At 70.0% G+C, this 115343-nt stretch carries 105 protein-coding genes and 1 tRNA gene (2 of these 106 running past the window's edge); 34 read left to right on the top strand and 72 right to left on the bottom strand.

Going from position 1 to position 115343, the window contains the following annotated elements; all coding sequences use genetic code 11:
• The 12 genes from PHA84_RS13060 to PHA84_RS13005 form a co-directional block, all read right to left on the bottom strand.
• Positions 1-803, bottom strand: the 5' portion of a protein-coding gene (locus tag PHA84_RS13060; RefSeq protein ID WP_270888553.1) for an aldehyde dehydrogenase family protein. The gene continues 571 nt to the left of window position 1, outside the view; only the first 803 of its 1374 coding nucleotides appear in the window; it begins with the start codon at positions 801-803; its stop codon lies off the left edge, out of view.
• Positions 800-2167, bottom strand: a complete 1368-nt coding sequence (locus PHA84_RS13055) for a glutamine synthetase family protein (RefSeq protein WP_270888552.1) — start codon at positions 2165-2167, stop codon at positions 800-802. Before PHA84_RS13055 ends, PHA84_RS13060 begins: the two co-directional genes overlap by 4 nt.
• A 16-nt stretch (positions 2168-2183) precedes the next feature.
• Positions 2184-2912, bottom strand: coding sequence for a FadR/GntR family transcriptional regulator (locus PHA84_RS13050; protein WP_270888551.1), 729 nt, complete (start codon positions 2910-2912; stop codon positions 2184-2186).
• Positions 2913-2916: 4 nt separating this feature from the next.
• A complete protein-coding gene (locus PHA84_RS13045) occupies positions 2917-4440 on the bottom strand; it encodes an amino acid permease (protein ID WP_270888550.1) in 1524 nt (507 codons plus the stop codon).
• A gap of 129 nt (positions 4441-4569) precedes the next feature.
• Positions 4570-5679, bottom strand: a complete 1110-nt coding sequence (locus PHA84_RS13040; RefSeq protein ID WP_270888549.1) for a branched-chain amino acid aminotransferase — start codon at positions 5677-5679, stop codon at positions 4570-4572.
• Between the two features lie 88 nt (positions 5680-5767).
• Complete coding sequence (locus PHA84_RS13035; RefSeq protein WP_270888548.1) at positions 5768-6835, bottom strand: 3-isopropylmalate dehydrogenase; 1068 nt, start codon at positions 6833-6835, stop codon at positions 5768-5770.
• A 574-nt stretch (positions 6836-7409) separates the two neighbouring features.
• Positions 7410-8996, bottom strand: a complete 1587-nt coding sequence (gene serA, locus PHA84_RS13030; RefSeq protein WP_270888547.1) for a phosphoglycerate dehydrogenase — start codon at positions 8994-8996, stop codon at positions 7410-7412.
• A 327-nt stretch (positions 8997-9323) separates the two neighbouring features.
• On the bottom strand, positions 9324-10352 hold the full coding sequence (gene ilvC / locus PHA84_RS13025; RefSeq protein WP_270888546.1) for a ketol-acid reductoisomerase: 1029 nt from the start codon (positions 10350-10352) through the stop codon (positions 9324-9326).
• An 88-nt stretch (positions 10353-10440) separates the two neighbouring features.
• On the bottom strand, positions 10441-10953 hold the full coding sequence (ilvN, locus tag PHA84_RS13020) for an acetolactate synthase small subunit (protein ID WP_270888545.1): 513 nt from the start codon (positions 10951-10953) through the stop codon (positions 10441-10443).
• 5 nt (positions 10954-10958) lie between these two features.
• Entirely contained in the window at positions 10959-12794 is a 1836-nt protein-coding gene (locus PHA84_RS13015) for an acetolactate synthase large subunit (RefSeq protein WP_442952888.1), read from the bottom strand.
• A gap of 392 nt (positions 12795-13186) precedes the next feature.
• Positions 13187-14905: a dihydroxy-acid dehydratase gene (gene ilvD / locus PHA84_RS13010; RefSeq protein WP_270888543.1), complete on the bottom strand. Its 1719-nt coding sequence runs from the start codon at positions 14903-14905 to the stop codon at positions 13187-13189.
• A 58-nt stretch (positions 14906-14963) separates the two neighbouring features.
• Positions 14964-15488: a SixA phosphatase family protein gene (locus PHA84_RS13005; protein ID WP_270888542.1), complete on the bottom strand. Its 525-nt coding sequence runs from the start codon at positions 15486-15488 to the stop codon at positions 14964-14966.
• Between the two features lie 215 nt (positions 15489-15703).
• Between PHA84_RS13005 and PHA84_RS13000 the strand changes: the two genes are divergently transcribed.
• Entirely contained in the window at positions 15704-16813 is a 1110-nt protein-coding gene (locus PHA84_RS13000; RefSeq protein WP_270888541.1) for a PLP-dependent cysteine synthase family protein, read from the top strand.
• A gap of 63 nt (positions 16814-16876) precedes the next feature.
• Here the strand turns inward: PHA84_RS13000 and PHA84_RS12995 are convergent, their stop codons facing one another.
• The 3 genes from PHA84_RS12995 to PHA84_RS12985 are packed head-to-tail and all read right to left on the bottom strand — an operon-like array spanning position 16877 to position 19203.
• Positions 16877-17161 carry a MoaD/ThiS family protein gene (locus PHA84_RS12995; protein WP_270888540.1) on the bottom strand — a complete coding sequence of 95 codons (285 nt, stop codon included), beginning with the start codon at positions 17159-17161 and terminating at the stop codon, positions 16877-16879.
• Positions 17158-18243, bottom strand: coding sequence for a WD40/YVTN/BNR-like repeat-containing protein (locus tag PHA84_RS12990; protein WP_270888539.1), 1086 nt, complete (start codon positions 18241-18243; stop codon positions 17158-17160). The genes PHA84_RS12995 and PHA84_RS12990 overlap by 4 nt, the downstream gene beginning before the upstream one ends.
• Before the next feature lie 39 nt (positions 18244-18282).
• The gene (locus PHA84_RS12985) at positions 18283-19203 is read right to left on the bottom strand and encodes a 2-hydroxyacid dehydrogenase (protein ID WP_270888538.1); all 921 of its coding nucleotides are present in this window, start codon (positions 19201-19203) and stop codon (positions 18283-18285) included.
• Between the two features lie 81 nt (positions 19204-19284).
• On the opposite strand from PHA84_RS12985, the gene PHA84_RS12980 reads away from it, so the two are divergent.
• Positions 19285-20496 carry a PQQ-dependent sugar dehydrogenase gene (locus PHA84_RS12980; protein WP_270888537.1) on the top strand — a complete coding sequence of 404 codons (1212 nt, stop codon included), beginning with the start codon at positions 19285-19287 and terminating at the stop codon, positions 20494-20496.
• Positions 20497-20562: 66 nt separating this feature from the next.
• Here the strand turns inward: PHA84_RS12980 and gatB are convergent, their stop codons facing one another.
• The 3 genes from gatB to gatC all read right to left on the bottom strand — a co-directional run bounded on the left by gatB (position 20563) and on the right by gatC (position 24002).
• Positions 20563-22107 carry an Asp-tRNA(Asn)/Glu-tRNA(Gln) amidotransferase subunit GatB gene (gene gatB / locus PHA84_RS12975; protein WP_270888536.1) on the bottom strand — a complete coding sequence of 515 codons (1545 nt, stop codon included), beginning with the start codon at positions 22105-22107 and terminating at the stop codon, positions 20563-20565.
• A 5-nt stretch (positions 22108-22112) separates the two neighbouring features.
• Positions 22113-23630 carry an Asp-tRNA(Asn)/Glu-tRNA(Gln) amidotransferase subunit GatA gene (gatA, locus tag PHA84_RS12970; protein ID WP_270888535.1) on the bottom strand — a complete coding sequence of 506 codons (1518 nt, stop codon included), beginning with the start codon at positions 23628-23630 and terminating at the stop codon, positions 22113-22115.
• 75 nt (positions 23631-23705) lie between these two features.
• Positions 23706-24002: an Asp-tRNA(Asn)/Glu-tRNA(Gln) amidotransferase subunit GatC gene (gene gatC, locus PHA84_RS12965; protein WP_270888534.1), complete on the bottom strand. Its 297-nt coding sequence runs from the start codon at positions 24000-24002 to the stop codon at positions 23706-23708.
• Positions 24003-24098: 96 nt separating this feature from the next.
• Between gatC and mce the strand changes: the two genes are divergently transcribed.
• The 3 genes from mce to PHA84_RS12950 all read left to right on the top strand — a co-directional run bounded on the left by mce (position 24099) and on the right by PHA84_RS12950 (position 27411).
• Complete coding sequence (mce, locus tag PHA84_RS12960; RefSeq protein WP_270888533.1) at positions 24099-24539, top strand: methylmalonyl-CoA epimerase; 441 nt, start codon at positions 24099-24101, stop codon at positions 24537-24539.
• 130 nt (positions 24540-24669) lie between these two features.
• A complete protein-coding gene (gene ccrA / locus PHA84_RS12955) occupies positions 24670-26007 on the top strand; it encodes a crotonyl-CoA carboxylase/reductase (protein ID WP_270888532.1) in 1338 nt (445 codons plus the stop codon).
• 60 nt (positions 26008-26067) lie between these two features.
• The gene (locus tag PHA84_RS12950) at positions 26068-27411 is read left to right on the top strand and encodes an AI-2E family transporter (protein WP_270888531.1); all 1344 of its coding nucleotides are present in this window, start codon (positions 26068-26070) and stop codon (positions 27409-27411) included.
• A gap of 148 nt (positions 27412-27559) precedes the next feature.
• Here the strand turns inward: PHA84_RS12950 and PHA84_RS12945 are convergent, their stop codons facing one another.
• From PHA84_RS12945 to PHA84_RS12935, 3 genes are all read right to left on the bottom strand, one after another.
• Positions 27560-27859 carry a hypothetical protein gene (locus PHA84_RS12945; protein WP_270888530.1) on the bottom strand — a complete coding sequence of 100 codons (300 nt, stop codon included), beginning with the start codon at positions 27857-27859 and terminating at the stop codon, positions 27560-27562.
• 45 nt (positions 27860-27904) lie between these two features.
• On the bottom strand, positions 27905-29683 hold the full coding sequence (locus tag PHA84_RS12940) for a 3-hydroxyacyl-CoA dehydrogenase family protein (RefSeq protein WP_270888529.1): 1779 nt from the start codon (positions 29681-29683) through the stop codon (positions 27905-27907).
• A gap of 112 nt (positions 29684-29795) precedes the next feature.
• A complete protein-coding gene (locus PHA84_RS12935) occupies positions 29796-30200 on the bottom strand; it encodes a hypothetical protein (protein WP_270888528.1) in 405 nt (134 codons plus the stop codon).
• A gap of 122 nt (positions 30201-30322) precedes the next feature.
• Here PHA84_RS12935 and nucS point away from each other — a divergent pair, with 122 nt between their 5' ends.
• On the top strand, positions 30323-31018 hold the full coding sequence (nucS, locus tag PHA84_RS12930) for an endonuclease NucS (RefSeq protein ID WP_270888527.1): 696 nt from the start codon (positions 30323-30325) through the stop codon (positions 31016-31018).
• A gap of 46 nt (positions 31019-31064) precedes the next feature.
• On the opposite strand, the gene PHA84_RS12925 is transcribed toward nucS, so the two are convergent.
• The 8 genes from PHA84_RS12925 to PHA84_RS12890 all read right to left on the bottom strand — a co-directional run bounded on the left by PHA84_RS12925 (position 31065) and on the right by PHA84_RS12890 (position 38481).
• Complete coding sequence (locus tag PHA84_RS12925) at positions 31065-31688, bottom strand: histidine phosphatase family protein (RefSeq protein WP_270888526.1); 624 nt, start codon at positions 31686-31688, stop codon at positions 31065-31067.
• Between the two features lie 95 nt (positions 31689-31783).
• Positions 31784-32626, bottom strand: a complete 843-nt coding sequence (locus tag PHA84_RS12920; RefSeq protein WP_270888525.1) for a class II fructose-bisphosphate aldolase — start codon at positions 32624-32626, stop codon at positions 31784-31786.
• Between the two features lie 7 nt (positions 32627-32633).
• Positions 32634-33557: a 1-phosphofructokinase family hexose kinase gene (locus tag PHA84_RS12915; RefSeq protein WP_270888524.1), complete on the bottom strand. Its 924-nt coding sequence runs from the start codon at positions 33555-33557 to the stop codon at positions 32634-32636.
• Positions 33554-34498 (bottom strand): ROK family protein, encoded by a 945-nt coding sequence (locus tag PHA84_RS12910; RefSeq protein ID WP_270888523.1) that lies wholly within the window; start codon positions 34496-34498, stop codon positions 33554-33556. Before PHA84_RS12910 ends, PHA84_RS12915 begins: the two co-directional genes overlap by 4 nt.
• Before the next feature lie 2 nt (positions 34499-34500).
• The gene (locus tag PHA84_RS12905; protein WP_270888522.1) at positions 34501-35310 is read right to left on the bottom strand and encodes a DeoR/GlpR family DNA-binding transcription regulator; all 810 of its coding nucleotides are present in this window, start codon (positions 35308-35310) and stop codon (positions 34501-34503) included.
• Positions 35307-36206, bottom strand: a complete 900-nt coding sequence (locus PHA84_RS12900) for a carbohydrate ABC transporter permease (RefSeq protein WP_270888521.1) — start codon at positions 36204-36206, stop codon at positions 35307-35309. The genes PHA84_RS12905 and PHA84_RS12900 overlap by 4 nt, the downstream gene beginning before the upstream one ends.
• Positions 36206-37069, bottom strand: a complete 864-nt coding sequence (locus tag PHA84_RS12895) for a carbohydrate ABC transporter permease (protein WP_270888520.1) — start codon at positions 37067-37069, stop codon at positions 36206-36208. Before PHA84_RS12895 ends, PHA84_RS12900 begins: the two co-directional genes overlap by 1 nt.
• A gap of 128 nt (positions 37070-37197) precedes the next feature.
• A complete protein-coding gene (locus tag PHA84_RS12890) occupies positions 37198-38481 on the bottom strand; it encodes an extracellular solute-binding protein (protein WP_270888519.1) in 1284 nt (427 codons plus the stop codon).
• Positions 38482-38715: 234 nt separating this feature from the next.
• Here PHA84_RS12890 and PHA84_RS12885 point away from each other — a divergent pair, with 234 nt between their 5' ends.
• Positions 38716-39612: an SIS domain-containing protein gene (locus PHA84_RS12885; protein WP_270888518.1), complete on the top strand. Its 897-nt coding sequence runs from the start codon at positions 38716-38718 to the stop codon at positions 39610-39612.
• Complete coding sequence (locus PHA84_RS12880) at positions 39609-40808, top strand: N-acetylglucosamine-6-phosphate deacetylase (RefSeq protein WP_270888517.1); 1200 nt, start codon at positions 39609-39611, stop codon at positions 40806-40808. Before PHA84_RS12885 ends, PHA84_RS12880 begins: the two co-directional genes overlap by 4 nt.
• Positions 40809-40887: 79 nt before the next feature.
• On the opposite strand, the gene PHA84_RS12875 is transcribed toward PHA84_RS12880, so the two are convergent.
• The 4 genes from PHA84_RS12875 to murA form a co-directional block, all read right to left on the bottom strand.
• The gene (locus PHA84_RS12875) at positions 40888-44871 is read right to left on the bottom strand and encodes a S8 family serine peptidase (protein WP_270888661.1); all 3984 of its coding nucleotides are present in this window, start codon (positions 44869-44871) and stop codon (positions 40888-40890) included.
• Between the two features lie 183 nt (positions 44872-45054).
• Positions 45055-47070, bottom strand: a complete 2016-nt coding sequence (locus PHA84_RS12870; protein WP_270888660.1) for a protein meaA — start codon at positions 47068-47070, stop codon at positions 45055-45057.
• Between the two features lie 122 nt (positions 47071-47192).
• Positions 47193-47558, bottom strand: coding sequence for an STAS domain-containing protein (locus tag PHA84_RS12865; protein ID WP_270888516.1), 366 nt, complete (start codon positions 47556-47558; stop codon positions 47193-47195).
• Between the two features lie 77 nt (positions 47559-47635).
• On the bottom strand, positions 47636-48937 hold the full coding sequence (gene murA / locus PHA84_RS12860; protein ID WP_270888515.1) for a UDP-N-acetylglucosamine 1-carboxyvinyltransferase: 1302 nt from the start codon (positions 48935-48937) through the stop codon (positions 47636-47638).
• 83 nt (positions 48938-49020) lie between these two features.
• Between murA and PHA84_RS12855 the strand changes: the two genes are divergently transcribed.
• Positions 49021-49641 carry a cob(I)yrinic acid a,c-diamide adenosyltransferase gene (locus tag PHA84_RS12855; protein ID WP_270888514.1) on the top strand — a complete coding sequence of 207 codons (621 nt, stop codon included), beginning with the start codon at positions 49021-49023 and terminating at the stop codon, positions 49639-49641.
• Between the two features lie 59 nt (positions 49642-49700).
• On the opposite strand, the gene PHA84_RS12850 is transcribed toward PHA84_RS12855, so the two are convergent.
• The 11 genes from PHA84_RS12850 to PHA84_RS12800 all read right to left on the bottom strand — a co-directional run bounded on the left by PHA84_RS12850 (position 49701) and on the right by PHA84_RS12800 (position 58217).
• Complete coding sequence (locus PHA84_RS12850; RefSeq protein WP_270888513.1) at positions 49701-50129, bottom strand: DUF2550 family protein; 429 nt, start codon at positions 50127-50129, stop codon at positions 49701-49703.
• 16 nt (positions 50130-50145) lie between these two features.
• Positions 50146-50415 carry a F0F1 ATP synthase subunit epsilon gene (locus tag PHA84_RS12845; RefSeq protein ID WP_270888512.1) on the bottom strand — a complete coding sequence of 90 codons (270 nt, stop codon included), beginning with the start codon at positions 50413-50415 and terminating at the stop codon, positions 50146-50148.
• Positions 50416-50541: 126 nt separating this feature from the next.
• Positions 50542-51999 (bottom strand): F0F1 ATP synthase subunit beta, encoded by a 1458-nt coding sequence (atpD, locus tag PHA84_RS12840; protein WP_270888511.1) that lies wholly within the window; start codon positions 51997-51999, stop codon positions 50542-50544.
• A gap of 18 nt (positions 52000-52017) precedes the next feature.
• Positions 52018-52917 (bottom strand): F0F1 ATP synthase subunit gamma, encoded by a 900-nt coding sequence (locus PHA84_RS12835; RefSeq protein ID WP_270888510.1) that lies wholly within the window; start codon positions 52915-52917, stop codon positions 52018-52020.
• A 123-nt stretch (positions 52918-53040) separates the two neighbouring features.
• Positions 53041-54678 carry a F0F1 ATP synthase subunit alpha gene (gene atpA, locus PHA84_RS12830; RefSeq protein WP_270888509.1) on the bottom strand — a complete coding sequence of 546 codons (1638 nt, stop codon included), beginning with the start codon at positions 54676-54678 and terminating at the stop codon, positions 53041-53043.
• A 101-nt stretch (positions 54679-54779) separates the two neighbouring features.
• Positions 54780-55592 (bottom strand): F0F1 ATP synthase subunit delta, encoded by an 813-nt coding sequence (locus PHA84_RS12825; protein WP_270888508.1) that lies wholly within the window; start codon positions 55590-55592, stop codon positions 54780-54782.
• Complete coding sequence (locus tag PHA84_RS12820; RefSeq protein ID WP_442952887.1) at positions 55592-56182, bottom strand: F0F1 ATP synthase subunit B; 591 nt, start codon at positions 56180-56182, stop codon at positions 55592-55594. Before PHA84_RS12820 ends, PHA84_RS12825 begins: the two co-directional genes overlap by 1 nt.
• A 62-nt stretch (positions 56183-56244) precedes the next feature.
• Positions 56245-56451: an ATP synthase F0 subunit C gene (atpE, locus tag PHA84_RS12815; RefSeq protein ID WP_270888507.1), complete on the bottom strand. Its 207-nt coding sequence runs from the start codon at positions 56449-56451 to the stop codon at positions 56245-56247.
• Between the two features lie 124 nt (positions 56452-56575).
• The gene (gene atpB / locus PHA84_RS12810) at positions 56576-57388 is read right to left on the bottom strand and encodes a F0F1 ATP synthase subunit A (RefSeq protein ID WP_270888506.1); all 813 of its coding nucleotides are present in this window, start codon (positions 57386-57388) and stop codon (positions 56576-56578) included.
• A 103-nt stretch (positions 57389-57491) separates the two neighbouring features.
• Positions 57492-57749 (bottom strand): AtpZ/AtpI family protein, encoded by a 258-nt coding sequence (locus PHA84_RS12805; protein ID WP_270888505.1) that lies wholly within the window; start codon positions 57747-57749, stop codon positions 57492-57494.
• A 15-nt stretch (positions 57750-57764) separates the two neighbouring features.
• The gene (locus PHA84_RS12800; RefSeq protein ID WP_270888504.1) at positions 57765-58217 is read right to left on the bottom strand and encodes a hypothetical protein; all 453 of its coding nucleotides are present in this window, start codon (positions 58215-58217) and stop codon (positions 57765-57767) included.
• Between the two features lie 209 nt (positions 58218-58426).
• On the opposite strand from PHA84_RS12800, the gene PHA84_RS12795 reads away from it, so the two are divergent.
• On the top strand, positions 58427-59050 hold the full coding sequence (locus tag PHA84_RS12795; RefSeq protein ID WP_270888503.1) for a GNAT family N-acetyltransferase: 624 nt from the start codon (positions 58427-58429) through the stop codon (positions 59048-59050).
• A gap of 5 nt (positions 59051-59055) precedes the next feature.
• On the opposite strand, the gene PHA84_RS12790 is transcribed toward PHA84_RS12795, so the two are convergent.
• From PHA84_RS12790 to PHA84_RS12710, 17 genes are all read right to left on the bottom strand, one after another.
• Positions 59056-60180 (bottom strand): glycosyltransferase family 4 protein, encoded by a 1125-nt coding sequence (locus PHA84_RS12790; protein ID WP_270888502.1) that lies wholly within the window; start codon positions 60178-60180, stop codon positions 59056-59058.
• Positions 60181-60207: 27 nt separating this feature from the next.
• Positions 60208-61488 carry a serine hydroxymethyltransferase gene (gene glyA, locus PHA84_RS12785; protein ID WP_270888501.1) on the bottom strand — a complete coding sequence of 427 codons (1281 nt, stop codon included), beginning with the start codon at positions 61486-61488 and terminating at the stop codon, positions 60208-60210.
• Positions 61478-62344 carry an L-threonylcarbamoyladenylate synthase gene (locus tag PHA84_RS12780; protein ID WP_270888500.1) on the bottom strand — a complete coding sequence of 289 codons (867 nt, stop codon included), beginning with the start codon at positions 62342-62344 and terminating at the stop codon, positions 61478-61480. The genes glyA and PHA84_RS12780 overlap by 11 nt, the downstream gene beginning before the upstream one ends.
• A 57-nt stretch (positions 62345-62401) precedes the next feature.
• Positions 62402-63256: a peptide chain release factor N(5)-glutamine methyltransferase gene (prmC, locus tag PHA84_RS12775; protein ID WP_270888658.1), complete on the bottom strand. Its 855-nt coding sequence runs from the start codon at positions 63254-63256 to the stop codon at positions 62402-62404.
• 35 nt (positions 63257-63291) lie between these two features.
• Positions 63292-64386, bottom strand: coding sequence for a peptide chain release factor 1 (gene prfA / locus PHA84_RS12770; protein WP_270888499.1), 1095 nt, complete (start codon positions 64384-64386; stop codon positions 63292-63294).
• 117 nt (positions 64387-64503) lie between these two features.
• A complete protein-coding gene (gene rpmE, locus PHA84_RS12765; protein WP_270888498.1) occupies positions 64504-64725 on the bottom strand; it encodes a 50S ribosomal protein L31 in 222 nt (73 codons plus the stop codon).
• 106 nt (positions 64726-64831) lie between these two features.
• A complete protein-coding gene (locus PHA84_RS12760; protein WP_270888497.1) occupies positions 64832-66913 on the bottom strand; it encodes a sensor histidine kinase in 2082 nt (693 codons plus the stop codon).
• Positions 66913-68358 (bottom strand): glycosyltransferase family 2 protein, encoded by a 1446-nt coding sequence (locus tag PHA84_RS12755; protein ID WP_270888496.1) that lies wholly within the window; start codon positions 68356-68358, stop codon positions 66913-66915. The genes PHA84_RS12760 and PHA84_RS12755 overlap by 1 nt, the downstream gene beginning before the upstream one ends.
• Positions 68355-69404: a HEAT repeat domain-containing protein gene (locus PHA84_RS12750; RefSeq protein ID WP_270888495.1), complete on the bottom strand. Its 1050-nt coding sequence runs from the start codon at positions 69402-69404 to the stop codon at positions 68355-68357. Before PHA84_RS12750 ends, PHA84_RS12755 begins: the two co-directional genes overlap by 4 nt.
• Positions 69401-69781 (bottom strand): response regulator transcription factor, encoded by a 381-nt coding sequence (locus PHA84_RS12745; RefSeq protein WP_270888494.1) that lies wholly within the window; start codon positions 69779-69781, stop codon positions 69401-69403. The genes PHA84_RS12750 and PHA84_RS12745 overlap by 4 nt, the downstream gene beginning before the upstream one ends.
• Before the next feature lie 197 nt (positions 69782-69978).
• A complete protein-coding gene (rho, locus tag PHA84_RS12740) occupies positions 69979-72309 on the bottom strand; it encodes a transcription termination factor Rho (RefSeq protein WP_270888493.1) in 2331 nt (776 codons plus the stop codon).
• A 237-nt stretch (positions 72310-72546) separates the two neighbouring features.
• Complete coding sequence (locus tag PHA84_RS12735) at positions 72547-73560, bottom strand: homoserine kinase (RefSeq protein WP_270888492.1); 1014 nt, start codon at positions 73558-73560, stop codon at positions 72547-72549.
• The gene (gene thrC / locus PHA84_RS12730; RefSeq protein WP_270888491.1) at positions 73560-74645 is read right to left on the bottom strand and encodes a threonine synthase; all 1086 of its coding nucleotides are present in this window, start codon (positions 74643-74645) and stop codon (positions 73560-73562) included. The genes PHA84_RS12735 and thrC overlap by 1 nt, the downstream gene beginning before the upstream one ends.
• Entirely contained in the window at positions 74645-75991 is a 1347-nt protein-coding gene (locus PHA84_RS12725; protein WP_442952886.1) for a homoserine dehydrogenase, read from the bottom strand. Before PHA84_RS12725 ends, thrC begins: the two co-directional genes overlap by 1 nt.
• A gap of 147 nt (positions 75992-76138) precedes the next feature.
• Entirely contained in the window at positions 76139-77575 is a 1437-nt protein-coding gene (gene lysA / locus PHA84_RS12720) for a diaminopimelate decarboxylase (RefSeq protein ID WP_270888489.1), read from the bottom strand.
• A gap of 66 nt (positions 77576-77641) precedes the next feature.
• Complete coding sequence (gene argS / locus PHA84_RS12715; protein ID WP_270888488.1) at positions 77642-79288, bottom strand: arginine--tRNA ligase; 1647 nt, start codon at positions 79286-79288, stop codon at positions 77642-77644.
• Between the two features lie 10 nt (positions 79289-79298).
• The gene (locus PHA84_RS12710) at positions 79299-79703 is read right to left on the bottom strand and encodes a response regulator (RefSeq protein WP_270888487.1); all 405 of its coding nucleotides are present in this window, start codon (positions 79701-79703) and stop codon (positions 79299-79301) included.
• A 55-nt stretch (positions 79704-79758) separates the two neighbouring features.
• On the opposite strand from PHA84_RS12710, the gene PHA84_RS12705 reads away from it, so the two are divergent.
• A tRNA-Arg gene (locus tag PHA84_RS12705) sits at positions 79759-79830 on the top strand.
• Positions 79831-79869: 39 nt separating this feature from the next.
• Here PHA84_RS12705 and PHA84_RS12700 read toward each other — a convergent pair.
• The gene (locus tag PHA84_RS12700) at positions 79870-80904 is read right to left on the bottom strand and encodes a hemolysin family protein (RefSeq protein ID WP_270888486.1); all 1035 of its coding nucleotides are present in this window, start codon (positions 80902-80904) and stop codon (positions 79870-79872) included.
• Positions 80901-82436: a hemolysin family protein gene (locus PHA84_RS12695; RefSeq protein ID WP_270888485.1), complete on the bottom strand. Its 1536-nt coding sequence runs from the start codon at positions 82434-82436 to the stop codon at positions 80901-80903. Before PHA84_RS12695 ends, PHA84_RS12700 begins: the two co-directional genes overlap by 4 nt.
• Before the next feature lie 143 nt (positions 82437-82579).
• Between PHA84_RS12695 and PHA84_RS12690 the strand changes: the two genes are divergently transcribed.
• The 5 genes from PHA84_RS12690 to PHA84_RS12670 all read left to right on the top strand — a co-directional run bounded on the left by PHA84_RS12690 (position 82580) and on the right by PHA84_RS12670 (position 89279).
• Positions 82580-83557, top strand: a complete 978-nt coding sequence (locus tag PHA84_RS12690; protein WP_270888484.1) for an ABC transporter ATP-binding protein — start codon at positions 82580-82582, stop codon at positions 83555-83557.
• Entirely contained in the window at positions 83554-84357 is an 804-nt protein-coding gene (locus PHA84_RS12685; protein WP_270888483.1) for an ABC transporter permease, read from the top strand. The genes PHA84_RS12690 and PHA84_RS12685 overlap by 4 nt, the downstream gene beginning before the upstream one ends.
• A gap of 148 nt (positions 84358-84505) precedes the next feature.
• Positions 84506-88381 (top strand): multifunctional oxoglutarate decarboxylase/oxoglutarate dehydrogenase thiamine pyrophosphate-binding subunit/dihydrolipoyllysine-residue succinyltransferase subunit, encoded by a 3876-nt coding sequence (locus PHA84_RS12680; RefSeq protein ID WP_442952891.1) that lies wholly within the window; start codon positions 84506-84508, stop codon positions 88379-88381.
• Positions 88382-88448: 67 nt separating this feature from the next.
• Positions 88449-88625, top strand: a complete 177-nt coding sequence (locus tag PHA84_RS12675; RefSeq protein ID WP_270888481.1) for a DUF6104 family protein — start codon at positions 88449-88451, stop codon at positions 88623-88625.
• A gap of 3 nt (positions 88626-88628) precedes the next feature.
• Positions 88629-89279, top strand: coding sequence for a GDSL-type esterase/lipase family protein (locus PHA84_RS12670; protein ID WP_270888480.1), 651 nt, complete (start codon positions 88629-88631; stop codon positions 89277-89279).
• Positions 89280-89292: 13 nt separating this feature from the next.
• Here the strand turns inward: PHA84_RS12670 and PHA84_RS12665 are convergent, their stop codons facing one another.
• On the bottom strand, positions 89293-89514 hold the full coding sequence (locus PHA84_RS12665) for a hypothetical protein (RefSeq protein ID WP_270888479.1): 222 nt from the start codon (positions 89512-89514) through the stop codon (positions 89293-89295).
• 107 nt (positions 89515-89621) lie between these two features.
• Positions 89622-90590 carry a zinc-binding dehydrogenase gene (locus PHA84_RS12660; RefSeq protein WP_270888478.1) on the bottom strand — a complete coding sequence of 323 codons (969 nt, stop codon included), beginning with the start codon at positions 90588-90590 and terminating at the stop codon, positions 89622-89624.
• Here PHA84_RS12660 and PHA84_RS12655 point away from each other — a divergent pair.
• Positions 90510-91571, top strand: a complete 1062-nt coding sequence (locus PHA84_RS12655) for a nucleotidyltransferase family protein (protein WP_270888657.1) — start codon at positions 90510-90512, stop codon at positions 91569-91571. The two genes, PHA84_RS12660 and PHA84_RS12655, sit on opposite strands and share 81 nt — an antisense overlap.
• 8 nt (positions 91572-91579) lie before the next feature.
• On the opposite strand, the gene rfbD is transcribed toward PHA84_RS12655, so the two are convergent.
• Together rfbD and rfbB are read right to left on the bottom strand one after the other, a co-directional pair.
• Positions 91580-92452, bottom strand: a complete 873-nt coding sequence (gene rfbD, locus PHA84_RS12650; protein WP_270888477.1) for a dTDP-4-dehydrorhamnose reductase — start codon at positions 92450-92452, stop codon at positions 91580-91582.
• Positions 92452-93447: a dTDP-glucose 4,6-dehydratase gene (gene rfbB / locus PHA84_RS12645; protein ID WP_270888476.1), complete on the bottom strand. Its 996-nt coding sequence runs from the start codon at positions 93445-93447 to the stop codon at positions 92452-92454. Before rfbB ends, rfbD begins: the two co-directional genes overlap by 1 nt.
• A gap of 40 nt (positions 93448-93487) precedes the next feature.
• Between rfbB and rfbA the strand changes: the two genes are divergently transcribed.
• The 13 genes from rfbA (at position 93488) to PHA84_RS12580 (ending at position 106430) form a co-directional block, all read left to right on the top strand.
• The gene (gene rfbA / locus PHA84_RS12640; protein WP_270888475.1) at positions 93488-94366 is read left to right on the top strand and encodes a glucose-1-phosphate thymidylyltransferase RfbA; all 879 of its coding nucleotides are present in this window, start codon (positions 93488-93490) and stop codon (positions 94364-94366) included.
• Positions 94366-94962, top strand: a complete 597-nt coding sequence (locus PHA84_RS12635; protein ID WP_270888474.1) for a dTDP-4-dehydrorhamnose 3,5-epimerase family protein — start codon at positions 94366-94368, stop codon at positions 94960-94962. Before rfbA ends, PHA84_RS12635 begins: the two co-directional genes overlap by 1 nt.
• 135 nt (positions 94963-95097) lie before the next feature.
• Positions 95098-96927: a nucleoside-diphosphate sugar epimerase/dehydratase gene (locus tag PHA84_RS12630; RefSeq protein ID WP_333742308.1), complete on the top strand. Its 1830-nt coding sequence runs from the start codon at positions 95098-95100 to the stop codon at positions 96925-96927.
• Positions 96924-98063 (top strand): DegT/DnrJ/EryC1/StrS family aminotransferase, encoded by a 1140-nt coding sequence (locus PHA84_RS12625; protein ID WP_270888473.1) that lies wholly within the window; start codon positions 96924-96926, stop codon positions 98061-98063. The genes PHA84_RS12630 and PHA84_RS12625 overlap by 4 nt, the downstream gene beginning before the upstream one ends.
• 3 nt (positions 98064-98066) lie before the next feature.
• The gene (locus PHA84_RS12620) at positions 98067-98687 is read left to right on the top strand and encodes a sugar transferase (RefSeq protein ID WP_270888472.1); all 621 of its coding nucleotides are present in this window, start codon (positions 98067-98069) and stop codon (positions 98685-98687) included.
• On the top strand, positions 98684-99319 hold the full coding sequence (locus PHA84_RS12615; protein ID WP_270888471.1) for an acetyltransferase: 636 nt from the start codon (positions 98684-98686) through the stop codon (positions 99317-99319). Before PHA84_RS12620 ends, PHA84_RS12615 begins: the two co-directional genes overlap by 4 nt.
• Positions 99316-100470 carry a glycosyltransferase family 4 protein gene (locus tag PHA84_RS12610; RefSeq protein ID WP_270888470.1) on the top strand — a complete coding sequence of 385 codons (1155 nt, stop codon included), beginning with the start codon at positions 99316-99318 and terminating at the stop codon, positions 100468-100470. Before PHA84_RS12615 ends, PHA84_RS12610 begins: the two co-directional genes overlap by 4 nt.
• 5 nt (positions 100471-100475) lie before the next feature.
• Positions 100476-101612, top strand: a complete 1137-nt coding sequence (locus PHA84_RS12605) for a glycosyltransferase (RefSeq protein WP_270888469.1) — start codon at positions 100476-100478, stop codon at positions 101610-101612.
• On the top strand, positions 101609-102715 hold the full coding sequence (locus PHA84_RS12600; RefSeq protein ID WP_270888468.1) for a glycosyltransferase: 1107 nt from the start codon (positions 101609-101611) through the stop codon (positions 102713-102715). The genes PHA84_RS12605 and PHA84_RS12600 overlap by 4 nt, the downstream gene beginning before the upstream one ends.
• A complete protein-coding gene (gene wzy / locus PHA84_RS12595) occupies positions 102708-104114 on the top strand; it encodes an O-antigen polysaccharide polymerase Wzy (protein ID WP_270888467.1) in 1407 nt (468 codons plus the stop codon). Before PHA84_RS12600 ends, wzy begins: the two co-directional genes overlap by 8 nt.
• Complete coding sequence (locus PHA84_RS12590) at positions 104104-105336, top strand: lipopolysaccharide biosynthesis protein (protein ID WP_270888466.1); 1233 nt, start codon at positions 104104-104106, stop codon at positions 105334-105336. The genes wzy and PHA84_RS12590 overlap by 11 nt, the downstream gene beginning before the upstream one ends.
• Entirely contained in the window at positions 105329-105853 is a 525-nt protein-coding gene (locus PHA84_RS12585; protein WP_270888465.1) for an acyltransferase, read from the top strand. The genes PHA84_RS12590 and PHA84_RS12585 overlap by 8 nt, the downstream gene beginning before the upstream one ends.
• Positions 105846-106430 carry a hypothetical protein gene (locus PHA84_RS12580; RefSeq protein WP_270888464.1) on the top strand — a complete coding sequence of 195 codons (585 nt, stop codon included), beginning with the start codon at positions 105846-105848 and terminating at the stop codon, positions 106428-106430. The genes PHA84_RS12585 and PHA84_RS12580 overlap by 8 nt, the downstream gene beginning before the upstream one ends.
• 40 nt (positions 106431-106470) lie before the next feature.
• Here PHA84_RS12580 and PHA84_RS12575 read toward each other — a convergent pair whose 3' ends face one another.
• From PHA84_RS12575 to PHA84_RS12555, 5 genes are all read right to left on the bottom strand, one after another.
• Positions 106471-108060 (bottom strand): right-handed parallel beta-helix repeat-containing protein, encoded by a 1590-nt coding sequence (locus tag PHA84_RS12575; protein WP_270888463.1) that lies wholly within the window; start codon positions 108058-108060, stop codon positions 106471-106473.
• Positions 108061-108073: 13 nt separating this feature from the next.
• Positions 108074-109345, bottom strand: a complete 1272-nt coding sequence (locus PHA84_RS12570) for a nucleotide sugar dehydrogenase (RefSeq protein WP_270888462.1) — start codon at positions 109343-109345, stop codon at positions 108074-108076.
• On the bottom strand, positions 109342-110268 hold the full coding sequence (locus tag PHA84_RS12565) for an NAD-dependent epimerase/dehydratase family protein (RefSeq protein WP_270888461.1): 927 nt from the start codon (positions 110266-110268) through the stop codon (positions 109342-109344). The genes PHA84_RS12570 and PHA84_RS12565 overlap by 4 nt, the downstream gene beginning before the upstream one ends.
• A 48-nt stretch (positions 110269-110316) precedes the next feature.
• Entirely contained in the window at positions 110317-111015 is a 699-nt protein-coding gene (locus PHA84_RS12560) for an FkbM family methyltransferase (RefSeq protein WP_270888460.1), read from the bottom strand.
• Positions 111016-111101: 86 nt separating this feature from the next.
• Positions 111102-112268 (bottom strand): NAD(P)-dependent malic enzyme, encoded by a 1167-nt coding sequence (locus tag PHA84_RS12555; protein ID WP_270888459.1) that lies wholly within the window; start codon positions 112266-112268, stop codon positions 111102-111104.
• A gap of 356 nt (positions 112269-112624) precedes the next feature.
• On the opposite strand from PHA84_RS12555, the gene PHA84_RS12550 reads away from it, so the two are divergent.
• The 4 genes in view from PHA84_RS12550 to PHA84_RS12535 are tightly spaced (at most 22 nt apart) and all read left to right on the top strand, a layout consistent with a single transcriptional unit that may run on beyond the window.
• Positions 112625-113548: an ABC transporter substrate-binding protein gene (locus tag PHA84_RS12550; protein WP_270888458.1), complete on the top strand. Its 924-nt coding sequence runs from the start codon at positions 112625-112627 to the stop codon at positions 113546-113548.
• A gap of 12 nt (positions 113549-113560) precedes the next feature.
• Positions 113561-114529, top strand: coding sequence for an amino acid ABC transporter permease (locus PHA84_RS12545; protein ID WP_270888457.1), 969 nt, complete (start codon positions 113561-113563; stop codon positions 114527-114529).
• A complete protein-coding gene (locus PHA84_RS12540) occupies positions 114526-115314 on the top strand; it encodes an amino acid ABC transporter ATP-binding protein (RefSeq protein WP_270888456.1) in 789 nt (262 codons plus the stop codon). The genes PHA84_RS12545 and PHA84_RS12540 overlap by 4 nt, the downstream gene beginning before the upstream one ends.
• A gap of 22 nt (positions 115315-115336) precedes the next feature.
• Positions 115337-115343, top strand: the 5' end (the start) of a protein-coding gene (locus tag PHA84_RS12535; RefSeq protein WP_270888455.1) for a S24/S26 family peptidase. The gene runs 356 nt beyond the window's last position; the window shows 7 of its 363 coding nt (coding positions 1-7); its start codon is at positions 115337-115339; its stop codon lies off the right edge, out of view.

Below are 115343 nucleotides of genomic sequence, written 5' to 3'. Positions count from 1 at the left end.
CGGCTTCGCGCGCAGCAGTCCTGACCGGCGTTGTCGAACACGCCGTACGGCGCGGTCGCGGCGGCACGCTCGAGGTCACTGTCCTCGAACACGAGGTTGGCACTCTTGCCACCGAGCTCGAGGGTCACGCGCTTCACCTGGTCGGCCGCTCCCCGCATGATGCGCTGGCCGACCGCGGTCGACCCCGTGAAGCACACCTTCCGCACCGCCGGATGGGTGACGAACCGCTCGCCCACCACGGAGCCCCGCCCCGGCACCACGGTGAAGACGCCCTCGGGCAGGCCGGCGTCAAGGGCCAGCTCCCCCAGCCGGATCGCCGTGAGCGGCGTGAGCTCGGCGGGCTTGAGCACGACCGTGTTCCCGGCCGCCAGGGCGGGCGCGAAGCCCCATGCCGCGATGGGCATCGGGAAGTTCCAGGGGACGATGACGCCGACCGTCCCCAAGGGCTCCTTGAACGTCACGTCGATTCCTCCGGCGACCGGGATCTGCCGGCCGAACAGCCGCTCAGGGGCGGCCGAGTAGTACGTCAGCACGTCCCGGACGTTCCCCGCCTCCCAGCGGGCGTTGCCGATGGTGTGTCCGGCGTTCGCCACCTCGAGCTGGGCCAGCTCCTCGGAATGTGAGTCGACCTGTTCGGCGAACCGTCGCAGCAGCAGCCCTCGGTCGGCCGGTGTGACCGCGCGCCAGGCGGGACCGGCCGACTCCGCGGCCGCGATGGCTGCGTCGGCCTGGTCGAGGCCGGCGAGCGGCACCGTGGTGACGACCTGCTCGGTCGCCGGGTTCAGAACGTCGTGGACGGTCATAGCCTCTCGAACCCCCTGATCCGCTCCCAGTCGGTGACCGCCGAGCTGAACGCGTCGAGCTCGACCTGGGCGGCGTGGACGTAGTGGTCGACGACGTCGTCCCCGAAGCAGTGGCGGGCGATGGCCGAGCCTGCGAAGAGGTCACGCCCTTGGCTCAGGAGCGCCGGGACGCGCGCCTTGTCCGAGGCGTAGGCGTTACCGGTGAACGCGGGCTCCAGCGGCAGCTCCTGCCTGATGCCGTGCAGCCCACCGGCGAGCATCCCCGCGACCGCGAGGTAGGGGTTCACGTCGCCTCCCGGGACCCGGTTCTCGACCCTGAGCCCGGCGCCGTGGCCGACCACCCGCAAGGCGCAGGTGCGGTTGTCGGTACCCCACGCGACGGCGGTGGGGGCGAAGGAGCCGGGCTGGAACCGCTTGTAGGAGTTGACGTTCGGCGCGTAGAGGAGGGTGAACTCGCGCAGGGTTGCCTGGACGCCTGCCACGAAGTGCTCGAACAGCGCACTGCGACCGCCCTCCCGCGAGTCGTCCGCGAAGACCGCCTCACCGTCGCCTCCCCGCAGCGACAGGTGGATGTGGCACGAGTTGCCCTCACGCTCGTCGAACTTCGCCATGAACGTCAGCGACTGCCCGTGGGTGGCGGCGATCTCCTTGGCGGCGTTCTTGTACACGACGTGGTTGTCGCAGGTCCGCACGACGGTGTCGTACAGGAAGGCGATCTCATGCTGGCCGAGGTTGCACTCCCCCTTCGCCGACTCCACCGTGACGCCGCCGGCATACATCTGGTTGCGGATGTCGCGCAGCAGCGGCTCCACCTTCGTGCCGCCCAGGATCGAGTAGTCGACGTTGTACCGGTTCGCACCGACCAGTCCGTGGTACCGGCGGTCCCAGGCCTGCTCGTAGGACTCCTCGAACACGATGAACTCCAGCTCCGTCCCGGCCAGCGCCACGAAGCCGAGCTCAGCGGCGGCGTCGACCTGCGCCTTGAGGACGGAGCGGGGTGACGGCCGCACGGGGCCGCTGCCGTCGAGCCACGACAGGTCGCACTGCACGGTGGCGGAGTACGGCTGGCCCGGCGTACGACGCAGGGTGGTGAGGTCGAGGTCGAACATCATGTCCCCGTAGCCGCGCTCCCACGAGCTGATCGCGTACCCGTCGACCGTGTTCATGTCGACATCGACAGCGAGCAGGTAGTTGCAGCCCTCGGTCCCATGGCGGAGCACGCTGTCGAGGAAGAACTGGCCGTGGATCCGCTTGCCTTGGAGCCGGCCCTGCATGTCGGTGAAGGCCACGACGACGGTGTCCACGGCACCCGAGGAGATGTCCGCGCGCAGCTGCTCCACCGTGAGCCGAGGTGGGGTCGTCATGTGTTCTCCTGGTTGGTCATCCGAGCAGTCCTCGCAGCAGGGCGGCCGTGGCGTCGCAGTGTTCCTCCATCGCGGTCCGGGCGGCGTCGGCGTCCCCGGCGAGGATGGCGGTGACGATGCAGTCGTGCTGGGCGCTGGAGTGGGCGATGTTGGTCGGCAGCACCGGGATGGCAGTGAGCAGCTCGTGCAGGGCGGCCTGCGCCCGCGTGACCGCCTCGATGAGCATCGGTGACCCCGACAGCGTGGCGACGGCCAGGTGCAGCCGGGAGTCCGCGACGCGGTGGCCCTTGGAGTCCGGCGCGTCGCGGACCTCCTGGCAGGCCTGCGCCAGCCAGGACCGCTGGTCTGCCGACAGCGACCGGCGCGCCGCCAGGGCGGCCGCGCCCGGCTCGACCACGCGCCGGAACTCCAGCGCGTCGGACAGGTCGGCACCGCGGCGTCCGGCAACGGGCTCGGAGTCCCGGGGCAGGTCAGGCCCGCGGTAGACGACGACCGTGCCCCCGCCGCGCCCGCGCGTCGTCGTCACCAGCCCGCTGTCGCGCAGGGCCGCGATGGCCTCTCGCAGCGTCACCCGGCTGACGCCCAGCCGCTCGGCGAGCTCGCGCTCCGGCGGCAGCTGCTCGCCGTGGGCGAAGACCCCCAGCCGGACCGCGGTGGCGAGCTGCTCCACCGTCGACTCGAACGCGTTCACGGCGGCAGGTCGCAGCACCGCGTCCGGGAGCCGCCGCTCATGCAGGGGCGACATGGCCTCAGTCACGCAGCAGCTCACGGGCCGGCTTGGTGTCGTGGCCCTCTGGCACGTCGCGCATGAAGTGGTGGCGGCCCCCCACCAGCCACGACACGGTGGCGAAGGCGAACACCACGACCACCGCGACGGGGGCGTAGTTGAAGGTGCTGTCGCCCAACGTCCCGGGTGCGTACTGCGGAAGCATGAAGAGGATGACGATGAAGCCCACCCACACCACGGCGACCCACCCGATCACCGGGCTCCACCGGCCCAGCGACCAGGGGCCCTCCCGGAAGTCCGGGTTGACCCGCCGTAGGAGCACCGGGGCGGCGTACGCGATGTAGAGGCCGATCACGGCGATGGAGGTGACGGCGAAGTAGGCGGTCAGGCTCTTGAGCGCCGGAAGGGTCAGGACGATGGACCCCGCCACACACAGCCAGATCGAGTTTGTCGGCGTGCCGCTGCGCGGGTTCACCTTCGACCACAGCTGGGAGCCCGGCAGCGCGTTGTCACGGGAGAAGGCGTACGACATCCGGGAGTTCGCCGTCACGGACGCCATCCCGCAGAAGAACTGGGCCACGGCGCAGATGAACAGCAGCAGCTTGCCGAGGGTGGCGCCCGCCGCGTCGATGAAGATCTGCGCCGGCGGCAGGCCGGTCTCGGAGGTGCGTTCGGCGGCATAGTTCTGGATCGACGCTGTCACCGCGATGAGCAGGACCCAGCCCGCCACGATCGAGACCCAGACGCTGCGGACGATGCCCTTCGGCGCCTCGGTGGCCGCACTCTTGGTCTCCTCGGCGACGTGGGCCGAGGCGTCGTACCCGGTGTAGGTGTACTGCGCCATGAGCAGGCCGATCAGGAAGGCGTAGAGCCCGTTGCTGAACCCCGTCTGGTTGCGGAACTCGGTGAACGTCCAGGACAGGGACTGGTGGCGGTCCGGGACGAAGGCCAGCACCGCCACGATGATGGCGACGCCGGCCAGGTGCCACCACGCGCTCACGTTGGAGAGCAGCCTGACCAGGTTGACGCCGAAGGTGTTCAGCAGCCCGTGCAGCACGATGATCACCAGGAACGCGACGAAGGTCGAGGTGGCGGAGACGGGCGCCCCGAAGACGAGGTTGAGCAGGGCCGTCCAGGTGATGGCGGCGCCGTAGTCGATCGCCGCGGTGACGGCCACCTCGCCGAGGAAGTTGAACCACCCGACATACCAGGCCCAGGCCCGCTTGTTGGTGCGGGCCAGCCGGCCGGCCCAGAAGTACAGCCCACCGGCGGTCGGGTACGCCGAGCAGATCTCCGCCATGGCCAGCGCCACGCACAGGACGAAGACGCCGACCAGCGGCCACCCGATGGTGATGGCCACGGGTCCTCCGGCATCCATGGCCAGGTAGTACGTCGTGATGCAGCCGGCCAGGATGGAGATGATCGAGAACGAGACGGCGAAGTTGGAGAAGCCGCTCATCCCACGGTGGAGCTCCTGCTTGTAGCCGAGCTCCGCCAGTCGTGCGGCGTCGTCGTCGATGGTGGACGTGTCTGGAGGAACGCTCATGGGTCACCTCGAATACGTCTGGCAGCGGACCATTGTCCGGCGGACAAAGGCGTGACCGGATCATTCACCCATCAGCAGCGTGGCGTCAATGGTCTGCGCATAGACCATTGACGCCAGGCCAGGGGTCCCTTACACGAGCCTCGTCATCCACCCGAAGGGGTCCTCGGCGCGTCCGTACTGGATGTCCAGCAGCCGCTCGCGGATGCTCCTGGTCACCTCGCCGTAGTCGACGCCGCGTCGGTGGTCGCAGGAGCCGCCTTCCCAGCGCAGCTCGCCGACCGGGGTGATCACCGCCGCCGTGCCACACGCGAAGACCTCGACGATGTCGCCGCTGGCCGCACCGTCCTTCCACTCCTGGATCGGGACCTTGCGCTCCTCCGGCTGCAGCCCCATCTCCTTGGCCAGCTGGAGCACCGAGGAACGCGTGACCCCCTCCAGGATCGAGCCGGTCAGCTCCGGAGTGACGAGCCGGTTGTCCTTGGTGACGAAGAACAGGTTCATGCCGCCGAGCTCCTCGACGTTGGTGTGCGTAGAGGAGTCGAGGAAGACGGCCTGGTCGCAGCCGTTCTCGATGCCCTCGAGCTGCCCGGCCAGGCTCGAGGCGTAGTTGCCACCTGTCTTGGCTGCCCCGGTGCCGCCCTCGCCGGCACGGGCATAGTGCTGCGAGAGCCAGATCGTCACCGGCCTGATGCCCCCGCTGAAGTAGGCGCCGGCGGGCGAGGCGATAACCGAGTAGGTCACCTCCGCGGCAGGACGGACCCCCAGGAACGCTTCCGAGGCGTACATGAACGGGCGCAGGTAGAGGCTCGTCTCACCGGTCCCGTAGGCGGGGACCCAGGCCTGGTCGACCTCGACGAAGGCGCGCAGGGAGGCGAGGAAGTCCTCCTCGGGCAGCTCTGGGAGCGCCATCCGTCGGGCGCTGCGGATCATCCGCTGGGCGTTGGCCTCCGGACGGAAGGTCCAGACGGAGCTGTCCTCGTGCCGGTATGCCTTCATCCCTTCGAAGATCTCCTGCGCGTAGTGCAGGACCGCCGCCGAGGGCATCAGCGAGATGGGCCCGTAGGCAGCGATCCTCCCGGAGTGCCAGCCCTGGCCCTTGGTCCAGGTCGCGGTGAGCATGTGGTCGGTGAAGGTCATGCCGAAGCCGGGGTCCGCCAGTACCGCCTCGCGTTCCGCGTGCGACCGGGGGTCGGTGCGGCGGGTGACCTCGAAGGTCAGCGGTGCGGCGGTCTGGCTCATGGAGTCCTCCTGCGTCGATGCGGGTCTCCTGCCGAGGTTACCTGCCCCATCCTGCCGTCGGGCAGGAGTCGGGAGCGCCGCGGGGGGTCTAGAGCCGACCGGCGATGGCGTCGCCGACCTGCGGGGTGGACCGTACGGCGGTTCCTCGCTCCGCGAGGTCGGCGGCGACAGCCGCCTCCACCTGACGGGCCTCGTCATGGCGTCCGAGGTGCTCCAGCAGCATGGCGACCGAGAGGATGGTCGCGGTCGGGTCGGCCTTCGCCTGACCGGCGATGTCCGGGGCTGAGCCGTGCACCGGCTCGAACATGCTCGGGGTGGTGCGTTGGGGGTTGATGTTGCCGCTGGCAGCCAGGCCGATGCCGCCGGCGATGGCCGCAGCGATGTCGGTGATGATGTCGCCGAAGAGGTTGTCCGTGACGATGACGTCGAAGCGGCTTGGGTCGGTCGCCAGGAAGATCGTGGCGGCGTCGACGTGCTGGTAGGCCGTCGTCACGTCGGGGAACTCCTGCCCTACCGCCTCGACCGTACGACGCCAGAGGTGACCGGCATGGGTCAGGACGTTGTGCTTGTGCACGAGCGTGAGGTGACGACGCGGCCGTGCCTGCGCACGCGCGAACGCGTCCCGCACCACCCGCTCCACACCGAAGCGGGTGTTGACGCTGACCTCGGTGGCGATCTCGTGCGGCGTGCCGGTACGCAGGGAGCCGCCGTTGCCGACGTACGGTCCCTCGGTGCCCTCTCGGACCACGACGAAGTCGATGCCGTCGGGAGCGACCCGCTCGACTGCCAACGGGCTCTGGACGCCGGGGTAGAGCTTGGCCGGGCGCAGGTTGACGTAGTGCTCGAGGGCGAAGCGCAGGGGTAGGAGCACCCCTCGTTCCAGGACGCCACTGGGGACGGTCGGGTCGCCGATCGCGCCCAGCAGGATGGCGTCGTGGCCCCGAAGCTCCTCCAGGACCGACTCCGGGAGGGTCTCCCCCGTCGCATGCCACCGCCGGGCACCGAGGTCGTACTCGGTGGCGTGGAACTTGGTGCCGCTGCCCTGCGTAACGGCCTCGAGGACCTTGAGCCCCTCCGCCACCACCTCCGGGCCGATGCCGTCTCCCCCGATCACGGCGAGGCTCACGGTCTCGGTGCTGAGGGTCTGGGCAGCCATGGTCCTCACCCTACGGACCGTCTTGCACTCTGATATCTGCGTCTCACATGACGAACGACCTCAACGGCCTTGGCCGATGAGGTCGTCGCGCTGGCCGTGCTGGAGGCCATGGAAAAGCCGTGGGTCAGTCGTCGGAGTGACCCTGCTCGCGCAGGTCCATCGACTCCTGCAGGGCCTGACGGGCCTTCTGTGCTTCTTCGCTCATGATGCTCAGTCCTTGGAAACTGCCTGCCGCAACAGGAAATCTGACGTTCGGAAAGGTTCTCGGGGCACTCGCCGGATGCGGGGCGCCCAGCCAGCCACGCACGCGGGATCTCCGCGGCGAGTGGGCTGACTACCGGAACTCGCCGCGGCGGCTAAGAATCACCAGCTGCCGCGCCATGCTTCGAGATTACGTGGACGTCCAACTATCCGACAGCCGTTTCCCACGTCGTGAGACGCCTCTGGACGGCGGCCCAGGCACCGGGCATGGGCCTACGACGCTGCCCGGGGCAGCGCGGGCCGATCAACGACACTGCCGGTTGGCCCCCGGGGGGACCCACCGGCAGGCGGGTGGCGCTGGACGGGTACGGCGTCAGTCGGCGAGGTCCACCACGGTGACCTGCGCGCCCACCTCGTTCACGATGGCGCTCAGCACGTCCGCCGGGATGACGCTGTCGACCGTCAGGGCGACGAGGGCCTGGCCGCCCTTCTCGTTGCGGGCCACCTGCATGCTGTCGATGTTGACCTGCGCGTCGCCGAGCAGGCGCCCCACGGTGCCGATCACGCCCGGACGGTCGACGTAGGTGAAGAACGCGAGGTGCTCCGACAGTGGGACCTCGAGATCGAACCCGTTGACCCCTACCACCTTCTCGACCAGGCGGGGCCCGGTCAGGGTGCCGGCGACCGACACGGTGCTGCCGTCGGCCAGCGTGCCGCGGAGCGTCGTCACGTTGCGGAAGTCCGGCGTCGCGGGGTCCGTCAGCAGCCGCACCTCGCAACCACGCTGCTCGGCGATCAGGGGCGCGTTGACGTAGGTGACCGGGTCCTCGGTGACGTCCGTGAACAGGCCCTTGAGGGCGGCGAGCTTCCAGATCGAGACGTCGTGCTCGGTGATCTCGCCCTTGACGTCGACGTCGAGCTGCACGGGGACGGACCCCGCAAGAGCGGTGAAGATCCTGCCCAGCTTCTCCACCAGCGCGATTCCGGGGCGGACCTCCTCCGGGACGGCACCCCCGGAGACGTTGACCGCGTCTGGGACGAGGTCGCCGCCGAGGGCCAGCCGCACGGACCGCGCGACCGCGACGCCGGCCTTCTCCTGCGCCTCCTCGGTGGATGCACCGAGGTGAGGCGTGACGACGACGGACTCGTGCTCGAACAGGGGGCTCTCGGTGGTGGGCTCGGTCGCGAACACGTCGATGCCGGCCCCGGCGACGCGTCCTTCCCGCAGGGCCTCGGCGAGCGCCGCCTCGTCCACGATGCCGCCCCGCGCCGCGTTGATGATGCGCACGCTGGGCTTGACCTTGGTCAGCGCCTCCTTGCCGATGAGCCCGAGCGTCTCCGGGCTCTTGGGAAGGTGGACGGTGATGAAGTCGCTCTGCTCCAGCAGCTCGTCGAGGCTGACCAGCCGGGCGCCGAGCTGCCCCGCGCGCTGGGCCGACACGTAGGGGTCGTACGCGAGGATCTCCATACCGAAGCCCTTGAGCCGCTCGGCCACCAGCTGCCCGATCCGACCGAAGCCGACCACGCCGACCTTCTTGTCGAGCAGCTCCACGCCGCCATACTTGCTTCGCTTCCAGGCGCCGGCCTTGAGAGCCTGGTTCGCCGGGGCGATGTTGCGGGCCGTGGCGAGCAGCAGTCCGACGGCCAGCTCCGCGGCCGAGGTGATGTTGGACGTCGGGGCGTTGACCACCATGACCCCTGCCCGGGTCGCGGCCGGCACGTCGACGTTGTCCAGACCGACGCCGGCGCGGGCGATGACCTTGAGGTTCTTCGCCGCGGCGATGGCCTCGGCGTCCATCTTGGTCGCTGACCGGATCAGCACGGCGTCGACGTCCGCGAGGGCTGGGAGCAGTGCCTCGCGGGACGCCCCGTCCACCGTCCTGGTCTCGAAGTCCGGCCCGAGGGCGTCGATGGTCGCCGGCGACAGCTCTTCAGCAAGGAGGACGATCGGCTTGCTCACGTGTCAGTCCTTCGGTAGGTCACGAGAATGAGGGTCGGCACGACGGAGTGTCCGGGGCAAGCATAAGGCGACGCCCAGTATGTGGATGGTCTGCTCGCTATGTGACACGCCCGCACACATCCCACCCACCCCGCTCGTCCCCCTCCCCCGCGCTTCCGAAGTCCGGGACTTCGGAGCGACACGCCGGGCCGGGCGCCGAGGTCCCGGACTTCGGCAAGGACCCGGGTGACTCCTGTTGCGAAGTCTGGGACTTCGGAGGGACACGCCGCGTCGGGCGCCGAAGTCCCAGACTTCGGCGCCCGAGGACGGGGTCGTCGCGGCGCCCCGTCAGCGCGCCGCGGAGCCCTCGACGTAGTCGCTGTCCGTCTCCTTGATCCAGCTCATCAGCTTGCGAAGCTCCTTGCCGGTGGCCTCGATGGGGTGCTGGGCACCCTTCTCACGCAGCGCCTGGAACTCGGGCCCGCCTGCATCCTGGTCGTCGATGAACCGCTGTGCGAAGGCCCCGTTCTTGATGTCGGCCAGCACCGCCTGCATGTTCTCCTTGACGTGGGCGTCGATGACCCGCGGCCCCGACACGTAGTCGCCGTACTCGGCCGTGTCGGACACCGACCACCGCTGCTTGGCGATGCCGCCCTCGACCATCAGGTCGACGATCAGCTTCAGCTCGTGCAGGCACTCGAAGTAGGCGACCTCGGGCTGGTAGCCCGCCTCCACCAGAGTCTCGAAGCCGTACTGGATGAGCTGGCTAGCACCACCGCAGAGCACTGCCTGCTCGCCGAAGAGGTCCGTCTCCGTCTCCTCGGTGAACGTGGTCCTGATCCCGCCGGCCCGAAGGCCGCCGATGGCCCGGGCGTAGGACTTGGCGAGGTCCCACGCCGTTCCCGAGGGGTCCTGCTCGACGGCGAGCAGGACCGGTACGCCGCGCCCGTCGACGTACTCGCGGCGCACCAGGTGACCGGGGCCCTTGGGAGCCACCATGAGGACGTCCGAGCCGGCTTCGGGCTTGATGTACCCGAACCGGATGTTGAAGCCGTGGCCGAACAGCAGGGCGGCCCCCTCGCGCAGGTTGGGCTGGATGTCGTTGGCGTACACGGTCCGCTGCACCTGGTCAGGGGTGAGGATCACGACGAGGTCGGCCTCCTTGACGGCGTCGGCGACCGACCTCACCGTGAGCCCTTCTGCCTCCGCCTTGGGGCGGCTCTTGCTGCCCTCGGCCAGACCGACGCGGACGTCGACCCCCGAGTCGCGCAGGTTGAGCGCGTGGGCGTGCCCCTGGCTGCCGTAGCCGATGACGGCCACCTTCTTGCCCTGGATCGCGCTCAGGTCTGCGTCGTCGTCGTAGAACATCTCGGCCACGGTGGCCAACTCCTTCTGTCGTGTCTTGCGTGGGTTCGGAAACTCTTCGTGCAGGCGGTATGAAGCCGTGTTGCGTCCAGGGTGGCCGCTAGGCCGAGCGCAGGGCCCTGTCCGTGATGGAGCGGCTGCCACGCCCGATCGCCACCATCCCGGACTGGACCAGCTCCTTGACCCCGAAGGGCTCGAGCACCTCCAGGAACGCCGACAGCTTGTCGCGGTTCCCGGTGACCTCGATGGTGAGGGTGTCGCTGGCCACGTCGACGACCTTGGCCCGGAAGAGCTGGACCGTCTCCAGGACATGGCTACGGCTGTGCAGGTCGGTGCGCACCTTGACCAGCAGGATCTCCCGCTGCACTGATGCCGTGGGCTCGAGCTCGACGACCTTCAGGACCTCGACGAGCTTGTTGAGCTGCTTGGTCACCTGTTCCAGCGGGAGCGCCTCGACATCCACGACCACGGTCATGCGAGAGATCTCCGGATGTTCCGTCGGTCCCACGGCCAGCGAGTCGATGTTGAAGCCCCGGCGCGAGAACAGCGCCGCGATGCGGGCCAGGACGCCGGGCTTGTTCTCCACCAGGACGGAGAGCGTGTGCTTGCTCATGGCTGCTACCTCCCCTCCCGGCCGGCCTCGAGCTGGTCGACCACACCCTGCTCGTCCGCCTCGTCGTCCTCGCGGTCCCACTGTGGCGCGGTGTCCTTGGCCACCTGGATCGCGTCGTTGCTCACGCCCGCGGGGACCATCGGCCACACCATGGCGTCCCGATGGACGACGAAGTCGACGACCACCGGGACGTCGTTGATCTCCATGGCCTTCTTGATCGTGGCGTCGACGTCCTCCGGTCGTTCACACCGCAGCCCCACGCAGCCGTACGCCTCTGCCAGCTTGACGAAGTCAGGGATCCGGGAGCCTACCGAGGTGTGCAGGTCGGTGTTCGAGTAGCGCTCGTTGTAGAAGAGCGACTGCCACTGCCTCACCATGCCGAGACTGCTGTTGTTGATGATCGCGACCTTGATCGGGATGTTGTTGATGACACAGGTCGCCAGCTCCTGGTTGGTCATCTGGAAGCAGCCGTCCCCGTCGATGGCCCACACCGTGCGGTCGGGTTGGGCGACCTTGGCGCCCATGGCGGCGGGCACGGCATACCCCATGGTGCCCAGACCCCCCGAGTTAAGCCAGGCGTTGGGACGCTCGTACTGGACGAACTGCGCCGCCCACATCTGGTGCTGCCCCACCCCTGCCACGTACACCGACTCCGGACCGCTGATGGCGCCGATGCGCTCGATGACGTGCTGCGGCGCGACCGTGTCCCCACCCTCGGGCGTGGAGTACCCGAGGGGGAACGTCGACTTCCATCCTGCCGTCAGGTCCTGCCAGGCCCCGTAGTCCCCCGAATGACCGGCTGCCTGGTCCGCAGCCACCGCGCCCTTCAGCTCCTGGATGACGTCCAGGACGTCGCCGACGATCGGAACGTCGGCCGTGCGGTTCTTGGAGATCTCAGCGGGGTCGACGTCGGCGTGGATGACCTTCGCCTCCGGGGCGAAGGTCGACAGCTGACCGGTCACCCGGTCGTCGAAGCGAGCGCCCAGGGTGATCAGCAGGTCGGCCTTCTGCAGGGCCGTCACGGCCGCGACCGAGCCGTGCATCCCGGGCATGCCGAGGTGCAGCGGATGGCTGTCCGGCACCGCGCCCCGGGCCATCAGGGTCGTGACGACGGGGATCTGGGTGAGGTCCACGAACTCGCGCAGGGCCTGTGACGCGCCGGCACGGATGACTCCCCCGCCGACGTAGAACACCGGTCGGCGGGCCTGCGCGATGAGCCGCGCCGCCTCGCGGATCTGCTTGTTGTGGGGGCGCGCGACCGGGCGGTAGCCCGGCAGGTCGAACTTCGGTGGCCAGGAGAAGGTGGTCCGGGCCTGCAGTGCGTCCTTGGAGATGTCCACCAGGACCGGCCCCGGCCGTCCCGTGGAGGCGATGTGGAAGGCCTCCGCCACGACGCGCGGGATCTGGGAGGCGTCGGTGACGAGGTAGTTGTGCTTGGTGATCGGCATGGTGATGCCGCGGATGTCCGCCTCCTGGAAGGCGTCCGTGCCGATGGCGGCGGAGCTGACCTGGCCCGTGATGGCGACGATCGGCACGGAGTCCATGTAGGCGTCGGCGATCGCCGTGACGAGGTTGGTCGCCCCCGGCCCGGACGTCGCCATACAGACGCCCACCTTGCCGGTGGCGCTGGCGTAGCCCTCGGCCGCGTGGCCGGCACCCTGCTCGTGGCGTACGAGGATGTGGCGCACCTTCACGGAGTCGAGCAACGGGTCGTACGCGGGCAGGATCGCGCCACCGGGGATGCCGAAGACGGTGTCGACGTCCATGGCCTCGAGGGCCAGCACGAGGCTCTGGGCGCCCGTGACCCCCGCCGGAGCCTTGGCTCGGGCCTGCTGGGCCATCTGGCTGGGACTGGGCGCCGGCGTCGGTCCCGGTTTCGCGTCGCTCACTGTCGTCTACCGCTTTCGGTTCTCGCTGGTGTCTGGCCACAAAAAAACCCTCCAGTCCCGGGCCGGGACGACGGAGGGCAGCGCGCTGGCTCTGGGGAGAGCCTGCGCGCTAGGGAAGTACGAGAATTCGTGCCACCCCTGCACTCTCCCGCCGCCGCCGCCGAGGTGTCAACGCGCCAGACAGTCGGTCCCACGATCCGGACCCGCGTCTCAGCACTCGATGCCCCAACCGTTCCTCGACCAGACTCACGAAGTTGTGAGTGTCCACGCCCTCGAGGGGGCGACACGCACAAGATCACGAGTCCGGTCGAGTCGGTTGGCAAACGTCGTCGGCCCGAGTGGGGTCAGCCACACACGGCCCCGCCGCTGGCGCTGCCCACGAGCTTGCGGTACTTGGCGAGCACGCCCTTGGGGTACTTCGGCTGCGGCGGCTCGAACCCTTCCGCCCGACGCGCCAGCTCCTGCGGGTCGACGTGCAGGTCGAGCACGCCGTTGGCCACGTCGAGGGTGATCCGGTCACCGTCGCGCACGAACGCGATGGGCCCGGCATCCACGGCCTCCGGAGCGACGTGCCCGACACACAGCCCCGTGGTGCCCCCGGAGAAGCGCCCGTCGGTGAGCAGCAGCACCTCTTTGCCGAGGCCGGCGCCCTTGATGGCACCCGTGACGGCGAGCATCTCGCGCATGCCGGGGCCGCCCTTGGGGCCCTCGTACCGGATGACGACCACGTCACCGGCCGTGAGGGTGCCCTCCTCGACCGCGTCCATCGCGGCGCGCTCGCCGTCGAACACCCGAGCGGTCCCCTCGAAGACGTCGGAGTCGAAGCCGGCCGACTTCACCACGGCACCCTCCGGCGCCAGCGTGCCCTTGAGGATGGTGATGCCACCCGTCTGGTGGATCGGCTCCTGCATGGCGCGGACCACCTTGCCGTCGACGTCCGGCGGGGAGATGTGCGCGAGGTTCTCCGCCATGGTGCGGCCGGTGACGGTCAGACAGTCACCGTGCATGAGGCCGGCGTCGAGCAGGGCGCGCATGACCACCGGTACGCCGCCGACCCGGTCGACGTCGGTCATGACGTACTGGCCGAACGGCTTCACGTCAGCCAGGTGCGGCACCTTCGCGCCGACCCGGACGAAGTCGTCGAGCGTCAGGTCGACCTCCGCCTCGTGCGCGATCGCGAGAAGATGCAGGACGGCGTTCGTGGAGCCTCCGAAGGCCATCACCACGGCGATGGCGTTCTCGAACGCCTCTTTGGTCATGATGTCGCGTGCGGTGATGCCGCGACGCAAGAGCTCCACGACCGCCTCGCCGGACTTCCGAGCGAAGCCGTCGCGCCGCCGGTCCGTCGCGGGGGGCGCGGCCGACCCGGGCAGGGACATCCCGATCGCCTCGGCGACCGACGCCATGGTGTTCGCGGTGTACATGCCGCCGCACGCGCCCTCCCCAGGGCAGATCGCCCGCTCGATGGCGTCGACGTCCTCCCGTGACATCAGGCCGCGAGCGCAGGCGCCCACCGCCTCGAAGGCGTCGATGATGGTCACGGTCCTCTCCGACCCGTCCGACAGCTTGGCGACGCCCGGCAGGATGGACCCGCCATACAGGAACACGGAGGAGAGGTCCAGACGCGCCGCGGCCATGAGCATCCCCGGAAGGGACTTGTCACAGCCGGCGAGCAGGACCGACCCGTCGAGCCGTTCGGCGTTCATCACGGTCTCCACGGAGTCGGCGATGATCTCCCGGCTGACGAGGGAGAAGTGCATCCCCTCGTGGCCCATGGAGATGCCGTCGCTGACCGAGATCGTGCCGAACTCGAGCGGGAAGCCGCCGGCGGCATGGACTCCGTCCTTCACCGCCTTGGCAAGGCGGTCGAGCGAGAGGTTGCAGGGCGTGATCTCGTTCCAGGAGCTCGCGACGCCGATCTGCGGCTTGGCGAAGTCGTCGTCGCCGAGACCGACGGCGCGCAGCATGCCGCGCGCGGCCGCCCTCTCCAGACCATCCGTGACGTCACGGGAGCGGGGCTTGATGTCGACGCCGTCGCGGGTACCTGGCTCGGTGGTCGTCATGGTGCGAGAGTCTAGGCCGGTGGTCCACGAGGTGGGACGCGGGTCTCACCCGCCGAGCTCAGTCGCGGGCCACGTGGCAGCGCTCCAGCAGCGCGGTGCCGAAGTCGAGGTCCCGCCACGGCCCTGCATACCGGAGCACCGCGAGGGAGCAGGTGGGGAAGCCGGCAGCCAGGCAGTCGTGCGCCGCCCGCGAGCCGTCACCGTCGGAGAGCCTGCTCGCCAGAGCTGCCATGGTGGGGTTGTGGCCGACCACGAGGACCACCTGCGCCTGCGCGGCCGACTCCCGGACGGTCCGCAGCACCCGCTCGGCACCGCCGGAGTAGAGGCCGTCGTCATACTCGACGCTCTCGCCACAGGCGCCACCGTCCACCGCGGCCGCCCAGGTCTGACGGGTGCGGATCGCTGTGGAGCACAGCACAAGCTCGGGACCGAGGCCGTGCTCGTGCAGCCACGACCCCGCCGCCTCGGCATCGCGCCGACCACGCCCCGTCAGCTCCCGCTCGTGGTCCGGCTTACCCGGAGCCTGCTCCGCCTTGGCGTGGCGCAGAAGGATCAGCACCTTGTCGTCGCCCGCGTGCGTCATACATCGAGCATGGACCCGTTCACGGATGCAGACCAGTCTTGGACCGGCTGCCATCGGGCCCGGGATGCGTCGCCGGCGCGACGTCCCGAGCCACCGCCCCGCTGCTCGGCATCACTGCCCTCACGGCGCTCGATACCGGGCGATAGCCTCGACAGCCCCAAGCCGGCTACAGGTACTGACAGCTACAGGCGCCCTCACTCACCCAGGAAGGACCCATGGAACAGGCTCCAGGCTTCGTCGACGTGCTCGCGGGCGTACCCACCGACCGCGCCTGGCTGGACGAGGCCGTGCGCCGGATCCAGGCGGACGCCAACCGCAGCGCCGACACACACCTGGTGCACGTACCGGTCCCCGGCATTCCCGGCGTCGACCTCTATCTCAAGGACGAGTCCACTCACCCGACGGGCAGCCTGAAACACCGGCTGGCCCGGTCGCTCTTCCTCTACGCCCTCTGCAACGGCCAGCTCCGCCAGGGCACGACCGTGATCGAGGCTTCCAGCGGCTCCACTGCGGTGAGCGAGGCGTACTTCGCGCGCATGCTCGAGCTGCCGTTCATCGCCGTCATGGCGAGGTCCACCAGCGCCGAGAAGATCGCGCTGATCGAGCGCGAGGGTGGGCGCTGTCATCTGGTCCAGGACGCGGGTGAGGTCTACGAGGTCGCCCGTCAGCTCGAGCAGGAGCTGGGCGGTCACTACCTGGACCAGTTCACCTACGCCGAACGGGCCACCGACTGGCGAGGCAACAACAACATCGCAGAGTCGATCTTCGACCAGATGGGCCGCGAACGTCACCCCGTGCCGTCCTGGGTGGTGGTGGGCGCCGGGACCGGTGGCACCAGCGCGACCATCGGCCGGTACGTGCGGTACCGGGGGCTGGCCAGCCGGCTGTGCGTCGTGGACCCGGAGAACTCCGCCTTCCTGCCGGCCTTCCTCGAGGACGATCAGGGAGTGCGGGCAGCCTGCGGGTCGCGGATCGAGGGGATCGGGCGGCCCCGGGTGGAGCCCAGCTTCGTGCCGTCGGTCGTGGACCGCATGATGCTCGTCCCGGACGCCGCCTCGGTCGCTGCGATGCGTTTCCTGTCGGACCGGACCGGTCTGCGCGCCGGGGCGTCCACCGGTACGAACCTCTACGGCGCGCTTCGGCTGGCCTGCGAGCTGGCGCAGGCCGGCGAGGGCGGCAGCGTCGTCTCCTTGTTGTGCGACGGTGCGGAGCGGTATGCCGCGAGCTACCGGGACGACGGCTGGCTCGCCGAGCGCGGCTGGGACCTCGGGCCGCACCTGGACACTCTGGCGCGGGCGTGGGACAGCGGGGTCTGGGCCGGCTGACCCCACGCACAGCGCCGTCCCAAGGACCCAGGCGGGCCCCGGCGACCGTCGTCCCTTTGGACCTCAGCCGCCCGACACAGCGTTGACGACGTGCACGGTCGAGCTGGGAGTGACCGGCGTGAGCACCCCCTGAGCCCTCTTGGCGTCCTCTCCGTCGACGAACACGTTGACGTGACGCCGGATCTCACCGCGCTCGTCCCTGACCCTGGTCGCCAGGATGGGCCAGGGCGCGAAGGCGGCATCGAGGAGCTCACCCAGGGACGCCTGCGACTGCAGCTCCACCGGCAGCTCGGCGGCCCCGTCGGCCAGGTCCCGCAGCAGTCCCGGCAGGACCACCTTGGCCGTCATGACAGGGTGACGGCCCGGACGCACAGGACGTCGGGCAGCTGCTGCGCCACGAGGGAGAACGACTCGCCGCCGTCCGTGGAGGCGTAGACCTCGCCGTTGCGCGTGCCGACGTAGAGCCCGGTGTCCTGATGGGTGTCGGTGCCCGCAGCGTCGCGAAGGACGTTGGTGTAGCTCGGAGACGGCAGTCCCTGCTGCTGGGTCCGCCAGCTCTTGCCTGCGTCGTCGGTTCTCTGCACCTGCAGCTGGGCCCCAGGTGGGATGCGCTCGCCGTCAGAGGCGATCGGGACCAGCCAGAGCGTGTCTCCCTCGCGTGGGTGCGCTACGGCCGTCATGCCGAAGTTCGTCGGCAGGCCCTCCTCGATCGACACCCACGTCACCCCGTCGTCGTCCGACCGGTAGACGCCTCGGTGGTTCTGGGCGTACAGCCGCGTCGCTACCACGGCGTCGCGAGCCACCTTGTGGACGCACTGGCCGAACTCGGGCCACTCGTCGTGAGGCATGAAGTAGGCGTGGATCCCGGTGTTGCCAGGTGCCCACGAGGACCCGCCGTCGCGGGTGTTGTAGACGCCGCCGGTGCTCATCGCGACCAGCATCGACTCGGGATCCTGGGGGTTCGGTAGGACGGTGTGGATGGCCCCGCCGCCGTAGCCCTCGCCCCACTGCGGCCGGTGAGGATGCTCCCACAGCCCCCGGTTCAGCTCGAAGGTCTCGCCCCTGTCCTCACTGCGCCACAGGCCTTGCGGCTCCGTGCCGGCCCACACGACGTCGGGGTCGTGCGGGTCCGCCACCAGCTGCCAGGTCGCCTTCAGCGCCGTATCGGTGTCCGGCGGGAACCGGATGGAGCCCTCGGGGTGCTCGACCCAGCTCGCGCCCAGGTCGTCGGAGTGCTGGAGCGACGGGCCCCAGTGCGAGGAGCGGAAACCGACGAGCAGCCGCGGTGGGTCGCTTCGGGTGTCGAAGAGCAGGGAGAGCACCTCGCTCATGAGGAAGTGCGGCCCGTCCAGCTGCCATGACTGCCGGTCCTCGCTGCGCGCCAGCCAGAGCCCCTTGCGCGTCCCGATACCCACGATGGTCTGCCTCATAGGGCCATAGTGGCACCGCCCGCCGACAGTGGGGTCCGCTCAGGTGACGAGATTTCGCAGGGGCCGCCCGGCGGCATACGCGCTGAGCTGCTCCTGCAGGAGTCGTACGGCCCTTGGCATGAACGCGGTCGAGGCGCCGCCCACGTGCGGGGTGATCATCACGGCGGGCGACGCCCACAGCGGGTGTTCCGGCGGCAGCGGCTCAGGGTCGGTCACGTCGAGGGCGGCGCGGATCCGCCCGAACCGGGTGTGCTCGACGAGGGCGTCGGTGTCCACCACCCCACCCCGAGCGACGTTCACCAGGAGGGACCCGTCGGGCATGGAGCGCAGGAACGCGTCGTCGACCAGCCTGGCGGTGGCGGGACCGAGGGGCACGATGACGACAACGACGTCGTGGTCCGGCAGGAGCTCCCGCAGCTCGTTGACACCGTGCACGGAAGGCACGAGGTCGTCGCCGGCTCTGGCACGGCTGGCCACCGCGGTCAGGGTCACCTCGAAGGGCGCGAGCCTGGCGGCGACCGCACGCCCGATGGACCCGTAGCCGAGGACCAGCACTCGGCGGTCCGCCAGCGCCGGCCGGATGGTCGTGGGCAACCAGGTCCGCTCGCTCTGAGCCGTGACCAGCTCGGGGAACCCGCGCAGGGACGCCAGCGTGAGCCCGACCGCGAGCTCGGCGGTCGACGCGTCGTGCACGCCGGCGGCGTTGGCCAGCCGCAGGCCGTCCGGGAGCGCGGCCAGGACGTCCTCGTAGCCGGCCGTCAGCAGCTGCACCAGGTCGACGCCCGGCGTGTGGCGCAGAGCCGGGATCCGGCCGCCGCCCCCGATGTAGGGCGGCACGACGACCTTGACCTCCTCCGCTCGGTCGGGCGGGCCGTCGAGCTCCCAGACGGCAAGCTCCAGGCCCGACACCGGACCGACGGCATCCACCCACTCCTGCCCCGGAAGCGTCACGAGAGTCATGGACCCCAAGGTAGCCGCGAGGTGGCAGCGCCGAGACTCCGGCCCACCTGCTGGTGACCCACCGCTGAAGCACAATGGGGTATGACGCAGCCGACGAGCGCAGGCCGACGCCCCGTCAGAACATGTTGGGCCTTCCTCGTCGCGCCGCTGCTGATGGTCGCCGCCTGCACGACCTCCGGCGGACCGGCGTCCGACGCTGCGACGGCCACGTCGGGAGGGCCGTCCGACGCAGCGACGGCCACCTCTGAACAGCCCTCCACCGGGACGGCCACGTCGGAGCGGGCGTCCACGACCTCCCTTCCCTCAACACCCGGGACGACGTCGGTCACCACGTCCTCCACTGTGGCGACGGGGCTGGAGGTGCCGTGGGCGATCGCGTTCCTCCCCGACGGCACTGCCCTGGCGACCCTTCGGGACCGCGGCGAGGTGGTCCGGCTCACCGGTGGGCAGGCTGGGCGTTCACTGGGCAGGGTGCCGGGCGTCACGCCCGGAGGCGAGGGCGGGCTGCTGGGGCTTGCAGTCTCCCCCACCTTCGCGCGAGACCATCACCTGTTCGTCTACCTCACCGCCGCCGGGGACAACCGGGTGCTGCGCGTCACCCTGGACGGCGACCGGCTGACCGACTCCCGGGCCATCCTCACGGGGATTCCGAAGGCGGGCCGCCACAACGGCGGGCGGCTGGCGTTCGGCCCGGACGGCTACCTCTACGTCACCACCGGAGACGCCGGTGAGACGGCACACGCGCAGGACCGCGGTTCGCTCGGAGGAAAGATCCTCCGAGTCACGCAAGAAGGCAGACCGGCGCCGGGCAACCCGTTCGGTGACTCGCCGGTCTGGACGTACGGTCACCGCAACGTCCAAGGCATCGCCTGGGCTCCGGACGGCAGGATGTACGCCAGCGAGTTCGGACAGGACACCTGGGACGAGCTGAACCTCATCCAGCCGGGTCGCAACTACGGCTGGCCGACCGTGGAGGGCCGGGCTGGGAGAGTGGGTCTGGTCGACCCTCTGGTCCAGTGGCCCACGTCGGAGGCGTCACCGAGCGGAGTCGCGGTGGCCGGCGGGGCGGTCTACCTCGCGGCACTTCGAGGTGAGTCGCTGTGGCGAGTGCCCTTGCAGGGCAACGGCGTAGGTAGACCCGAACGCCTTCTCCACGGCAGGTACGGCCGGCTGCGGGACGTCGTGCTGGGGCCGGACCACCGGCTGTGGCTCCTGACGAGCAACACGTTCCGCGGCGACCCGCGACCGGGGGACGACCACGTCCTGGCGCTGCCCCTGTCGGCCGTGCGTTGAACGACTCCCGCCGGGCCGAGAAGGGACCTGACCCCGTCCACGCCAGCCTGTCGGCGGCGGCCCGGCTCAGCCCAGCTTGGCCAGGATGAGCTCGCGCGCCCTGCCTGCGTCGGCCTGGCCCCTCAGCTCCTTCATGACCTGTCCGATGAGGGCACCGGCAGCCTGCACCTTGCCGTCCCGAACCTTCTGGGCGACGTCCGCGTTGGCGGCGATCACCTTGTCCACGGCGGCCTCCAGGGCTCCGTCGTCCTGGACGAGCTCCAGCCCACGAGCGTCCGCCACCTCCGTGGGGCCGCCCTCCCCGGCCACCACCCCGTCGAGGACCTGACGCGCCATCGAGTCGTTCAGCCGTCCGGACCGCACGAGCCCGTCCAGCTCCGCGATGTGGGCAGGGGTGACCCCGAAGTCCTCGACTGCCCGACCCTCGGCGTTCGCACGTCTGGCCAGCTCGCCGGTCCACCACTTGCGGGCCGCTGCGGGTGTCGCACCGGCAGCCACGGTCTCCTCGATGAGCTCGACCGCCCCGGCGTTCATCACGTCGCGCATCTCCAGGTCGCTGTAGCCCCAGTCCTGCTGCAGCCGCCTGCGACGCTGCGACGGTGGCTCCGGCAGGGTGGCCCGAAGCCGTTCCACCGTCTCTGGGGTCGGCGCCACGGGGACGAGGTCCGGCTCGGGGAAGTAGCGGTAGTCCTCCGCGTCGGACTTCTCACGGCCGGACGTCGTGACGCCCGTGTCCTCGTGCCAGTGCCGCGTCTCCTGCGTGACCCTGTCGCCCCGGTCCAGGACCGCCGCCTGCCGGCTGATCTCGTAGCGGACGGCACGTTCGACGCTACGCAGGGAGTTGACGTTCTTGGTCTCCGTGCGGGTACCCAGCGGGACCGTCTCCTGTTCGCTGCCCGCCGCGGCTCTGGGACGCAGGGACACGTTGGCGTCGCAGCGCAGCGACCCCTGCTCCATCTTCACGTCCGACACCCCGAGGGCCCGCAGCAGGTCGCGCAGCGCCGCGACGTACGCCTTGGCCACTTCGGGAGCGCGCTTGCCTGCACCGGTCAAGGGCTTGGTGACGATCTCGATGAGGGGGATGCCGGCCCGGTTGTAGTCGACGAGCGAGTACTCGGCGCCGTGGATGCGACCCGTCGCGCCTCCCACGTGGAGCGACTTGCCGGTGTCCTCCTCCATGTGGGCCCGCTCGATCTCCACCCGGAAGATCTCGGTGCCGTCTCCGATGGCCGCCGGGACCTCCACGTCGAGATGCCCCTCGAAGGCGATGGGCTCGTCGTACTGGCTGGTCTGGAAGTTCTTCGGCATGTCCGGGTAGAAGTAGTTCTTCCGCGCGAAGCGGCACCACGGGGCGATCTGGCAGCTGAGGGCCAGTCCGATCCTGATGGCTGACTCCACCGCCTTGGCGTTGACCACAGGCAGCGCGCCGGGCAGCCCGAGGCAGACCGGACACACCTGGCTGTTGGGCTCTGCCCCGAACTCGGTCGCGCAGCCGCAGAACATCTTCGTGGCGGTGTTGAGCTCGACATGGACCTCCAGGCCCATGACGGGGTCGTACCGTTCCAGGGCCTCGTCGTAGTCGACGACGTCCTCGGTGACAGCGGTCGCCATGCGGGTCACGCTCCCTTCGCGGTCAGCTCGGGGGCCCTGCTCAGCAGCGGGCCACCCCAGCGTTCGGTGAGCATCTTCTCCAGCGCCGCGCCCACGCCGTACAGCCGCTGGTCCTGGGTCGCCGGAGCAAGGATCTGGATGCCGGTCGGCAGACCGTCCTCGTCGGCCAGCCCACTGGGCAGCGACATTCCCGGTACGCCGGCGAGGTTGGCCGGGATGGTGGCGACATCCTGCAGGTACATGGACATCGGGTCGTCCAGCTTGTCGCCGAGCTTGAAGGCCGTCGTCGGAGAGGTGGGGCTCAGGAGCACGTCGGCCTGGCCGAACGCTGTGACGAAGTCGTCGGCGATGAGGCGCCGGACCTTCTGCGCCTGGCCGTAGTACGCGTCGTAGTACCCGCTGGACAGCGCGTAGGTGCCCAGGATGATGCGGCGCTTGACCTCGTCGCCGAAGCCCGCGTCGCGGGTGGCTGCCATGACCTCCTCGGCACTTGGGTCCCGCACGCCTTCGGGGAGCACGCGCAGGCCGTAGCGCATGGCGTCGAACTTGGCCAGGTTGGACGACGCCTCGCTGGGCAGGATCAGGTAGTAGGCGGCCAGGGCGTAGTCGAAGCTCGGACAGGAGACCTCCACGACCTCCGCGCCCGCGTCCTGCAGGAGCTGCACCGACTCCTCGAAGCGCGCCTGCACCCCCGCCTGGTACCCCTGCCCGCCCAGCTCCTTGATGATCCCGACCCGCAGGCCCCGCACCTCCGCTCGCCGGGCCGCCTCGACGACAGCCGGCACGGGGGCGTCGATGGAGGTGGAGTCCATCGGGTCGTGGCCGCCGATGACCGAGTGCAGCAGCGCAGCGTCCAGGACGGTGCGCGTCACCGGGCCTGCCTGGTCCAGGCTGGAGGCCAGCGCGACCAGGCCGTACCGGGAGACGCCGCCATACGTGGGCTTCACTCCGACGGTGCCCGTGACGGCCGCCGGCTGGCGGATCGAGCCACCGGTGTCCGTACCGATCGCCAGGGGTGCCTCGTACGCCGCCACGACCGCTGACGAACCACCGCCCGAGCCACCGGGGATCCGGGAAAGGTCCCACGGGTTGTGCGTCGGGCCGTATGCGGAGTGCTCGGTGGACGAGCCCATGGCGAACTCGTCCATGTTGGTCTTGCCGAGCATCGGCATGCCGGTGGCCCGCAGCCGGGCCACCACGGTGGAGTCGTAGGGCGGCATCCAGCCCTGCAGGATCTTCGAGCCGCACGTCGTCGGCATGCCCTTGGTCACCATGACGTCCTTCACCGCGATGGGGACCCCCGCGAGGACGTGGAGCTCCTCCCCCGCGGCACGCCGCTGGTCGACCTCGCGCGCCGCCTCCAGCGCACCCTGGGCGTCGACATGGAGGTAGGCGTGCACGTCGGCGTCGACGGCCGCGATGCGGTCCAGGTGGGCCTGCACGACCTCGACGGAGCTGACCTCGCGCGAGTCGAGCGCGTGAGCGAGCTCGGCTGCGCTGGAGCGGGTGATGTCGGAGTTCACGAGTGGTCCTGGTTCTCTGCTGGTTCTCTACGGGCTCTCTACCGGGCTCTCTACCGGCTCAACGGCTGCCGCGGGTCAGTCTTCGGCGAGGATCCGCGGCACCGAGAACCGCTGCTGCTCCTGCGCAGGCGCACCGGCCAGTGCCGCCTCTGCGCCCAGAGACGGCCGCACCTCGTCCGGGCGTGTCACGTTGGTCAGCGGCAGCGGGTGGGACATCGGCTCGATGTCCTGGGCCGCCACCTCCTGGACCTTCGCGACGGACTCGAGGATGACACCGAGCTCTCCGACCATTCGGTCGAGCTCGGCGTCGGACAGGTCGATGCGGGCGAGGCCGGCGAGGTGCGCGACGTCGTCCCTGGACAGGGCGGACATGCGCGTCAGTCTAGGGGCGGACAACCCTGCCGAGGACCGGCGCCCGTGACGCAGGACTCAGGTGGAAGCACCCGGACGGGTCCTAAGGTGAACGACATGAACGCCCTTCCGCACGAGCTCTTCACGGCCATCGACCACGTCGGGGTGGCGGTGCGCGACCTCGACGAGGCGGTCGCCTTCTACCGCGACACCTATGGCATGACTCTGGCCCACGAGGAGGTCAACGAGGAGCAGGGCGTCCGCGAGGCGATGATGGACGTGGGGGGCAGTGGTTCGCACATCCAGCTGCTCGCTCCGCTGACTCCCGAGTCCACGATCGCCAGGTTCCTCGACAAGTCGGGGCCGGGAGTGCAGCAGGTGGCCTACCGGGTCGAGGACGTCGAGGCCGTGAGCCAGGTGCTTCGCGAGCGCGGGCTGCGGCTGCTCTACGACGAGCCGCGCCGCGGCACGTCGAACTCGAGGGTCAACTTCATCCACCCGAAGGACGCTGGCGGCGTGTTGGTCGAGCTCGTCGAGCCCGCGTACGAGACGCACTGAAAGTCCCCGGTTGCCGTGAGCCAGGTCACCGCGTGACCGGAGTCTCACCGGTGCTCCGGGGCGCCTTGGGCCGCACTAGTTTCGGCCACAGCCTTGCCCCGCCCTCCCCCGACGCCGAGGAGCCACTCCCATGCAGGACATCCGCGACGCCATCCTCGCCGGAGACCGCTCTGTGGAGACGTATGCCGGACTGACCGTCCCCGAGTCGTACCGTGCCGTGACGGTGCACAAGGACGAGGTCGACCTGTTCGATGGGCTGGCCAGCCGTGACAAGGACCCCCGCAAGTCGCTGCATGTGGACGACGTGGCGGTGCCGGAGCTGGCTCCCGGCGAGGCCCTCGTGGCGGTGATGGCGAGCGCCATCAACTACAACACGGTGTGGACGTCGATCTTCGAGCCCATGTCGACGTTCGGCTTCCTGGAGCGCTACGGCCGCACGTCGGAGTACGCCAGGCGCCACGACCTGCCGTACCACGTGGTCGGCTCGGACCTGGCCGGGGTCGTCCTGAGGGTCGGCCCAGGTGTGCAGAAGTGGAAGCCCGGCGAGGAGGTCGTCGCGCACTGCCTCTCCGTCGAGCTCGAGAGCGCCGACGGCCACAACGACACGATGCTCGACCCGGAGCAGCGGATCTGGGGTTTCGAGACCAACTTCGGTGGCCTCGCGGAGCTGGCGGTCGTCAAGACCAACCAGCTCATGCCCAAGCCCGGCCATCTCACGTGGGAGGAGGCCGCCTCCCCGGGCCTGGTGAACTCCACGGCATACCGACAGCTCGTGTCACGCAACGGTGCCGGGATGAAGCTCGGCGACGTCGTGCTCGTGTGGGGGGCCAGCGGCGGCCTCGGCTCCTACGCCACGCAGATGGCTCTCGCGGGCGGTGCCACTCCGGTCTGCGTCGTCTCCTCCGCCGACAAGGCGCACATCTGCCGTTCGATGGGCGCGGACCTGGTGATCGACCGCAACGCCGAGGGGTACCGGTTCTGGAAGGACGAGAGCACCCAGGACCCCCGGGAGTGGAAGCGGCTCGGAGCCAGGATCCGCGAGCTGACGGGCGGGAAGGACCCGGACATCGTGTTCGAACACCCCGGTCGCGAGACCTTCGGCGCGTCCACCTTCGTGGCTCGCAAGGGCGGCACCATCGTCACGTGCGCGTCGACGAGCGGCTACCTGCACGAGTACGACAACCGTTACCTGTGGATGAACCTCAAGCGGGTCATCGGGTCGCACTTCGCCAACTACCGCGAGGCCTGGGAGGCGAACGACCTCATCAACCGCGGCCTGATCCATCCGACGCTCAGCAGGACGTACGCCATGGAGGAGGTCGGCCAGGCGGCCTACGACGTCCACAAGAACCTGCACCAGGGCAAGGTCGGGGTTCTCACGCTGTCGCCGCAGGAGGGTCTCGGCGTGCGCGACGAGGAGAAGCGGACACGGCACCTCGAGGCGATCAACCGCTTCCGCAACGCCTGAGGGGAAAACGGCCCCCGGTCACAGGCTGGGTGCCGCACGTCAGTGGATAGGCTCGCCGCCATGTCGCTGCTCGACCGCTGGAAGCAGTACCGCCGGACCCAACGCGAGTACCTGCGTGCCAGCAACCACCCGGTCCACACCGAGGGTGACGGTCCTTCCGAGGGTCCGGTCGGCGTGCTGTTCCCAGAGGACGGCTGGGGAGCACCGGACGGGGCGACCCCGCGGGAGGAGGCCGAGGCCGGCCGGCTCCAGAGGGAGCTCGCCGACGAGGAGACGGCGAAGCCGGACGACATCGAGGCAGTGATGGAGCGCGCCAACGCCCGGGCGAAGGAGGGGCCCAACCCCTACGGCCGCGCCGGTCGCCCCATCAACCGGCAGTCCCCGTTCTACATGGGGTTCACCGGGGCGATCGGCGTCCTCACGGCGGTCCTGCTCTGGCAGACGATCGGACGGCTCACCACCGTGATGACCCTGGTCGTCGTCGCATTCTTCCTCACCCTCGCGCTGAACCCGATCGTCGAGGCCCTCACCAACCACGGCGTGAGGAGGCCCTTCGGCGTCGCGCTCGTCTTCGCCGGGGTCGTCACCGTCTTCACCCTGCTCGGGCTGCTCGTGGTGCCACCCGTCATCGCGCAGGGCACCGACCTCGCCCAGAAGGCCCCCGAGTACCTGGACGGGATCCTCAAGAGCCGCCTGGTGACCGACCTTGACCGGCACTACAACGTCGTCGACCGGATCCAGGCGGAGGTGACAAAGCGCATGTCCGACGGCACCTTCGTCGGGCAGGTCTTCGGTGGTGTCCTGGGTGTCGGCGCGGCCGTCATCGGCGGGGTCTTCCAGGGCTTCACCGTGCTGGTGCTCACGCTCTTCCTCCTTGCCTCCCTGCCCCGGGTCAAGCAGGCGGCATACGCCATCGTCCCGGTCTCGCGGCGCGCCAGAGTGATCTCGCTGTCCGAGGAGATCATGCGGCGGACCGGCTCCTACGCCATCGGTCAGGTCGCCATCGCGACGATCAACGCGTTCTGCTCGTGGATCATGATGCTGGTCGTCGGCATCCCGTACGCCGCGGTCCTGGCCGTGGCGGTGGGGTTCCTGGGGCTCATCCCGATGGTGGGCGCCTCCGTCGGGGCGTCGGTGGTGTGCCTGGTGGCAGTGTTCGACGAGCCGCGCAAAGCGGTGATCGCGGCGGTCTACTACGTGGTCTACCAGCAGCTGGAGAACTACGTCGTCGCCCCGCGGATCATGCAGCGCACCGTGTCCGTGCCCGGCGCCGTGACGGTGGTGGCGGCGCTGGCCGGCGGCACCCTCCTCGGGGTGATCGGAGCGCTGCTGGCCATCCCGGTGGCGGCGGGGCTGCTGCTCCTCTACGAAGAGGTCCTGCTACCGCGTCAGCGCCGCCACTGACCCCCTCCCCGCGTCGGCCCGGCCTTTCCCCGACCGGACTCACAGTTTTGTGCGTGTCGCGGGCTGGGCGGCGCCAACACTCACGACAACGTGAGTCCGGTCGGGGACGTCCCTAGCGGTATGGCGCGGGGCGCCGGGCCGCCCGCGCTCAGCGGATGGCGCCGGTGGTGTGGCGGCGCTCGCGAGCGTCCCAGCATGGCGTGTGCCAGTGCCTGCGGTCGTCGATCCCGCCGATGCCTTCGGCCGGCCACACCACGACGTGCGGCATGCCGGGTGGGATCGACTGCTGACATCCCGGGCACAGGTAGTCGCGGCCCGCTCCGGCACCGGTGACCCTCCGCACGAACCACTCTTCCGCGCCATACCGCTGCCTCGTCACCAGCCCGCCGGCCGTGCGGTCGAGGTTCAGCGGCGCGTCGTCGCGCCGGCGACGGTTGGCGCGGGGCATGGCGCCATTCTCGCAGAGCGCGGAGGCGGCGCCCGGCCGAGGCGACTACGCGTACGTGCGGAAGCCGCGACCTGTCTTGCGGCCGAGGTAACCGGCGGTGACGAGGTGCTCCAGCAGGGGCGCCGGTGCGAAGCCGGGCTCCCGGAACTCCAGGTACAGCTCCCGCTGGATGGCCAGCGCCACATCGAGCCCCACCACGTCCAGCAGCTCGAACGGTCCCATCGGCAGTCCACAGCCCGTCTTCATGGCGGTGTCGATGGCGTCCGCTGTGGCGTAGTTCGCCTCCAGCATCTTGACCGCGTCGTTGAGATAGGGAAAGAGCAGGGCGTTCACGATGAAGCCCGAACGGTCGCCACAGGTCACCGGGTGCTTGCCCACGGCCGTGCAGAGGTCCTGAATTGTGGCCACGACGTCGGCGCTGGTGGAGACGGTGTGAACGACCTCCACGAGCCTCATGACCTGGGCGGGGTTGAAGAAGTGCATGCCGACGACGTCCTGCGGACGGGACGTGGCGGCGGCGCACTCCACCACCGGCAGGGAGGACGTCGTCGTCGCGAGGATCGCGCCCGGCCGGCAGATCTCGTCGAGGTTCTCGAAGAGCGCACGCTTGACGGCCAGGTCCTCGACCACCGCCTCGACGACCAGGTCGACGTCCGACAGGGCATCCAGCGCCGTGGTGCCCGCGAGGTGGGCAAGGGCCTGGTCACGGGCCACCTGGTCCAGCCTGCCCCGCTGGACCGCCTTCTCCAGGGAGGTGCCGACCGCCGCCGTCACGGCGTCCACCTTCGGCTGGCCGCGGGTGACGTAGACGACGTCCAGTCCAGCCTTGGCGAAGACCTCGATGATGCCCGTGGCCATGGTGCCGGAGCCGACGACCCCCACCCTGCGAACCTCAGGCAGGGACCGGTCACTGTCTGCGGCCGGCCGCGGCGTGAGCGCGTCCTCGACGACCTGGGACGAGCCCGGCTCCGCATAGGTATAGAAGCCTCGACCGCTCTTGCGTCCCTTGAGACCGGCACTGACCAGCTGCTTGATGACCGGGCTCGGCGCGTGCAGGCGGTTGCGGCCCTGCTTGTACATCGTGTCGAGGATCTCGTACGCCGTGTCCAGGCCGATGAGGTCCATCAGCGCCAGCGGGCCCATCGGGTAGCCGCAGCCCAGCCTCATCGCCGCGTCGATGTCCTCGCGGCTGGCATACCGGCTCTCGAACATCGAGACGGCGTGGTTGAGGTAGCCGAAGAGGAGGGCGTTGGCGATGAACCCCGCCTTGTCGCCCACGATGACGGGCTGCTTGCCCAGGCGCAGCGCCAGCGCCTTGACGTCCTCGAACACCTCGTCCTCGGTGAGGACGGTGCGGATGACCTCCACGAACTGAAGGACGGGCGCGGGGTTGAAGAAGTGCATGCCCACGACGCGCTTGGGGTTGCTCGTTGCGACCGCGATCTCGGTGACGGACAGCGACGAGGTGTTGGTGGCCAGGATCGCCTCCGGACCCACGATGGCGTCCAGCTTGCCGAAGATCTCCCTCTTCAGGTCCAGGTGCTCCGGCACCGCCTCGACCACCAGCTGACAGTCGGCGAGCTCGTCCAGGCTGGAGGTGAAGCGGACCCGGGCGTGGAGCGCCTGCTGGTCCTGCTCGGACAGCTTGCCGCGGGCCACGGCCCGCGCGGTCGAGTGCTGGAGCACGCCACGACCCCTATCCACCGCAGCCTCGTCGACCTCGACGGCGACCACGTCGATCCCGTTACGGGCGAAGACCTCCACGATGCCCGCGCCCATGGTGCCGAGACCGACCACTGCGACCTTGCTGAACTCACGAGCCATGCCCGGAGTCTTCCAGAGCCGTCACGCCCGGTGGACCCCCTGCCGGCGTGACGGTCGCCACGGACGCCGTTGCCGTCGGCGCCGCTGCGCTCAGCGGCTCAGCCTGGGCAGGTCACCACTCGTGGCCCGCCCCGATGAGCGCCGACTCCATGTGGAAGCGCTGCTCCCGGGACAGACCCCGGATGGCCGTCGGCACGGGAATGTCCACGGCTCGGCAGTAGTCCCGCAGGGCGTGGTCGTAGGCCAGCCGCGCGGCCATGAGGCGCTCGGCCTTGCGAGGAAGGTTCGACTCCTCGACCCGCCGGATGTGGTCGGCCAGGCGGCTCAGCTCCAGCGCCAGAAGGACCGGGGGCAGCGGCTCAGGACGGGGACGGCGTGCCTCCAGCCTGACCCGTGCCCACCCCAGCGCCGGGCGCACCACGCGGGGCGGCTGCCCGGAGTTGATCCAGCGCAGCACGCTGACACCGGTTGCGACGAAGACTGCGAACCCGGCGACATTGCCCAGCAGGAGCGGCATGCGTGCTCACCTCACCTCAGGCTTCGAGTGTGCGCCGGGCGGGGCGACCAGCGCAACGTGAGCCTCGTCGCTGTCACCCGACCGTGTCCTGCGCCTCGACGCGCCACGTAGAGTGACGCCTCGTGCGACTGGTCATTGCGACGTGCTCGGTGGACTACGACGGGCGCCTCTCGGCCCACCTGCCGCTAGCCACGCGGCTCCTGATGGTCAAGGCGGACGGCTCCGTCCTCGTCCACAGCGACGGCGGCTCCTACAAGCCGCTCAACTGGATGTCCCCTCCCTGCGCGATGGCCGAGCTGGCCCCGCGGGAGCATGAGGTCGAGCTGGGGGTGACGGCCGTGTGGCAGGTGCAGCACACCAGGTCGGAGGACCGGCTCAGGGTCCTCATCCACGACGTCCTCCATGACTCGAGCCACGCCCTCGGGGTGGATCCTGGGCTGGTCAAGGACGGCGTGGAGGCCCACCTGCAGAAGCTGCTGGCCGAGCACATCCATACGCTCGGGTCCGGGTACACCCTCGTGCGCCGCGAGTACATGACGGCGATCGGGCCCGTCGACATCCTGTGCAAGGACCCGGGCGGTGCGTCGGTGGCGGTCGAGATCAAGCGTCGCGGCGACATCGACGGGGTCGAGCAGCTCACGCGCTACCTGGAGCTGATGAACCGCGACCCGCACCTCGCCCCGGTGACGGGGGTCTTCGCGGCTCAGGAGATCAAGCCGCAGGCCCGAACGCTGGCTCTCGACCGTGGGATCCGGTGCGTGACCCTCGACTACGACGAGCTCAAGGGCATCGACAACAGCGAGCACCGCCTCTTCTGAGGCTCATCGGTCGCAGAACCGGCCTCCAGCCCACTCGAAGCAGCCCTCAGACGACCGCCCGGTCCTGCGTCCCCGGCCAGCTGGTCACCCGGAAGCCGTCGCCGTCGACCTCCACCTGCGCGATCGCGCAGTTCGGCAGGAACCGCGCTTTGACGAGGTCCTGGCGTGCCACCCCGGCCAGGCGGGGCACGGCGAAGGACATCACCCCGCCGTGCGAGAAGACGAGCACCGACTCGCCACGGTGCAGGTCGGCGATCGACTGCAGCCCCTCCCGGAAGCGATCCAGCAGCTGCTGCCCGGTCTCGCCGCCGGGGACCCGGCGCGCCAGGTCGCCGTGCTCCCACGCCCGGAACACCGAGGCCAGCTCGGGGTCGTCGTGCGGACGGCCGGCGAGAGCGCCGACGGAGAGCTCCTCCAGGCCGCCCACGGCTCGGGGGTCCAGGCCCAGCACCTCGGCCGCGAGGGCGGCCGAGGCGATGGCGCGCTGCATCGTGCTCGAGTACACCGCTGCGACGTTTCGCGTGCGCAGCGACTCAGCGAGCTCGCGTACCTGCGCGACACCCTGGTCGGTCAGCCACCCACCCTCGTCGGAGAGCTCCGACACGTGCCCGTACTCCGCGTCACCATGGCGCGCGAGCAACAGCGTCGCCGGGCAGTGCAGGTCGCTCATGGCATTGAGCGTATGCCGCGCGCCCCTACTCCGGCACCGACCGTCGTCAATGCTTCCCGCCCTGGACGCCGAAGGCGTCAGGAGGACCGGGCGGCCTACCGCTCCTGCCGAAGAGCCACGAGGCGAATCAGCCGCGCGGCCTCAGCGCGCATGGAGTCCCGAGCCGGGCCGAGGTACTTCCGGCTGTCCACCAGCCCAGGGTCGTCGCCCAGGCGCTCGCGCACGGTGGCGGTGAAGACACCGGCGAGGTGGGTCGCGATGTTGATCTTCGTCATCCCGGCCCGGACGGCAGCGGCGATCCCCTCGTCCGGGACCCCGGAGGAGCCGTGCAGTACCAGAGGCACGCGGACGACTTCGTGGATCCGGGCGATGAGCTCGAGGTCGAGCGCAGCGGTCCGTTGCGTCATGGCATGCGAGGACCCCACCGCTACGGCCAGGGCGTCCACTCCCGTGTCGGCCGCGAAGGCCGCGGCCTCCTCGGGGCGGGTGCGGACGCCGGGAGCATGGACGCCGTCCTTGCCGCCGATCTCGCCGAGCTCCGCCTCCACGCTGACGCCCGCGTCGTGGCACCGGCGCACCACGTCTCGCGTGGTCCGGCGGTTCTCGGCGTCATCCAGGGTGGACCCGTCGAACATCACCGAGGTGAACCCCAGCTCGAGCGCCTCGTGCACCAGCGCGACCGACACCGCGTGGTCCAGGTGGAGCACCACCGGTACGGTCGCACGCTCCGCGAGCACCCTGGTGGCGGTGGCGAGCGCGGCCAGCCCGCGATGGAAGGCGACGGTGTTCTCGCTGATCTGGAGAACGACCGGAAGGCCGGCGTCCTCCCCCGCCCCGACCAGCGCCTCCGCGTGCTCCAGGTGGACCACGTTGAAAGCGGCAAGGCCGCCTCGTACGGCCTCGGCCTCCCGCAGCGCCGACGTCAGGGCAACCAGCATCTCGCTCCTACTCCCTCTCCACGCGCACGGCCGCACGCAGTCGGTGGATGTCGTGGGGGTCGACCGTCCCCGCTGTGGGCTGCAGGACGGCAGCCCCCGACCAGGCGACCGCGTCGGCGAGCACCTCCGGCCACGGCTGACCGGAGCACAGCCCCGAGGCGATCGCCGCCACGGCGCTGTCCCCGGCGCCCGTGGGGTTCCCCTTCAGGGCCCCAGGAGGTATGGCTCTGCAGACCCGTCCGTCGGGGGCGACGGAGACTATCCCGTCCGGTCCCAGGGACACCACAACCTCGCGGGCGCCCTTGTCCTGCAGCAGCTTGGCGCCCACCACGGGGTCCGTCGCGCCGGTCACCCCCAGCAGCTCCTCCCGGTTGGGCTTGACCACGTCGGGCCCGGCGGCCACTGCCTCGAGCAGCGCGTCACGCGACGCGTCCACGACGACTCGGCACCCGGCGTCGTGGCCGAGCCGCACAAGGCGGGCATACCCGTCGGCGGGGAAGCCGGCGGGGACGCTCCCGGACGCGACCAGCACGCGTGGCGCGTAACGTCGCAGCAGCCCCTGCAGGTGCTGGACCAGCAGCCGCCAGTCCTCGTCCCGCCAGTCCTCACCCGGCTCGTTGAAGGCGGTCGCGTCACCGTCACTCCGGCTGACGACCGTGACGGTTCGCCGGGTCTCGTGTGAGCACTCCGCGAAGTCGTGCCGGATCCGGCGCTCGTCCAGGTCGCGCCGCAGCCGTCCGCCGGTGGCACCACCGAGGAGCCCGGTCGCCACGACGGACTGGCCCCGGAGGCTGGCGACCGCCGCCACGTTGACGCCTTTGCCTCCAGCGAGCTCACGCACGGACAGGACGCGATGGCTGGTGTGGGGCACCAGCCGCTGCACCTCGTACGTCACGTCCAGCGCGGGGTTCGGCGTGACAGTGAGGATCACGTGAGGTCCCACGCCAGGCACGCCGCCCCGAGACACCCGGCCCGGTCCCCGAGCAGCGGGCGCTCCACCTCGGGCCGGCGCTGGAAGGTGAGGTCCTGCTCCACCTTGCGCCGCAACGGTTGCAGGAGCAGCTCACCGCACTGGGCCAGCCCGCCCCCTACGAGCACGAGCTCCACCCCCGTCAGCGTGACCACCATGACGACGGCCCGCGCGAGCGCGGTGACCGTGTCGTCCCAGACCTGCGTCGCCACAGGGTCTTCGCTGCGGACGAGGTCGGCGATGCGGTCGGCCCCCAGCCTCGACGGACCTGCTGCCGGCAGCGTCGCCACCGCGGCGCGCGCCGCATACCGGCGCTCCACCGCGGCCGCGGAGGCGACTGCCTCCAGGCAGCCACGGGCTCCACAGCCGCAGAGCGGACCGCCCGGCTCGACGACGACGTGCCCCAGCTCACCGGCTCGCCCGTCCGCGACGACCACATGCCCGTCGAGCATCATCGCACCCGCGATACCCGTACCCACCGGCATGAAGAGCACGTGTCGGTGCCCGCGAGCCGCACCGAAGCGCGCCTCGGCGAGGAGCCCGGCCCGGACGTCGTGGCCGAGCGCCACCGGCACCTCGAGCGCCTCGCTCAGTGGCGTCGCCACCGGTACGTCGCGCCAGTGTAGGTTCGCCGACCACACCGCCACCCCGGAGAGGTCGTCGACCAGGCCAGGGACCACGACGCCGCACGCGGCGATCGTGTCGCCCCGGCCCTGGCTGGCGGCCGCTGCCCGCAGGTCCTCCACCGTCGTACGCAGGAGTGCCACCAACGCGCCCGGCGCGTCTAGGCGGGGCGGGGTGGGACGCGTCAGGGAGACGACCTCCTCGCCGGCCCGGTCCACGAGGGCAGCCTTGACCCGCGTGCCGCCCACGTCGACGGCCGCGACGACCGGGTGCTCCACCCTTAGACCACCTCGACCGTCACGCCGGCTGCGCCAAGCTCCGCCAGAGCGTCGGGGTCTGCGGAGCCGTCGGTGACCAGGAGGTCGACCGTCGGCGCGGGGCAGATCCGCGCGAAGGCGCGACGCCCGACCTTGGGACCGGTCGCCACGACGACGACCCGCTCCGCACGCTCGACCATCAGCGAGTTGATGCCTGCCTCCCCCTCGTGCTCGCAGGCTGCGCCACCAGCGGCGGAGACGGCATCGACCCCGAGAACGACCGTGTCGAGCCAGAGCTCGCCGAGCACCATGGAGGCCAGCGGGCCGGACAGCTCATAGGACTCCGGGCGCGCCACCCCTCCGAGGGAGACGCAGCGCACGAAAGGACGCAGGACCATCTCCGTGGCGATGTTCAGGGCGTTCGTCACCACGGTCACGGACGGGCGACGCGAGGAGGCGGCGAGGTCCGCCCGAGCCGCCAGTCGTCGCGCCGTGGCGCTGGTGGTCGTCCCGCCGTTGAAGCCCACCACCGACCCCTCCCGGACGAGCTCCGCAGCCCGAGCTGCGATGCGCTCCTTGGCGGAGTCGCTCCCGGCCTGCCGGTAGCGGGCGGGCAGGTCGTACGCCACGGCCGCCGACACGATGCCACCGTGCGTCCGCGTCACCAGCTGCTGTGCGGCCAGCTCGCCGAAGTCGCGCCGGACGGTGGCCTCGGAGACGCCGAGGGCCTCCACGGTCTCTGCGACCGTCAGCCTGCCGTGCTCGGCGAGCAGCGAGAGCAGGGCGCTCCATCGGGCGCCCCGGTCCATCGCACGGCTCTCGACCTGGGTCACTTGACCGCACCGGAGGTCAGCCCGCCGACCAGGTGCTTCTCGATGAGGGCGAAGAGGATCACCACAGGCACGATGGCGATCAGCGACGCCCCGAACAGCTGGTCCCAGTTCTGCTCATAGCCGGTGACGTAGGAGTTGATGCCCACCGTCAGCGGCTTGCGGCTGTCGTCCAGCATGAGCGTCAGGGCGACGACGTACTCGTTCCACGCGGCGATGAACGTGAAGATCGTCGCCGTGACCAGCCCCGGCAGGGTCAGGGGGAGCATCACCCGCCACAGCGTCCCGACCCTGCCGCATCCGTCCAGCTCAGAGGCCTCCTCCAGCTCACGCGGGATCGAGGCGAAGAAGCCGTGCAGGATCCAGATCGCGAACGCCAGGTTGAAGGCGGCGTTGGTGAGGATCAGGGCGAGGTAGGTGTTGACGAGGTTCACCGTGAAGAACTCGCGGTAGATCCCGACGACCAGCGACGTCGGGGAGAACATCTGCGTCACCAGCACGAGGAACAGGAACGCCATCCTGCCGCGAAAGCGGAACCGGGCGGTGAAGTACGCCGCCGGAATGGCGACCACCACGACGATGGCAGTGGAGGCGAGCGCCACGACGACCGACGTCCTCAGCCAGGCCAGGAACCGCTCGTCGCCGAGGACCTCCGGGAAGGTCGTCCACTTCCAGACCCGGGGCAGGACCGAGGCGGGGGTCTGCACGACGTCGCTGCTCGGCCGGAAGGCGCCCAGGAGCATGACGAGGTACGGCCAGAGGAAGGCGAGCGAGACCCCCAGTCCGATCAGCGGCATGGCCCAGGGCCGCGCCCGTCGCCACCCACCCGGCGTCGCGGAGGTCGTTGCCGTATCGGCGCTCGCTGAGGTGCCGGTCAACGCCGGCGTTGCCGTGGCCATCAGGACTCCTCCTCGCGCCAACGCGACACCCGCAGGTACACCAGCACCGCGACGAGGATCAGGCAGACGTTGAACAGGCCCGCGGCGGCGGACTGGCCCACGTCCTTCTCCGCGCTCTTGAAGGCGAGCTTGTACATGAACGTGATCGTCGTGTCGTGGGCGAACCCGGGGTTCGACTCGTTGAGCGTGTAGATGATGGGAAAGCTGTTGAACACGTAGATCATGTTCAGGACCGTCGCCACGAGGATCGCGGGGCGGAGCAGGGGCAGCGTGATGAGCCGCCAGATCTTCCACGGGGAGGCCCCGTCGATCCGGGCCGCCTCGTACACGTCGGTGGGGATGGCGTTGAGGCCGGCCACGAACACGTACGCCGTGAAGGGGATCGAGACGAAGACCCCCACGGCGACCATCGAGGGCATGATCCACCGGTCGTTGCCCAGGAAGTCCACCGGTGTGTGCACGAGATGGAGCTTGAGCAGCACGGCGTTGAGCGTGCCGTAGTAGTAGCTGTAGATGAGGCTGAACAGCCGGGCGGTGATGACCAGCGACGCCGCCCACGGCACGATGACCGCCCACCGGACGAACCGGCGGCCCCAGAAGTCCTTGGTCAGGAACTGCGCCAACCCGAGGCTGATGAGGATGGTCAGGGCGACCACCGCCACCACCCAAACCACGGTGTTCGCCAGGACGGTGCCGAGGCTCTCGTTCGCCAGCACGTTGCGGTAGTTGTCCAGTCCCGCGCTGCCCTTGTTGAGGCCGGTGATGGAGAACCGAGCGAGCGACGCCCGGACGAGCTCGACCGCCGGCCAGACGACCACGCCGAGGATGAGCAGCAGGGCCGGGGCGAGCCACAGCAGCGCCACCCAGCCCGAGGCGCGGCCTCCGCCGGCCGTCCGGGGCCGACGGCCTCTGCGTCTGCGGCCGAGGGGAGGAGCGGGTGCGGCCGGTGCCCCGACCGCACCCACTCCAGGGCCAGCTGGCTGGACCACGCTCAGCCGCCCGCCTCGGCGGACTTCTGCAGCTTGTCCAGGACCGCCTTGGGGTCACCGGTGATGGCTGTGCCGAGGTTCTGCTGCACGGCGAGCTTCACCTTGTCCCAGGTGGGGTCGTCGGTGGGCGTCAGGTGCGCGTTCGGCAGGGTCTCGAGGTAGGTCTTCAGCTTGGGGTCGCCGGAGAACTCCTGGATGCCGGACTTCGTCACCGGCAGGAAGCCCTCGGCCTTGATGAAGCTGTTGACCTGGTCCTTCTGGTAGTAGAGGTCGTAGAACGCCTTGACGGCATCCTGGTTCCCCTTCTTCTTGAAGGCCATGAGGTAGTCCGTGACGCCGAAGGTCTGCGGGGTTCCGCCGTCCGCCTTCGTCGGCATCGGTGCCACGCCGTACTGCACCTTCTTGTCCGCGTCGAGCTTGCCCGCCAACGGTGAGAACCCGACGACCATCCCGACCTTGCCGGACGCGAAGAGGTCGAAGGCGTCCTGCCGGTTGGTCTTGCCCGGGTTGTTCTGGGTCAGCTTCTTGGTGGCGAGGGACTTCAGGAAGGTCAGGGTCTCGACGTTCTCAGGGCTGTTGATGGTCCACTTGCCGTCCTTCTTCCAGTCCCCTCCGTTGTTGAACATCCAGATCGAGAACTCGCCCTGGGACTCCTCCGGACCGAGCGGGAGGCCGTAGCCGATGGCGCCGTTCCCGAGGCCAGCGATCTTCGTCGCGTCGGCCTGGAACTCGGCCCAGGTCTTGGGCGGGGCGGAGATGCCGGCCTTCTGGAAGAGCGTCTTGTTGTAGAACATCGCCCGGGCGGAGCTGAGGTCCGGCATCCCGTACATCTTGCCCTGGTAGCTGCCGGACTTGACGAAGGCGTCGAGCAGGTCGGACTTCACCGTGTCCGACAGGACCTCGTCGGCGCTGTAGAGCAGGCCGTCCTTGGCGTAGCTCGCGTAGGCGTTGAGGTTGAGGATGTCCGGCGGGTTGTTGTTCTGCACCATCGTCGAGCTCTGCTGGTCGATGTCGTCCCAGCTGACGATCTGGACCTGCAGGGTGTTGCCCGTCTTCGACTTGTACGCTTGGGCGAACTGGTCCCAGAACGCCTTGGTGTGGTTCTTGGAGTACTCCGCCGCCACCAGCTTGATCGTGGTGGCTCCCTTGGTCGCGGAGGAGCCGCCCCCGCCGCCTCCACCGGCCGAGCCGGCACCCGTGCCACCGGAGCACGCGGCCAGACCCAGCACGACGGCCGTGGTTCCCGCGAGGAGCCCCGTCGCGGGCAGATGTCGCTTGCTGCTCACCTGATACCTCAATCTCTCGTGTTCGACGTCGCTGCGATCACGGCTCACCCGTTGATCGTTTCGTAGCGATAAGGACGCTCATCGCTCACATTCACGATGTGTGACAGACACCATGACTCCGCAGAACACCTGTCGTCAAGGGATGACACGCCATTTTCTTGACGGCTTGACTGACCGATCGTGATGGTTCCACAATCAGTTCAGTCTCGTTCACTCACGTTAGGAGGGCCAGCCGTGGCCGCGAGGTACCTTTCCGCCGAGATCGCCACCCAGCCGGACGACTGGCGGGCGGTGCTGCGCCGCGTCGCCGAGGCGAAGGACGTCCTACCTCGCCCGGGGCAGCGCGTGGCCGTGACCGGCTGCGGGACGTCGTTCTACATGGCGCAGGCGTATGCCGCGCTGCGCGAGTCGGCCGGCGAGGGCCTGACCGACGCCTTCGCGTCCAGCGAGTTCCCGGTGGACCGGGACTACGACCACGTGGTGGCGATCTCCCGGTCCGGCACGACGACGGAGGTGATCGAGCTGCTCGAGGCGCTCGCCTCCCGTGACCGGGTGACCACCGCGGTCGTCGCCACCGAAGGTACGCGCATCCCGGACCTGGCGACGAAGCAGCTCATGCTCAGCGAGGTGGACGAGCGGTCGGTGGTGCAGACCCGCTTCGCGACCACGACCCTGGCGCTGCTGCGAGCCACCCTGGGCGAGGACCTGAGCGCTGCCATCCAGGACGCCGAGGCCGTCCTGACGGAGGAGCCCGCGACCGCCCTCGCCGCGGTCGGGGACGCCGGCCAGCTCACCTTCGTGGGTCGCGGCTGGACCGTCGGCCTGGCCTACGAGGCCGCCCTCAAGCTGCGCGAGTCCGCCCAGTTCTGGACGGAGGCCTACCCCGCCATGGAGTACCGCCATGGACCGATCAGCATCGCCACGCACGGTCGGGCCACCTGGGCGTTCGGCGAGGTCCCTGAAGGTCTGGCCGACGACGTCCGCGCGACGGGGGCGCACTTCGAGCACCGGGACCTCGACCCCCTGGCAGAGCTGGTCCGCGTCCACCGCCTCTGCCTGCACAAGGCCGACCAGGCCGGTGTGGACCCCGATCGACCCCGCCACCTGTCCCGGTCCATCATCTTGTCGTGACCACGGACCCGGCGCCCGACCATGGCCAGCTCCTGACGGGTCGGGTGCTCACGCCCGGGCGGCTCGTGCCGGACGGAGCCGTCGCGGTCGCGGGCGGCCGGATCGCCTGGGTCGGCGAGCTCCGGTCGATCCCCGCACAGTGGGCGCAGGCGCCGGCTCCGCCGGACTGGCGCAGCGGTCTCACTCTGCTCCCAGGACTCGTCGACGTCCACTGCCACGGCGGCGGAGGCGCCGAGTTCGGGGCGGACCCTGGCGCAGCCTTCGTCGCGGCCGGCCACCACCACCGCGCCGGGAGCACGTCTGTGGTGGCGTCGCTGGTCTCGGCACCGCCATCCGAGCTCGTCGCTTCGACCCGCGTGCTGGCCACGGCGGTGGCTTGCGGCGAGCTCGCGGGCATCCATCTCGAGGGCCCCTTCCTGTCCACGGCGCGCTGCGGTGCCCAGGACCCCGCGACCCTCACAGACCTCGACCGCGACCTGCTCGACCGCGTGTTCGAGGCCGCCCCGCAGGCGTTCGCGCAGATGACGTTCGCGCCCGAGCGTGGCGGTGGCGCGGAGGTCCCCGCGCTGCTCGCGACGGGAGGCGCCCTGGGTGCGATCGGTCATACCGACGCCGAATACGCCACCGTCGCAGCCGCCCTGGAGGCCATCGCCGGCGCCGGGGCGCGCGGAGCCCGGCCGTTGGCGACGCACCTCTTCAACGGTATGCCGCCGATGCACCATCGCGCTCCGGGTCCGGTCGCAGCGGCGCTCGCGGCGGCAGCCCGGGGGGACGCCGTGGTCGAGGTCATCGCCGACGGCGTGCACCTCGATGGCGGGACCGTGCGCATGGTCTTCGACGCGGTGGGCGGTGGGCAGGTGGCCCTCGTCAGCGACGCCATGGCGGCCAGCGGCCTGCCGTCCGGGGACTACACCCTGGGCGGCCGTGCCGTCCAGGTCCGGGGTCGCGAGGCTCGGCTGCTCGACGGCGGCTCTCTGGCAGGCGGGGTCTCCACCCTGCTGGACCAGGTCCGGTGGTGCGTGCAGGAGCTCGGCCTGGACCTCCGCGAGGTCGTCACGGCTGCCACCCGGACGCCGGCCCGCGCGCTGGCGCTGGAGGGTGTCGGCGAGCTCGCGCTCGGAATGCAGGCAGACGTCCTCGTCGTGGACGAGCAGCTCGCGCTTCAGGCGGTCATGCGCCGGGGCGCCTGGCTCTGAGCCGGCGACACCACGGCGTCGGGCCCCCCACCGTGCGGTGGGGGGCCCGAGCCTCGACCGTCCAGTCGGTCGAGGGGGGTCAGCGCACGACCACGGAGACCTTGGCCGACCCAGCGGGGTTGTACTTGCTGGACCCGTTGTACGTCGCCGTCAGGTAGTGGGTGCCTCGCGCGAGCACCGGTGCCCGGTAGACGGCCTTCCCGCTGCTCAGCGGGACCGTTCCCAGGACCCGTGCGCCGTCGCGGAACGTGGCGGTGCCGGTAGCCCCCGAGGGGGTCACCGTGGCCGTCAGCGTGGGGCGGTACCCGTAGCCGTAGTCCCGGTCGTTGACTGCCAGCGTGCTCTTGCTGGCCAGGCCCGCCACCGTCACCCTGACGCCCGGCGAGGTGCTGGTCAGCGTGCTGGCGTCACCGTTGTACGTCGCCGTCATGGTGTGCGTGCCGCGGGTCTGCCCCGTTACCGTCCACACCGCCTTGCCACCGCTCACCGCGACGGTCCGCACCACTGTGCCGTTGTCCTTGAACGACACGGTTCCGGTGGCGTTCGCCGGCGTCACGGTGGCAGTGAGGACCGGCCTGCCGCCGTAGGTGTAGGACGTCGCGCTGGACGTCAGCCTGGTGGAGGACGGCGCCTTCACACCGACGACCTGCGCACGCTGGCCGTCGGTGTTCAGGTGGTGCACCAGCAGCAGGCCCTGCGGCTTGTCCGAGGCATACGACGCGTCGTCACGACGGACGTCGAGCAGCTCGCCCGGCAGGTCCGTGCTCAGCAGGGTCCCGAAGTCGCCGTAGGCCGACAGCGCCGGCGACGCCAGGCTGATGGTCATGGGCGCCGCCGCGGAGCCCTGCGTGTCGACCCTGCCGGCCTCGCCGGTGTAGGACTCCACCCAGTACTTGACCTTCGGCGAGGTGCCTGCGACGAGGCCCGCGGCCTTGAGGACACCGACCGACACCGGCAGCACCAGCGAGTCGCTGTTGAACAGGTTGGTGTCGAGCGAGCCGTCGGCGCCGTTGACGAGCTGGTCGTCGAGCACCGCGGGGTTGGCCGGGTCGCGCAGGTCCACAAGCTCGGACAGGAAGTAGTCGTAGTCGTCCGTGGTCACGACACGGGTGTTGTAGACGAGGGCGTCCTCCGTCCCGTCACCGTTGGTGTCCAGCACGACGTCGAACTCGGTGTACGAGGCCGGCGTGCGCCAGCGACCGTAGCTGCTGATACCGAACGTCAGCGTGGCGTCGTCGAGGCTGGGCGAGATCGGCGCGTCCGAGGCCGCTCCGACGTACCGGAGGTCGGCCGAGCGGTCGTCACCGATGGCGATGCACCGGGCGATGAGGGTGCTCGAGCAGCTCGGGATCCTGGGGCTGGTGCCCTGGAGCTCAAAGGTGGAGACCATCGACTCGTACCCCGTGCTGCCCGTGCCCTGCGACACGCCGGTGCCACCGAGCGCCAGCGTGCCGGTCTTCACCGCACCCGCCCCGGTCACGGTGCTGCTCGCGGCAGCCTTCATGACGGATGCCGGACGCGGTGCCGACCACACCGGCACGCGCAGCGCGGAACCCGGCGTCGTGGGCGTCGGCGTCAGCACCATGCGGCCACTGGCGTCCGCGCGGTAGCTGCGCCGAATCCCGATCCCGAGCGGGTCGGACTCCGTGGTGGGGTCCTGCACCGCGCGGAGCGCGGACCGGGTGATCGTCGCCGTGACCTTGACATCGACAGAACCGCCGGCGGGCAGGCTGACCTGGTTGGGGCTGAAGGAGTACGTCACCCCCGGAGTGGGGTGTGCGGCCTGGTAGCCGATCGTGTAGGCGGAGGTACCCGTCGGCCGCTTGTTCACCACGCGCACGGTCTTCGTGAGCGTCGTCGTGGCGGCCGTGACAGCCACCGGGCCGAAGGAGACGCTCACGGCGCCGGGGGTGTCCTTGACGTAGGCCAGAGTGCTCGTGCCCACCGCCTGCGCCACCTTGACGCGGCCGGAGCCGACGCGCTCGGGACCGTAGACGTCACCGGTGTGGTTGGGTCCGACGTACACGTCCTGGGTGGCCGTGTTCATGATCGCGGCCTTGACCTCCTCGACGCTCCACGTGCTGTGCACGCCCCGGACGAGGGCAGCCTCACCGGCGACGTGGGGAGCGGCCATCGAGGTGCCACTCTCGGCCACACCCTCGTTCCCGGAGCCGACGGCCGCCGAGAAGGTCGTCACGCCGGGAGCGGCGACGTCCGGCTTGACGTTGCCGGCGATGCCCACGCCTCGCGAGGAGAACCCTGCCACCTGGTCGACGGCACGGTGGTTGACGATCGTGCCGCTGTTGCGCAGGGCGTTCGTCATGGTGACCCGGACCGGCGTGCCCGCGTCCAGCTTGCTCTTGATGGCGAGCGTCGCCTGGTTGACCGTCAGCATGGCGGGGATGACCGTGTCTCCGGTCACCCCGGCCGAGAAGGAGTTGACGTCGCTGCCGAAGATGACCCCGGCCGCACCCGCCGCCCGCGCGTTGCCGGACCGGCCCACGGAGCCGCAGCGACGGCCCACGCCGTCGAACCACTTCGTCATGACGATCTTGCCGGCGACCTTGGCGGCGTCTGCGGTCGAGAACGCGGAACAGCCGTCGGTGTTGTTCGCTGTGGAGGCGTCGACGCTCCAGTCGCCCAGGGTGACGACCTCGGTGTTCGTGAGGCCGGGACCGTTCTCCCAGTCGTAGGCCGCAGACCTGAGCGCGGCGAAGACGTTGTCCTGCTTCGCGTCGACGGTGTTCGCCGGCTCGATGCCGGCCGGGCTGTCGACCTTCAGGCCGTCGACGACGTCGTTGCCGTCGTCGGAGGCGGCGACGGCCAGCACACGCGTGGCGTTGCCGGGCGAACCGCCCACGTCGTAGACGTCGCCGCTGTTGCCGATCGAGGCGACGACGACGGTACCCAGCGCGGCGAGGTTGTTGGAGGCCACGGCGTCCGGGTCGTCGGGCGAGCCGTAGCTGGAGCCCAAGGACATGTTGACCACGTCGAGGCGGTCGGACAGGTCCCCGTCACCGTTGGGGTCCGCGGCCCAGTCCAGGGCCTGGCCGAGGATGCTCGTGTCGCCCTCACAGCCGAAGACCTTGAGGGCGTAGAGCGACGCCCCGGGCGCGACACCGGGCCCGATGCTCAGTGACGCAGGGTCGATGTCGGAGGAGTAGCCCCCGGTGTACGTCGTGCCGCCGGCGTTGACACCCAGGCCGGCCGCGGTGCCGGAGACGTGGGAGCCGTGGCCCTCGCAGTCGATGGGGTTCGCGTCGGGGACCGGGACGGCGTTGCCCTCGCTCGGGTTGTACGCGTCACCGGCGAAGTCGTAGCCGCCGACGACCTTGGCCGTCGGGTGAAAGGTGTTGGAGGCGGAGGCGGCCTCGAACGCCGCCTTGGTCCCTGGACCGCCGAAGTCGGCATGGGTGTAGTCGATGCCCGTGTCGATGACGCCGACCCGGACGCCCTGGCCGGTCTCGCCGCGACCCTTCCACACCTCGGGAGCCCCGATCAGGGGTACGGAGGAGCTGTTGGAGACCCGCTTCGGGGTGATGCGGTGCACGGCCTTCACCCCGGGCAGCGCCGCCAGTGCCTGGACGCGGCTGGCGTCGGTGCGCACGGCGACCCCCGAGTAGAGCGCGTGCGCGCGGTACAGGGTCCGTGCCCTGGTCGCACCCTCACCGAAGTGGGACTCCACCGTCGCCTGCGCGCGCTTGACCACCGCGGTCTGGGCGCGGCCAGCGGTCTTCGAGGCGACCGGTCCACGGGACCGGGCGGTGGTGAACGCGGAGGAGGCGGGCGCCTCCTCGAGCTCGATCATCACGTCGACCTGGCCCTTGGCTCCGGCGAGCGACCGGTCGACCTTCTCGGCCGACGTCCGCTGGGTACCGAGGCGGTAGGACCCGGCGCTGGTAAGCCCCTTGGGGAGGTTCGCCGCGCCGCGATGACCGGAGCTGCCGTCACTCGGGACCGCGGTGGCTGGCGCCGCGCCGAGGGCGGCTGCCGCCAGCACGGACAGGGCACTGACACCGACGGCGGCCACGTAGCCGCGACGGTGTCGTGCGGGGGGAAGCATCGACACAGGATCTCCTCGAGCGCGGATGCGCAACCATCTCCCGCAGAGTCCCCCGGGACGTGGAGGACACCCGCCCCCACTGGTCAACCGCGCCGAGCAGAACCTAGGCCAACTTCGGCGCAGATGTGCCGAAATGACCTACAACGCGCACCAAGAAATTACCTGCTGCGGCTCGGACCGGTTTCAGACGGCGGTCGGGTGTGTCGTCTGGAGCCCGCGGGCGGCACGGATCACAGACACGAAGCTCGCCATGATGTCGTTGAGGCCGAAGTCCTTGGGGGTGAACACCTCGGCGACGCCGAGCGCCTTGAGGGCCTGGGCGTCCGAGTCCGGGATGATGCCGCCGACGATGACCGGCACGTCACCCGCCCCGGCCTCCCCCAACCCGGCCAGGATGTCGGGCACGAGCTCCATGTGCGAGCCCGACAGGATCGAGATGCCGACGAGGTGGACGTCCTCGGCCACCGCCGCGGCCACGATCTGGTCCGGAGTGAGGCGGATGCCCTGGTAGACCACCTCGAACCCCGCGTCCCGCGCCCGGACCGAGATCTGCTCGGCCCCGTTGCTGTGGCCGTCGAGGCCGGGCTTGGCCACCAGGACCCGCAGCCGTTCTCCCAGCTCCTCACCGGTGCGGCGTACGTCCTCGCGCACCCTCAGCAGCTCGTCGCTGCCGCTGCCCGAGACCCCCACCGAGCCCGACACTCCCGTGGGCGCCCGGAACTCCCCGAACTCCTCACGCAGCGCTTGGGCCCACTCCCCCGTGGTGACCCCGGCACGGGCCGCCTCGAGTGAGGCCGCCATGAGGTTCGTGCCGTTCCGCGCGTCGGCCTTCAGCGCCGCTATCGCGTGCTCAACACGCCGCCGACCTGCCTCGTCGGCGTCGCGGCGCCTGCGCCAGAGGCGGACCGCTGCGGCGGCCCTGGACTCGACGTCGTGGTCGACGCTCTGGATCGCGGCGTCCAGGTCTGCCGTCAGGGGGTTCGGCTCCGTCGTCCGGAAGCGGTTGACTCCCACGACGACGGCCTCGCCGCTCTCGATCCGCTGGCGTCGCAGCGAGTGCGACGCCACCAGCGCGGACTTCATGTACCCGCTCTCCACTGCCGGGACCGCACCGCCGAGCTCCTGGACGCGGTCGATCTCGGCGCGCGCCTGCGCCACAAGCTCGGCGACCTTGGCCTCCACGACCTTCGAGCCGGTGAACAGGTCGTCGTACTCCAGCAGGTCCGACTCGAACGCCAGCACCTGCTGCATCCGCAGGGACCACTGCTGGTCCCAGGGCCTGGGAAGGCCGAGCGCCTCGTTCCACGCCGGCAGCTGCACCGCCCGCGCCCGCGCGTCCTTGCTGAGCGTCACCGCGAGCATCTCAAGGACGATCCGCTGGACGTTGTTCTCAGGCTGGGCCTCCGTCAGGCCGAGCGAGTTGACCTGGACGCCGTACCGGAAGCGCCGCTGCCGCGGGTCCTGCACGCCATACCGCTCCCGGGTCAGCTCGTCCCACAGCTGGACGAACGCCCGCATCTTGCACATCTCCTCGACGAACCGCACACCGGCGTTGACGAAGAAGGAGATGCGAGCCACGACCTCGCCGAAGCGCTCGGGTGGCACCTGCCCCGACTCCCGGACAGCGTCGAGCACCGCGATCGCGGTGCAGAGCGCGTACGCGATCTCCTGGACCGGGGTCGCGCCCGCCTCCTGCAGGTGGTAGCTGCAGATGTTCGTCGGGTTCCACTTCGGGATCTCCGCCACGGTGTAGGCCACCATGTCCGTGACCAGCCGCAGCGACGGGCCGGGGGCGAAGACGTAGGTCCCCCGTGACAGGTACTCCTTGATGATGTCGTTCTGAGTGGTGCCGGCCAGGGCCCGCACGGCTGCCCGCACGTCCTGGCCGTCGGCCTCCGCCTGCTCCTCGGCGACGACCTGGTACAGCGCGAGCAGCCACATGGCGGTGGCGTTGATCGTCATGGAGGTGTTCATCCGGTCCAGCGGGATCTGGTCGAAGAGGGCGCGCATGTCGCCGATATGCGAGACGGGCACCCCGACCTTGCCCACCTCCCCGCGGGCCAGCGGGTGGTCGGGGTCGTAGCCGGTCTGGGTGGGCAGGTCGAAGGCGACGGACAGCCCGGTCTGCCCCTTGTCCAGGTTGCGCCGGTACAGGGAGTTGCTCGCTGCGGCGCTGGAGTGCCCGGCGTACGTGCGCATGACCCAGGGGCCGTCCCGCTCGGGACGGGCCGGCGCGGCGGACGCGGGGGCAGGCGAAAGCGCGTCGGGGGGTTCGGCCATGGGCCGAAGGTACCTTCGGCGCCTGCCGGGGCGGGAGGCGCTCAGGCGGTGACAGCCGCCACAGTGCCTGGTTCGGCGCTCTCGCGCAGCACCAGCGCACGGTCGAGGCGTGATGCACGCAACAGGCGACCGGTGCGCTCCGTCATGTCGACGACTGCGAGGCGGCGTCCAGCCCGACGGGCGCGGTTGTAGGCCTCCACCAGCACCCCCAGCCCGGTGGCGTCACCGATCTCGGCGGCGGCAAGGCGGACCCGGACATCGCCGCAGCCACTGTCGATGATCTCGTGCAGCAGCAGCCGGACGTCTGCGACGGAGTGCACGTCGATGCGACCGGTGATGGCGACTTCCTGACCCGTGTCATGGGCGCGGACCTCGACGGGGAGCCCCCCGATGGTGCTGACCGACATACCAACCCCTAGGTGCCTGTGGTCACATTCACTCACAGTGACGCGCCTGCTGGGGGGTTGGGTTGTCGATGGTCAGATCAAGATCTGGTAAAGGCCACGCCAAAGGGATCGTCGTCGGCCTCTCGTGTCACGTCGGCGCCGAGAGCCTGCAGGGCCTCCGCGAAGCCGGCGTACCCACGGTCGACGTGGTGGGCGCCGCTGACCGTCGTCACGCCGGCGGCCACCAGACCCGCGATGACGAGCGCTGCTCCTGCTCGGATGTCGCTTGCCTCGACCGGCGCGCCGGAGAGCCGCTCCACGCCGTGGACCATCACGTGATGCCCGTCGATCCGGGTCTCGGCCCCCAGGCGGTTCAGCTCCTGGACGGTGCGGAACCGCGCCTCGAACAGGTTCTCGGTGATCATCGCCGAGCCCTCCGCCACGGCGTTGCAGGCCAGCGCGAAGGGCTGCAGGTCCGTGGGGAACCCGGGGTAGGGCAGCGTCGCCACGTCGAAGGACCGCGGCCGCCGGCCCCCGGAGTCGACGCGGAAGCCCCGCTCGGTCCCGCGCACCACGGCGCCGCTGGCTTCCACGAGCTCCAGGGCGGCCGTCAGGTGCCCGCTCCGGGCGCCGACGACCTCCACGTCGCCGCGCGTCGCCGCTGCTGCGAACGCCCAGGTTCCCGCGGCGATGCGGTCGGGAACCACGGCGTGCTCCGTGGGCGACAGCGCGCCGACCCCGTGGATCTCCACCGTGGAGGTGCCCGCACCGTCGATCCCTGCGCCCATCGAGACGAGCATCGCGGCAAGGTCGACGATCTCGGGCTCGCGGGCGGCATTCTCCAGACGGGTGGTGCCCCGCGCCAGCACCGCGGCAGTGAGGACGTTCTCCGTGGCTCCTACGCTCGGGAACTCCAGCCGGATCTCGGCGCCGTCCAGACCGCGGGGCGCTTCGGCGACGAGGAAGCCGTGGGTGACCCGCACGCTCGCCCCCAGCGCCTCCAGCCCGGCCGCGTGCAGGTCAAGGCCACGCGAGCCGATCGCGTCGCCTCCCGGGACAGCGACGTCGGCGGCACCACATCGCGCCACGAGCGGCCCCAGTACGGCGGTGGAGGCCCGCAGTGCTCGGACGAGGTCGTAGTCCGCCCGGTGCCCGATCTGGTCCGGGACGTCGATCTCGACGACACCCGCCGCGGCGTCGTACTCGACCACGCAGCCGAGCCGGCGGAGCAGCTCCGCCATGATGGTCACGTCCAGGATGGCCGGCACGTTGCTCAGCCGCGTCCGGCCGACCGCGAGCAGGGCCGCGGCCATCAGCTTCAGCGCGCTGTTCTTCGCGCCCCAGATGAGCACCTCGCCGCGCAGCGGGGTGCCTCCGACGATCCGGAACCGTTCTGCCACCGACCCACCCTATGGGAGCCTCCTAGGAGCCTTGTGCGAGCCCGGACTGCCGGCGGGTGCCGCGCGTCTGTCAGGCTGGCGCCATGGTCAACCTCACGCGCATCTACACCCGCACGGGCGACGACGGCAGCACCCATCTGGGAGACCTGAGCCGGACCAGCAAGACCGACGTGCGACTGCTGGCGTATGCCGACGTCAACGAGGCCAACGCCGCCATCGGCGTCGCCCTCGCTGCCGGGGAGCTCGCTGACGACGTGCGGGCGACCCTGCTGCGTGTCCAGAACGACCTGTTCGACGTCGGCGCGGACCTGTGCACGCCGCTACAACCGTCCTACGAGTATCCCCCGCTCCGCGTCGAGGGGGCCTGGATCGAGGAGCTGGAGGCCGACTGCGACCGGTACCTGGAGCGGGTGGAGAAGCTGCGGTCCTTCATCCTCCCCGGCGGGACCGTGGGCTCCGCGTACCTCCATGTGGCCACGACGGTGGTTCGCAGGGCCGAGCGCCAGGCGTGGGCCGCCATCGCGGCCTACGGCGACACTCCGGGCACCGGTACCAGGGGCGAGGGCGGAGTGAACGTCCTGACCGCGAAGTACCTCAACCGCCTCTCGGACCTGCTCTTCGTGCTGGCTCGGGTCGCGAACCTGCCGATCGGAGGTGACGTCCTCTGGCAGCCGGGCGGCGGCCGGGCCGAGCCACCGAGGTAGCGCGGGTCAGCCGGGCACGGAAGCGGCGGAGGTTCGCGGAGCCGCCCAGGTGGCGGAGGTCAGGCGACGTTGACGTTGAACCCCGGCGGCGAGCTCTCCAGCCAGCTCCGCATGGCCGTGTACGCGGCGGGGGCCAGGGCGAGGGCGAACGTGTCCGGGTCGTACCGGCACTCGACCGTGACGGCCTCGGGCAGCCCTGAGATGGGTGCCGGCGGCGTCTCGGGCGGCCCCAGCTCCAGGCGTGGACGCTCCCAGGTCCGAGCCGCACGGGGCGACGGCCCCACCAGGGTGAACCACTCCAGGGTGCTCCCGCTGAAGCGCAGCAGGCCCAGGCGGTACTGGGACCGTCCGTGGGCCTGGAGCGCGCACAGCATCAGGGGCGCGCCCGAGGACAGCAGCCGTCGACGGACGAAGATGTATGCCAGCGTTGCGACTGCGAGCAGGACGAGCGCGCCGGCGACCACCTCCGCGGAGACGACGAGCGACATGCTCCCCCCTACCGGGCTAGGCCGGGATCTGCGAGGCGTCTACCGCCTCGGCGACGATGATGACCTTGTCCCGGTCGACGGACAGGAAACCCCCGTCGACCGTGGCGGTGTGGGTCCCGTCACCGGCCTTGATCCGGATCTGGCCCTCGACCAGGACGCCGAGCAGTGGGGTGTGGCCGGGCAGGATGCCGAGCTCGCCGTCCACGGTCCGTGCCACCACCATGTCGGCCTCGCCCTCCCAGACCTTGCGGTCGGCGGCGACGAGTTCGACTGCCAAGCTGCTCACGGTGTCCTCCACCTGTCATGCGTTCGTTCGGAGTCTAGTCACCGGTCGCCGGCCATCAGGCTCGCGGTGCGCCGTGGGGCCAGCCAGCTGGCCGGCCCCACGGACATACGTCGTCGGTGCAGACCGTCAGAGGTTCTTCTCGATCTCGGCGGCCTGGCGCTCCACGTCGTCGAGCCCACCGCACATGTAGAAGGCCTGCTCGGGAACGTGGTCGTACTCGCCGTCCGCGATCTTCGTGAACGCCTCGATCGTGTCCACCAGCGCGACCGTCGAGCCCTCGATGCCGGTGAACTGCTTGGCGACATAGGTGTTCTGCGATAGGAACCGCTGAATACGACGGGCGCGGTTGACGAGGATCTTGTCCTCCTCCGAGAGCTCGTCGATACCGAGGATGGCGATGATGTCCTGGAGCTCCTTGTTGCGCTGCAGGATCTGCTTGACGCGCACCGCGGTGGAGTAGTGCTCCTCCGAGATGTAGCGGCGGTCCAGGATGCGTGACGTCGACGCGAGCGGGTCGACGGCCGGGTAGATACCCAGCGAGGCGATCTCACGGGAGAGCTCCGTCGTCGCGTCGAGGTGGGCGAACGTGGTGGCCGGCGCGGGGTCGGTGTAGTCGTCGGCCGGGACGTAGATCGCCTGCATCGAGGTGATGGAGTGACCGCGCGTGGAGGTGATGCGCTCCTGCAGGACGCCCATCTCGTCAGCCAGGGTCGGCTGGTAGCCCACCGCGGACGGCATACGGCCGAGCAGCGTGGACACCTCGGAGCCGGCCTGGGTGAAGCGGAAGATGTTGTCGATGAACAGCAGCACGTCCTGCTTCTGCACGTCGCGGAAGTACTCCGCCATGGTGAGCGCCGAGAGCGCGACGCGCAGGCGCGTGCCCGGCGGCTCGTCCATCTGGCCGAAGACGAGGGCCGTCTGGCCCAGCACGCCGGCCTCCTCCATCTCCACCATGAGGTCGTTGCCCTCACGGGTCCGCTCGCCCACTCCGGCGAACACCGACACACCACCGTGGTCACGGGCGACCCGGGCGATCATCTCCTGGATGAGCACCGTCTTGCCGACGCCCGCACCACCGAAGAGGCCGATCTTGCCACCCTGCACGTACGGGGTCAGCAGGTCGATGACCTTGATGCCCGTCTCGAACATCTGCGTCTTGGACTCGAGCTGGTCGAAGGCCGGGGCCTTGCGGTGGATCCCCCAGCGCTCCTTGGCCTCGAACCGCTCGCCCTCCGCTAGGTTCATGACGTCGCCGGTGGTGTTGAACACCTTTCCGAGCGTCTGGTCGCCGACCGGGACGGTGATCGGGCCGCCGCTGTCCTGTACCTGCGTGCCACGGACAAGCCCGTCGGTCGGCTGCAGCGAGATGGCGCGGACCATGTTGTCGCCGATGTGCTGGGCGACCTCGAGGTTGAGGTTCTTGGTCTCGCCGGAGAGCTCGACAGTCGTGGTGAGCAGGTTGTACTGCTCCGGCATGGCGTCGGCGGGGAACTCCACGTCGACGACCGGGCCGATGATGCGTGAGACGCGGCCCACGCCACCAGGCGTGATGGTCCTGTTCTCTTCGGTCACAGTGGCAGTCATTGGTCTCTCTCTACCTTCTCAGCTGGCGTCGGCGAGGGCGCTTGCGCCGCCCACGATCTCGCTGATCTCTTGGGTGATCTCGGCCTGGCGGGCCTGGTTGGCCAACCGGGTGTACTTCTTGATGAGCTCTTCGGCGTTGTCCGTGGCCGACTTCATCGCCCGCTGGCGCGAGGCGAGCTCGGAGGCCGCGGCCTGCAGGAGACAGTTGTAGATGCGGGCGGTGACGTACTTCGGCAGCAGTGCGTCCAGAACCTGCTCGGCGCTGGGCTCGAACTCGTAGAGCGGCAGGACGTCGTCCTCCGCCGGCGCCTCCTCGCCCTCGACGACCTCGAGGGGAAGCATGCGGACGACGTCCGGCTCCTGGGTCACCATGTTGACGAAGCGCGTGAACACGATGTGCACCTCGTCGACGCCGCCCTCGGACTGGTCACGCGTGAAGTCCTCGACGAGCCTGCTGCCGATCTCGCGGGCCGCCTCGAAGTTCGGCTGGTCGGTGAAGCCGCTCCACTCCGCGGCGAACTCGCGCTTCCGGAAGCGGTAGAACCCCACTGCCTTGCGTCCCACCAGGTAGGGCACGACCTCCTTGCCCGCGGCTCGAAGCTCGCCCACCAGCCGCTCGGACTCCTTGATCACCGACGAGCTGTAGGCGCCTGCGAGGCCACGGTCGGAGGTGATGACCAGGACCGCGGCCCGTCGCACGTCGTCGTGCTCGGTGGTCAGGGGGTGCTCGACGTTGGAGTACGTCGCCACCGCCGACACGGCACGGGTGAGCGCACGGGCGTACGGCGAGGACTCCTTCACCCGCTGCTGGGCCTTGACCACACGCGAAGCCGCGATCAGCTCCATGGCGCGCGTGATCTTCTTGGTCGCCTGGACGGACCGGATGCGCTGACGGTAGACCCGCATCTGCGCTCCCATATGTTTCCGCCTCTCTCGTCTCGTTGCGTCGCGGCCGGGCCGCGGGATCGGTGTGCCGTGGGCGGTGGAGCCGCCGGGCGACGGAGCCGCCGGGCGCTCCTTCCGTGAGCGCCCGGCGCGTGCTCAGTGCTTCTGCTTGACGATCTTCTCCTGCTCGACGTCGTGGCCCAGCGCCTCGGGATCGGCCTCGTGCCCGACCGGGATCGACTCGGAGCCGGACGCCTGGAACTGCTGCTTGAACGCCGTGACGGCCTCCTCGAGCCCGGCGCGCGTCTCGTCCTCGAACTTCTTCGACTCGCGGATGGCGGCCAGCAGGCCCGACTTCTCGCGGCGCAGGTAGTCCAGGAACTCGGTCTCGAACCGGGAGACGTCCTCGACGGCGACCGAGTCCAGCTGGCCGGTGGTGCCCGCCCAGATGGAGACGACCTGCTCCTCGACCGGGTACGGGTTGGCCTGCCGCTGCTTGAGCAGCTCGACGAGCCGGGCGCCCTTGGCGAGCTGCGCCCGTGAGGCCGGGTCGAGGTCGGAGGCGAACATGGCGAACGCCTCCATCGCACGGAACTGGGCCAGGTCGAGCTTGAGGCGTCCTGAGACGTCCTTCATGGCCTTGATCTGCGCCGCGCCACCGACGCGGGACACGGAGACACCCACGTCGATCGCCGGGCGGACGTTGGCGTTGAACAGGTCGGCCTGGAGGTAGATCTGGCCGTCCGTGATGGAGATGACGTTCGTCGGGATGTACGCCGAGACGTCGCCGGCCTTCGTCTCGATCAGGGGCAGCCCGGTCATCGAGCCCGCGCCGAGGTCGTCGGACAGCTTGGCGCAGCGCTCGAGGAGGCGGCTGTGCAGGTAGAAGACGTCGCCCGGGTAGGCCTCACGACCCGGCGGGCGGCGCAGCAGCAGCGACACGGCGCGGTAGGCCTCGGCCTGCTTGGACAGGTCGTCGAACACGATGAGGACGTGCTTGCCGTCGTACATCCAGTGCTGGCCGATGGCCGAGCCGGTGTACGGCGCCAGGTACTTGAAGCCCGCGGAGTCCGACGCGGGAGCGGCGACGATCGTGGTGTACTCGAGCGCCCCGGCCTCCTCCAGCGTGCCGCGGATGGCCGCGATGGTGGAGCCCTTCTGTCCGATGGCCACGTAGATGCAGCGCACCTGCTGGGTCGGGTCGCCGGTCGCCCAGTTCTGCTTCTGGTTGATGATCGTGTCCACGGCCACGGCGGACTTGCCGGTCTGGCGGTCGCCGATGATCAGCTGGCGCTGGCCGCGGCCGATCGGCGTCATGGCGTCGACCGCCTTCAGGCCGGTCTGCAGCGGCTCGTGGACCGACTTGCGCTGGACGACGGTCGGCGCCTGCAGCTCGAGGGCACGGCGCTGCGAGGTCCGGATCTCGCCGAGCCCGTCGATCGCCTGGCCCAGCGGGTTGACCACGCGGCCCAGGAACTCGTCGCCCACCGGGACGGAGAGCACCTCGCCGGTGCGCTTCACCTCCTGGCCCTCCTCGATCCCCGCGAAGTCACCGAGGATGACGACACCGATCTCGTGCACGTCGAGGTTGAGGGCGAGGCCCAGGGTGCCGTCCTCGAACTGGAGCAGCTCGTTCGTCATGGCTGACGGGAGGCCCTCGACGTGGGCGATGCCGTCGCCGGCGTCGGTGACGCGGCCGACCTCTTCGCGGGCGGCCGCCCCGGGCTCGTAGGACTGCACGAAGTCGTCCAGTGCGTCCCGGATCTCCTCCGGACGGATCGAAAGCTCCGTCATGTCATCTTCTCCTCGGTTGTCGTCCCTGGTGGGGCGAAAGTCTCAGTGGTGCAAAGCTCTTCAGTTGTTCACCGTATGCCGCCGCGGACGTCGGCGGGTTCTCAGCCGGCGATGTGCCTGCGGGCCTCGTCGAGCCGGCGCAGCACGGTGCCGTCGACGACCTCGTCGCCCACCTGCACCCGGACGCCGCCGATCACGTGCTCGTCGATGACGACCTGGAGCAGGACCGGCCGACCGTAGATCGTGCGCAGCACCGCGGCGAGGCGCTGTCGCTGGGTGTCGTCCAGGTCGTGGGCCGCCGTGACGACGGCGGTGACCTGCTCGCGACGCTTCGCCGCCAGCGAGAGGTACAGCTCCAGCGTGCGGTCGAGCTTCCGTCCGCGCGGGGCGAGCACGGCCTGGCGGGCCAGCCGCAGGGTCTCCGCGGTCGTCTTTCCCTCCAACAGCCGGCGCACCAGGTCCGCCTTGGCCCCTGCGTCACCCTGCCGGTTGGTCAAGGCGTCCCGCAGGGCCGGGTTGCCGGCCACGATCCGTTCGAACCGGAAGAGCTCGTCCTCGACCCGGTCGAGCTGGCCCGCCTGCTCCGCCGCCGCGAGGATCGAGTCGACGCCCAGCACCTCGACCGTGTCCGACAGGTCGCGCTCGCTCGCCCAGCGCTGTCCGACGAGCTCGCGCAGCAGCTCCACCGCACCGGCCGACACCTTGCCACCCAGGAGCCGGCTCACCAGCTGGCGCTTGGTTTCGCCCTCCCGTGAGGGGTCCGCGAGCGCCCGCCGGAGCGTGGCGTTGCCGTCGACCAGGGCCGCCACGGCGAGGAGCTCCTCGCCGAGGCCGGAACGGTCCGCACCGCCGGCGAGGGCGGCCTCGAGGGCCTTGCTCCCCACTGCTGCGGCCGCCCGCGACGAACCACGCATCAGACGTCCTCCCCGACCTTCTCCGGCTGGATCTCGCCGGCCTCGAGCTCGGCGAGGAACCGGTCGACGATGCCGTTCTGGCGGGTCTCCTCGTGCAGCGACTCACCCACGATCCGGCTCGCGAGGTCCGTGGACAGGCGCCCGACCTCCGAGCGCAGCGAGACGACGGCCTGCTGGCGCTCGGCCTCGATCTGCTTGTGGGCGGCCTCCGTGATGCGTGCCGCCTCGGCCTGGGCGAGACCACGCATCTCGGCCACGATCGCGGCGCCCTGCTCACGCGCCTCCTCGCGGATCCGCGCAGCCTCGGCCCGAGCCTCGGTGAGCTGTGCCTGGTACTGCTCGAGCGCGGCCTGCGCCTGCTGCTGGGCCTCTTCGGCCTGCTGCATACCACCCTCGATCGCGGCGGTCCGCTCCGCATACGCCTTCTCGAGGTTCGGCACGACCTTCGTGGCCACGACCCAGTAGAGGACGCCGAACGCGATGATGCCGAAGATCAGCTCACCCCAGAGGGGCAGGATCGGCAGGCGTTCGCCGGTGGTGTCCGCGGCTGCGGCGGTCACCACGTGCGCGATGCCGGTGTAGTGCTGCACGGGGTTCTCCTAGTGCTGTGGTGCTGCTCTGGTGCCTGGGGTTGGGCTGATGGTCCGCCGGTTTACCGGAAGACGAACGCGAGCACCAGACCGAAGATGGCAAGCGCCTCGGCGAGGGCGAACCCGAGGATGGCGATGCCCTGCAGGACGCCGCGCGCTTCCGGTTGACGGGCCACACCGTTGATGTACGCGGCGAAGATCAGGCCGATGCCGACACCGGGGCCGATCGCAGACAGGCCGTAGCCGAGGATGGCGATGTTGCCTTGCATGGGTGGTCCTCTTTCGTTTCTTCGTGATCCGTACGGCCCGTCGCCGCCGGTGAGTGCGAGTGGTCGTATTCAGTTGTGGTCCAGCGGTCGTGCACCGGCTCCCGACGGGCGGGCCCGGACGTTGTCAGTGCTCGTCGGCCAGCGAGCCGGCGATGTACGTCGCGGCGAGCAGCGTGAAGATGTAGGCCTGCAGGAACTCGATCAGCCCCTCGAACGCGGTGAGGATGAGGGCCATGCCGAAGGAGCCGACGCCGGCGAGCTTCAGCCCGAGGCCGCCGTGGATGACCATGTACTCGCCACCGGTGATGAAGAGGAGCAGCAGCATGTGGCCCGCGAACATGTTGCCGAAGAGTCGCAGCGCGAGGGTGAGCGGGCGGGTGACGAAGTAGGTCAACAGCTCCAGCGGGATGATGAGGACGTAGATCCCCTTGGGCAGGCCCGGCGGGATCATGTGCTTGAGGTGGCCCCCGAGCCCGTTCTTGCGGATGCCGACCGCGTGGTAGATCAGGAAGACGAGCAGGGTCAACGCGATCGGGAACCCGATGCGGCTCATCGTGGGGTACTGGACCGGGGGGATGATGCCGAACAGGTTGTTGACGAGGATGAGCATGAACATGCTGAACAGCAGCGGGACGAACTTGAGGAAGTCGTGGCTGCCGATGATGTCGCGGGCGACGCCGTTGCGGACGAAGTTGTAGGCGCCCTCGGTGACCCACTGGCCCTTGCCAGGGACCACCGCGGCCCTCCTCGTGGTCGCCACGAGGAACCAGGCGATGAGTGCGACCGAGATGGCGAGAACGACCATCGGCCGGGTGATGGCCCAGTCGCCATGTCCGACCAGCGGCTGGTAGAACTCGCCGGGCTCGGGCGCCTTGAAGCCCTCGCCATCGCCACCAGCGGCCGCCAGGTTGGTCACACCCAGCATGTTCAGACTCACAGGTTCTCCTCGAGCTTCGCGTTCAGCACTTCGCACAGGAAGCGGGGGGCCTCGTGGCCCTGCCCGCACGCGGCATACCCAGCAGGCAACAGGTCTGCCGAAGTCACTGCGTACCGTACCGGAACCACACGAGGTACAGCGACAGGGCCATCCCGCCGAGGATTCCCACCACGACCAGCCACGATGTGCCCAGCCAGTGGTCCAGCGCCCACCCGATCCCACCGAAGAACGCGGGCCCGGTGATGAGGTACGACACGACGTTCCACATGCGCGCCTCGTCGAGGCGCTGATGGCCTGCGTCGGACTGCTCCAAGGGCGTCTGTCGGCGCTCCGGGGAGGAGGGCGGGGGCAGTGTCGTCACGCTGAGCTCCTGTGGTCATGCGGGCGATCCCCCATCCTGCCCGCTTTCCGCGGGCGCGTCGAAAGCAAGTCGACGGGAACGGACGAAGGCGACCACCTGGAACACCTGCCACACCAGCGCCACTGCGAGCACCGATACGCCGAACGCCGTGCCATCGAGCCACTGCGCGCGCTGCAGCGCGATGATCACAACGAGGAGGAACAGTAGCTGTCCCATGAACACCGCCAAGGCGCTCGCGAGGAACCGCAGCGGGTCCTCGGCGCTCTTGAGGCGGCGCATGACCCAGAGTCCGAGGGCGAAGAACAGCACGGCGACCGCGAACCCCAGCAGGGCGCCGAGGGCACCCCGGCCACCGCGCAGGAGCGCGCCGACCACGACCGCGACGGGGCCGACCGCCAAGGTCGGCAGGAACGCGCCGCGCAGCATGACCGCGAACGGGTCGCGTTCGCGGTACGGCGTTGCGTCCATCGCTTCTGGCCTGCCTGTTTCGTCGGGGCTGCGGATGCCTGGCGAACGGGTGGTCTGCGCCCCATACGGGCGCTTGTGAAAGGTATCACAAGCGCCCCGCGTGACGTCAGCCGAGGTGCGCACCGTCGCTGAGCGCGGATCGCCCAGCACCGTCGCCCGCCGGCCGGAGGTCGTGGTCCGCCGGATGGTCGGCTGGCTAGGGTGCCGATATGGTGGCGACTCCTCCGACCGGCGAGCCTCTGGTTGGCACGTATGTCCGGCTGGACCCGGTGACTTCCGAGGACGCGGAGGGGCTGCACTCCGTCTACAGCGACCCGCAGGTCTACAGCCAAGGGTTCGTCATGCGGCCCCCGCCGGCCGATCTCGCGGGTACCCGGGACCTCGTCCTCCGCGACGTCGCCGACCGCGCGTCCGGACGCCTGGCCTACACCGTTCGGCTCACCGGAGAGGGCGGCCTCGGCCCTGTCGGGACGATCGTGGGAACCACGTCCTTGGGCGATGTCGACGTGACCAACGAGCGGATCCACCTCGGCTGGACGCTGTACGGCTCACGGTGGTGGGGCACCGTCGTGAACCCTGAGTGCAAGCTGCTCCTGCTCGGGCATGCCTTCGACTGTGGGTTCGGACGGGTGAAGATCCAGACGGACGCGGTGAACGCGCGGTCGAGGGCCGCCATCGCGAAGCTGGGCGCCACCGAGGAAGGGGTCCTTCGTCGCCATACACGCCGGGCGGACGGCACCTTCCGCGACACCGTGGTCTTCAGCGTCCTGCGGCAGGAGTGGCCGCCGGTCCGCGTCGGCCTGGAGCGCCGACTGTCGCCGCTGGCACCCTGAGCAGCTCAGCCGGTCTTCCGCAACGGTGGCAGCGGGGCGCGCGCCGGCGCCCAGCGAGGCAGCCAGATGGTCAGGACCGCCACGACCGCGATCGCGGCGGTGACAGCTGCCAGCGCACCCCAGCCGTCGACGAACACGAAGCTGACCGACCCCAGGGCTGCGACCGCCGCCCACATCCACAGCAGCAGCACGGCACGGCGATGCCCGTGGCCGATCCTCAGCATCCGGTGGTGCAGGTGCTGCGCGTCCGGCTGCCACGGCCGTTGCCCGTGGCGGGTGCGCCGGACCACCGCCAGCAGCACGTCGAGCAGTGGCAGCAGGATGATGGCGGCCGGCACCACGAGGGGCAGCAGGGTGGCGGCGAGCGGGTTGGTGCTGACCTGCGACGGCGACACGTTCCCCGTCGTCGAGATCGTGGCGGCGGCCAGCAGCAGCCCGAGCAGGAGGGCGCCGGAGTCCCCCATGAACAACCGAGCGGGGTAGTAGTTGTGCGGCAGGAAGCCAAGGCAGCACCCGATCAGCGCCGCGGAGATGAAGGTCGCGGAGGAGAACACGTTCGGCGGGTCGTAGGTGCGCGAGATGAAGTAGCTGTAGACGAAGAAGGACGTCGCCGCGATACAGACCACGCCGGCCGCCAGACCGTCGAGCCCGTCGATGAAGTTCACCGCGTTGGTGCTGACCACGACGGTGAGCACCGTGAGCCCGACCATGATGGGCGCAGGCAGCACGGTGACCCCACCGATGGGCAGCTGGAAGAGCTGGACCCCGCTGAACGCCATGATCCCGGCGGCGATCATCTGGCCGCCCATCTTGGTGAGCCAGTCGAGCTCGTGGATGTCGTCGATCGCGCCGAGCAGGCAGACGATCCCCGCGCCCCACAACACGCCCTGAAGCTCGGTGCCCAGCCTGAAGACCTGCCCGAGGAAGGGGAGGTGGCTGGCCGCCACCATGGAGGCCGCGAAGCCGAAGAAGATCGCCACGCCCCCCAGCCTCGGGATGGGGGTGGAGTGGACGTCACGGTCACGAACCGGGGTGAAGGCGCCGGTACGCACCGCGACCGCTCGCATGAGGGGCGTCGTGGCGTACGTGATGACCGCGGCGACCATCAGGACGAGGAGGTACTCGCGCACTCAGGCACCTCTCGGTGAGTGGTGGGCTTAGCCCCGAGCGTATGCCGGGAAGCGGGTGACGAGGTCGGTCACGCCGGCCCGCACCTCCTTGGACACGGGGTGGTCGGGGTCCGCGTCACCCTTCGTGACGGCAGTGGAGATCAGCTCGGCGATCTGGCGCATCTCGTCCGTGCCCATGCCCTGGGTGGTGACGCACGGAGTCCCGACACGGATCCCGCTGGCGATGTTGGGACGCTGGGGGTCGAACGGGATGGCGTTCTTGTTCAACACGATCCCGGCGGCGTCGGCCCTGGCCTCCGCCTCGGCGCCGGTCACCTCGACCCCCTGCAGGTCGTGGAGCGACAGGTGGGTGTCCGTGCCACCGGTCGTGGGGCGGATCCCCTTCTCCCCCAGCGAGGTCGCCAGCACAGAGGCGTTCTCGATGACCTGCCTGGCGTACTGGGCGTACTCCGGCGTCGCGCACTCCTTGAAGTTCACGGCCTTGGCGGCGATGGTGTGCATCTGCGGACCACCCTGCATCATCGGGAAGACCGCCTTGTCCAGCTTGGCGGCGTGCTCCTCCTTGCAGACCAGCGCGCCAGAGCGCGGGCCGCGCAGGACCTTGTGGGTCGTGAACGTCACCACGTCGGCATAGGGCACGGGGCTCGGGATCGCCTTCCCCGCCACCAGTCCGATGAAGTGGGCGGCGTCGACCCAGAAGATGGCACCGATCTCGTCGGCGAGCCGGCGGAAGAACTCGAAGTCGATGAGGCGCGGGATCGCCGACCCGCCGGCGAGGATGACCTTGGGGTGATGCTCCTTCGCCAGCCGCTCGACCTCCGCGTAGTCGATGTCCTCCGTCTGGCGGTCCACTCCGTAGTGCACGGCGTTGAACCACTTGCCGGAGAAGGAGACCTTGGTGCCGTGGGTGAGGTGCCCACCCATCGGCAGGGCCATCGCGAGGATGGTGTCACCCGGCTGCATGAAGGCGCCGTACACGGCCTGGTTCGCGCTTGCGCCCGAGTGCGGCTGGACGTTGGCGTGGTCGGCGTCGAAGAGCGCCTTGCACCGCTCGATGGCCAGGTTCTCCGCCTTGTCGACCTCGGAGCACCCGCCGTAGTAGCGGCGACCGGGGTATCCCTCGGCGTACTTGTTGGACAGGGTGGAGCCGAGCGCGGTGAGCACCTCGGGGCTGGACATGTTCTCGGACGCGATGAGCTGGAGTCCGCTACGGATGCGGTCGAGCTCCGAGACGAGGACCCCCGCCACCTCCGGGTCGAACGACTCCAGGGCGCCGAAGTCCGAGCCGTAGAAAGTGTCAGCGCTCATGGGTCTCTCCTGGTGACGTGCTGTCGGCGTTGGGTTCGCCCACCAACTCTATGGGCTCATGCGCAGCGTCGTCCGGGGCGCCTGCTGCGTCGCTCTCCGTGTCGGTCTCCGTGTCGGTCTCCGTGTCGGTCTCCGTGTCGGTGTCCGTGTCGGCCTCTGGGTCCAGCTCTGCGTCCGCCTCTGCGTCCGCCCCTGCGTCCGCCTCTGCGCCGGAGACGTCCACCGCGGGAACGAGCACCGCGTCGATCTGTTCCTGGCTGATCGCCCCGTGCCGCAGGATGGTGGCGCTCGTCCCCGTGCAGTCCACGATGGTGGAGACGTCGGTCCCCCGAGCGGGGCCACCGTCGAGGTAGACGGTGACAGCGGCGCCCAGCTGCGCGGCGGCGTCGGTGACCGTGGTCGCCGGCGGCTGACCGGTCAGGTTCGCGCTGGTCACCGCCATCGGACCCACCTCGCTCAGCAGTGCGAGCGCGATGTCGTCCTGCGGCATCCTGACCGCGACCGTGCCGTTGGTGTCGCCGAGGTCCCACATCAGGGACGACTGCGCCTTGAAGATGAGCGTCAGAGGTCCCGGCCAGAACTCCCGGATGAGGTCGCGCGCCCAGGACGGGACCTCGGTCGCCAGGCCGTCGACGGTACGGACGCTGGGCACCAGCACGGGGGGCGGCATCTCGCGCCCACGACCCTTGGCGGCCAGTACGGACGCCACGGCCTCCGGCGAGAACGCGTCGGCGCCGATGCCGTAGACCGTGTCGGTGGGGAGCACCACGACGCTGCCCTCTCGGACGGCCTCCACCGCCTTGGCGATGCCCTCCGCCCGGCCATCCTCGGTCGTGCAGTCATACACCGGACTCATGCGGTCCAGCCTAGGGCTCGGCCGGCGGGTGCCCCGTGGCGGGCCGCGGCGCCCGGATCAGGAAGCGCCGCCGCGCCGCCGGGCCGTCGTGGCCCGCGGACGTCCCGCGAGGTCGAGGTGGTCCTCGACCTCGTCCCAGTGCCCCGTCCGGGCAAGGGCCTGCGGGAGGGTCTGGCCCTGGGTGTCGGCGTGCTCCATGACCAGGACGCCTCCCGGGCGAAGGAGCGCGGCCGCACGCCGCGCCACAGCCAAGGGGACGGCGAGGCCGTCGTCGCTGCCGCCGTAGAGGGCCAGCTCCGGGTCGTGGTCGCGGACCTCCGGGTCGACGGGCACCATGTCGACAGGGATGTACGGCGGGTTCGATACGACGACATGCACCGCGCCGTCGAGCTCGGGGAAGGCGGTCGTCGCGTCGCCCAGGCGCAGCTCGACCGGGAGCGCCAGCTGGTGGAGGTTTCGCGCAGCCCATGCGTACGCGTGCTCGTCGAGCTCGACGGCGTAGACGGTGGCCCCGGCGACCTCGTCAGCGACAGCCAGCGCGATCGCTCCCGACCCCGTGCACAGGTCCACCACGGCCGGCTGGTCTACCTCGCGTGCGGCCTCGATGGCCAGTCCGGCGACAAGCTCGGTCTCCGGGCGGGGCACGAAGACGCCTGGCCCGACCGAGAGCTCCAGCCTGCGGAAGGCCGCTCGCCCGGTCAGGTGCTGCAGCGGCACCCGGTCCGCACGCTGTGCGACCAACGCCTCGTACGCCGTCGGCTCCGGCCCCGGACCGCCCAGGACCATGGCCTTGCGAACCTCGGACCCGGACGTCCGCAGGGCGTGGGCAGCGAGGGCGACCGCATCGCTCTCCGCGGAGGCCACTCCCGCGGCCCCCAACGCCGCCGTGGCGCGCCGGACCGCCTCACGCATGGTGGGGGCCGAGCCCCGGACGACGTGCTCGCGGCTCACGGATGGGAGCCGGCAGAGGCCTCCGCCACCGCGGCCATCCGCGCCGCCTCGTCGGCGTCGACCGCGGACTGCACGACCGCGTCGAGCTCGCCGTCGAGCACCGAGTCGAGGTTGTAGCTCTTGAACCCGGTGCGGTGGTCGGAGAGGCGGTTCTCCGGGTAGTTGTACGTGCGGATCCGCTCGCTGCGGTCCACGGTGCGGATCTGGCTCCGGCGGGCCGCACTCGCCTCGGCGTCGGCCGCGTCCTTCGCGAGCTGGTGCAGCCTGGCGCGCAGGACCCGCAGCGCGGACTCCTTGTTCTGCAGCTGGCTCTTCTCGTTCTGGCAGGAGACGACCGTTCCCGTCGGCAGGTGAGTGATCCGCACGGCCGAGTCGGTGGTGTTGACGGACTGTCCACCCGGGCCGGAGCTGCGATAGACGTCGATCTTGAGGTCGTTCGGGTCGATGGTCACCTCGACCTCCTCCGCCTCGGGCATGACCAGCACGCCGGCGGCCGACGTGTGGATGCGGCCCTGGCTCTCCGTGACCGGCACCCGCTGGACCCGGTGGACGCCACCCTCGTACTTCAGCCGAGCCCAGGGAGCGTCGCCGGGCTGGGCCGCCCCCCTGGCCTTCACTGCCACCTGGACGTCCTTGTACCCACCGAGGTCGGACTCTGTCGCGTCGATGACCTCGGTCTTCCAGCCACGGCGCTCGGCGTAGCGCAGGTACATCCGCAGCAGGTCGCCGGCGAACAGGGCGGACTCCTCGCCGCCCTCTCCCGCCTTGACCTCGAGGATCACGTCGCGGTCGTCGTCCGGGTCGCGCGGCACCAGCAGGCGTCGGAGCTTGTCCTCAGCGGCTCGCAGCGTCTCCTCCAAGGCGGGCAGCTCCGCGGCGAAGCCGGCGTCCTCGACGGCCAGCTCACGTGCGGTCGCCACGTCGTCCTTCGCCGCGTGCCACGCGTGGTAGGCCGCGACGGTCGGCCCGAGTGCGGCATACCGCTTGTTCACCCTGCGGACCTCGTCCTGGTCGGCCAGCACGGCAGGGTCGGCCAGCTGCGCCTCCAGGTCGGCATGCTCCTGGACGAGGGCGGCGGCGGACTCCAGCACGGGGGCTCCTCGCTCTGCGGGACGGTCGCGGACGGTCGGGGCTTGCAGGTTCTGCGGGCAGGTAGACGAATGCGCCGGCCCCGCCCACGAGGGGTCGGGACCGGCGCATCGGAACAGCTAGCTGCTCTTCTCGGCCTTCTTGCCGTAGCGGGCCTGGAAGCGCGCCACCCGGCCACCGGTGTCGAGGATCTTCTGCTTGCCCGTGTAGAACGGGTGGCACTGCGAGCACACCTCGGCGCGGATCTCTCCGGAGGTCGCGGTGCTGCGGGTGGTGAACGTCGAACCACAGGTACAGGTCACCGTGGTCTCCACGTATGCGGGGTGGATGTCCTTCTTCAAAGCGTGCTCCTCGAGTGCCATGTGGCCGGGTCGGCAAGGTCCGCGATCTGCCCGTGGGCCGTGAACCGGTCAGCGGTCTAGTGTGCCAGAGAGCGGCGCACATCTCCTAAACGGCGACAGGCTCGGGGTCATTCCCGACGCGGTCGCCGGCCAGCGGCAGAACGACACTCATGGTCGTTCCGACGCCCTCGGCCGAGTCCACGTCCAGCCGGCCGCCGTGCCCGTCGAGGATCGCCTGCACGATGGCCAGCCCGAGTCCCGAGCCGGGGATGGCCGCAGCGGTGGCGTTGCTCGCCCGGAAGAACCGGGTGAAGAGCTGCTTGCGGTCGCCGGCCGGGATGCCGATCCCCGTGTCCTGGACCTCGATGACGACGGCGCCGTCGCGACGGGCGGCCCTGACCGTGGCACGGCCGCCTGCGGGGGTGAACTTCACGGCGTTCGACCCCAGGTTGATGAGGGCCCGCTCGAGCTGCCCTCGGTCGACCTTCACCGTGAGGTCGGGCTCCACCGGCTCCCGGAGCAGCTTGACCCGACCGCGCTCGGCCACGGGCCGCAGCATCTCCACCACCCCGGCGAGCAGGTCGTCCACCGGCAGCTCCTGCAGGGACGACTCCAGGCCTGTCGCCTCGATCTTGTTCAGCACCAGCAGGTCCTCGATCAGACCGCGCAGCCGGGCGGTGTTGCGGTCGATGATGTCCACGGCATGGAGCTGCTCCTGCGTCAGGACCCCGTAGTCACCGTCCTCCAGCAGCTCGAGGTACCCCTGGATCGACGTCAGCGGTGTACGCAGCTCGTGCGAGACGGTGGCCATGAAGTCCGTCTTCTGCCGGTCGATCTCGGTGAGCCGCCGGACCTGCACCTCCTGCATCTGGGACAGGCGCAGAGACACGACGGCCTGCGCCAGGTAGCCGGCACACTGCTGGACCGTCTGGATCTCATAGCTTCGCCACCTGCGTGGGCTGTCCACCATGAGGACGCACAGCACGCCCAGCCCCTGCTCCCCCACCCCGACCGGTGCCAAGAGCAGGCCGTGCGCACCGGTCGCCCTGGCGAACCGAGCCGCGCGCGGGTCTGCCTGGATCTCCGGGGCCATGAAGTCAGCGGGCGCGAACACCCTCGCATCGCGTCGCAGGTCGTCGTTGACCTTCTGGACCTCACCTGCCAGCGAAGGCGGAAGCGGGGGGACGTCCGGCAGGTCGTACCGATGCCACTGCGTGCGCTCGTCGACCTGTCCGGCCTCGTCGTGCGTGTAGAGCAGCACGCGGTCGGCCGCCAGTCCTTCTCCGAGCATGGCGCAGACCAACCGCATGGCCTGCTCGGTGTCGGGAGCACCGTGGACGCCCCGCGCGACGTCGAGCGCCAGCTGGTGTGCGAGCAGCACCATGGCGTGCTGCTCGCGAAGCACGGTGTTGGCCCGGGTGAGGCCGTTGAAGTCACGGGCCAGCTCACGGACCTCCTCGGAACCCCGCTGGGTGTCCGCCTGGAGGTCCCGCTGGCCGTCCCGCTGGGTGGAGACGACTCGGCGCAGCCGGTCCAGTGGGCCACTGATCGACCTCTGTCCCATCCGCCAGCCGACCAGGACGATGAGCATCGCGACGATGAGCGTCAGCAGCTCCACGCCGAAGAGGACCTGGGCCGAGTCGCTCGCGCCCTCGCGCGCGCGGTCGCGCTGCCGGCCGATCTCCTGACGCAGGGCGCGGTTGCTGTCACGGAAGTGCTGGAACTCCCGGTTGGCCGCCACTTCCCCGGCGCTGTCGCCCGGCGCCGCGCCGTCGATGCCCGCCTCGGCGGCGACTGCGGCCCGGTACCAGGCCTGGGCCGCCGTGCGCTGCCTCGTCAGCAGGACGTCGTACTGACGGTGGTGCCGGTTGTCCAGCGCAGGGGAGCTGATCGCGCTATGGACGGCGTCGAGGTCGCCGAGGACCTCGTTCTGGTTCAGCGCCTGCGAGCGCGGGGCGGCCGCTCCCATGACCTGGCTCCAGGTCGTGTTGGCCTCGGTCATGTCGATGAGCGCGGCGTTGTTGGCGTCGAAGGCCGGCCCCAGCGCAAGGGTCAACGCCTCGATGTCCCGACCCTGTGACCGGATGTTCCACGCGGTCGACGCCGCGACGACCGGGAACAGCAGGAGGAGCGCGATGCCGAAGACCCGCAGCTGCGTCTTGACGGACCGTCCCGACAGTCCCCTCACTACGACGCCTCCTCGAAGCCGGCCCGCGTCATGACGCCCCAGACCTGCTGCTTTCGACGCAGACTGGCCCACCAGCCCTCGAGTCGCCACCAGAGCGTGAGCTGCCGGTAGCCGACGTTCTCGAAGACCGCCGCCACCAGCGTCAGGCCGAGGTCGCGCCACCGCTCGTGCCGGTGGAAGGACCACTCCTCGGCAGCCATAGCGGCGAGGTTCACGAAGATCGCCAGGCCGTACGCCACCGAGAGGAAGAGGAGCGCGTACGGGATGTCGACGACACCCAGCAGCAGGGCGAGCGGCACGATGACGATGCCGAAGAGCTCCAGCAGCGGGGCGAACAGCTCGAACGCCCAGTAGTACGGCAGCGCCACCATCCCCACCTTTCCGTAGCGCGGTCGCAGGACCATCGCGCGGTAGGCCCACAACGTCTCCCAGAGCCCGCGGTGCCACCGCCTGCGCTGGTTGCGCAGCACGCTGAGGGTGGAGGGCACCTCGGTCCACAGGACCGGCTCGGGCACGAAGCCCACTCGGTAGTCACGCCCCTCGTCGCGCAGCCTGCGGTGGATCCGCAGGACGAGCTCGAAGTCCTCCCCGATGCTGTCCGGGTTCAGGCCGCCGACCTCCACCAGCACGTCACGGCGGAAGACCCCGAACGCGCCGCTGATGAGGATGAGGGCGCCGAACCGCGACCAGCCGGTCCGCCCGAGGAGGAACGCGCGGAGGTACTCCACGACCTGGATGCGAGCAAGCCACGCAGAGGGCAGCCGCACGTGGACCACGCGACCCGCGACGACGCGGCTGCCGTTGACCGGGCGGATGGCACCGCCGGTGGCGATCATCCGGGTGGGGTCGTCGACGAAGGGACGGGTCACCCGCAGCAGCGCGTCCGGCTCCAGGACGGAGTCGGCGTCGATCATGGCGACGAGCGGCTCGGTGGCCGCGCTGATCGCCAGGTTGACGGCTTCGTGCTTGCCGGAGTTCTCCTTCCGGACGACGATGAGCCGGGTCCGACCGTCCCGTGGCACGTGCACGCCGAGGACGCGTGCACGGACGGGGACCTCCGCAGGGATCTGTCGAGGGATGGGAACGAGGTCGAAGGCCGCGCGCAGCCGCTCGAAGGTCCCGTCGGTACTGCCGTCGTCGACGACCACGACCTCGTGGCGGGGGTAGCGCAGCGAGAGCAGTGCCTGGACCGAGGTGACGATCCCCATCTCCTCGTTGTAGGCCGGCACGAGCAGGGACACGCCGGGGGTCATCGCCCCACCGAACGACTCCACCGAGGCCTGCCGCCTGCGCAGCTGGACGCGGAAGTCGAGGGCGGCGAGCACGATGAGCAGCAGGTACGACAGGTTGATGACGACGAAGTACACGAGGATCGGGACGGACGTGAGCTCCATCAGGGAGAGGACCGCCGAGCGGAGAGGATCCACGAGGCCCCGCGTCGTCATGCGACCTGGCTCCTGAGCCGCTCGAGCGCCAGGGCCGACTCCACGGGGGCGCCCGAGGCAGTCGTCAGCGCGGCGCGGCCCTCCTCCCCCAGCCGAAGCAGCGCGCTTGCCGCCAGCTCGGCAAGCCGTGGGTCGTCGTCGTGGACGAGGGCGCGGAGCCCCCGGGTGGCAGAGGGCTCACCCAGGTCACCGAGTGCAGCCGCACCGGCCCTGCGCAGCTCCCTGGGTCGGTCGGCGGAGGTCTGCCTCATCAGCACCTCCACGTCCTCCGAGCGTCCGATGCGTCCCAAGGCCCGGGCAGCAGTGATCCGCACCGTGACATCAGGGTCCTCGGCGGTGAGCCGGCGAAGTCCGGGGATCGAGCGGGTGAAGCTGCCCGCACCACTGAGGTAGGCGGCCACGGCGCGCGTCGTCGGGTCGCCGTCGGCCAGGGCGGTCCGCAGGGCCTCCGAGATCCCGACCCCCATGTCCTCGAGCGCGTCCGCCGCCGCACCTGCCGGGACGGCTCGTCCCGCCCCCACGGCGGCAAGGACCGATGGCGCCGCCGTAGGGTTCCCTATCCGGCCCAGGGCGTCGACGGCGCTCGCCCGGACCTCCCGTGCCGGGTCCGCCAGGCACTCGACCAGTCGTGGGACGGCAGCCTGTTCGTGACAGAGTCCGAGGAGCTGGGCCGCCAGGGCACGATGAACGGGCGACCGGTTGTGGAGCTGACGCAGAGCCCGTTTCGTGGCGCCGTGTTTCTGCAGGACCTCCTGGAGCTGTTCCGCGGGCGTCCCGCGCACCTTGCCGAGGAACCGGACCATCGCCTCGTCGACCGCGAGGCGGGACGGGCCGCCGGCCGCCGAGAGGCGCGCCAGATGGGCTCCGTCCGGGTCCTCGCCGACGGAGACGGCCAGCAGATCTGCTCGGAAGGGGGCCACCAGTGCTTCAGCCGTGCGTCCTCGGCTGGTCCGCATGAGCTTCGTGGCGACGATCAGCAGCACCAGGCCGAGACACGCCACGAGGACCCCGCCGCTCGTGACCCACAGCAGCGCGGGACCGGTCACCGGGCGCGCGCCAGCATCCCGTTGACGCGGTGCAGCAGCTCGCGCGGGCTGAACGGCTTGATGACGTAGTCGTCGGCCCCCACGGCGAACCCGGTGTCGACGTCGCTGTCGCGGGACTTGGCGCTCAACAGGAGCACCGGCACCCGAGGGTGCTCGCTCTCCCGGATCTTGCGCAGGACGTCGATGCCGGACAACCCCGGCATCATCACGTCGAGGATGGCCAGGCTCGGGGCGTCCTCCTGGAAGGCCTCCCACGCCGCAAGGCCGTCGGGGACCGCCTGCACCGAGTAGCCCGACTGGGAGAGCTTGAACTCCACGAGGTCCCTGATGTCCTCGTCGTCGTCTGCGACAAGCACCCGAACGCCCTCAGCGGTCACAGCCAGTCTTTCCTCTCATCGGCCCCCCGACTCAAGCAACAGCAAGCCTATCCGCCAGCACAGCGACAAACCGCATCAGCCGCGCAAGAAGAGCCATACGGCTGAGGCCCGGCACCCTCAGGTGCCAGGCCTCAGCGGTGGACCCCACGCGCCTCAGTCGCGGCTGCGATGGGCCTCCCTCGTGGATGCGGTGCGCCTCAGTCGCGGTCCTCGTCGTCGAGGCGTATGTTCGACGTCTGCTGGACCTGCATGAGGAACTCCACGTTGCTCTTGGTCTTCCTGATGCGGTCGATGAGCAGCTCGATGCCCTGCTGCTGGTCGAGCGCGGCGAGCACGCGACGCAGCTTCCACATGATCTTCAGCTCTTCACTGGAGAGGAGGATCTCCTCCTTGCGCGTACCCGAGGCGTTGATGTCGACGGCCGGGAAGATCCTTCGGTTCGCCAAGCCGCGATCGAGCTTCAGCTCCATGTTCCCGGTGCCCTTGAACTCCTCGAAGATGTACTCGTCCATCCGCGAGCCCGTCTCGACGAGTGCGGTCGCCAGGATGGTGAGCGAGCCACCGTGCTCGATGTTGCGGGCTGCGCCGAAGAACTTCTTCGGCGGGTACAGCGCGGCGGCGTCCACGCCACCGGACAGGATCCGCCCACTCGCCGGCGCGGCGAGGTTGAAGGCGCGAGCCAGCTTCGTGATCGAGTCGAGCAGGACCACCACGTCGTGGCCCATCTCGACCAGCCGCTTGGCGCGCTCGATGGCGAGCTCCGCGACGGTGGTGTGGTCGTCGGCGGGCCGGTCGAACGTCGAGGCGATGACCTCGCCCTTCACGGCACGCTGCATGTCGGTGACCTCTTCAGGACGCTCGTCCACGAGCACGACCATCAGGTGGCACTCGGGGTTGTTCGTCGTGATGGCGTTGGCGATGGCCTGCATGACCATCGTCTTACCGGCCTTCGCAGGGGCGACGATGAGGCCGCGCTGTCCCTTGCCGATCGGCGCCACGAGGTCGATGACCCGGGTCGTGAGCTGCTGCGGCTCGGTCTCGAGGCGCAGTCGCTGCTGCGGGTACAGCGGCGTGAGCTTGCCGAACTCGACGCGCTTCCTGGCGTCGTCGGGGGTCATACCGTTGACGGTGTCGAGACGGACCAGCGCGTTGAACTTCTGACGCTGGTTCTGCTGCTGGTCCTCGCGGACGGCCCTGACCGCTCCGGTGACGGCGTCGCCCTTGCGCATGCCGTTCTTCTTCACCATGCCCAGCGGCACGTAGACGTCTCCTGGACCCGCAAGGTAACCGGACGTCCGTACGAAGGCGTAGTTCTCCAGTACGTCGAGAATGCCGGCGACGGGGACGAGCACGTCGTCCTCGGCCACCGCCGGTACGTCGTCGTACTCGCCGGCGAAGTCCCGACCCCCGCGAGCGGGACCCCGCTTGTCGCGGTCCCTGTCGCGGTTGCGGTTCCGGTTGCGGTTCCGGCGGCGCCCGCCGCGCTCGTCGTCGTCCGCGCCGTAGCCGGCCTGACCCTGGTTCGGACTCCCGCCCTGCTGGCGGTCCTGACGGTCGTCCTGCTGACGGTCGAAGCGGTCGTTCTGCTGGCCCCGGTTCTGCTGACGGTCGTCCTGCTGACGGTCCGCGCGGTCGCCCTGCTGACGGTCGAAGCGGTCGTTCTGCTGGCCCCGGTTCTGCTGACGGTCGTCCTGCTGACGGTCCGCGCGCTCGCTCCGGTCAGAGCGGTCGCCACGGTAGCTCCGCTCGCCCCGGTCCGAACGGTCGCGGCGGTCGTCAGCGTTCCGCTGACGGTCGCCCTGCCGATCCTCCCGGCTGGACCGGCCCTCGCCCTGCTGGCGGTCGTCCTGCTGGCGGTCGTCCCGCTGGCGGTCGTCCCGCTGGCGGTCGTCCTGCTGGCGGTCGTCCTGCTGGCGGTCGTCCCGCTGGCGGTCGTCCCGCTGGCGGTCGTCGTGGAGCCGGTCGTCATGGTGCCGGTCGCCCGGCCGGGGTTCGTCGACGCCGATGCGGTCGTGCTCTGGGCCGGGTACCTGCTGGCGGGCGTCCGGCCGCTGGCCGGCGCCGTCGTCCTCGGCCGCTCGGGCCTGGCCTTCCTGCCGGGCCACGTCACCCTTGGGGGCCCGCTGCGTTGCGCGGCTCGCACGCCGGCTGCGGGCGGGGGCGCCGTCGACGCCGGTCTCCACCTGTGAGTGGCCACGGGCGCTGCGCGTGGTCTGCGCTGCCGTTCCGTCGACCGCTGGTGTCCCGTCGACCGCTGCTGCTCCGTGAGTCGCGGCGGCGCCGGCCGCCTGGGCGCCGGCTGCCTGAGCGCCCTCCGCCTGCGGGGCTTGCCTGGGCGCGGATCCACCCGACTGCCGGTCCCTGATCGCGGTGACGAGGTCACCCTTGCGCATCTTGGCGGTGCCGGTGATGCCCATGCTCGCGGCCAGGCCCTGGAGCTCAGCCACCTTCATGGTGCTCAGCGCGCCGGAGCGGCGCGGCTTCTCGTCCTGCGGCGTCGCAGCGTCGAGAGTGGTGGTGTCTGTCACGAAGGATCCTTCCCCCTCGTATGCGGTTCGCCGTCAGATGACGAGCCGGTGCTTGGGCCAGGGGCGCTGGCCATTGGAGCCACATGCGGCACAAGGAGGGCCTAGGCAGCGTCGAGGCTGCCGACATGTGGTGGGTGCAGCTCGCTGCTGGATGCACGAGAGGTGGCATCGGCTGCGAGTACGCCATCAATGTAACACCGTTACCCGGACGCATACTCCTCGGTCGCGAGATTGCCTTCAGCGTGTCAGGCGTCTGACCTGGGCCCCCTTCGTAGGGACGCCGGGGTCGAGCAGCCGCCACTGCCGGTCCACCAGGTCGGCGACCGCGGAGACCCGGTCACGCGTGCTGAGCACCAGGACGGAGGGCCCCGCGCCGGAGATCACCGCCGCATGCCCGGCGGCCCGGAGCCGGTCCACGCTCGCCATCGACTCCGGGAAGCTCTCACGGCGAGCCTCCTGGTGCAGCCACTCCCGCGTGCCGTCCAGGAGGTATTCCGGCTGCGTGGTCAGCGCCTGCACGAGCAGGGCTGCTCGCGCGGAGTTGAGAGCCGCATCCGCATGTCGTACGTGGCTGGGCAGAACCGATCGCGCCTTGGCCGTGGACAGCTGGGCGCCGGGGACCAGCACGCGGACCCGCACGTCGGGGTGCAGGACCAGCCGCAGCGTGCGGGTGCGTCCTTCCCCGTCGTCGGACCAGGACAGGGTCAGCCCGCCGTACACGCTTGCCGACGAGTTGTCCGGGTGGCCCTCGAGCCTGGCCGCCAGGTCGTTCACGAAGCCCAGGTCGGGGGCGATGCAGAACTCCGGCTCCGCCAGCGCCAGCGGGGCGGCTGTCCCTTCGCCGGCGGCCGCGAGCCGTGCGCCACGCGGGCTTCCTCGCTCAGGACAGGCCGAAAGTGCTTGTGCCGCAACGACTCCGGTGACTATGGCAGTGGCAGAGGAGCCGAGCCCACGCCCGTGCGGGACCGCATTGCGGCACTCGAGGTGCAGCCCGGAAGGGGGCCGCACCCCCAGCTCCTCCCAGGTCCTGCGCATGGTCCGGTAGACGAAATGCGTAGAGTCGCGGGGCACCTCGTCGGCGCCCTCGCCCTCCACCTCGATGTGCAGCCCTGGCTCGTCGGTCACCGTGGCGACACAGGTGTCCCACAGTCCCAGGGCAAGTCCCACCGAGTCGAAGCCCGGACCGAGGTTCGCGCTGCTGGCGGGGACCCGCACCTCGACCGACGTACCCGGCCCGAGGCGTCCGCCCATCAGCCGTCCAGCCCCAGTGCCTGGGCCGCGGAGAAGGCGTCGACCGGGACGCGCGTCGGGGTGACCTCCGAGCCGTCGGCATTCTTCAGGGCCCATTGCGGGTCCTTGAGCCCGTGACCGGTCACGGTGCACACCACCGTGGCGCCGGGCGGCACCAGACCGGACTCATGGGCCTGGAGCAGCCCGGCGACGGACGCGGCCGAACCGGGTTCCACGAAGATCCCCTCCCGCGCCGAGAGCACACGGTGAGCGGTCAGGATCTGCTCGTCGGTCACCGACTCGATGCGCCCGCCGGAGTCGTCGCGCGCCTGTTCGGCCTGCTTCCACGACGCGGGGTTGCCGATCCGGATGGCGGTGGCGATCGTGTCGGGATGGTCCACCGGATGGCCGAGCACGATGGGGGCGGCTCCGGCCGCTTGGAAGCCCCACATCTGCGGCAGCCTGGTGGCCGGCCCAGGGGTTCCCGAGTCGCGGTGGTACTCGCGGTACCCCTGCCAGTACGCCGTGATGTTGCCGGCGTTCCCGACCGGTAGGCAGTGGATGTCCGGCGCGTCGCCGAGGGCGTCCACGACCTCGAACGAGGCGGTCTTCTGACCCTCGATGCGCGCCGGGTTCACCGAGTTCACGAGCTCGACCGGGTAGGCCTCGGCCAGCTTGCGAGCCAGGGTGAGGCAGTCGTCGAAGTTGCCGTCCACCTGGAGCAGGGTGGCGCCGTGCGCGATGGCCTGGCTCAGCTTCCCCATCGCGATCTTGCCCTCAGGCACGAGGACGGCGCAGGCCATGCCGGCCTTCGTGGCATACGCGGCGGCACTGGCGCTGGTGTTGCCGGTCGACGCGCAGATCACCGCCTTGGCCCCATGCTTGGCCGCCATGGAGATCGCCGCCGTCATCCCCCGGTCCTTGAAGGAGCCGGTGGGGTTGAGCCCCTCGTACTTGACGAAGACGCGGGCCCCCGTCAGCGACGACAGATGCTCGGCGGGCAGCAGCGGCGTGCCCCCCTCCTGCAGGGTCACCACCGGCGCGCCCTGCAGGCCCGGAAGCCGGGCGGCGTACTCGCGGATGACTCCCTGCCACAGCGACGCCATCAGGCTCCTTCCACCCTCATCACCGACGTCACCTCTCGAACGGTGTCGAGGGCGGACAGCGCCTCCACGGTCGCCGCGAGCGCCGCATCCGGTGCCGTGTGCGTCACGACGATGAGGTTGGCCCTGCTCTCGGCCTCGTCGACCGAGCCGACGATCTGCTGGCGCACCGTCTCGATGGAGACGCCATGCTCGGCGAACGATGTGGCTACCTGGGCCAGCACGCCGGGACGGTCCTCCACGTCGAGGCTGATGTGGTACCGCGTCAGCGCCTTGCCCATGTCGAGCACAGGCAGGTCGGCGTACGCGGACTCGCCAGGACCGCGCCCGCCGCCGACCCGGTGGCGAGCCACGGCCACCACGTCGCCGAGCACCGCGCTGGCGGTGGGGTCACCACCGGCGCCCTTGCCGTAGAACATGAGCTGGCCGGCGGCGTCGGCCTCGACGAAGACGGCGTTGAAAGCCTCCCGCACGCTGCCCAGCGGATGCGACCGCGGGATCATCGCCGGGTGCACCCGCACGCTGACGCCGGGGCTCGCCACTCCCGCCTCGTCCACCGTCTCGGTCCGCTCGCAGATCGCGAGCAGCTTGACCACACAGTCCATCTCTCGGGCCGCCTGCACGTCCGCCGCGGTGACCTCGGTGATGCCCTCGCGGTAGACCTGGTCGCTGGAGACCCGCGTGTGGAAGGCGAGAGACGCGAGGATCGCCGCCTTGGCCGCAGCGTCGAAGCCCTCGACGTCCGCTGTCGGGTCCGCCTCCGCGTACCCCAGCGCCTGGGCCTGCTCGACCGCCTCCGCGAAGCCCTGGCCGGTCGTGTCCATCTTGTCCAGCACGTAGTTGGTCGTGCCGTTGACGATGCCCAGGACCTTGCGTACGTCGTCGCCGGCCAGCGACTCGCGGATCGGCCGCAGGATGGGGATCGCGCCGGCCACCGCAGCCTCGTAGTACAGGTCCACGCCATGCGCGGCGGCCGCGGCGTACAGGCTCGGACCAGCCTCCGCGAGCAGCGCCTTGTTCGCCGACACCACGGAGGCGCCGTGCTTCATGGCGCTCTCGATGAGGCTGCGAGCCGGTTCGATCCCGCCGATGACCTCGATGACGATGTCCGCGCGCGCGACCAGGGAGTCGGCGTCCGTGGTGAAGAGGCCCGGGTCGACGGGCAGTTCCGACCGGTCGCGTCCGGGACGGCGCACGGCGATGCCGACGAGCTCCAGCGGCCGGCCCACGCGGGCCGCAAGGTCGTCGGCGTGCTGGGTGAGCATCGTCGCCACGGAGGAACCGACGACGCCACAGCCGAGCAGAGCCACTCGTAGCGGCTGCTGCTCCACGTTCTGGCTCTCACTCACGATGCCACCCATCCACTCCCTGCTCCTTGTGCCCCCTCGGCCCTCGGTCGGGACTGCCACCATCGTGCCGTGTCCACACCGTGGACGCCGGACGTTCCGACATCCGGACCTCCTTTCGCGCCGGGGGCCGTCCCGCACGAAACCTTCTCAGCCGACATCGAGCGCCAACAGATCTTCCACCGTCTCCCGGCGCACCAAGACCCGGGCCCGGCCCTCCCGGACGGCCAGCACGGGCGGGCGTGGCGTGTGGTTGTACTGGCTCGCCATGCTGCGGCAGTAGGCTCCCGTCCCCGGTACGGCGACCAGGTCACCGGGGGCGATGTCGTCGGGGAGGTACTCGTCCATGACGACGATGTCCCCGCTCTCGCAGTGCCGACCGACCACGCGCGCGAGCCGGGGTGGTGCGTCGGACCGGCGGCTGGCAAGCGTGCAGGAGTAGTCGGCGTCGTAGAGGGCGGTGCGGATGTTGTCGCTCATCCCGCCGTCGACCGACACGTAGGTGCGGACCGTGCCGGCACCCACCTCGACGTCCTTGACGGTGCCGACCTCGTAGAGGGTGAAGGTGCTCGGCCCGACGATGGCCCGCCCCGGCTCGATCGAGATTCGCGGCGTGGGGGTGTCGGGGCTCCCGTCGCCCACCGACTTCAGCTCACGCACGACGAGGTCGGCCAGCTGCTCACCCAGTGCCTTGGGGTGCAACGGGGTGTGCTCCGAGGTGTACGCGATGCCGAAACCCCCGCCGAGGTCCAGCTCCGGCAGATGGATGCCGTGCACGCGCGCCACGTCCGCGTGCAGGCCGATGAGGCGCCGGGCCGACACCTCGAAACCGGAGGTGTCGAAGATCTGGCTTCCGATGTGCGAGTGCAGCCCCAGCAGCCGGAGCGCGTCCCCGTGCCCCACGACTCGCGCGACCGCCTCGGCCGCCTGGCCACCGGCGAGGGAGAAGCCGAACTTCTGGTCCTCGTGCGCCGTGGCGATGAACTCGTGCGTATGCGCCTCGACCCCCACCGTGACCCGCACCATGACCGGTGCCTGGACCCCGAGCTCCCCGGCGAGGGCCGCGAGCCGGTCGATCTCCTCGAACGAGTCGACGACGATGCGCCCGACCCCGTAACGCAGGGCCTGCCGGAGCTCGGCCACGGACTTGTTGTTGCCGTGCAGGCCGATCCGCTCAGCCGGGAACTCGGCCCGCTGAGCCACCGCCAGCTCACCACCGGAGCAGACGTCCAGGAAGAGCCCCTCCTGGGCGACCCAGCGGGCGACCTCGGTGCACAGGAACGCCTTGCCGGCGTAGTAGACGTCCACGCCACCGAGCTCGGCGAACGGCTCGCCGAACTCGTCCCGGAAGGCACGGGCGCGCGCCCGGAAGTCCTCCTCGTCCACCACGTACGCCGCCGTGCCGAAGTCGCGCGCGATCGTCACCACGTCGAGCCCCCCGACCGTGAGCCGTCCGGCCTCGTCGCGTCCGATCGTCCGCGGCCACAGCTGCGGAAGGAGCTCCATGACGTCGCGCGGCCACGGTAGCCAGTGCGGGGGGCCGCCGTACCCCTCGGCGTGGAGGGCTCCCGCCTCGTGAGCGCGCATCGTCGTCCTGCCTTTCCCGGCCCGGTCCTGACCCGGGCCACTGTCACACGTGCCGGTGCAGCGCCGTCACATGCGCTCGGGTGCCGAGACCCCCAGCAGGTCCAGCCCGTTGGCCAGGACCTGGCGGGTGGCGTCGTTGAGCCACAACCGCGTGCGATGCAGGTCCGTGACCTGCTCGTCGACGCTCATCGGTCGCACCCGGCACGTGTCGTACCACTTGTGGAACCTGCCGGCCAGGTCCTCGAGGTAGCGCGCGACGCGGTGCGGCTCGCGGAGGTGGGCCGCCTGGGCGACGACACGGGGGAAGTCCCCGAGGACCGCCAGCAGCGCCGCCTCCGTCGGGTCGGCGAGCAACGACGGGTCGAAGCCGTCCTCCCGGCGGACGCCGTCCTCCCCCGCCAGCCGAGCGACGTTGGAGGTGCGGGCGTGGGCGTACTGCACGTAGAACACGGGGTTGTCGTTCGTCTGCTTGCGCAGGTCCTCACCATTCAGCGAGAGCGGGCTGTCCGCGGGGTAGCGCGCCAGCGAGTAACGGATCGCGTCGGTGCCGATCCACTCGATGAGGTCGTCGAGGTAGATGGCGTTGCCGCGTCTCTTGCCCATCCGCTCACCCGCGATGTTGATGAGCTGGCCGATGAGCACCTCGATGCTGGCCTCCGGGTCGTCCCCGGCGCACGCCGCAATGGCCTTGAGCCGGTTGACGTAGCCGTGGTGGTCCGCCCCGAGCATGTAGACCTTCTCGGTGAAGCCTCGGTCCTTCTTCGACAGGTAGTACGCCGCGTCGGCCGCGAAGTAGGTCGGGGTGCCGTTGGCGCGGACGAGCACCCGGTCCTTGTCGTCCCCGAAGTCCGTGGTGCGCAGCCATACCGCCCCGTCACGGTCCTCGACGTGGCCCTGCTGCCGCAGCCGCTCGACCGCCTTCGAGACGGCGTCGTCGTCGTGCAGGGCCTGCTCGGAGAACCAGACGTCGAAATGCACCCCGAAGGCGTCCAGGGTCGCCCTGATGGCGCGCAGCTGCGCGGCATACCCGAGGTCTCTGGCGACAGCGGTCGCCTCCTCGGGCGGAAGGGACGTGAGGTCCGGACGCTGCGCGAGGACCTCCTGCGCCAGTGCCGTGACGTACTCCCCGGGATACCCGTCCTCGGGCACCTCCTCGCCTCTGGCCCGGGCGACGATCGACGCGCCGAACTTGTCCATCTGGGCGCCGGCGTCGTTGACGTAGTACTCCGTCGTCACCGCGGCACCGGAGGCCCGCAGCAGCCGGGCCAGAGCGTCGCCGAGCGCCGCCCAGCGCGTGTGGCCGATGTGCAGCGGACCGGTGGGGTTGCCGGAGACGAACTCCAGGTTGATCGTGTGACCGGCCTCCGACTCGTTCCGACCGAAGGCGGTCCCCAGCTCCACGACCGAGCGGGCCAGCTCACCGGCCGAGGCGATGTCGAGGGTGACGTTGAGGAAGCCCGGTCCGGCGATGTCGACGGCCTTGACCCCCCGCGCCTTTCCCAGCCGCTCGGCGAGCACCGCGGCAACCTCGCGAGGGGGTTTGGCGGCGGCCTTGGCGATCTGGAGCGCCACGTTGGTGGACCAGTCCCCGTGGTCGCGGTTCCTGGGTCGCTCCACGCGGACCTCCGCCGGCACCTCGACGGTGAGTTCGCCGGCGGCGACAGCATCGTCGAGAGCGGCGCGTATGGCTGCGGAGAGCTCTTCCGGGGTCACCCGGGCAAGTCTAGGCGGACGGCGCCTGCCCCCTGCCCCTGGCCATGAGGCCCCCGACGACCTCCACGAGCTTGTCGGGGTCGAACGGCTTGGGCACGAACGCGTCGAGCCCTGAGCTCTGCGCCTGGACCCGGTCGTGCTGCTGGACGGAGGCCGTCACCATCACCACCGGAATGTGGCGTAGCCGCTCGTCGGCACGGATCTGGGCGATGGCCCACCAGCCGTCGCGCGGAGCCATCTGCGCGTCGAGCGTGATGACGCCCGGCAGCTCAGCGGAGCCGGCGAGGCTGTCCAGGAGCTCCTGGCCGTCGGCGGCCTCGAGGACGTCGTAGCCCTCCAGCTCGAGGTTCAGCCGGATGAGCCGTCTGATCTGCTCCGTGTCGTCACAGACCATGACGACTCCCCCGCGTTCCATGGGCCCAAGACTAGGCTGCTACCCTCACCGAGCGCCCCTTCACCAGGGCGAGTGGGCCCCCGTAGCTCAGGGGATAGAGCACCGCCCTCCGGAGGCGGGAGCGCAGGTTCGAATCCTGCCGGGGGCACTGAAGGCCAGGCGCAGGGCGCCTGGCCTTTCTGCTGCCTCAGCGCTGGGACGCGTCGGCCACCTCGCCGACGAGCTCCTCGATGACGTCCTCCAGGAACACCACCCCGATGTCGGCTCCGTCGGCGTTCACGACGCGGGCCAGGTGGGCACCCGTGCGCTGCATCGTCCGCAGGACCTCCTCCACCTCGTCACCGGCCTGGACCGTAGCGAGCTTGCGCACCCTCTTCACCGGCACGGCGATGTCACGCTCCGTGTCGTCGGCGTAGAGCACGTCCTTGAGGTGCAGGTAGCCCCGCAGGCTGCCCGCGCGGTCGAGCAGGGGGTAGCGGGAGAACCCCCGCTTCGCCACGAGCCGCTCCACGTCGTCCGGAGTGGCGGTCAGCGGCAGGGTGACCAGGTCGGACAGGGGCACCGCGACGTCGACGGCGGCCTTGTCGCTGAACTCGAGGGCGGCGCCGACGAGCCCGTGCTGCCCCTCCTCGATGAGCCCCTCGTGGTGGCTCTCGGCCAGGATGTGCTCGACCTCCTCGACGGTGAAGGCGGACGTGATCTCGTCCTTCGGCTCCACACGGAACAGCCGCACCAAGCCCTTCGCGGCCGCCTCCATCACCCGGATCACGGGGCGCAGCGCGCGGGTGATGACCAGCAGCACCGGCACGAGGACCAGGGCCGACCGTTCAGGGCCGGCGAGCGCGAGGTTCTTGGGGATCATCTCCCCGACGACGACATGCAGGTAGACGACGACCAGCAGGGCCACGGCCAGCGCCAGCCCGTCGGTGACGCCAGTCGGCAGCCCGAGGTGATGCACCACCGGCTCCAGAGCGTGGTGCAGCGCGGCCTCCGAGATGGCACCGAGCAGCACCGAGCACACGGTGATCCCCAGCTGGGCGCAGGCCAGGAGCGAGCCCATCTGCTCCATACCGTCCAGGGCCGTCTGCGCGCGGCGGGAACCGTGCGCCGCCAGCGGCTCGAGGGTGGAGCGGCGGGCCGCCATCGCGGCGAACTCCGCGCCCACGAAGAACGCGTTGAGCAGCAGCAGGAGAACGGTGACCCACAGAGCACCTGCACTCATCGGACCGCCCTGCCTGAGTCGCGCCGGGAGGCTGAGTCCTCGCGAGAGCCTGAGTCGCGCCGAGAGCCTGAGTCGCGCCGGGAGCCTGAGTCGTCCCGGGAGCCTGCGTCCGACCGCCTGCCCGCCGCGGCGGAGGCACGCGGGTGGCCGTTCGACGGGTCGGGTGGTCCAGGCGGTGCCGGCCGCGCGGGCGAGCCGACCTCAGAATGGCTTCCGGCCTCGGTGCCGCCGCCGTCGTCCTCCAGCGGCCGGAACCGCAGGCGGTCGGCCCGCATGCCGTCCATGGCCAGGACGGTGATCTCCCATCCGGGGATGGTGACCCGGTCCCCGACGACGGGGATCCGGCCGAGCTGCGCCATCACGAAGCCGCCGCAGGTCTCGTACGCCGGGCCTTCGGGCACCTGCGCACCCAGCCGCTCCCGGACCTCGTCCGGCCGCCACAGGCCGGGGACCGTCCACGACCCGTCGGTGAGCTCGCGGCCGGTCGTCCGGAACACGTCGTGCTCGTCGGAGACCTCTCCGACGATCTCCTCGACCACGTCCTCAAGGGTCACGATCCCGGCCGTGCCGCCATACTCGTCGACGACGATCGCGAGCTGGAGCCCGCGCTCGCGCAGCATCAGCAGAAGCGGGTCGAGCCGGATGGTCTCCGGCACGAGCAGCGGCGGGACCATGAGCGCCGACACCGGCACGTCGTGACGGCGTTCGTGCGGTACGGCGATGGCGCGCTTGACGTGCACGACCCCGTCGATGTCGTCCCAGTCCTCGCCCGTCACCGGGAACCGTGAGTGGCCGGTGCGCCGCGCCAGCCGCACAACGTCCTCGGCGGTCGCCGTCCGCTCGATCGACGACGCACGGGCCCGCGGGCTCATCACGTCAGCGGCCGTCTGCTCCCCGAAACCGAGAGACTTCGTGACGAGGCGCGCCGTGCCCTCGTCGAGCGTGCCGGCCTCCGCTGAGCGTCGCACCAGCGACGCCAGCTCCTGCGGCGTGCGTGCCCCGGACAGCTCCTCCTGGGGCGTGATGCCCAACGCTCGCAGAGCGAGGTTGGCGGACCCGTTGAGCACCGCGATGAGCGGCCTGGTGACGACCGCGAACAGGCGCACCGGCACGGCTACGACTTTGGCCGTCTCCAAGGGGGCGGAGATCCCGAGGAACTGCGGGAGCAGCTCCCCGAAGACCATGGAGAAGACCGTCGCCACGACGAGCGCGATGACTGCGGCGACCGACGTCCTCGTCTCTCCCTGGAGTCCTGCCGCCCCCAGGGGTGTCTCCAGGAGGCGACCGAGAGACGGTGTCGCGATGAACCCGAGGACCAGGGTGGTCAGGGTGATGCCGACCTGTGCCGCGGAGAGCTGCGTCGACAGCCCTCGCAGCGACCCGAGGACGACCTCCGCCCGGGCGTCGCCGGCGTCGACCGCCTTCTGCACCGTGGGCCGGTCGAGCGCCACCAGGGAGAACTCCGTGGCCACGAAGATGGCCGTGCCGATCGTCAGACCCACGCCGGCGAGGACCAGCAACCATTCGGTCATAGTGCTAGCCATCCTAAGGTGGCGGGAGCCGTCGGGCAGAGCCTGCTCGAGCCGAGCAGTCGGCTCACGGCGTCGCAACCCGCTTGACCCCGCCCCCGCGCAGGTTGGCAGGATGACACCATGTCTGTGACCAGGGGGGAATGATGACAACAGCGACCAGGGTGCCCGACGGCGCCCGCATCGAGGTCCGCGACCTGACCAAACGGTTCGGCGGCTTCACGGCCGTGGACGACCTCAGCTTCACCGTGGACCCCGGCCGGATCACCGGCTTCCTGGGGCCCAACGGTGCCGGTAAGACCACCACGCTTCGGATGCTCCTGGGGCTGGTGCGGCCGTCCAGCGGCAGCGCCACCATCATGGGTCAGCGGTACCACGACATCGCCCGCCCGATGTCGGTCGTCGGGTCGGCTCTGGAGGCGACGAACTTCCACCCCGGCCGCACGGGCCGCGACCACCTCCGGGTCCTGGCGGACACCGCAGGGGTCAGCGCCAGCCGGGTGGACGAGATGCTCGAGCTGGTCGGGATCCCGGCGGCGGCGCGCAAGAGGGCGGGCGGCTACTCGATGGGCATGCGCCAGCGGCTCGGGCTGGCCGCGGCCATGCTCGGGGACCCTCAGGTCCTCATCCTCGACGAGCCCGCCAACGGCCTCGACCCCGAGGGCATCCGATGGCTCCGCGGCTTCCTGCGCCACCTCAGCACGGAGGGGAAGACGGTGCTCATCTCCAGCCACATGCTGCAGGAGGTCGAGCAGACCGTCGACGACGTCGTGATCATCGCGAACGGGCGGCTGGTCAAGCAGGGGGCGATGGGGGACCTGCACGGGGAGACCGCGCAGAGCATTGTTCGGACCACCGACCTGGACGCCCTCGCCGGAGCGCTTCGCGTCGCCGACGTGACCAGCTCGGTGCGGGACGGGGCGTTGTACGCGGACACCTCGGACCTGCGGCTCATCGGTGACGTCGCCCTGCGGGCCGGGCTTCCCGTCCACGAGCTGCGGGGCGCCACCACGGACCTGGAGGCACTGTTCTTCGAGCTGACCGAGGGAACCAACCGCAACCTGGGTCAGGACGCGTCGTCGCCGGGGGCTGCCCACGCTGCCCAGGAAGGAGCGGTCCGATGACCGCCGTCACCCGCGCCGAGCTGCGCAAGTTCTTCACGACACGCCTGTGGTGGGGTATCGGCATCGCCCAGCTGCTGCTCGGGATCGCCATGGGCGTCCTGTTCGCCTTCTTCGTCACCCAGCCGCAGGTCGGTCAGAACGGGCAGCGGCAGCTCAGCGGCACCGCCGAACAGGTGGCCAACACCGCGTACACCGGCGGGCTCCAGTTCGCCTACCTGCTCACGCTCACGATCGGCGTCATGCAGATCGGCTCCGAGTACAGACACAAGACGATCACCAGCACCTTCCTGGCCACGCCCAAGCGAGCGTCGGTCATGTGGGCGAAGGTGGTCGCCCTGCTGGGGATCGGGGCGGTCTACGGCTTGGTCTTCCTCGTCGGCTCGGTAGCGGCCGGGGCCATCACGCTGCAGGCGCGGGGGCACGAGCCCTTCCCCACGTCGGGAGTGTTCCGCAGCCTCGCCCTGTCCCTCCTCGTGCTCGGGCTGTGGGCGCTGATCGGACTGGGCGCCGGCATCCTCATCCCGAACCAGGTGGCCGCCCTCCTGATCTCCATCGGCGTCGCCTGGATCGTGGAGCCGATCGCCGGCGTGCTGCTGGGCCTGTGGAGCTGGGGCCGCGAGCACATCGTGGAGTACCTGCCCACAGCGGCCACTCAGGCCGTGGTCAACCAGGTCACCCAGGGTGGGTCCGACGCCGCTCCGCGGCTCGAGTGGTGGGCCGGAGCCCTGGTGCTTGCGGCGTATGCCGCGGTGCTGGCCGGTTTCGGGTCGTGGCGGACCGTCCGGGCCGACATCAGCTGACCCTCGGGAGACCGCCGACGCGGCCTTCCCCCGACGCAGCGGCGCCGTAGGCGCGGGGGATAGGCTGGGCATACCCATTGCCCGTCATTGTCGACGCTACGAAAGAGGCGTATTCGCCGTGCCCGACCAGTCCCCGACCAACGACCCCATGGCGGCCTTCGGGCCGAACGAGTGGCTCGTGGACGAGCTGTATGAGCAGTACAAGAACGACAAGAACTCCGTCGACAAGGCATGGTGGTCGTTCTTCGAGGACTACCAGCCCTCGGACGGTCGCAGCGGGAACGGCTCGTCGGCCAACGGCAGCTCGGGCACCGCCCCCGCGGCGCCGGCTCAGCCTCAGCAGAAGCCCCAGCAGAAGGCCCAGGAGCCGTCCGGCCAGGCGTCCGACGCCCTGCGGCCCGCTGCCCCTCGCCACTCCCCCGAGACGGCGGCGCGGCGCCAGGCACCCGCCACCGGCTCGCAGACGAGCCAGGCGACGACGACCGACAAGTCTGATGCCAGGACCGACCAGGCGGTGGCCGACAAGCCGGACGACAAGGAGGCCGCGGCACCAGCCAAGGAGAAGCCGAAGCCACGCGACCCGGCGACGCCCAAGCCGACCGGACCGGTCAACCAGGACGAGATCAAGCCGCTGCGGGGCGCGAGCGCCCGGGTGGTCACCAACATGGAGGCGTCCCTCAGCGTCCCCACGGCCACCAGCGTCCGGGCGGTTCCGGCGAAGCTCCTCATCGACAACCGCGTCGTGATGAACAACCACCTCCAGCGCTCCCGTGGAGGCAAGGTCTCCTTCACCCACCTCATCGGCTACGCGCTCGTCAAGGCGCTCGGGCACATGCCGGAGATGAACAACGGCTACACGGAGGAGGGCGGCAAGCCGGCGCTGGTCGTCCCCGGCCACGTCAACCTCGGCCTCGCCATCGACCTCGCCAAGCCCGACGGCACCCGTCAGCTCCTCGTCCCCAGCATCAAGTCGGCCGAGACCATGGACTTCGCCCACTTCTGGACGGCGTACGAGGACATCGTCCGCAAGGCCCGTGGTGGCAAGCTCACCGTGGAGGACTTCCAGGGCACGACGATCTCGCTCACGAACCCCGGGACGATCGGCACCAACCACTCGGTGCCCCGGCTCATGTCCGGACAGGGCGCCATCATCGGGGTCGGCGCGCTGGAGTACCCCGCCGAGTGGCAGGGTGCCAGCCAGGAGACGCTGAACCGCAACGCGGTCAGCAAGATCCTCACCCTGACCAGCACCTACGACCACCGCATCATCCAGGGCGCGCAGTCCGGGGACTTCCTGCGGATCGTCCACCAGCTCCTGCTCGGTGACAACGGCTTCTACGACGAGATCTTCGAGTCGCTGCGGCTGCCGTACGAGCCGGTGCGCTGGGTGCAGGACATCTCGGCGCACCACGACGACGACGTCAACAAGACCGCCCGTGTGCAGGAGCTGATCCACGCCTACCGGGTGCGCGGCCACCTCATGGCTGACACCGACCCGCTGGAGTACCGCCAGCGCCGTCACCCCGACCTCGACGTGACCAGCCACGGCCTGACGCTGTGGGACCTCGAGCGCGACTTCGCCACCGGTGGCTTCGGTGGGGCGCCCATGCTGAGGCTGCGCAAGATCCTCGGCATCCTGCGGGACTCCTACTGCCGCACCATCGGTACGGAGTACATGCACATCCAGGACCCCGAGCAGCGTCGCTGGCTGCAGTCCAAGATCGAGGTCGGCTACGCCAAGCCCGGTCCGGACGAGCAGCTGCGCATCCTGCGCCGGCTCAACGCAGCCGAGGCGTTCGAGACCTTCCTGCAGACCAAGTTCGTCGGCCAGAAGCGGTTCAGCCTCGAAGGTGGCGAGTCGGTCATCGCGCTGCTCGACCGCATCCTGTGCCGGGCCGCCGCCGACTCCATGGACGAGGTCTGCATCGGTATGCCGCACCGGGGCCGGCTCAACGTGCTGGCCAACATCGCGGGCAAGTCGTACGGCCAGATCTTCCGCGAGTTCGAGGGACGTCAGGACCCCAAGTCGGTCCAGGGCTCGGGTGACGTGAAGTACCACCTGGGCACCGAGGGCAAGTTCGTCGCGGAGGACGGCAGCAAGACCAAGGTGTACCTGGCCGCCAACCCCTCCCACCTGGAGGCGGTCAACCCGGTGCTCGAAGGCATCACCCGGGCCAAGCAGGACCGCCTCGACCTGGCGGGCGAGGACTTCACCGTGCTGCCGCTGCTGCTCCACGGCGACGCGGCCTTCGCGGGCCAGGGCGTCGTGGCGGAGACCCTGAACCTGTCGCAGCTGCGCGGCTACCGCACCGGCGGGACGATCCACGTCGTCATCAACAACCAGGTCGGGTTCACCACCTCGCCGAGCGCGAGCCGCTCCTCGACGTACTCGACCGACGTCGCCAGGATGATCCAGGCCCCGATCTTCCACGTGAACGGCGACGACCCTGAGGCCTGCGTCCGGGTGGCGGAGCTGGCCTACGAGTTCCGGCAGACGTTCAACAAGGACGTCGTCATCGACCTCGTCTGCTACCGGCGCCGCGGCCACAACGAGGGCGACGACCCGTCGATGACCCAGCCGCTGATGTACAACCTCATCGAGGCGAAGCGGTCGGTCCGCAAGCTCTACACCGAGTCCCTCATCGGGCGCGGCGACATCAGCCAGGAGGAGGCGGAGGGGGCGCTGCGCGACTACCAGCAACAGCTGGAGCGCGTGTTCGTGGAGACCAAGGCGGCGCTGAGGGAGGCGAGCACGGCCCAGAGCGACCGCACGCTCGCCGGCACGGACGCCGAGGGCCACTCGGGCCTGGAGCCACCGACTGCGCAGGCCAGCGACCAGACGACCCGCTCTCCGCAGGACACGGCGATCCCCGCGGACCAGCTACAGCACATCGGTGACGCCTTCGTGAACCCGCCCGCCGGGTTCACCGTGCACCCGAAGCTGCAGCAGGCCATGGAGAAGCGTGCCCAGTCCACCCGGGAGGGCGGCATCGACTGGGCGACCGGTGAGCTGCTGGCCTTCGGGTCGCTGCTCATGGAGGGCACTCCGGTGCGCCTGGCGGGCCAGGACAGCCGTCGCGGCACGTTCGTCCAGCGCCATGCCGTGCTGATCGACAAGACGACGGCCGAGGAGTGGACGCCGCTGCTGTACCTGGCGGAGGGCCAGGCCCGGTTCTGGGTCTACGACTCGCTGCTCTCGGAGTTCGCGGCGATGGGGTTCGAGTACGGGTACTCGGTCGAGCGGCCCGACGCCCTCGTGCTGTGGGAGGCGCAGTTCGGCGACTTCTTCAACGGCGCGCAGACGATCGTGGACGAGTTCATCTCCTCCTCGGAGCAGAAGTGGGGCCAGCGCTCGTCCGTCGTGCTGCTGCTGCCGCACGGCTACGAGGGACAGGGGCCCGACCACTCCTCCGCCCGCATCGAGCGCTTCCTGCAGCAGTGTGCCGAGGACAACATGACGGTGGCGTACCCGTCGACGCCCGCGAGCTACTTCCACCTGCTGCGGCGTCAGGCGTACGCCCGCCCACGCCGCCCGCTGGTCGTCTTCACCCCGAAGTCGATGCTGCGGCTGAAGGCGGCCAGCAGCATGCCCGAGGACTTCACCAGCGGGACGTTCCGTCCGGTGCTGCCCGACCGGGCCGCGCCGGAGGCGGGCAGGGTCACGCGGGTGCTCCTGGCCAGCGGCAAGGTCGTCTACGACCTCGAGGCCGCCCGGGAGAAGGAGGGCCACACCGACACGGCCGTCGTGCGGGTGGAGCAGCTGGCGCCACTCCCGGCCAAGGGCATCGCGGAGGAGCTTGCGAAGTACCCGGACGCCGAGGTCGTGTGGGTGCAGGACGAGCCACGCAACCAGGGCGCGTGGCCCTTCATGGCGCTCAACCTGCCGCAAGGCCTCGCGGAGCTCGGGGAGACCCGTCCGCTGCGGGTGGTGTCTCGCAAGCCATCCGCCTCACCGGCGACCGGCTCGAGCAAGCGACACGCGGAGCAGCAGGCGGAGCTCATCCGCAGCGCGTTCGCGCGTTAGGCCGCACGTAGGGTATGCCGCGTGGCCGAGTCGGCCACGCGGCATACGTCCAGATAGCCTTACGCGCGTGTACTTCACGGACCGCGGCATCGAGGAGCTCGCGGCCAGGCGAGGGGACGAGGAAGTCTCGTTCGAGTGGCTGGCCGAGCAGCTGCGTGCCTTCGTGGACCTCAACCCCGACTTCGAGACCCCCGTCGAGAGGCTGGCCACCTGGCTGGCGCGGCTCGACGACGACGAGGACTGACGCGTGAGCGAGCCCACCTTCACCCCCAGTGCGGAGTTCCAGGTCGCGGCGCAGGGTCCTCGGGACCTCGGCGTCGTCTTCATCGGCGCCTCCCTGGTCGCCGGCGTCGGAGATCCCAAAGGGCAGGGCTGGGTGTCGCGGGTCGTGGGCCGCACCCACCACCCCGACCTGGAGCTGACCGCGTACAACCTCGGCGTCCGCGGGAACACCTCCGGCGACGTCCTGGCGCGATGGAAGCCGGAGTGCGGTCCGCGCTGGCACGGCCGCGCCGAGAAGCGCCTGGTGGTCTCGGTCGGCACCAGCGACGCCGCCTCGGGAGTCAGCCTCGCCCGGCACCGCCTCAACCTGGCCAACATCCTCGACGACGCCGCGAGCGCCGGCATCGGCACCTTCGTGGTGAGCCCGCCCCCCACCGACGAGACGGACCTCAACGCCAAGCTCGAGGTGCTCGTGGAGGCGCAGGCCGATGTCTGCTCACGACGCGGGGTGCCGTTCGTGGACTGCTTCCGCCCGCTCCTGGGTCACGAGCAGTGGCAGACAGACCTTGCTGCGAGCCGGGTGCGGCACCACCCGGGGCAGGCCGGGTACGGCCTGATCGCTTGGCTGGTCCTGCACAACGGCTGGTACGACTGGCTGCAGATCTCGCCGAGCTAGTCGGCCGGTCCGCTCACAGCACCTCGTCAGCCAGCTTGCGCAGGGCGACCAGGGTGGACCGAGCGTCCTGGACCCCGCGTTCCCACGGGTCGATCACCGCCCGAAGCCGGGCTTCCACGTCCGTGCCCCGGGCCGGGCGGCTGGTCTGCGCGGGTCCCCCGGCGGTCTGCGCGTGCAGGTGCTGGCTCCATCGCGGGTCGATGAGGTGGTCCGGGTTCTGCGCAGCGCTCGACATACCTCCGTCATACGCCTACACCCTGTGCGAAGCCTGAAGATCGGGCACGGAAATGGTGTGCTGTGGTAAGGATCTCACCAAGGTCGGGGACGAAGGCGACATCTCGGTCAGACGGTGAACACCACCTTGCCGAAGACGTCGCCCTCGGCCATCTTCGCGAAGCCTTCCCGGGCACGTTCCAGCGGCAGCACGGTGTCGAGGACTGGTTCGATCCCGTGCTGGGCGACGAACCTGGCCAGGCGCTCGAGCTCGGTTCGGGTGCCCATGGTCGATCCGATGACACGCAGCTGCTTGAAGAAGATCTTGGTCAGCTCGGCCTTGGCCGGGGCGTCCCCCGACGTCGCCCCGGAGATGACGACGGCGCCACCGGGGTTCAGCGAGTTCACCGAGTGGGACCAGGTGGCCGCTCCGACCGTCTCCATGACCGCGTCCACGCGCTCCGGCAGCCGCTCGCCGTTGCCGAAGGCCCGGTCTGCGCCGATCTGCACCGCCCGTTGGCCCTTGGCGTCGTCGCGGCTGGTCACCCACATCCGGTACCCCGCGGCGCTGCCGAGCTGCACCAGCGCGGTGGCCACGCCGCCACCGGCTCCCTGGACGAGAACCGTGGCGCCTGGCGTCAGCCCGGCGCCGGTGAAGAGCATCCGGTAGGCAGTGAGCCAGGCCGTCGACAGGCACGCGGCGTGCTCCCAGGACAGACCGGCCGGTTTCGGCACCAGGTTGGCCTTGGGCACGCAGACCTGCTCGGCCAGCGTCCCGTCGTGCAGCTCGGACAGCAGGGTGCGGCGAGGGTCGAGGGTCTCGTCGCCCCGCCAGCCGTCGCTCGGGATGACAGCGTGGACGATGACCTCGTTGCCGTCGGGGTCGACCCCGGCACCGTCGCAGCCCAGGATCATGGGCAGCCGGTCGGGCGACAGACCCACTCCCCGAAGCGACCAGACGTCGTGGTGGTTGAGACCGGCGGCCTTGAGGGTGACGGTGGTCCAGCCGTCCGGCGCCTGCGGGTCCGGCCGCTCCCCCACCTCGAGGCCCGACAGCGGGTCGTCTGCAGACTGGCGGGCGGCGTAGGCGGCGAGCATGACCCCGACCCTAGCCGGAGGGTCGCCGCTCGAACTGTCGCCGGTGTCATACTCCGCAGCGTGGAGGCAGCACGGCTGGAGACGCAGGAGGCGGTGCTGCTCGCGCACGCCTTGCTGAGTCGGCTGGCCGAGGACGTCCAGGCGCGGGTGCTCTTCATCAAGGGCCCCACTGCCGTAGCGGTGGGCGCCAGACCCGTCCGCGGCTCCAGCGACGTGGACGCGCTCGTCGAACCCACGGCTTTTCGGAAGGTCTGCCAGGCTCTGGAGAGGTGTGGCTGGTCGCTGAGGACCCCGCTCGAGCCGGTCCGCAACGGGTCCGGGCTGGCCCTCGAGCACTCCGCCCACTACCTGCACCCGGACTGGCCCTGTGACATCGACGTGCACTACCTGTTCCCGGGGTTCCTCGCCCCGCCCGCGCAGGTCTTCGACAGGCTGTGGGAGCGACGGATCACCGTCACTCTGGCGGGACGCGAGGTCTCCTCACCCGACGTCCTGGGACAGAGTCTCGTGGTGGCCCTTCATGCTCTGCGCGACCTGGCCAGTGCACACGGCCGACACGATCTGGAGCACCTCACAGGCGTCCTGCAGGGGGCCGGTGGCGAACGCGTACGGGAGCTGGTGGCCCTTGCGGACGCCACGGGGGCCGTGGACACCGCCCGACCGCTGCTGACGACGCTGACCTGCGAGCTGCCGGCGCCCCACCGCTCGACCGGGCTGTCGGACTGGGAGTTCCGACAGCGGACGATGGGTGTCCCCGGCTCTCTCTGGCTGGGAGAGCTGCGTCGAGCCGGCTGGCGGGGGCGTGGCTCGCTGCTGCGCCAGGCGGTGCTACCCCCTCGGGAGCTGATGCTGAGCTCTCACCTGGCGACCGGCGCGACCCGCCGGCAGGTGCTCGGTCTGCACCTGACCCGCTGGCGGCGCGGGTTGCGAGCCCTTCCTCAGGCGCTTCGCTCGTCCCGCTTGGACCGACGCAGAAGGTGAGGGCCGGCTCAGCTGGCAGACCTGTCGTGGGCGACGTCGGCCAAGGAAGCGGCCAGGCTCTCGCGCCAGTGCGGCAAGGCGGCTAGGCGGGACATGCGCCAGGCATCGTGCCCGAGGACGCTGTAGCCGGGCCGTGGAGCAGGGCGAGGAAAGGCACTGGTGGTCGTCGGCCTGACCCGCTCGGGGTCGAGGCCCAGTCCGGCGAACACCTCGCGGGCGAGCCCGTACCAGGTGGTCTCCCCACTGGTGGTGGCGTGCCAGACGCCGAACGGCGCGGACTCCGCCACGAGGCGCACGATGCCTTGGGCGACGTCCATCGTCCAGGTCGGCTGGCCTCGCTGGTCATCGACGACATCCACCGTCTCGCGGGTCCGCGACAGCGCGGCCATCGTCCTGACGAAGTTCGGTCCGCCGGCGCCGTACAGCCACGCGGTGCGCACCACCCACGCCTGGGGACAGTGCGCCTGGACGGCCCACTCCCCCGCCGCCTTGGTCCGGCCATAGGCCGAACGGGGAGCGAGCGGCGCGTCCTCCGCGTATGGCTCCGTGGCGTCTCCGGAGAACACGTAGTCGGTGCTCAGGTGGACCAGCCGGGCGCCCGAGGCCCGGCACGCTCGAGCGACGTTGGCGGCGCCGACCGCGTTCACGGCGAACGCCTGCGCCTCGTGCGTCTCGGCGTCGTCCACCGCGGTGTACGCGGCACAGTTCACGACGACGTCGTGACCCCTCACCGCCTGCATCGCCGCGTCGGCCACGGTGATGTCGAGGTCCTTCCGGGTCAGAGCGGTGACCTCGCGTGGCTCGACCCCCGCCAAGGCCAGGGCCACCTGCAGGTCGAGCCCCAACATTCCCCCGGCCCCCGTGACGAGCCAGCGCGTCATCAGCGGCCCAGCCGGTCGTAGCGCGTCTCGGCCACGACCTTCGCGGTCCGCCACCAGTCCTGGTTGGTCTGGTACCAGTCGATCGTGTCGGCGAGCCCCGACCGGACGTCAGGATGAGCCGGACGCCAGTCCGTCTCCGTGCGCAGCTTGGTGGCGTCGATGGCGTAGCGCAGGTCGTGGCCCGGTCGGTCGGGCACGAGGTCGAACCAGTCTGCGGGCTTGCCCATCAGCTCGAGAAGAAGAAGCACGACATCCCTGTTGCTCATCTCTCCGTCAGCCCCGATGAGGTAGGTCTCGCCGAGGCGGCCCTGCTCAAGAATCGTGATCACGGCGTCGTTGTGGTCGTCGACGTGGATCCAGTCGCGGACGTTGGCCCCGGCGCCGTAGAGCTTCGGTCTCACACCCTCCAGGATGCCTGTGATCTGGCGAGGGATGAACTTCTCGACATGCTGGCGAGGCCCATAGTTGTTGGAGCAGTTCGACACGGTCGCTCTCAGCCCGAACGAGCGGACCCACGCCCGTACCAGCAGGTCGGCGCTGGCCTTGGAGGCGGAGTAGGGGCTCGAGGGGTTGACCGGCGTCGTCTCCGTGAACTTCGCCGGGTCGTCCAGCTCGAGGTCCCCGTAGACCTCGTCCGTGGAGATGTGGTGGATGCGCTTGTCGTGGCGGCGTACCGCCTGGAGGAGCTGGTACGTGCCCACGATGTTGGTGTCGATGAACGGCCAGGGGTCGTCCAGCGAGTTGTCGTTGTGGGAGTCCGCGGCGAAGTGGACCACGACGTCGTGAGCTGCCACGAGCTCGTCGACCAGGTCGGCGTCGGTGACGGAGCCCTTGACGATGTCGATGTCGGCGACCACCCGGTCGAGCGAGCTCAGGTTGGCGGCATACGTCATGAGGTCGAGAACCGTGAGCTGCCAGTCCGGGCGTTGCTCCCGTGCGCGGATGACGAAGTTCGAGCCGATGAAACCAGCACCGCCGGTGACGAGGACCTTCACGCAGGCGAGGCTACCGTGAAGGGCACTATGGTCTTGCCGCATGAAGGGCATCATCCTGGCAGGCGGTTCGGGAACGCGGCTGCATCCGATCACCCTGGGGATCAGCAAGCAGCTCATGCCGATCTACGACAAGCCGATGATCTACTACCCGCTGTCCACGCTGATGATGGCCGGGATCCGTGAGGTCCTGGTGATCACCACGCCCCACGACCGCTCACAGTTCGAGGCGCTGCTCGGCGACGGGTCGGCCTGGGGCATGTCGATCTCCTACGCCGTGCAGCCCAGTCCCGACGGTCTGGCTCAGGCCTTCCTCATCGGAGCGGACTTCATCGGCAGCGACCCGGTCGCCCTCGTCCTCGGCGACAACATCTTCTACGGCAGCGGCCTGGGAACGGCCCTCAGCGGTCGCGCTGGTGTGGTGGGCGGTCACATCTTCGCGTACCACGTCGCGGAGCCGCAGGCCTACGGTGTCGTCGAGTTCGCCCCCGACGGCACCGTCCTGTCCATCGAGGAGAAGCCTGCGAAGCCCAAGTCCAGCTACGCCGTTCCCGGCCTGTACTTCTACGACAACGAGGTCGTCGACATAGCGCGGAACCTGCGGCCCAGCGAGCGCGGCGAGCTCGAGATCACCGCGGTCCATGCCGAGTACCTGGAGCGCGGGTCTCTCACGGTGACGGTCCTTCCCCGCGGTACCGCCTGGCTCGACACAGGGACCTTCACGGGGCTGATGGACGCCTCGCAGTTCGTGCACGTCGTGGAGAGCCGTCAGGGGCAGAAGGTGGGCTGCGTCGAGGAGGTCGCCTGGCGCAACGGCTGGATCACCGACGAGCAGCTCGCCGACCTTGCCACCGCACTGCTCAAGAGTGGCTACGGCACCTACCTCGGCGGGCTCCTGGCGGACGAGGCGGGAGAGCGCTGATGGAGTTCCGCGAGCTCTCGGTGCCCGACGCCTTCGAGTTCACACCCGCCACGTTCCCCGACGCGCGGGGCGTCTTCACGGCTCCCTTCCAGCTGGAGCCGTTCACGGAGGCCGTCGGACACGGGCTGACCGTGAAGCAGACCAACGTGTCGATGTCTCGCAAGGGCGCCTTCCGTGGCATCCACTATGCGGACGTGCCGCCGTCGCAGGCGAAGTACGTCACCGCGGTCAGCGGCTCCCTCCTGGACTTCGTGGTCGACCTTCGGGAAGGGTCGCCGACTTTCGGAAAGTGGGACTGCGTCCTGCTCGACACCGTCGACCGCCGTGCCGTGTACCTGCCGGAGGGCCTGGGGCATGCGCTGTTCGCCCTGGAGGACGACTCCACGGCGCTGTACCTGTGCAGTGAGGCCTTCGCCCCACGGCGGGAGCACGGGATCAGTCCGCAGGATCCGGATATCAACCTCCAGCTCCCCCCGGGCATCGAGCCGGTCGTGTCCGAGAAGGACGCAGCCGCACCGCTGCTCTCCGAGCTCGCCGGTACGGGCACCCTCCCGACGTACGCGGCGTGTAGAGAGTTCTACTCGACCCTGACATAGGGCAGCGTCTGAACGTACGGCGCGAGGTGGGCCGTTCGGCCTCAACGTGCGGGTACGTGGGGGGACGGGCTGGTGTGAATGTCAACCGCATGTAAACTTCCGCGTGGCCCGGCAAGTTCCAGAAGGGGGACCGAGGTGCTCACCACGCGCGAACAACGTCGCATCCGGTTCGGCCGGTGGATGTGGGCGTTTCTCGACGCAGCCATCTGGGTTCTTGCGATCGTGGGCGCGGCCTGGCTCCGTTTCGACTTCCGGACCGACCCCGTGGCCACACCGGGGATGGCGTGGTTCCTCGGCATCGGCGTGGTACTGCACCTGATCGTGGGGGCCCTCATCGGTCCGTATGCAGTGGGGCACGAGCGGGGCTCGTTCGAGGAGACCGCCGACATCGGCAAGACCGTGCTCATCACGATGACCGCTCTCATGGCCACACTGCTGGTCGCACAGGGGCTCATGGTGCCCCGCTCCCTACCCTTCATCGCCGGGGCCTTCGCGCTGGTCGGCATGTTCTCGGCACGGTTCATCATCCGGACGGCCCGGGTACGCCGAGCAGCGGCCCTGCCCGAGGAGCGCCACGCCATCATCTTCGGCGCCGGCGAGGCGGGCCGTCGCCTGACCCGAAGCCTCATCCGGGACAGCGACAGCGGATTCCAGCCTGTCGCCCTGCTCGACGACGACAGGAGTAAAGCGCGCCTGCGCATAGAGGGCGTCAAAGTCCGCGGCACCCGGGCCGACCTCGCGCGGGTGGCCGAGAAGCACGGCGCCGACACGCTCATCATCGCCCTGCCGCTCGCGCAGGCGAGCACCATCCGCGAGCTGACGGAGCTCGCCGAGGAAGCCGGCCTGACCGTGCTGACCCTCCCACCGGTCAGGGACATCATCGGTGGGCGTCCCACCGCGGGAGACCTGCGCAACGTCGACGTCGCCGACCTCCTCGGCCGTCGCCCGGTCGAGCTCGACATGGCCGTGATCGCCGACCAGATCGCCGGGAAGCGGGTCCTCGTGACCGGCGCCGGCGGGTCGATCGGGTCCGAGCTCTGCCGCCAGATCATGAGGTTCGGCCCGGCAAAGCTCTACATGCTCGACCGCGACGAGTCCGGTTTGCAGGGCACTCAGATGACGCTCCAGGGCAACGGCCTGCTCAGCTCCGACGAAGTCGTGCTGGCGGACATCCGCGATGTCGCGACGATGGCCGAGGTCTTCAGCACCACCCGCCCCGACATCGTGTTCCATGCCGCGGCGCTGAAGCACCTGCCGCTGCTCGAGTCGTACCCGCTGGAGGCGTGGAAGAGCAACGTGCTGGGCACCCTCAACGTGCTCACGGCGGCGGCACAGGTCGGCGTCGGGACGTTCGTCAACATCTCGACGGACAAGGCCGCCAACCCGACGTGCGTCCTCGGCTACAGCAAGCGCGTCGCAGAGCGGCTGACCGCGGACTTCGCTCGCCGCGAGCCGGGACGCTACGTCTCTGTGCGCTTCGGCAACGTGCTCGGCTCGCGCGGGTCGGTGGTGCACGCCTTCACGGCCCAGATCGAGCGTGGTGGGCCCATCACGGTGACCCACCCCGACGTCGAGCGGTTCTTCATGCTCATCCCTGAAGCCTGCCAGCTCGTCCTCGAGGCCGCCTCCATCGGTCGCGACGGTGAGGTGATGGTCCTCGACATGGGCGAGCAGGTGAAGATCGTCGATGTGGCCAACACGCTGGTCCGGATGTCGGGCCGGCGGGACATCGACATCGTCTACACCGGTCTGCGACCAGGCGAGAAGCTCGGTGAGGAGCTCTTCTCGACCCATGAGGACCGTCGCGAGACGGCGCACCGGCTGGTATCGAGCGTGGGCGTTCCCGAGATCGAGGCGAGCACCGTCGGCCGGCTACGGCCGTCAAGCCACCAGGACGCGGCAGCCTGGATGCGTGAGGAGTCGGTCACGATGTCGTCGGACGCGCTGCGGGTCGACGCCAGATGAGTCGGATCTTCCTCAGCAAGGCAGACGTCACGCAGGTCGAGGAGGAGTTCGTCCTCGACGCGGTGCGCTCGGGCTGGGTGGCACCCCTCGGCCCCCACGTGGATGCCTTCGAGGGGGAGATCGCGGCTCGCATCGGCGTTGCCGGTGCGCTGGCGCTCTCCTCCGGCACTGCTGCTCTGCACCTCGCCCTGCTCCACCTCGGCGTGGGACCGGGCTCCGTCGTGGTCCTGCCGTCCATGACCTTTGCCGCGAGCGCCAACGCCGTGGCCTACACGGGCGCCGAGCCGGTGTTCGTCGACGCGGATGTGAGCGACGCCAACGTCGACCCTCAGCTCCTCCTCGAGGCAGTCGACACCCTGGTGGCAGAAGGCACGCACGTGGCCGCCGTGATGGTGGTGGACCTTTTCGGTCGCACCGTCGACTACGCCGCCATCGCCGACCCCCTGCTGCAGCGTGGCATTCCACTCGTCGAGGACGCCGCCGAGGCGCTGGGCGCTTCGTTCGAGGGGCGGTGCGCGGGATCGTTCGGCCGGGCTGCCGCTCTGTCGTTCAACGGCAACAAGATCATGACCACCTCTGGCGGCGGCATGCTGCTGAGCGACGACCTGGAACTCATCGAGAAGGCCCGCTACCTGTCCACCCAGGCACGTCAGCCGGTTCCCTGGTACGAGCACACGGACATCGGGTACAACTACCGGCTGTCCAACGTCCTCGCTGCTCTCGGACGGGCCCAGCTGACCCGTCTCGACACGATGATCAGCCGCCGCAGGGCGGTCCGCCGGGCGTACGTCGAAGCGCTGGCCGACCTGCCGGGAGTCCGCTTCCTCCCCGGCGACGGCTCCCGGCCGGATGCTGAGGACAACTGCTGGCTCACGACGATCACGCTCGACCCCGACCAGACCTCGGTGACGGCCGATGCCCTGATCAAGGCGCTCGCCGAGGACGACATCGAGGCTCGGCACCTGTGGAAGCCGATGCACGCGCAGCCGGTCTTCGCCGGTGCTCGTGCCTTCCTCAACGGGTCGTCCGACCGGCTCTTCCGGACCGGCGTCACGCTGCCTAGCGGGTCGGTCCTCAGCGACGCGGACGTGGAGCGGGTCGTGCATGTCGCGCGAGCGGCTCTCGACCACAGCTGACGGATGACGCCTGACCGCTCCCAGCGCGTTCTCGACCTCGCGATCGCTCTGCCCGCCGCCGTGCTGAGCCTGCCCGTGCAGGCGCTCCTGGCCGTCCTCGTCCGATGGAGACTGGGGCGCCCGGTGCTCTTCCGCCAGACCCGGCCCGGCCTGCATGGCGAGCCCTTCCAGCTACTCAAGTTCCGGACGATGCGCCCTCTCGACCCTCAGGGGTCCGCGGCGACCGACGCAGCCCGGCTGACGGAGTTCGGTCGCCTCCTGCGCTCCTCCAGCCTGGACGAACTGCCTTCGCTGTGGAACGTCGTGAGGGGGGAGATGTCGCTGGTGGGGCCGAGACCCCTGCTGATGCAGTACCTCGACCGGTACTCCCCCGAGCAGGCCAGGCGCCATGAGGTGCGACCGGGGCTGACCGGTCTGGCGCAGGTGTCGGGCCGCAACAGTCTCTCGTGGGAGGAGAAGTTCCGTCTGGACGTCCAGTACGTCGACACTCGGTCGACGTTGCTCGATCTACGCATCTTGGCGCGGACTGTCCTCCAAGTCCTGACACGGGCCGGCATCAGCATGGAAGGTCACGTCACCGCGCCTGAGTTCCTGGGCTCGCTCTCCGACGAGGACCCTCGATGAACCCGGTGGTGATCGTCGGTACGGGCGGCTTCGGCAGGGAGGTCTTCGCGATCATCGAGGCGCTTCGGGCAAGCGGCGGCGACTGGGTCGTGGAGGGCTTCGTCGACGACCATCCCCGCGCCGAGGACCTCGAGCGCGTCGCCTCGCTCGGGACACGGGTCGTTGGGTCGGTCGCGACCCTCGCGTCTCGCCGCTCAACGTTCGACGCGGTCATCGCGGTCGGCTCGGCGGCAGCGAGGCGAGCCATCGACGCTGCGCTGGCCTCCTCGCCCGTGAGCTTTCCCTCGCTGGTTCATCCGGACGCCACACTTGGTCTGGAGATCAGGGCATCGCCCGGAGTGGTCATCGCGGCAGGTGCCCGGCTCAGCACGAACATCACCCTGGGGAGGCATGTGCACGTCGACCAGAACGTCACCGTCGGTCACGACTCCGTCCTGCACGACTTCACCAGGCTCAACCCCCAGGCCTGCATCTCGGGCTCGGTCACCGTTGGGCCAGGCTCGACTGTGGGTGCGAACGCCACGGTCCTGCAAGGGCTCGCCGTCGGGAGCAGCTGCACCGTGGGGGCCGGCGCCGTCGTCACGCGCGACGTCCGGGACGGCTCGGTCGTCAAGGGGGTGCCGGCACGGTGACCCAGGCGACGCGGGTCACGCTGGTCCTGAAGACGAACGAGGGCGGCCTGTGGGCTGTCCCGCAGCTCGTGGCGCTGAGGGCTCGCGGCGCGGACGTGACGGTGGTACTCCCCGCAGGGCCTGGCCGCCTCCGCCGAGCCTTGACGGCTCAAGGCTTCCCCGTGCTGGACTCGCCCTTCGACTTCCGCTTCCGTCCGTCACTCAGCCTGGCCAGCGGCCTGCTTCGGCTGCGTCGACTCCTGCGTTCCACCGCTCCAGACGTGATCTTCTACCACCTCTACGCGTCCGCCCTTGCCTGCCGTATCGCCGGCATCGCGCTCGGCGCACGACGCGTGCACATGGTGGCGGGGCCGCTGTACCTGGAGAACGGCATCATCCGTGCCGTCGAGCGCTTCCTCTGCCGGTTCGACAGCATGCTCATCGCCGGCTCGGAGTACACCGCCCGGGCATACCGGCGCATCGGTCTCCCTGCCGGGCGTCTGCGCACGATCCCCTACGGGGTGGACACCGAGCGGTTCCGCCCCGGGAGCAACCAGCGAAGGGAGCTGTACGGGGTGGGCGACAGCACCTTCGTCGTCATCATGGTGGCCTACGTCTACGCTCCCAAGGGCACGGTCTTCCCCGGCGTCGGGATCAAGGGGCACGACCTGGTGCTCCAGGCGTGGACGGAGTTCACCCAGCGCCACCCGGACTCCTTGCTCGTGCTCGTGGGGAGCGGCTTCGACTCGGACGGTGAGGCACATCGGCAGCAGCTCCTGAGGTCGTACGACGTCGGGCGCAGCACGACCATCCGCTGGTTCGAGACGGTCGACGATGTGCGCCCGCTCTACGCCAGCGCCGACCTCTCGGTCTCGCCGTCACTGTCCGAGAACCACGGCGCTGCCCTGGAGGCGTCGGCCATGGGCCTTCCCTCGATCGTCAGCGACGCCGGCGGACTGCCGGAGGCTGTCACCGACGAGTCGGGCTGGGTGGTCCCGGCCGGGGACCGTGACGCCCTCCTGGCCGCCCTTCTCATTGCGCACTCTCAGGTCTCGGACGGATCCCTGGCCGCCCGTGGTCGCGCCGCGCGGCAGCTCATGGGGCAGCATTTCGACTTGGAGAAGTGTGTCGCCCAGGTCGCTGATGTCGTCCTCCGACGGGCCGCACCGTGATCAGCGTGGCTGTCTTCACAGAGCAGCGGTCCTGGACCGACGAGCACGGTCACGCACGTGGGCTGAAGCAGCTGAGCGCGGTCGCGGCACTGTCGGCGCGGGTTCCCTGCACGGTGGTCAGCCGTGGCGCTGCTCACGCGGAGGGCGCCACGCCCCTCCTACCCCGGCAGGTGGGACATGCCGTTCTGCCGTGGCCACAGTCACGCCGCGACATCGCGGACCTTCTCCGCTTCCTACTTCGGGCCTGGTCGGTTGTGGGCCGCGCCGAGGGTGTGCTGGCCTATGCACCTGGTGTGGTCGGTGCGGTGGCGACTGCGGTTGCGATCCTGCGACGCAAGCCCTTGGTGGTCGTCGCGGTCGGAAACCCCCGAGAGGCCCTGGCCCCCGAAATGTTCCCCGGCCTTGCGGGAGCCGTCATCCGAACTGTGCTCGCGCGCGCCATGACATTAGCCTGTCGGCGGGCGCGCGTGATCCGGTACGTCACCGCGGCAGCGCTCCAGGAGGAGTTTCCGCCTGGACCGAAGTCAGCCGCCTTCGCCGCGACCGACACCGGTCACGTCAACGCGGGACAGCCCCGTCCCGCGCCGGGAGACCGCGCCGTGCGCGTATTGACGGTGGCCAGCCTGGACCAGCCCTACAAGGGAGTCGCCGAGCTGATGGAAGCGGTAATCGCGCTGCGTTCCCGCGGGCGCGACGTCAGACTGAGCATCGCTGGAACCGGACGGCTGAGGTCGGAGCTCGAGCGGTACGGTCGGAAGCGGCTCGGCGATGCCGTCCGGTTCCTCGGCCACCTGGATGACGGGCAGCTGGACGCCGCCTATCAGGAGGCGGACTGCTTCGTTCTCGCCTCCTGGAGCGAGGGCTTGCCTCGCGCGCTGGTGGAGGCCATGGCTTCCGGGCTTCCGGCGGTCGCCACCCGCGTCGGGGGGGTCCCGGAGCTGCTGGAACCACATCGCCTTGTACCGCCACGGGAGCCGGAAGCACTCGCCGCCGCGATCGCACGTCTCGTGGAGGACCCCGCTGCCTGGACGACCTCGGCCGCCAGGAACATCAAGGTGGCCGTCGCGTTGACGGAGGCGGCGGCCGACGCGGAGGACCAGTTCGTGGCCGCCGCAGCACGAGCCGTAGGCTCCTCGCGATGAAGGTTCTGCATGTCTTCGGCTCGATGGACATCGGCGGAGCGGAGATGCGGACGCTCGAGCTCATGCGAGAGCTCGCCCCCCGAGGTGTCGAGTTCCACTTCCTCACGCTCTCGGGCCGAGAGGGTGTCCTTGCTCAGCAGATCCGGGATCTGGGGGGCCAGGTTCATCCTGTGGCGCTCAGCCCCGGCTTCCCGGCCCGCTACGTGGCGTTGTTGCGAACCCTGCGTCCGCAGGTGGTGGACAGCCATGTCGCCACGTTCTCCGGGGCGCTGCTGCTGGGCGCGTGGCTGTGCCACGTGCCCCGCCGGGTGGCGCATTTCCGCAGCGACGGAGACGGGCATGTGGACAGCCTGCGGAGGCGGTCCCAGCGGTCGCTGATGCGCGCGCTGATCCGCGGCTTCGCGACCGACATCGTCGGCGTGAGTCCTTCCTCGCTGTCGGATGGCTACCGGAAGGACTGGGCAACGGACGCACGAGCGCGCGTCCTCGTCAACGGCATACCCCGGTTCGTCCCCGACCCGGAGGGCGCCTCCCTGCGGGAGCTCGTCGCAGCGCCGGGCCAGCTCCTCCTGCACGTCGGTCGCCCGTCCCCGGAGAAGAACCGCGTGCACACCGTCCGGGTCCTTCGGGCGCTGTGCGACCGAGGCGGAGACTGGCACCTGGCCCTGGTGGGAGGTCAGGGCGCCGACTCCGAGCAGGTGATGGCCGAGGCGAGCAGGCTGATGGTCACCGGGCGCGTGCATGACCTCGGGTCCCGCCTCGATGCTCGTCAGCTCATGAGCGGGGCCGATGTCGTACTACTGACGAGTCTGCGTGAGGGCTTGCCGGGTGTGGTGATCGAGTCCCTGTCCACGGGTACGCCGGTCGTCGCCTCCGCCCTGCCCGGAGTCCAGTTCATCGCGTCTCACGTACCTGGGGTCTACCCTGTCTCCCTGGAGTCCCCGGTGGACGCCTGGGCAGTGGCAGTGGAGATGGCGGCGGAGGCCGGCCGCAGTCTCGAGTGGCGAAGGAGCTTGGAGAGTGACTTCGACTCGAGCCTCTTCGCGCATGGCACCGCCACGCGGGAGCACCTTCGGCTCTACTCGGGTACAGGGCATGAGTAGCGACGCCCGGGACAGCCCGCCGCTGCGCTTCTGGTGGATCGTCCTCTTCGCTCTGGTGCTGCTCGTGCTTCTCGCCTTCCGCGTGCCGCTCGAGGGCTCGCGGCAGGGCGCTGCACTGGTCGCCTGTCTGGTCGGCACCGCCTCGGTGCTCGTCATCCTGCGGCTGAACCCCGCCCGGCCGCTGCTCCTAGGGAGCATCTACGCTGCCCTGCTGACGGTCTTCCACGTGGGGCTGCTGCTCCCGATCTCTCTGGGCGCGCCGGTCAGCCTGTTCAATCCCGCCGACCTGAAGTGGGTGGAAAGCCCCGGTTTCGTGTCGGCTGCGGTGTTGGCGGCGATCGCCATCACCGCCTTCACCCTCGGCTACCTCCTTCGCTACCGGTTCATCGACAAGCCACCCGAGGCGCCGCCGCCCACGGCGGCGAAGGGCAACGACGGTGCCGGCATCGTCGGCGCCACCCTGCTGCTCGCGGGCGTCCTGCTGTGGCTGTTCATCGTGCTCCGCTCGGGTGTCCCCATCATCGGGTCCTCCTATGCAGGGTTCCTCGAGGCCACGTCCGGCACGCAGCTCCCCACCGCGTACCTCCTGATGGGTTTCGGCATGGGCGCCGTGGCAGCCAGTGACCGTCAGGGCGTGCGTCGCGTAGCCCTCGTCGCGTTCGGCCTCTGGGCCGTTCCGGCCTTCCTGCTCGGCCTGCGCGGTGAGGTCATCATCCCGGCCGCCTGTTACATCGTCGTCGCCGCCCGCCGCAGGGAGATCCGGCTTCGTGCCTGGATGGCCTTCGCCGGGGTGGCGGCGCTCGCGGCCGGCTCAGCCGTGCGCGTCCTGCGACAGTTCGGTCTCGGCGGTGGCGGGACCAGCCTCACGGCCTTCAACCCGTTCGAGGGCATCGCCGAGCTCGGGTACTCCATCAGGCCGCTCGCCGTGGTCTCGAACTACCACGACCGTCTGGACGAGCCGTTCGTCGGCATAGCGACCTACCTCGCGCCGTTCCGGCGTTTTGTCGTGGGCCGCCTCCTGGGCGGGGAGGTGACTCCAGTCGCCGACGACCCCACCGTCTTCGGCGCCATGATCGCCCGTCGGGTAGGGCCGATCGGCGGCTCACCGGCGGCAGAGGCCTACCGTTCGCACGGCCTGTTGGGGCTCGTCATCGTGCTTGCACTCATCGGCATCCTCGTGGCCACACTGGACTCCGTCCGGGTGACGCAGTACTCGAATGCCACCATCGGGATGCTTGCCTTCGCCCTGCTCCTGTGGGTCCGTAACGACTTCACCCCCGTCCCGGCCGAGTGCGCGTCCACCATCCCCGTCCTCTTGGCGATCTGGGTGCTGAACCAGCGTCATCGCAGCTCCACCGAGCCAGACGCACAGACGAAGACCCGCGGCCTTGCGCGGTAACAGGATCAGAGCGCTCTCGGGAGTGACCGGTTCGGCCATCGGGAACGCCGCGAGCGCCATGCTGCTCGGCGTCGTAACGGCCCGGCTCCTGGGGCCTGTCGGCCAGGGCACCCTGACGCTGGTGACGACCACCTCGGCGATGACGGTGCTCGCGCTCTCGGCGGGCACCGGAATCAGCCTGCGGGTCCGGTCCGCGCCCGTTCCCGACCCCACGGACGTGCGCGCGTTCCTGGGCCTCTCGCTGGGGCTCATGCCCCTGTCCGGCCTGGTCACCATGGCTGCTGCGTGGCTCCTCGCCGCACGGGTGGTGGGCCTTGGCGCCTTGGTGGCGATCTTCGCGTATGGGGCCGCCGCCCTCCTGTCGCGTCAGGCCTCCGACCTCGTCCAGGCCTACGGACGCACGAGCGCCTCGATCCTCTCGATCGGGGTCGGGTTCCTGGTGCAGGCAGTCGCCTTCGGTGCGCTTGCCGGGCTGGGTCATCGGAGCGTGGCAGGCGCACTCGCCTGCGGGGTGCTGGGTGCCGTGGCGCAGTGTCTCTTCTCGTGGGCCTGCATCCGAGCCTTCCGGCCGGCGCTCCTGGCGACCTGGCGACTCGAGCGGTGGCTCGCCCTCATCCGCCAGGGCGCGCCGACAGTGGGGTATGGCCTGGGCCTGCTCGCGATGCAGCGCCTGGACCGCCTCCTGCTGGTGCCTCTGGCCGGACCACGCGCTGGCGGTGTCTACGCTGTGGCCGCCACGGTGGCCGAGGCGGCTCGCATCACGTCCTCTGCCGTCGGCCAGCTGCTCTTCGTGCGCACGGCCGGCTCGCGGGGGGTCACCCGCGAGGTCCGGCACCTCTACCAGCTCGCGGTGGTCCTTCAGCTCCTCATCATCGGTGTGCTCGAGCTGCTGGCGCCCTGGGTCGTGGGGCAGGTTTTCGGCGCGGACTACCTCCCCGCCGTCCCACTGCTGCGAGGTCTGTTGGTCGCGGAGCTCTTCATGGGACTGGCGCTGATGGACTCGCGCATCGTCATGGGGCTGGGCCGACTGCGCGAGGTGGGAGCCGTCACACTGGCATCCACCTCGCTCGCCGTCGCTGTGTATGCCGTGCTGATCCATGCCGGTGGAGCAGCCGGAGCGGTGCAGGCCTCGGTCGCGACCTACGCGGTCTATGCCACCCTGCTGCTGTGGCAGCGCACGCGAGCGGCGCGAACAGCGGAGAGGAAGCCCCTGAATGTCTGAGCTGGGCCGACGACTGGCGGCGGTCGCCTACGACTCCTTCGCACGTCATCTGCACACGCTTCTGCCGGGAGGGCACCGCCTTCGGGCCTGGCTGGCCAACCGCATCTGCGAGCGGGTCGCGTCCACCGCGTCCATCGAGCCAGGAGCACGCCTAAGCCGTTACCTGGTCGTTGAGGACAGGGCAGGCATCGGCGCGTCGTCGTGGTTCATCGGCGGCGGAAGCATTCACCTCGGACGGAACCTGCGCATGGGCCCGCAGTGCCTGTTCATTACCAACGACCACCCGGTCCCGGGCCACGGGCAGACCTTCGATGACGTACAGGGGACGTCACGGCCCATCACCGTGGAGGACGACGTCTTCCTCGGGGCGCGCACGGTGGTCCTGCCCGGTGTGACAATCGGAACCGGTGCGACAGTCGGAGCTGCCTCGGTGGTCACCAAAGACATCCCAGCCGGCGCCGTCGCGGCCGGTTCTCCGGCCCGCGTCCTTCGGGTCAGGCAGGTGCGCGATGCCTGACCCGCTCGGCTGGACCCTTCGCGCCGACGCCTACCGCATCACGGGAACGATGAGCTGGTCCTCCGTGCTGCGCCAGCTCGTCGCGGGCGAGACCTACGCGTACGTGTTCTGGATGCGCATCTGCGCCCACCTTCAGACCGCTGGGGTCCCCCGACCCCTCCTCCTCCCGGCGCGACTGGTACTGCGTCGGCTGCGATACCGTATGGGCATCAACCTGCCCTACGTGACGGCCGTAGGGCCTGGTCTTCTCGTCGGGCATGCCGGCGGCATCGTGGTCAACGCCGCTGCGGTCATCGGGAGAAACTGCAACCTGAGCCACAATGTGACCATCGGTAGTACGAAGGGCGACAGGACGGGGGTGCCCTCGATCGGGGACAACGTCTACCTGGGCCCCGGTGCGGTTCTGGTGGGAGCAATCCACATCGGCGACGGCGTCTCGGTCGGCGCCAACTCCGTAGTCGTGGACGACGTTCCGGACGGCGTGACCGTGGCGGGTGCACCGGCTCGCGTCGTCTCGAGGTCCGGTTCCTCGGCGTGGGTCAACCGGACCGACTACGCTGGACCGCCGAGCCGCTGAACGACGCAGCAGCAGCCCTTCCCCCGGGGTACCTCCCTGGTCACACGAGCTGGGACATCAGTTCGCTCATCTCCGGTGGCACGGTCCCGTCCGAGCACTGCATCTGGTTCCCCGACACGCGGGACCGGGTCACGAGCAGGCCACTTCTCGAGGCGACACCCTGCGCCACGACGTGGGGACGCCGGCGGTCCGTCGTCCTGTTGCCCGTCACCACCGCGCCGTCGATGCGACCGCCCAGCACCACGCCCGAGGCCAGCGTGGCGTCCTCCAGGGAGGCTGCCAGGCGGCCAGGGTCCAGGAAGACGTTGCCCGACACGGTTGCAGTCACGACACTTCCGTCGAGGAGGACACCGGCCGAGGGCGGCGTTTCGAAGGTGTTTCCGAGTATCTGAAGGCCGCTCAGTACCCCAGCGCTCTTGAACGTGACTCCGCACGCGCGCTCGTCGAGTGGCCGGAAGGGCGGCGGCAGCTCGCCAGTCCACCGGAAGGTGTTGCCGCGCACCGTGATGTCGAGCATGGTGCACCCGGCCTGCGGGTCGAGCAGTACCCCGCACGCGTAGACGCCGGTCGCGCCCGGCACGTCGCGCCATGCGGCCGGATCGATGAGTGCGTGGTTGGCCCGAAGCAGGACATTGCTCAGCGTTGTCCCCGATGGCTGGTTCGCGTACGGGGCGGCCCACAGATGGAACGGTATGAGGGCGTTGCTGATGGTGTTGGAGGCGACCACCACCGTGTCGGTCCGCTCCTGCGCCACGCCAGTGAGGTTCATGCCTTTCAGGTACGCGTCGATGGTGTTCTGCTGCACGATCTGGGATCCGCCATGGGTCTCGATCGCCGTGCGGCTCGCGCCCGAACCGAGCGTGCCGACGAAGCGGTTACCCGTGATCGAGATGGAGCCGCCACTTCGAGCGACGGCATAGATCGACGAGTGGTCCCAACCACCCACCGCCCCAGCGCCCGTTCCAGTGAAGAGGCAGTCACGCACGACGACCCGCCGACCCGCGAGGTACAGGGTGTTCACGTTGGAGCAGTCGTGGAACCTGCATCCCACTATGGAAAGGCTTGGCCCCGCACCACCAGCGCTGCGGATGACCATCCGGGGACGGTTGGTCGCCTGGGGGTTGTCCACCACCGGGTTCGCCCGGGAGTTCATGTCGAAGGTGAGGTCCGAGACGGCAAGCGACCCGGGATCTATGCTCGGGTTCTCGTACTCGAGGAAGGCGCCCCAGCTGCCGGTCCCCGGGGCCACCCTCAGCGTCGAGGCGCTACGCGACTCGCCCCGCAGGCTCGTGCCGGGCCGAAGGGTGAGGATCGTGTCCCCCTGCGTGCCCGCCACCTGGAAGACGCCGGCCGGGAAGCGAACAACAGCACCACCCACGGGAACGGCGTCGAGGGCGGCCTGAATCGCGGCGCGGTCATCGGTCCGTCCGTCCCCCACCGCCCCGAAGCGGGCCACGTGGATCTCGGGACGTGCTGGGCTGGCAGGAGCAGACGTGGACGGCGATGCGGGGCCGCTGGCCGAGCTTCGGGTCTTCGGCTCGGCCGTGCAGGACGAGGCGACGAGCACGCCCGCTCCCAGCAGGACGGCGCGACGGCTGAGGTATGGGCCATCGTGGCGAGAAGGGCTCAAGAGGGGTCCCTTGTCAGAGCCGGGACACACTCTTCCCGGGAGGCATGACTCCCCGAGTGTCCAGCACAGTCGTACTCTCGTGAGCCAGCGTCTTCAGGTCGATGTCTCGATGGGCCTGCAGCAACACGACCAGGTCGGCGTCTCGGGCGGCCGCCGACAGATCCTCAGCACTGCGCAGATGCAGTCCGCTGGCCCCCTCGACCTGCCACTCAGCGATGTAGGGGTCGTAGTAGCTCAGCTCCGCGCCGAGCTCCACGAGCCTCTTGGCGAGAGGGTCGGCCGGACTTTCGCGCCGGTCTGAGATGTTGGCCTTGTAGGTCACGCCGACGAGAAGCACCTTGGCACCGTTGACGGCGATCCTCCGTTCGTTGAGCGCCTGCCAGATACGGGTGGCCACGTAGAGGGGGGCGGCGGTGTTGATCTCCTCCGCGAGCTCGACCATGCGGAAGGCATAGCCGAGCTGCGCCTTGACCCGGTGGCTCAGGTACGAAGGGTCGACCGGGATGCAGTGCCCGCCCACCCCCGGACCGGGACGAAAGGCCATGTAGCCGAAGGGTTTCGTCGCAGCACACTCGATCGCGTCCCACAGGTCGATGTCGAGCTCATGGGAGAAGCGGACCATCTCGTTGACGAGAGCGATGTTGACGTGGCGGAAGGTGTTCTCGAGCAGCTTGGCCATCTCGGCCTCCTTGGCGCCTTTGGCCTCGACCACCGTGTCGACGAACTCCGCGTAGAACTCACGCGCCCGGTGGCCACACTCAGGGGTCAGCCCACCGACGACCTTGGGGGTGTTCTGGACGCCGAACCGCTCGTTGCCGGGGTCGATCCGCTCCGGGGAGAAGGCGATGAAGACATCCACCCCTGGTATGAGGATGTCCCCCACCACCAAGGGTGTGAAAACCTCCTCCGTGGTTCCCGGATACGTAGTGGACTCGAGAACCACCAACGTGCCAGGCCGGACGTGCTCACCGATGGCTCGGGCGGCCGCTTCGACGGGACGCAGGTCCGGCCCGCCGTCCGCACTGAGCGGCGTGGGCACGCACACGACGACGACGTCTGCATCGCCGATCGTGGCGGCGTCGGTGGCGGCGCGGTACCCACCGGCTAAGCCGCGGTTCAGCTGCTCGTCCGAGACGTCGTCGATGTGCGACACCCCGCTGTTGAGGGCCTCCACGACGGCGCCGTTGGTGTCGAGTCCCACGACGTCGAAGCCCTTCTCGGCCGCCCGCAGGGCCATGGGGAGCCCGACATACCCCTGGCCGATGACGACGAGGCTCTTCTTCACTGGGTCTCCTTGAACCATGCGACGGTCTCGGCCAGCCCCTGGTCCAGCGGCACGGGCCGGACCTGCGGGAAGAGGGACCGAAGGACGGTGTTGTCGGCCTGCGAGTGCTTCACGTCCCCCGGCCGGGGCTCCCGGTGGATGACCTTGGCCTCCAGCCCTGCTGCGACCTCGATCCGGCGCACGAGGTCGAGGAGCGTCGTATTCGTGCCGAACGCGAGGTTCACCGGCTCTGGGTGGGACAGGCGACGCACGCACGCGTCCAGCAGTACGGCGCAGACCGTCCCCACGTACGTGAAGTCGCGGGACGTCGTCCCGTCGCCGTTGATGGCGAGCACGTCTGCGCGCAGCAGCGCGTCGACGAAGGTGGGGATGACTGCGGCGTACACGTGGCCGGCCATCTGGTACGGGCCGTAGACGTTGAAGAACCGGAATGCGAGCGTGCTCATGCCGTAGGACTGCTGGTAAGCCAGCGGGTACTGCTCGGTCGCGAGCTTCGTCACCGCGTACGGGCTCATGGGGCGGACCCACTCCCGTTCACTCTTGGGCAGGGCCGGGTTGAGGCCGTAGACCGAGGAAGACGACGCCACGACGACATGGCTCACGTCCGCGGCCCTCGCGGCCTCGAGCACGGCGAGGGTCCCTGTGGCATTGGCGGCATGGGTCGCCACCGGGTCCTTGATGCTGCGCGGCACGCTGCCGAGCGCCGCGAGGTGCACGACGGAGTCGGCGCCTCGGACCGACGAGGCCATCGCCACCTCGTCCAGAATGGAACCACGGACGAAGGTGACGTCCAGACCGGTGAGGTTCTCCTCGAACCCGGTCGACAGGTCGTCGATGACCGTCACCTCGTGTCCCTGGGCCAGTGCCAGGCGTGCCAAGTTGGACCCGATGAACCCGGCACCGCCGGTGATGAGCAACCGCAAGACAGATCTCCACGACGTGGTTGGTCAGGACAGGACACTGCCGCCATCCTAGTTGCGGGTGGCTGACCCTTCGCCCCGCCGCCCCGCGACCCTGACCTTGAGGGGGTACAGCGCGACCCTGGCCCGGCTCTCTATGCTGCGCAGCCGCTTGTACCGCAGGTCCCGCCAGCGTGGGTCGGCCGCGCACCAGAGGAGCCAGTTCCTCGTGCCGCGAAGCACCCCACCGAACTGGATCTGGTCCGCGGTCTGGTACTCCACGCCCGCTCGTTCCAGGTCAGCCCGGATCAGCGGCTCCAGATGCGCCCGGCTCGGTGACTTGCGCACATCGAGATGAAGCAGCAGGTGGTCGATCTTGGCCAGCTGCCCGCTGGCGGCGAGCCGCTCTACCACCTCGTACTCGGCGCCCTCGATGTTGATCTTGGCGAACACCTCGTCGTCGCTGGAGACGTTCTGCTCGAACCACTCCCCGGCGTCCCGGAAGTCGCAGAGCGCCGAGCTCTCGACGTCGTCCTTGTCCTCCGCGACAGAGGCGCCGACGTCCCCAGGGTTGTGCAGCCGGATGGATGTGTCCTGCGTCCACAACCCGAACCGGCACAGCGTGAGACGTGGGTCCCGTCGGGACTCGAGGGCGGGCCAGCAGGAGGGAGCGGGCTCGAAGCTGAAGATCCGGTCGAACTTCCACCGCGCGTCCAGGACCACGTCCAACGTCTCACCGGTATGGGCACCGATGTCCAGAAAGATGCGCACGGCTCAAGGCTATCGACGCGATGAAGGGAGGGCGTTGAGGCCGGACTGCTCGGCGTGGCACGACCGCGCAGGCGGGACCACACCGGTCATGCCAACCGGGCGACCGCCCGGGCCACCGCCTCTGCGACACCTTCGTGGAAGACGCTCGGGACGATCTCCTCAGCGGTCGGGACAGGCACAAGGCTAGCGATCGCCGAGGCGGCGGCGAGCTTCATCGCCTCGGTGACCTGCGCCGCCCCGGAGTCCAGCGCGCCACGGAAGATGCCCGGGAAGGCAAGCACGTTGTTGATCTGGTTCGGGAAGTCCGACCTCCCGGTGGCGACGACCGCGGCATACCTCGACGCGATGTCCGGATGGACCTCAGGGTCAGGGTTGGCCAGCGCGAAGATGATCGACCTCGGGGCCATCCCGGCGATGTCGCACTCCGCCACCGTGCCGCCCGAGACGCCGACGAACACGTCAGCACCCAGCAGCGCATCAGCGAGGGAGCCCGACAGCCCACGAGAGTTGGTCAACGCAGCCAGGCGGCGCTTGTGGTCCGCGAGGTCCGGCCGCGACGGCGCGATGATGCCCCGCGAGTCGCAGACCACCAGGTCGGTCACGCCCGCTGTGGCGAGGAGCCGGGTCACCGCGACCCCAGCCGCTCCCGCACCCGCGACGACGACTCGCAGGGACGACAGCGACCGCTCCACGACACGGGCCGCGTTCATCAGACCGGCCAGTACGACGACGGCCGTCCCGTGCTGGTCGTCGTGGAACACCGGGATGTCGAGCCGCTCCTGAAGCCGCTGCTCGATCTCGAAACAACGCGGCGCGGAGATGTCCTCGAGGTTGATGCCACCGTAGGTCGGGGCGATGCGGGCGATGGCCTCGACAAGCTCATCCACGGTGCCCGTCTCCATGCAGACGGGCACGGCGTCGACATCGGCGAAGTGCTTGAACAGCAGGGCTTTGCCCTCCATCACCGGCATCGCGGCGAGCGGGCCGATGTCTCCAAGGCCCAGGACCGCCGTGCCGTCCGTGACGACCGCGACGGTGTTCCCGCGAGAGGTGTAACGGGACGCCAGCGATGGGTCCGTTGCGATGGCCCGTGACACGTCGGCGACCCCGGGGGTGTAGAGCAACGAGAGGTCGGCCCGGTCCCGCAGCGGCTGAGTGGCGTGTACGCCCAGCTTGCCCCCCTCGTGGGCCCTGAAGACGGGGGCGGTCGCGTCGAACAGTGGGTACACCGACGGAGGGGCGGGGACAGACATCGAAAGCTCACCTCAGGTCGCTCGAGGAGTGCGGCGGGGGCTCGACACCGACGTAGGGCCAGTCGATCAGACGGGCCGGGTGTGGCCGCTCAGACGCGGGGGCGGGGGTTACCCGCGGGTTCATGCTGACACACCGAGGACGCCGTCGCCAGCGTCGTCCTCCGACTGTGACGCGTCTCGCGCCCATCGACGCTGTCCGATCGGCGAATCTCGCACCCGAGACTGTTTAGGTTGCCGGGTTCTTTCCGCACGCTGGGTCAATGCTGGCAGGATGCGCTCTAACCGCCATTCGGCGGGTCCCGGCCCACAGCCCGGTACCTCGGCCACGGCATACGAGCAAAGGAACGCCCCAGCACATGATCCAGCGCCTTCGCCCCACCACCCTCCTCCTCGCGGGGCTCACCACCGCCGGTCTGGCCCTGTCCGCCTGCGGCTCGAACTCCCTCGACACAGGCTCGAGCTCCAGCTCCTCCTCCTCGTCGGGCAGCAGCAGCTCGACCACCACCTCGGTGGACAGCGCGCTGGCGGCCAAGGTGCCCCAGAAGATCAAGGACAAGGGCACCATCGTCGTGGGCTCCGACGCCTCCTACGCCCCCAACGAGTTCATCGACCCTGACGGCAAGACGGTCGTCGGGATGGACGTCGACCTGTTCAAGGCCGTGGCGGCCAAGCTGGGGCTCAAGGCGGACTTCCAGAACGCCGGCTTCGACACGATCATCCTCGGCGTGACCTCGGGCAAGTACGACGTCGGTGTCTCCTCCTTCACCATCAACCCGGACCGCAAGAAGCAGGTCAACATGGTGAGTTACTTCAACGCCGGCACCCAGTGGGCCGTGAAGAAGGGCAACCCCAAGAAGGTCGACCCCAACAACGCCTGCGGGCTGCCGATCGGCGTCCAGAAGGGCACCACGCAGATCGACGACCTGACCGCACGCTCCAAGAAGTGCACCGACGCCGGGAAGCCGGCCATCAAGCAGATCATCGACGCCGACCAGAGCAAGGTCACGGCCAGTGTCATCTCCGGTAAGTCGGACGCGATGCTCGCCGACTCCCCGGTGGGCCTGTACGCCGTGAAGCAGACCGGCGGCCAGCTCGAAGCCCTGGGCGACATCTATGACTCCGCCCCCTACGGCATCGTGGTCCCCAAGGCCGAGACGGACTTCGCCCAGGCGATCGCCGACGCGTTCAAGGCCATCGCCGCCGACGGCACGTACAAGGCGACCCTCACAAAGTGGGGCAACGACTCCGGGGCGATCTCCGACTTCGCCGTCAACCCGTGATCCGAGGATCAGATGACTGACGCAAGCCAGGACCGGCCGGGCGCGATCCACGCTCGGCCGGTCCCCCACCCGTGGCGCTGGGTCGCACTGGCGCTCATCGCAGTCATCGTCGCGATGGTCGTCAGCTCGTTCGTCACCAACCCGCGCTGGGACTTCCCCTTCGCCCTTCAGGTGATGAACTTCAACCCGGTCCTCAACGGACTGGTCCGCGGCACCATCCTGGGCACGCTGGGCGCGATGGTCCTCGGGGTGGGCCTTGGCGTCGTCGTGGGCATCATGCGCCTGTCGACCAACCCCGTCCTGCGCGGCGTGGCGTTCGTCTACACCTGGTTCTTCCGTGCCATCCCCCGCTACGTGCTGCTCGTCATCCTCGGGACCGGCCTCGGCTACCTCTACAGCAAGTTCGACATCGGGGTGCCCTTCGGCCAGCAGCTCAGCCACCTCTTCGGCCTGAGCAGCGACCTCACCTTCTTCTCCCTCGACGTCAACCAGTTCAGCAGCACGCTGCTCATGGGCATCATCGGCCTCGGGCTGTCCGAGGCCGCCTACATGGCCGAGATCGCGCGGGCCGGCATCCTGTCCGTGGACCAGGGACAGGTGGAGGCAGCCCAGGCCCTGGGCATGTCGTCGGCCAAGACGATGCGCCGCGTCGTGCTGCCGCAGGCCATGCGTGTCATCGTCCCGCCCACCGGCAACGAGACGATCGCCATGGTGAAGGACACCTCGCTCCTCATCGCCATCCCGGTGAACGCCGAGCTCTTCTACCAGGCCTCGACGATCGGCTCCCGCACGTTGAAGATCATGCCGACCTACGTCGCGGCGACGGCGTGGTACCTCATCGTGTGCAGCGTGCTCATGGTCGGGCAGTACTACCTGGAGCGGCGTTTCGGACGCGGCTTCGGCACCGGGTCGACGGCGAAGCAGGGTGCCCTGCGGGCCAGGCTCCTGTCGTTCCAAGGACTCGGAGGTGGTGGCAAGTGAGTGACCGGCATCCTGCGCTCGTCCACGCAGTCAACGTGACCAAGGCCTTCCACGGCAACGAGGTCCTCAAAGGCATCGATATGGACGTGGACAAGAGCGAGGTCGTCTGCCTCCTCGGTCCGTCCGGCTCCGGCAAGACCACGTTCCTGCGGTGCATCAACCAGCTCGAGTCCATCGACGGCGGCCGGATCTGGGTGGACGGAGAGCTCATGGGCTACTCCGACCGTGATGGCCACCTGCACCACCTCACCGACAAGCAGATCGCCGCACAGCGACGTGAGATCGGCATGGTCTTCCAGCGCTGGAACCTCTTCCCGCACATGACGGCCCTCGAGAACATCATGGAAGCGCCCATTCAGGTCAACGGCGAGAAGAAGTCCGAGGTCAAGGCCCGCGCTCTGGAGCTCCTCGAACAGGTGGGACTCAAGGACAAGCCCTCGGCCTACCCCGCCCAGCTCTCCGGCGGCCAGCAGCAGCGCGTGGCGATCGCGCGCGCACTGGCCATGAAGCCCAAGCTCATGCTCTTCGACGAGCCGACCTCCGCCCTGGACCCGGAGCTCGTCGGCGAGGTACTGAAGGTGATGCGCCAGCTCGCCCAGGACGGCATGACGATGATCGTGGTGACCCACGAGATGAGCTTCGCCCGCGAGGTGGCCGACCGGGTCGTCTTCATGGACGGGGGCGTCGTCGTGGAACAGGGACCACCGTCGGAGGTCATCACCAACCCGCAACACGAGCGCACCAGGACCTTCCTGCGGCGCATGCGCCAGGAGGAGCACGCCTGATGCGCCGGGACGGGCACGCCTGATGGCGG

Origin of the sequence: Pedococcus sp. 5OH_020, from assembly GCF_027812955.1 — a bacterium.
Lineage (GTDB): Bacteria > Actinomycetota > Actinomycetes > Actinomycetales > Dermatophilaceae > Pedococcus.
The sequence above is the reverse complement of the archived record's forward strand: the minus strand, read 5'-3'. Positions and strand labels throughout refer to the sequence as shown.

Coding starts and splice junctions, on each gene's coding strand:
- PHA84_RS13055 (WP_270888552.1), bottom strand. CDS start 2,167: ATGACGACCCCACCTCGGCTCACGGTGGAGCAGCTGCGCGCGGACATC.
- PHA84_RS13050 (WP_270888551.1), bottom strand. CDS start 2,912: ATGTCGCCCCTGCATGAGCGGCGGCTCCCGGACGCGGTGCTGCGACCT.
- PHA84_RS13045 (WP_270888550.1), bottom strand. CDS start 4,440: ATGAGCGTTCCTCCAGACACGTCCACCATCGACGACGACGCCGCACGA.
- PHA84_RS13040 (WP_270888549.1), bottom strand. CDS start 5,679: ATGAGCCAGACCGCCGCACCGCTGACCTTCGAGGTCACCCGCCGCACC.
- PHA84_RS13035 (WP_270888548.1), bottom strand. CDS start 6,835: ATGGCTGCCCAGACCCTCAGCACCGAGACCGTGAGCCTCGCCGTGATC.
- ilvN (WP_270888545.1), bottom strand. CDS start 10,953: ATGAGCAAGCACACGCTCTCCGTCCTGGTGGAGAACAAGCCCGGCGTC.
- PHA84_RS13015 (WP_442952888.1), bottom strand. CDS start 12,794: ATGGCCCAGCAGGCCCGAGCCAAGGCTCCGGCGGGGGTCACGGGCGCC.
- ilvD (WP_270888543.1), bottom strand. CDS start 14,905: ATGACGACCACCGAGCCAGGTACCCGCGACGGCGTCGACATCAAGCCC.
- PHA84_RS13005 (WP_270888542.1), bottom strand. CDS start 15,488: ATGACGCACGCGGGCGACGACAAGGTGCTGATCCTTCTGCGCCACGCC.
- PHA84_RS13000 (WP_270888541.1), top strand. CDS start 15,704: ATGGAACAGGCTCCAGGCTTCGTCGACGTGCTCGCGGGCGTACCCACC.
- PHA84_RS12995 (WP_270888540.1), bottom strand. CDS start 17,161: ATGACGGCCAAGGTGGTCCTGCCGGGACTGCTGCGGGACCTGGCCGAC.
- PHA84_RS12990 (WP_270888539.1), bottom strand. CDS start 18,243: ATGAGGCAGACCATCGTGGGTATCGGGACGCGCAAGGGGCTCTGGCTG.
- PHA84_RS12985 (WP_270888538.1), bottom strand. CDS start 19,203: ATGACTCTCGTGACGCTTCCGGGGCAGGAGTGGGTGGATGCCGTCGGT.
- PHA84_RS12980 (WP_270888537.1), top strand. CDS start 19,285: ATGACGCAGCCGACGAGCGCAGGCCGACGCCCCGTCAGAACATGTTGG.
- gatB (WP_270888536.1), bottom strand. CDS start 22,107: ATGGCGACCGCTGTCACCGAGGACGTCGTCGACTACGACGAGGCCCTG.
- gatC (WP_270888534.1), bottom strand. CDS start 24,002: ATGTCCGCCCTGTCCAGGGACGACGTCGCGCACCTCGCCGGCCTCGCC.
- mce (WP_270888533.1), top strand. CDS start 24,099: ATGAACGCCCTTCCGCACGAGCTCTTCACGGCCATCGACCACGTCGGG.
- ccrA (WP_270888532.1), top strand. CDS start 24,670: ATGCAGGACATCCGCGACGCCATCCTCGCCGGAGACCGCTCTGTGGAG.
- PHA84_RS12950 (WP_270888531.1), top strand. CDS start 26,068: ATGTCGCTGCTCGACCGCTGGAAGCAGTACCGCCGGACCCAACGCGAG.
- PHA84_RS12945 (WP_270888530.1), bottom strand. CDS start 27,859: ATGCCCCGCGCCAACCGTCGCCGGCGCGACGACGCGCCGCTGAACCTC.
- PHA84_RS12940 (WP_270888529.1), bottom strand. CDS start 29,683: ATGGCTCGTGAGTTCAGCAAGGTCGCAGTGGTCGGTCTCGGCACCATG.
- PHA84_RS12935 (WP_270888528.1), bottom strand. CDS start 30,200: ATGCCGCTCCTGCTGGGCAATGTCGCCGGGTTCGCAGTCTTCGTCGCA.
- PHA84_RS12925 (WP_270888526.1), bottom strand. CDS start 31,688: ATGAGCGACCTGCACTGCCCGGCGACGCTGTTGCTCGCGCGCCATGGT.
- PHA84_RS12920 (WP_270888525.1), bottom strand. CDS start 32,626: ATGCTGGTTGCCCTGACGTCGGCGCTGCGGGAGGCCGAGGCCGTACGA.
- PHA84_RS12900 (WP_270888521.1), bottom strand. CDS start 36,206: ATGGCCACGGCAACGCCGGCGTTGACCGGCACCTCAGCGAGCGCCGAT.
- PHA84_RS12875 (WP_270888661.1), bottom strand. CDS start 44,871: ATGCTTCCCCCCGCACGACACCGTCGCGGCTACGTGGCCGCCGTCGGT.
- PHA84_RS12870 (WP_270888660.1), bottom strand. CDS start 47,070: ATGCGCACGTACGCCGGGCACTCCAGCGCCGCAGCGAGCAACTCCCTG.
- PHA84_RS12865 (WP_270888516.1), bottom strand. CDS start 47,558: ATGTCGGTCAGCACCATCGGGGGGCTCCCCGTCGAGGTCCGCGCCCAT.
- PHA84_RS12855 (WP_270888514.1), top strand. CDS start 49,021: ATGGTCAACCTCACGCGCATCTACACCCGCACGGGCGACGACGGCAGC.
- PHA84_RS12850 (WP_270888513.1), bottom strand. CDS start 50,129: ATGTCGCTCGTCGTCTCCGCGGAGGTGGTCGCCGGCGCGCTCGTCCTG.
- atpD (WP_270888511.1), bottom strand. CDS start 51,999: ATGACTGCCACTGTGACCGAAGAGAACAGGACCATCACGCCTGGTGGC.
- PHA84_RS12835 (WP_270888510.1), bottom strand. CDS start 52,917: ATGGGAGCGCAGATGCGGGTCTACCGTCAGCGCATCCGGTCCGTCCAG.
- atpA (WP_270888509.1), bottom strand. CDS start 54,678: ATGACGGAGCTTTCGATCCGTCCGGAGGAGATCCGGGACGCACTGGAC.
- PHA84_RS12825 (WP_270888508.1), bottom strand. CDS start 55,592: ATGCGTGGTTCGTCGCGGGCGGCCGCAGCAGTGGGGAGCAAGGCCCTC.
- atpE (WP_270888507.1), bottom strand. CDS start 56,451: ATGCAAGGCAACATCGCCATCCTCGGCTACGGCCTGTCTGCGATCGGC.
- PHA84_RS12800 (WP_270888504.1), bottom strand. CDS start 58,217: ATGGACGCAACGCCGTACCGCGAACGCGACCCGTTCGCGGTCATGCTG.
- PHA84_RS12795 (WP_270888503.1), top strand. CDS start 58,427: ATGGTGGCGACTCCTCCGACCGGCGAGCCTCTGGTTGGCACGTATGTC.
- glyA (WP_270888501.1), bottom strand. CDS start 61,488: ATGAGCGCTGACACTTTCTACGGCTCGGACTTCGGCGCCCTGGAGTCG.
- PHA84_RS12780 (WP_270888500.1), bottom strand. CDS start 62,344: ATGAGTCCGGTGTATGACTGCACGACCGAGGATGGCCGGGCGGAGGGC.
- prmC (WP_270888658.1), bottom strand. CDS start 63,256: ATGCGTGAGGCGGTCCGGCGCGCCACGGCGGCGTTGGGGGCCGCGGGA.
- PHA84_RS12755 (WP_270888496.1), bottom strand. CDS start 68,358: ATGACGACGCGGGGCCTCGTGGATCCTCTCCGCTCGGCGGTCCTCTCC.
- PHA84_RS12735 (WP_270888492.1), bottom strand. CDS start 73,560: ATGGGCGGACGCCTCGGGCCGGGTACGTCGGTCGAGGTGCGGGTCCCC.
- thrC (WP_270888491.1), bottom strand. CDS start 74,645: ATGGCGTCGCTGTGGCAGGGAGTCATCCGCGAGTACGCCGCCCGGCTT.
- lysA (WP_270888489.1), bottom strand. CDS start 77,575: ATGCGCGCTCACGAGGCGGGAGCCCTCCACGCCGAGGGGTACGGCGGC.
- PHA84_RS12710 (WP_270888487.1), bottom strand. CDS start 79,703: ATGGAACGCGGGGGAGTCGTCATGGTCTGTGACGACACGGAGCAGATC.
- PHA84_RS12700 (WP_270888486.1), bottom strand. CDS start 80,904: ATGAGTGCAGGTGCTCTGTGGGTCACCGTTCTCCTGCTGCTGCTCAAC.
- PHA84_RS12695 (WP_270888485.1), bottom strand. CDS start 82,436: ATGACCGAATGGTTGCTGGTCCTCGCCGGCGTGGGTCTGACGATCGGC.
- PHA84_RS12690 (WP_270888484.1), top strand. CDS start 82,580: ATGACAACAGCGACCAGGGTGCCCGACGGCGCCCGCATCGAGGTCCGC.
- PHA84_RS12685 (WP_270888483.1), top strand. CDS start 83,554: ATGACCGCCGTCACCCGCGCCGAGCTGCGCAAGTTCTTCACGACACGC.
- PHA84_RS12680 (WP_442952891.1), top strand. CDS start 84,506: ATGGCGGCCTTCGGGCCGAACGAGTGGCTCGTGGACGAGCTGTATGAG.
- PHA84_RS12665 (WP_270888479.1), bottom strand. CDS start 89,514: ATGTCGAGCGCTGCGCAGAACCCGGACCACCTCATCGACCCGCGATGG.
- PHA84_RS12660 (WP_270888478.1), bottom strand. CDS start 90,590: ATGCTCGCCGCCTACGCCGCCCGCCAGTCTGCAGACGACCCGCTGTCG.
- rfbD (WP_270888477.1), bottom strand. CDS start 92,452: ATGACGCGCTGGCTCGTCACGGGGGCCGGGGGAATGTTGGGGCTCGAC.
- rfbA (WP_270888475.1), top strand. CDS start 93,488: ATGAAGGGCATCATCCTGGCAGGCGGTTCGGGAACGCGGCTGCATCCG.
- PHA84_RS12635 (WP_270888474.1), top strand. CDS start 94,366: ATGGAGTTCCGCGAGCTCTCGGTGCCCGACGCCTTCGAGTTCACACCC.
- PHA84_RS12625 (WP_270888473.1), top strand. CDS start 96,924: ATGAGTCGGATCTTCCTCAGCAAGGCAGACGTCACGCAGGTCGAGGAG.
- PHA84_RS12620 (WP_270888472.1), top strand. CDS start 98,067: ATGACGCCTGACCGCTCCCAGCGCGTTCTCGACCTCGCGATCGCTCTG.
- PHA84_RS12615 (WP_270888471.1), top strand. CDS start 98,684: ATGAACCCGGTGGTGATCGTCGGTACGGGCGGCTTCGGCAGGGAGGTC.
- PHA84_RS12600 (WP_270888468.1), top strand. CDS start 101,609: ATGAAGGTTCTGCATGTCTTCGGCTCGATGGACATCGGCGGAGCGGAG.
- wzy (WP_270888467.1), top strand. CDS start 102,708: ATGAGTAGCGACGCCCGGGACAGCCCGCCGCTGCGCTTCTGGTGGATC.
- PHA84_RS12585 (WP_270888465.1), top strand. CDS start 105,329: ATGTCTGAGCTGGGCCGACGACTGGCGGCGGTCGCCTACGACTCCTTC.
- PHA84_RS12580 (WP_270888464.1), top strand. CDS start 105,846: ATGCCTGACCCGCTCGGCTGGACCCTTCGCGCCGACGCCTACCGCATC.
- PHA84_RS12555 (WP_270888459.1), bottom strand. CDS start 112,268: ATGTCTGTCCCCGCCCCTCCGTCGGTGTACCCACTGTTCGACGCGACC.
- PHA84_RS12550 (WP_270888458.1), top strand. CDS start 112,625: ATGATCCAGCGCCTTCGCCCCACCACCCTCCTCCTCGCGGGGCTCACC.
- PHA84_RS12545 (WP_270888457.1), top strand. CDS start 113,561: ATGACTGACGCAAGCCAGGACCGGCCGGGCGCGATCCACGCTCGGCCG.